Here is a 115,343-nt window from a genome sequence, read left to right as displayed (position 1 = left end):
TTGAATTCGTCATCGTAGTTGAGCGGATGTCGCAGCTCGCCATTAACAACGTCATGATGCAGGTAGTCGTACGAGACGCGCGAACTGTCACGAAACAAGAACATGTTCCGAACAAACGAAGTAACGCCTGCATCCATAGCGAGCGACGGGACGATGTTTAACACTTTGATGGGGGTTTCACCCGCCATATTATCTCACCCCTTGTGTTTGATAAATATTGGCCATGATTTCAGAAGTATCTGCAACGTCGTAGCCCGCCTTGCGAATCTGATCCGCATAGATAGCGCGATTGCGTGGCTCCCGAGCCATAGCCAGGATCTCTTCTCCCCAAAGAGAAGCCGGACGGTCAAGCCCCTCGGACCGAGTCAAATCAGTAACGGCAGTCTCGTCAGATACGTTCACAGACATGAGGACCGGAAGACCCGAAGCCTGTGCCTCGACCGGGACGAGAGGCTGCCCCTCGTGCAGCGAAGGAAACAGCAACACGTCCATCGCGTTGTAGAGTGGCGCCACGTCCGCTCTCGGCTCGAACCAGATAACGTGCGCAGCCACACCAAGCGAATCTGCGTGTTCTCGTACCTGTTCCCTCATCTCGCCGTCCCCTTGCATGAGGTAGTAGGCAGAAGGCTCAGCCCTCAGCACCTCGGAAAACACATCCAATTGGAAGAGGGGATTCTTGGCGGGCGCGAGACGCGAAGGGTTACCCAACAGCAGTGCATCGGCGGGCACCCCCAGCTCGCTGCGGCAAGCACCACGAACGGCAGAATCGAACGCGAAGCGAACCGTGTCAAAGCCATTACGCACGACCGTAAACGGCTTCCTCCCGAAGAGATACCGCCCCGCTTCCTCGGAACATGCGAGCCTCGAAGTCTCAGCGCCCGATAGCACTGAGCGAGCGACTGAGTGCACGAACCTTTTAACTATCCTGCCGCCCGCGCCAACATCAGAGTTGTGCGAGTGCACGATGCACACCGGCACTCCACGACTCGCAGCAACCTGGGCATAGGCGAACCCCATTCCATTCATCGTATTGATATGCACAGCATCGAAGCTGTTTTCATCGAGAAGTCTCTTGAACGCACTAAGCCCGTCCTTGAGGCGTCTCACCTGTCCGGGCTTGTAGCCATTGAAAACCGCACGACGCTCAACACCGAGCGAGGCCAGCACATCGTCGTAAGAGCAATTCCAATCCCAGGTAGTGATCAACGTGAACGAGAAACCCTTTGGGGCTAGCTCACGAAAGAGCCCCAGAAGGTATGTTTCTATCCCACCGACACCCCATGCCTCAGCGTATACAAGGATATTAGTCATGATGCAGTCCCGTTGATAGGAGAGAATTACCAAGTCTCGGTGCCCGAAGCAAGGCGCGACGGCGCGCGAGCATGCACGAGATGGAATCGCAAGCGAGCGACTTGGCACCCGGCAGCCCCAAGATAGGGATCTTCTTGGAAAGCTGTCCATTGAGGGCGCGCTCGGTCTCCTTCTCCGAGATAGCGTCGTGCCGGTAGTAGTCGACCACCGTGGCTGCGACTCCCAGCGACTCGAAAACGCGCTGCGTCGCATAGCTCTGCAGACAAGAGCCATAATTCGGCGAGTTGCAGAGGGTAATGATTGCTGCGGTCGCGGTCACTCCGCATTTCCCCCTTTCCGGAGAATCCTTGTGTACACGAGCCCGCGAAGGGCGTTGGGCATGAGGCAGACAACTGCCTGGGGAACAAACGAGATGAAGTAGTCGGCAGCGCTGAAGTACCCGCATGCCAGCTGCGCCCGCTTGAAGCGCCTCGCGTGCGACAGATAGGCGCGGCCTCCTCTGCGAGCGTAGAAGTCTGGACTCACGCGCATTGCCACAAGGGTCTCGCGCACGTTGGCCGCACGGCAGCCCGAGGCGAGCATCCGGTTGAAGAGGTCCCAGTCTTCGAAGTAGTGGAAGTCGTCGTTGTAACTCCCAGCGGCGAGCACCTTCGAGCGCCGGAAGGTCATAGGCGGGTGCCGGAAGGGATTGCGGCGCTTGGAGTAAGCGACGATCTCGTCGTGGGTTATGGGCAGGTCCGTCGTCGCCACGGGCCTGTCCCAGGCCTCGACGAACTCCGTTACGTTGCTACCCACCATGTCGAGGCCTTGCTCGGCCATGAGGGCAAGCTGACACTCCATGCGCCCCGACAGAGCGTGGTCATCGGTGTCCATGCGGGCTACGATCTCGTTTGAGCACGCCTCAATGCCCCGGGCAAGCGCGTAGCCGAGGCCTCTGTTCTCGGGGTAGGAGACGAAACTGAACAGGCCGGGGTTGGCCGCGTCGTACTCGGAGAGGACGTCCTCGAGCTCGTCAGTCAGCGGGCTGTCCTTCACGATGACGACTTCCGCCGGGGGCACCGTCTGGGCGAGCATCGAATTCAGCGCCTCGCGTAAGTACTCGGCGCGCTCCTTGGCGTAAAGGCTCATAAGCACGCTGTAGGGAGGGAAAGTCTGGGAATCCATGCCTACCTCCCTGTCTTGTTCTTGCCGAACATCACCGAGAAGGTCTTGAAGAAGACCCGCAAGTCGGCCTTAAGGTTCGCGCCGCGCGCGTAGGCGAGCTCGAACTCCTGGCGCAGGCCGTTCTCGAATGTCGCGAGGTTGCGAGGCCCTGACTGCCAAGCGCCGGTGATGCCCTGGGGGACGGCAAGCACCTGCACCTGCTGCTCGTGCGTGAAGTTCCCCAGTTCTTCGTAGGTGATGGCCCGGGGCCCGATCACGGAGAGCTGGCCCGCGAGCACGTTGATAAATTGAGGTATCTCGTCGAGCGAGGTCTTGCGCAGGACGCGGCCCAGCTTGGTGATGCGCGGGTCATTGGTGACCTTGCGCTCACGGTGCCACTCCTCGATCTGCTCGTGGCTGAGGTACTTCTCCACATCGTTGGCGTCGGCGACCATGGAGCGGAACTTGAGCACGTGGATGGGGCGACCGAAGCGCCCAGCCCGCTCGTGCGCATAGATGGGAGCACCCTTGGTGTCGGCCGCAATGAACGCACAAAGCACCGCGCCAGGGATGAGAGCCACGACGCAGACGCACGCACTGAACGCGATGTCGAACGTGCGCTTCACGAAGCGGTAGCCAAGCGATCGCGTGTCGAGCGCACGGGACTCTGCAGCGAACTCGGGCGAGCCCGGGAGGCTCACCGCACCCGTGTTTGCAGCGGAGCCGACCCCAGCACCCGCCGTGCCCTCGCGCCGGTCCATGGCCCGAGCAATGAGCGTCGCCCCCACGGGCGTATTACTTTCTGTTACTTCTTTAGCAGCCACAATAAAACTTACGTTCCTGTCCCCAGGAACCCCCCCCCATCCACGGATTCAAAAACCAAATAAATTGCCGGTGCAACGGCTCCCCTACGTTTTGCTAGGCACGTCTAACGGAAGCAGCTCCCTAAATGCGGAGTCGCCTTCGCCTATATCCACCAGGCACCAGCGCTTATGACGGTCGATCTTTTTAACGCGGGCCTCTTGCCCCACAAGTGGGCCCTGCTCTATGTACAGCACGCCATCTTCTATGCGCGCAACGCTGTTGCGCACCACGCCGTCTTCGTCCATCACGCTGCGGTACCAGTCCTGTGCATCGTCCGGCATGGGCATGTACGCCCGCTCCCTACTGCCGGCGATTCGGCAGCCAAAGCTCAGTTGGGCCAAAGCCCTATCGAGCGCTGCGGCATCGTGCGTGGCGACGAAGAAATAATCCTTGTACATGGGTTTGGTTTGGAGCGACCAGGCGCCGTCCCGCTTAAACCAGAACTCCTTTTGCATCACAAAAGCGTCCTGCATCAGCTCGTGCGGGATAATGCGGCGGACCTTTTCGCAGGTCTCGCGCTCTTTACCGTTGGGGGTGTGAACCAGATACCAGCGGACGCGGCCGTGCTGGCTGTTGCTAGTTGCGCCGTTGAATGCGCCCGGCAGCTGCTCCTGCCGCCGCGCCGTCTGCTCCATGTTCTCGCCCCCTTTTTTGGCTTTGCGACACACGCAAATGCCGGGGCGTTTAGAACAGCTTCTCGCTCGCAGCTAGGCGCAGTCGCAAAAGTACAGGTTTTTGTATCTTTCGACGCGAGCCATTATACAAGCAATTAGTTTGCGTTTGGGCAGATTACGCAAAATGTACTGCCCGCAGCCACATCTCCATAGCCCTCTACAAAAACCTGTACCTTTTTGTGCAACAAAAAAGCCGCTCAACCAGCGGCTTTTGTTCGTTTTGGCATAAAAAAAGGCGACCGCCCTTTGTGGACGATCGCCTTTCGTTGTTTCTGTTGGGTTACCTTAGGCGCGCGTACGAATCTCCTCGAGCACCTTGGCAACAAACTCGTCAACGCTCATCTGAACGGTCTCGTTGGAACGATCGCGGACGGAAATGTTGCCGGCCTCGACCTCCTTCTCGCCCAGGATGAGCATGTAGGGCACGCGGTCGATGCTGCGAGCCTCGCGGATCTTGTAGCCAATCTTCTCGTCGCGGTCGTCGCAGACCACGCGGATGCCGGCCTCCTCCAGCTTGGCGCACACCTCGTGGGCGTAGTCGCGGCTCTTCTCGGAGACGGGAAGCGCCTTGACCTGCACGGGAGCCAGCCAGGTGGGGAACTTACCCGCAAAGTGCTCAATCAGAATGCCGATGAAGCGCTCGATGGAACCAAAGCACACGCGATGCAGCATGATGGGGCGCTTCTTGGTGCCGTCGGCGTCCACGTACTCCAGGTCAAAGTTAAGCGGCATCTGGAAGTCGAGCTGGACGGTACCGCACTGCCAGGTTCGGCCGAGCGAGTCCTCCAGGTGGAAGTCGATCTTAGGGCCGTAGAAGGCGCCGTCGCCCTCGTTGACCTCGTAGTCCATGTGCAGCTGTTCAAGAGCGGTGCGCAGGCCTTCCTCGGCGCGAGCCCAGTCCTCGTCCGAACCCATGGAGTCCTCGGGGCGAGTGGAAAGCTCAACGTGGTACTTAAAGCCAAACTTCTGGTACACGGAGTCGATGAGGTTGACCACGCCCACGATCTCGTCGGTCAGCTGGTCGGGACGCACAAACAGGTGGGCGTCGTCCTGGTTAAAGCAGCGCACGCGGAACAGACCGTGCAGGGCGCCGCGCAGCTCGTGGCGGTGAACCAGGCCAATCTCGCCGGCGCGAATGGGCAGCTCGCGGTAGGAGTGCGGCTTGGAGGCGTACACCAGCACGCCGCCCGGGCAGTTCATGGGCTTAATGCAGTACTCTTCGTCGTCGATGACGGTGGAGTACATGTTGTCCTTGTAGTGGTCCCAGTGGCCCGAGGTCTTCCACAGCTGCTTGTTCATAATGAGCGGCGTGGAGATCTCCACGTAGCCGGCCTTGTGGTGGATCTCGCGCCAGTAGTCCAGCAGCGTGTTCTTAAGGATCATGCCGTTGGGCAGGAAGAACGGGAAGCCGGGGGCCTCGTCGCGCATCATAAAGAGGTCCATCTCACGGCCGATCTTGCGGTGGTCGCGCTTCTTGGCCTCCTCCAGCATGTGCATGTGCTCGTCGAGCTCTTCCTTGGTGGCAAAGGCGACGCCGTTGATGCGGGTGAGCATCTTGTTGTCCTTGTCGCCCTTCCAATATGCGCCCGAGACGCCGGTGAGCTTAAAGGCCTTGAGGGCCTTGGTGTAGCAGATGTGGGGGCCGACGCACATGTCGATGTAGTCGCCCTGCTGGTAGAAGGTGATGCGGGCGTCGTCGTCCAGGTCGCCGATGTGCTCGACCTTGTACTTCTCGCCGCGCTCCTCCATAAGGGCGATGGCCTCGGCGCGAGGCTTTTCGTACACGGAGAACTTGAGGTTCTCCTTGACGATCTTCTTCATCTCGGCCTCGATCGCGGGGAAGTCGTCCTCGCTGATCTTGACGCCCTCGGGCAGGTCGACGTCGTAGTAGAAGCCGTTGTCGGTCGCGGGGCCGTAGGCAAAGTCGGCCTCGGGGTACAGGCGCTTGATGGCCTGCGCCATGATGTGCGCGGCGGAGTGGCGGATGACGTGCGTGACCTCGTCCTGCGGGAGCTCGGCCACCGAACCGTCATTGTAGAGTGCCTTCATGGGTATGTTTTCTCCTCTCGGATGCCTGATGCAAGTGCGTGCGATGCGCTCGGCGTTTTAACTTGCATCATTATAGGCAGGTTGCCTTGGTATACAAGCGCCCGCCGCACCTTAATGGCACGGCGGGCGATTTTCTACGCATGCTTCATCGTGCGGGGTGGGACTGCGGGGCGCGCGTGGCTTGCGCGTGGCGCGCGGTGCCCGTAGCTTGCGGCCGGCCCGGCGATGGATGCGTTACTGGATGCGAGTTCGGCAGTAAGGGCAGACCTTCCAGTGCGCATCGAGCGGGCGATGGCAGCTGGGACATACGTTGCGAACCTGGGTATCGCACACCGGGCAGACGACGAAGTCCTTCTCGATGGGCGCGCCGCACTGCGGGCAGGTGCCGTACTGGGCAAGCTGGCGCTCGCGCAGGGCCATGTCCAGTTCCTGCTCCTCGCGGTCGGACGCGTAGGAGTGCGGGCGCAGGACCAGGTAGGCGATGAGGCCCACAAACGGGATGAGGGCGATGATGCCCCATGCCACGTAGGCGCTGGCGCCGCGGCGGCGAGCGTCGATAAACACATAGACGACCGACAGCACATACAGGGCGATGACAAAGCCAACGAAAGCATAGACGACGCCCATAAGCTGCGGCGACATGAGCTCGGAAATGTACTTGGACATTGGGGTGTACCTTTCGGATTATTTACAGTCCGGTCAAGTTTACCACGGGGTTTCTTTATATGGGACTACGGCTGGGTCCGGGGCTGGCGCGGACACAAACATCTCAATCTGCAACAGGTGGGAGCGGAATTCGGGTCTAGATGTTACAGATCGAGACATAACTTCAACGTGGTAGCCGGCAGACGAGGTTGTCGACGTTGCCGGGTCTCCCCTCGTCTGCCGTTGGCGGGTGTTGCGGGGCTGTTCGCCGCATTGCCGCCGCTCTGGGGGTGTGCAGACCGTAGGATAGTCTTATTGACAGCCTGTCAACTCGTCTGGGAGGCACTGTGACAGAAACGTTTGATATCGCGATTGTCGGCGCGGGCATTACCGGGTGCGCCATCGCGCGGCAGCTCGCGCGGTTTGACCTGTCCATTTGCGTGGTCGAGGCGGCCAACGATATCGCGATGGGCGCGTCGAAGGCCAACGGCGGCCTGGTGCACGCCGGCTACGATCCGGCACCGGGCACCGTAAAGGCGCAGGTCAACGCCCGTGGCTGCGAGTTGTACGGTACGTGGTCGCAGGAGCTCGGCTTTTTGTTCTGCCGCACCGGGTCGATGGTGTTGGGCTTTAACGACGAGGACCGCGCGCATCTGGAGCAGCTACGGTGCAACGGTCTGGCCAACGGCGTGCCCGAGCTGTCGATCGTCGGACCCGACCGCATCCACGAATTAGAGCCGCGCGCCAGTGCCGACGCTACGTGCGCGTTGTGGTGCCCCTCGACGGGCTTTGTCGACCCGTTTGAGGTGGCCATCGCCGCGTTGGAGAACGCCGTGGCCAACGGGGTAACGTTTATGCGGTCCGCGCCGGTGGAAGCGATTGAAGTTGCGGGCTTAGATGACGGAGTCGCGCGCTTTACGCTGGCGACCCCCGTTGGCAACGTGCGCTGCCGCTACCTGATCAACGCCGCGGGCAACGGCGCCGCCGACATCTCGCATATGGCGGGCGCCGAGGAGTTCCAGATGGTCTGGCGTCAGGGCAACATCGTGGTGCTAGACAAGGAGCCGCGCACGCTCATGCCGCTCTACCCCGTACCGACGCCGGTGTCGAAGGGCGTTATCGTGACGGGTACCGTGCACGGCAACACCGTGATCACCGCCACGGCCGCCGTGCGCGAGTCGGGCGACACGCAGACCTATGCGAACGATGTGAACGCGCTGCTGAGCGGCGCGCGCAAGCTGGTGCCCGATCTTGATACGCGCCGCGTGGTGCGCGCATTTGCCGGCGGACGTCCGGTCATTCAGGGAACGAACGACTTTTTTATTGGACAGTCGGCCGTGGTGCCGAGGCTTTTCCAGGCGGCGGGCATTCAGTCGCCAGGTGTGGCAAGCGCGCCGGCCATTGCCGAGCGCATGGAGCACGTGATGCGCGATGCGGGTGTGAAGCTGCACGAGCGGGCGGACTGGAACCCGATTCGCCGCGCCCCGGACGACTTTGACCGCGCACCGCTTGCGCGCAAGGAAGAGCTGATCGAGTCCGACCCCGCATGGGGACAGATCGTCTGCCGCTGCGAAACGGTGCCCGAGGCAGAGATCGTTGCCGCGATTCGACGCCAACCGGGAGCGGTTTCGGTCGAGGGCGTCAAGCGCCGCTGCCGCGCCGGCATGGGTCGGTGCCAGAGTGGTTTTTGCCAGAGCCGTGTGGTGGCGATTCTTGCCCGAGAGCTGGACTGCGACCCCAGCGAGGTGCCGCTGGAGGACACTGGCTCGTGGCTCGTTGAGGGACCTTTGAAGGGGGTGCGCTAGGATGGCGACGTTTGATATGTGCGACGAACGCGCGGAGGCCGGAGCCGCAGCGTCGGTAGCAACGCAGGCCTTCGACGTGGTCGTCATCGGAGGCGGCCCCGCCGGCATGGCGGCCGCGCTTGCCGCGCAAAAGGCAGGCGCGCACGTGGCCATCGTGGAGCGCGAGCAGCACCTGGGCGGCATCCTCCGCCAATGCATCCACCCCGGCTTTGGCCTGTCGCACTTTAAGCAGGAGCTCACCGGTCCCGAGTACGCGCAGCGCTTTATCGACCAGGTGCACTCGACCGACATTGCGCTGTTCCTGAACAACATGGTGATTGGGATTGATTCGGGCGAGCCTACGGAAGAAGCCGCGGTCCACACCGTCATGCTCATGAGCCCTGCCGGCATGCTGCAGCTCACCGGGCGCGCGGTCGTCCTTGCCATGGGTTGCCGCGAGCGCACCCGTAGCGAGATCAAGATTCCCGGCAGCCGACCCGCCGGCGTGTTTACGGCAGGCCTGGCGCAGCGATACATCAATATCGAGAACCTCAAGCCCGGCTCGCGCGCCGTCATCTTGGGCTCGGGCGACATCGGGCTGATCATGGCACGTCGCTGCACGCTCGAGGGGATTTCGGTCGAGGGCGTGTACGAGCTCATGCCGTACGCCAACGGCCTGCGCCGCAATGTCAAGAACTGCCTGGACGACTTTGGAATTCCGCTGCACTTGTCCACCACCGTCACACGCGTAATCGGGCACGACCGCGTGGAGGCCGTCGAGGTGAGTCAGGTCGACGAGCATCTGGCGCCCATTGCCGGGACGGAGCGCATCGTTCCGTGCGACACGCTGCTGCTTTCGGTGGGCCTGATTCCCGAGAATGAGCTTTCGGTTGTCGCGGGCGTGGAGCTTGACCCACGCACGCGCGGCGCCGTAGTGGACCAGAGCCTGCAGACAGGCGTGCCGGGCATCTTTGCCTGCGGCAACGTGCTGCACGTACACGACCTTGCCGACAACGTAACGACCGAGTCCGAGAGGGCTGGCGCAACTGCAGCGGCGTACGCTCTGGGGACCGACGCGGGCACCGTTCCGAGCTGCGAGCTCACCGTCTCCCCTGCCGGCATCGCGGGCTACGCGCTGCCGGGACGCATTACGGCTGTGGCGCTCACCAAGCTCAACTTCCGCGTGCGCCGGCCAGTCGATGCCGCCTGCGTGAGGATCTTGGCCAACGGCGAGGAGCTGTTCGCCGGCAAGGTCCGCGCGTTTAAGCCGAGCGTTATGGAAAGCTTCCCACTGCCGGCAAAGGTCATCAAACAAGCGCTCGATCTGGGTGCCAGCGAGATTGTCCTTTCCGTCGATCCCGTCGAGGAGGCATAGACTATGAGCGATAACGTGATCGAAACGCTGCAGTTCAACTGCACGACCTGCCCATCCGAGTGCCTCCTGACCATAGAGGTAGAGCGCGACGCCAATGGCGCCGTGGTGGAAGTGCGCTCCGTAACCGGTAACAACTGCCCGCGCGGCGATAAGTTCGCACACCAGGAGCTCACCTGCCCCATGCGCGTGCTCACGACGACCGTGGCCGTCTCCGGCGGCGACGAAGCCCTGCTCCCCGTGCGCACATCCGAAGCCATCCCGCTAGAACTCCACGCCCAAGCCATGGACCTCATCCGCGGCGTGATCGTCGAGGCCCCCATCCGCATGGGCGACGTCGTGCTAGAGAACCTCCCAGACACCAACATCAACCTTATCGCCAGCATGGACATCGACCTAGTCTAGCTAATTTGGGACGGGGCTCTTTTAGCTACCCCGCCATCCACCCCGCCCCTCCTCAATTGCGGTGAAATAGTTCCTGATTTCCGCCAAAACCCCGGCATCCAGGAACTATTCCACCGCAACTATCCTTGGAATCGGCATTTAGCTTGTGCCTACTTTAGTGCCATTTCAAAACTATGCCGGATTACGGGGCTGATTCGGAGACCCCCATCCATACCGGCATTTATCTATTTTTTATAAGCCGTCTACCTGCGGTTTTAATTTCATGATTTTTCCCATGGTCAAGTAATACAGGTCCAGCCCCGTAATCCGCCATACTTTTGAACCCAGCCCATTTGTGACGGGCCTCTTTTGACTACTTTAGCCCGAACGTTCGCTCAAATGATTTTTCTGGGACGGGGATTAAATAATCATTCGGCACCCAATGATTATTTAATCCCCGTCCCAGAAAAATCATTCCGCATGTTGGACGTAGCTAAAATAGCCCCGTCCCAAATTGACTACCCCGGCATTGGGGATACCATGGTGGCAGCCCAGCGAAAGGATGTTTCATGGCACATGTCGATGACCAGCGTGTGGCGCGCGTGCTCGATGCGCTCGAGGCTCAGCACCCCGGCGCACAGCTGCTCGTAAACGACCCATGGTCGATCTATTACCTGACCGGCTTTTATGCCGATATGTTCGAGCGTTTTTGCGGTGTGCTGCTCGCGCGCGGTAGCGAGCCCGTGATCTTGGTCAACGCGCTGCATCAGCTGCCCGAGTACGACAATGCCCGCGTGGCCTATCACACCGATACTGACGTTGTGGCCGACGCCATCGTTCGCGAGATCGATCCGACCAAACCGCTCGGCATCGATACCGTCATGCGCTCCGGCTTTTTGATGCCCCTCATGGAGCGCCATGCCGCCAGCGAGTTTTTCCTGGGCGACTTTGCCGTCACCGACGCACGCACCTACAAGGATGCCACCGAGCAGAAGCTCATGCGCGCGTCCTCGGCCGCTAACGACGCTGTGATGGCCGATGTTATCAAGCTCGTCCACGAGGGCGTGACGGAGCGCGAAATTGCCGACCAGATGCTCGGTCTGTACCGTAATCACGGCTGCGAGGGCTTTAGCTTTCCGCCCATCGTGAGCTTTGGCGCCAACGCCGGCGACCCGCATCATGAACCCGACGACACCGTGCTCAAACGTGGCGACGCGGTGCTGTTCGACATTGGCGGACGCCGCTGCAACTACTGCTCGGACATGACGCGCACGTTCTTTTGGGGCGAGCCGGACGAGGAGACGGCGCGCATCTACGAAATCGTGCGCCGTGCCAACGAGGCCGCCGAAGCGCTCATCGCACCGGGCGTTCGTATGTGCGACCTGGACCGCGCCGCGCGCGACGTGATTGAGGATGCGGGCTATGGGCAGTACTTTACGCATCGCCTGGGTCACTCGATTGGCCTGCAGGACCACGAGCCGGGCGACGTCTCGCTCGTCAACGAGCAGGTTGTCGAGCCGGGCATGACCTTCTCCATCGAGCCGGGCATCTACCTCCCCGGCCGCACCGGCGTCCGCATCGAGGACCTGGCCCTGGTTACCGAGTCCGGCGTCGAGATTCTCAACGCCTACCCCCACGATCCAGTCCGCCTAGACTAGGCAATGCGGCAAAGGGACAGCCCCTTTGCCGCATCACATGAATGTCGCCACAAAAAAACGGCCTATCTACTACGTTTAACCCGCACGGGTCGACCATAACCGACTTTTCGCAAAATCCGCAAGCCGTCTACCTGCGGTTTTAATTTCGCAATGTTCCGTGTGGTCGAGGGTAACCGGTCAAACGTAGTAGATAGGCCAATTTCATGGCAAGCGAGTCGACTCGGGGCACAGGGCAGCCAAAAAAGCCCCGTCCCAAATTGACTGCTTTTGAGTTGCGGTGATATACGGCCTGTTTGAGACTTCTGGCTTGTAAAACAGTCCGTATTTCACCGCAACTGATGAGGGGATGGGTTAGCGGAGCAGGCCGGCTACTTCGCCGGCTAGGGTGATGGTGCCGGCGGCAACGAAGGACTCGCCTGCGGCCTCGAAGACCGCGAGGGCCTCGGATACGCTGGGGTACACACCCGCAAGCTTATCGACGTCCACAAGAGAGGCGAGCTCCTCTGCCGGCAAGGCGCGATCGGAATCGGTCTGGGTCACGACCACGCGGGGGAACGCCGGAACCAAAACGTCAACGATGCCCGCCACGTCCTTATCGGCCAGCGCGGCGCACAGCAGCGTGGGGCGATTCTCAACGCACGGGTCAATCTCGTCCAGCGCGCTTACAAAGTTCTCGCAGCTCTGAGGGTTATGGCAGGCATCGATCAGCTTGAGCGGATCGGTCCCCAGCACGTCAAAACGACCCGGTGTGGGGCAACCCATAAGCGAGGCATCGAGCTTGTCATGATCGAGCTCGCGACCCAGATACCCCTCGCACAGCATAATCGCGCACGCAGCATTCTGCGGCTGATAGGCCGGCTTGACCATGCTCGACGTATAGATCGCGCGCGGCGTGGTGCAGCTAAACTCAACCGTGTCGCCCACATGCGCCGGCACCTTAGTCGTGGCATGACTCACCACGAGTGGCACGACGCCGCACTCGCGACAACGGGCATCCATCACGCGCTGAACGCTCGCCTCGTGCGTGCCCTCGCCCAGCACAACCAGGCGTCCGGGCTTAATGACCGCAGCCTTCTCCCCCGCAATGGCCTCGAGCGTATCGCCCAAAATACGTGTGTGATCGAGCCCAATACCCGTAATGGCAACGGCGACGGGATCGGTCGCACTCGTGGCGTCCCAGCGCCCGCCCATGCCAACCTCAAGCACGGCAACATCCACCGCGGCCTCGGCAAACACGACAAGCGCAGCGGCCGTCAGCAGGTCAAACGGAGTAATGGTATAGGCGCGCTCCCCCGCCGCCACACGGTGCGCATTCACCCGACGTCCCGCCTCAACAGCGGCAGAAACGCCACGGGCAAAGGCCTCGTCACTCACAACGCGCCCATCGACCTCCATGCGCTCGGGATAACGCACCAGCTGCGGCGACGTATACAGCGCGGTTTTTAACCCCTCACCACGAAGGATGGCAGCCGAAAAACGCGTGGTCGAAGTCTTGCCATTGGTACCGGCGACCTGAATGCAATCAAAGTACTCGTCCGGGCGCCCCAACTCATCGAGCATATCGACAACCGTCTCAAGCAAAGGACCAGCATCCCCAGAAATCCGCCCCGTATCAGCAGCAAGCCCCACAGCCTCACCAAACGAAAGCAACTCAAACTCAAAAGGAACGGTATACAAGCCAGAACGCTTAGGCATTTTCAGAACCGCCATTCATAGAAAAATAAAACAGTATAGGTTGAGGATAGTCAGCGAAAACGCCTCTGATGAGCCAAGGTGCCGTGAAACAAGGGCGCATAGGGCTTATGCCCATGCGCCCGAAGTTGAACGGCAGATTGGCCATCAGAGGCGTTTGCAGCGTCGAGCCAGCCGCCGTTCGTTAGAACGGCGGAATAGGTGTCCGCAGTAGCGAGCAATGCCCCAAACCGCGTCCCCCAAGTTAGACCTACGAGAAGTCAGCAACCTGAGCAGTCAGCGCCGCCAGGATCTCCTTGAGCTCAGCTGCACGGTCCCTCTTCTTCTGGACCACCGCGGGCGCGGCCTTGGCCACAAAGCCCTCGTTGGCAAGCGTCTTCTCGCAGCCGGCGAGCTCCTTCTGGGCCGCGGCGATCTCCTTCTCCAGACGTGCCTTCTCGGCCAAAAGGTCGACCTTGCCCTCGAGCACCACAAAGACCTCGACGCCACTATCAACAACGGCGATGCTCGCGGCCGGCTTCTCAACGTCGGTACCCATAACCAGCGAGGCGGTGTTCGCCAGCGGCTCAATCGTAGAGCGCAGGCTCTCGAGCTTCTCAATGTCCTCGGCACCGGCGCGCACGACCACGTCGAGCTCGGCCTTGGGGCTCAAGCGATAACGCGAACGCGTGGCGCGGGCGGCGGAAACGACCGTGCGGCACAGCTCAAACGCGCGCTCGGCGTCCTCGTCAACATACTTGGCGTAGTCGGCGGGCTCCGGCCACTTGGCGATCATGAGCGCCTCGGCGCGGTTCAGGTTGCCCTCGGCGTCCAGGTCGAGCACGCTCGCCGGCATGTTGTCCCAGATCTCCTCGGTGACAAACGGCATAAGCGGGTGCATCAGGCGAATGGAGGTGTCGAGCACAAAGATCAGGTTGCGCTGCGCCTGCAGACGGCCCTCGCCCTTCAGGCGGGCCTTGGTGACCTCGACGTACCAGTCGCAGACCTCGTTCCAGAAGAACTGCTGCACGCCGCGGGCCATGTCGCCAAAGGTGTAGTTCTCGATGCCCTCGGTGACCATCTTCACGGCCTTGGCCAGACGGCTGAACATCCAGGCGTCGGCCGGCGTCTCCACGACGGGCTCGCCGGGCGTGTAGCCCTCCATGTTCATGAGCAGGAAGCGGCTGGCGTTCCAAATCTTGGTCACAAACGACTTGGCCTGCTCGGTGCGCGGGCTGTCGATGAGCTTCTTGGTCTTCTTGTCGATGTTCGCGTCGAACTTGACGTCCTGATTGTTGGTGCACAGCGTGAGCAAGTTGAAGCGCATGGCGTCGGCGCCGTACATGCCAATGAGGTCCATGGGGTCAACGCCGTTGCCCTTGGACTTGGACATGCGGCTGCCGTCCTTGGCCAGAATCGTCGGGTAGATGACGACGTCCTTAAACGGCACCTCGTCCAGGAAGTACAGCGAGCTCATGACCATGCGGGCGACCCACAGCGCGATGATGTCGCGCGCGGTAACCAGCGCCGTCGTGGGGTGATGTCCCTCGAGCAGCTCCGGCTTTTGCGGCCAGCCCTGCGTGGCGAAAGTCCACAGCTGCGAGCTGAACCAGGTGTCCAGCACGTTCTCGTCCTGATGCACGTGATGGCCGCCGCACTTGGGGCACACGTCGGTGTCCTCGGTAAGGGCATCCTCCCAGCCGCAGTCCTCGCAGTAGAACACGGGAATGCGGTGGCCCCACCACAGCTGGCGGCTGATGCACCAGTCCTTAAGATTCTCCATCCAGGTGGTGTAGGTCTGCGTCCAGCGCGCGGGGTGGAAGGTGACCTTGCCGGAGTTGACGGCGTCGAGCGCCGGCCCCTTGAGTTTGTCGACGGCGACGAACCACTGCTCGGACAGCCACGGCTCAAGCGCAGCGTCGCAGCGGTAGCAGTGCATGACGGAGTGGTCGTGATCCTCGACGTGATCGAGAAGGTCATGCTCCTCGAACCACTTAATGACGGCCTCGCGGCACTCCTCGCGGGTCATGCCGGTAAACTCGCCATAGCCCTCGACGACCACCGCGTGCTCGTCGAAAATGTTGATCTGCGGCAGGTCGTGGGCCTGACCCATGGCGTAATCGTTGGGGTCGTGAGCCGGGGTAACCTTGACGAAGCCGGAGCCAAAGTTGGCGTCGACATGCCAATCCTCAAAGATGGGAATCTCGCGGTCGACGATGGGAAGCTTAACGGTCTTACCCACAAAGGCGGCCTTCTCGGGGTCCTTCGGGGAGACGGCAACACCCGTATCGCCGAGCATGGTCTCGGGGCGCGTGGTGGCGACGACGATGTAGTCCTGGCCGTTAACCGGCTCGGTCAGCGGGTAGCGCAGGTGCCACAGGTGGCCCTTCTCGTCCTTGTACTCGGCCTCGTCGTCCGAGATGGCGGTGGTGCAGTTGGGGCACCAGTTGACGATGCGCTTGCCGCGGTAGATCAGGCCGTCGTGGTACCAGTCACAGAACACCTTGCGCACGGCCTGGGCGTAGTCCTCGTCCATGGTAAAGCGCTCGTTGTCAAAGTCGACGGAGCAGCCCATGCGCTTGATCTGCTCGACGATGATGCCGCCGTACTCGTGGGTCCAATCCCAGCAAGCGTCGACAAACTTGTCGCGACCGATTTCCAGGCGGCTGATGCCCTCGCTCTTGAGCTTCTTGTCGACCTTGGTCTGCGTAGCGATACCGGCGTGGTCGGTGCCGAGCACCCAGCGCGTGGACTTGCCGCGCATGCGGGCCATACGGATGATGGCGTCCTGGATGGAGTCGTCGGTGGCGTGTCCCATGTGGAGCTTGCCGGTCACGTTGGGAGGCGGAATGGTGACGGTGCAGTCGCCCACGCCCTCGCGGCGCTTGTAGTAGCCGCCGTCGAGCCACTTCTGCAGGATCGCCGGCTCGTTGGTCGACGGATCGTAATTCTTGGGCATCTCTTCCATATATCTCTCCCTGTCCCGCCGGGGAGGAATGTAGGCCCGCCAGGGTCTACATTCCTCCCCTTAGGTATCGATTACTTCAGTCTGATATGACTTCGCTGAGACTTAAACAAACACACAGAATAACACAGGTAGTTGGGGTTATTGCGTATATATAAAATAGCCTCCGACCGCGGGTGGTCGGAGGCTATTAGCAAACACGTTTTTGGCTGGTTTACCCGTAGATGCGTTGGGGCTGCTCTTCGCCCTTTACGGAGGCTTCGGTCACGATGACCTTGGTGACGCCTTCCTCGCTGGGGAGGTCGAACATCGTCTGCTGCAGCACGTCCTCGCAGATGGAACGCAGGCCGCGGGCGCCGGTCTTGCGGGCGAGCGCCATACGGGCGATCTCGTGCAGGGCGGCGTCCTCAAACTCAAGCTCAACGTCCTCGAGCTGGAACATCTTGCGGTACTGACGCACCACGGCGTTCTTGGGCTCGGTCAGGATCGACACCAGGTCGTCCTCGTCGAGCGCCTGCGTCTGGGTGACGACGGGCGTACGTCCCACAAACTCGGGGATCATGCCAAAGGCGTTGAGGTCCTGCGGGAGCACCTGACGAAGCAGGTCGTTCTCGTCGACCGAGGTGGGGCCGGCGATCTCGGAGTTAAAGCCCACGCCCTTGTTGCCCACGCGGTCGGCGATGATCTTGTCCAGACCCACAAAGGCACCACCGCAGATAAACAAGATGTTGGTCGTGTCGATCTGCAGCAGCTCCTGCTGGGGATGCTTGCGGCCGCCGGTGGGCGGAACGCTTGCCACCGTGCCCTCAAGAATCTTAAGCAGCGCCTGCTGAACGCCCTCGCCCGAAACATCGCGGGTGATGGAGAGGTTCTCGGCCTTGCGGGCGATCTTGTCAATCTCGTCCACGTAGATAATGCCAACCTGCGCGCGCTCAATGTCGCCATCGGCAGCGTTGATGAGCTTGAGCAGGATGTTCTCCACATCCTCGCCCACGTAACCGGCCTCGGTGAGCGCGGTGGCGTCGGCGATGGCAAACGGCACCTCGAGGATGCGCGCGAGCGTCTGAGCGAGCAGGGTCTTACCGGTACCGGTGGGACCGAGCAGCAAAATGTTGGACTTGGCGAGCTCCACCTCGTCCATATCATCGTCGAGCTGCGAGTCCAAGCCATCGTCAAAGGCCGAAAGCGCAGCACCGCCCTCGATCACGCGGCGGTAATGGTTGTACACGGCAACCGACATGGCACGCTTGGCGTCCTCCTGGCCCATAACATAGGCCGAAAGCTCGTCATAGATCTCGTGCGGCGTAGGCACGTGCGTGATGACCTGGCGGTCGTCCTCGAGCTCAAAGCCCTCGGCCTCGGGGTCCACGGCAGGCTGGGATGCCGGCTGACCGTGGTCGTTGAGGAAGCCCGGCAGCTTGCCATTGCGGGCAGCATCCATAAAGTCCGAAGCCAGCGACTCCTCCAAGATCTCGGAGCAGGCGGCAACGCACTCGTCGCAGATAAAGATGTTGGTCGGACCCTTTACGAGACGACGGACCTGTCCCTGCTCTTTTCCGCAGAAGGAGCAGCGGATGGGGTTGCCGTTCTCGTCGAAGTTGTCCTGTATGTTACCGGCCATCCTAGGCGTCCTTCGCGGCGAGGTCGCGCGAGGTGACGATACGGTCGATCAGGCCGTAGTCGAGGGCCTCGGCAGCGGTCAGGTAGTTGTCGCGCTCGGTATCGGCCTGGACCTTCTCGATGGGCTGGCCCGACGCGTCGGACAGAATCTGGTTGAGCTCGCGACGGGTCTTCTTGATCTCCTCGGCCACGATCTCGATCTCGGTCTGCTGACCCTGAGCACCGCCGCTGGGCTGGTGAATCATGACCTTGGAGTGCGGCAGGCAGAAGCGCTTGCCCTTGGCACCAGCCGAAAGCAGCACGGCGGCCATAGACGCGGCCATACCCACGCAGATGGTGGAGACCTGCGGCTTAATGAAGTTCATGGTGTCCAGAATTGCCAGGCCGGAGTAGACCTCGCCACCGGGCGAATTGATGTAGAGCGAGATATCCTTCTCGGCATCCTGGCTCTCAAGATGCAGCAGCTGGGCAACGACCAGGTTGGCGCTGACGGAGTTGATCTCCTCGCCCAAGAAAATGATGCGGTCGTTGAGCAGGCGCGAATAGATATCGTAGCTGCGCTCGCCGCGCGGCGTCTGCTCGATAACGTATGGCACGAGGGCGGAATCGAACTTAGCGATCATACGCATCTCCATTTCTCTCTTGCGGACCAAATTGGTTCTAGATAAACGTACGGTGCCCGCATGCTATGCATTGGCTGGCACCGTACGAAGCTACCGGATAACCGGTGTATAACTTTACCCCATCACGGGCGCACGCATGCGCTCGCGGGCAAGGTGGCGAGAATTACTCGGCGTCCTTGGCGGTCTCGTCGACCTCGGTCACCTTGGCGTTCTCGACCAGGTGGTCGACGGCCTTGGAGCGACGGATGGACTCGCGGACGGCAGGCATGCGGCCATCGGCGATGAACTCGGCCTTGGAAGCCTCGACGTCCTTGACGCCGGCCTTCTCGAACTCGGCGTTGATGTCGTCCTCGGTGACCTCGATCTTGAGCTCACGAGCGAGGGCGTCGAGAGCCAGGGACTCACGGGCAACGTCGTTGGCCTGCTTGTGCAGGTCGCCGATGAACTGCTCCATGGTCAAGCCGGAAGCGGGCAGCCAGGTGTCCAGCGTCATGCCGCGGGCAGCGAGGTTGGACAGGAAGTTCTGGCCAAGCTCCTCAAAGACGGACTGCTCGTAGTCGGCGTCCATCTCCTCGAGCTGCAGGCGCTCGGCGAGAGCGGAGACGCAACGGTTCTCCTTCTCGGCCGGGAGGCGGGAAGCCTTGTCCTGCTCGATCTCGATCTTGATAGCGTCGCGCATGGCGTCGATGCTGTCGAAGCCAAAGTCGGACTTGACGAGCTCATCGGTGAGCTCGGGGGTGTTGCGGACCTTGATGCCCTTGACGGTAACCTCGACGGTGTGAGTCTCGCCCTCCTCGACCTCGTCGGTCCAGGTGACGGTCTTGACGTCGTCAACGTTGGCGCCGATCAGGGCCTCGTTGAACTCCTTGGGGTTGCTGTCGCTACCGGCGATGAGCATGCGGCCCTCGGCGGCAAAGTTGTCGGCGTTCTCGACGGCCTTGAGGTCGACGGTGACGTAGTCCTCGGCCTCGACGGCGCGGCCCTCGACGTCCTCGAAGGTGGCACGGTAGTTGAGGAGCATCTCGACCTGGTTGTTGATCTCGGACTCGGTGACCTCCGCAGGGGGCATCTCGATCTCGACGGCGTCGAAGGAGGAGAGCTCAGCGGCAGGACGCAGGGAGAACTCGACGGTGTAGGTGTAGTCCTCGTGATCCTTGGCGAGGTCGAGGTCCTTGTAGTCACCATTCTTGGTGGGGACGATGTCCAGCTCGTTGAGGACGGCGGGCTCGTTGGCGGCGATCAGGTCGTTGGTGGCCTGAGCGAGGGTAGCCTCTGCGCCAAGTGCGGAGTCGATGACCGGACGGGGAGCCTTGCCGGCACGGAAGCCCGGGAAGCGGTACTTCTTGGCGGTGTCCTTGTAGGCCTTCTTGATCGCGGCGTCGACGTCGGCGGCCGGGATGGTGACCGTAGCGGTGAGCTTGGCGTCCTTGACGTCAGAAGCGGTGATGTTCAACACGTTCCTCCTCATACTGCCCAGCTTATCTGAGGTGCTGGTACCTTTATGCAACAAAGTGTCGCGACGGCCAGGGCCGACGCAGGTGCGATGGTGCGGGCGAAAGGACTCGAACCTTCACGGGAATCCCACCAGAACCTAAATCTGGCGCGTCTACCAATTCCGCCACGCCCGCATGAGCGCACAGACTAGGAATGATAGCAGATACGAACGGCAAGCGCACGCACACCTTTTACAAGCTCACGACCTCACCACGAGTGCAAAAGGCGGGACGAGTTGCCCCGCCCCGCCCATTACGACTTATTCGCTGACCCGCTACTCCCCCAGCAGGGCCTTCTCGGGCGTGATCGGCAGCGAGCGAACCTGGTGGCCGGTGGCGTGTGCCACGGCCGAGGCAACGGCGGCGAGCGGCGTGTTGATGACGACCTCGCCGATCGACTTGGCGCCAAACGGGCCCGTCGGCTCGTAGCTCGGCTCAAAGGCCACGCGAATGCTGCCGATATCCAGGCGCGTGGGCAGCTTGTAGCTCATAAAGTTGCCGGTGCGCAGGCGGCCGCGTTCGTCGTGCTCGACGATCTCGTAGAGCGCGTGGCCGATACCCTGGGCAATGCCGCCCTCGGCCTGGACGCGCGCGAGCGCCTCGTTGATCACGGTGCCGCAGTCCACAGCCGCCGCGTAGTCCACCACGGTCACCTTGCCGGTGGCCTTGTCGACCTCTACCTCGGCAATGCCGGCCATAAACGGCGGAGGCGAAACGGGCAGGCAGGCAGAGGCGTGCGAGGTGAGCGCGTCGCCACCCGCGATGTTCTTGACGCACAGGTTGGCAAAGTCGCGCAGCGTGAGGTAGCGGTTCTGCTCGCGAGCGGCACGCTCGTCGGACAGGCGCACGTACTGACCATCAAAGACCACATCGGCGGCGTCCACGTCCCACATCCGGGCAGCCTTGGCGCAAATCTTCTCGCGCAGCTCGGTCGCGGCGTTCTTGGCTGCCAGACCCGTCACGTACGTGCCCGAGCTCGCGTACGAGCCGGCGTCGAACGGCGACACGTCGGTGTCCACGCCGCGAACCACGATCAGCGAGCTTTCAACGCCCAGCTCCTCGGCGGCAATCTGCGCCAGAATCGTATCGACGCCCATGCCGTTATCGGTGGCGCCGGTGCCGATGGTAATGAAGCCGTCCTCTTCCAGGCGCATGTCGATGCCGGCGATATCCACGTTGGAAATGCCCGAACCCTGCATGGTGAGCGCACAGCCCAGGGCACGCACGCGATCGCCCAGGTCGACGGCCAGCGGCTTGTCGCGCCAGCCGATCATGTCCATCGCGCGCAGCAGGCAGCGGTCGAGCGCGCAGGCGTTGAGCTTCTCGTTGTAGTACTGCGGCATGACCTCGCCCTCGCGCACGATGTTCTTAAGGCGCAGGTCGGCGGGGTCCATGTGCAGCATGTCGGCAAGCTCGTTGACGGCGCTCTCCACGGCAAACTGGCCCTGGGTGGCACCGTAGCCGCGATACGCGCCGCCGCGGTTGGTATTGGTGTAGACGGCGTCCCAGCTAAAGCGGCTCGCCTTCACATGGTTGTAGATGGGCAGGCTCTTGTGGCCCGAAAGGCCAATCGTCGTGGTAGCGTGCTCGCCGTACGCGCCGGCGTTGGACAGCGTATGCAGATCGATGGCCGTGATGGTGCCGTCGTTCATGGCGCCCAGCTTAACGGTCATCTGCATCTGGTGGCGCGAGTTGCCCGCGGTGATGGTCTCCTCGCGGGTGTAGCAGCAGTAGCTCGGACGGCCGGTCTGCTGGGTGACGAACGCCACGAAGATCTCGCAGCAGCCCGTCTGCTTGGAGCCAAAGCCGCCGCCGATGCGCGGCTTAATGACCTGCACCTGCGACTGTGGGATGTCGAGCGACTGCGCGACCATGCGGCGCACGTGGAAGGGCACCTGCGTCGAGGTGGTCACCGAGATGCGGCCGAACGCGTCGGTCGTCGCGAAGGCGCGGAAAGTTTCCATGGGCGCGGTCTGCGTGGCCTGGCTGGTGTAGGTGCGCTCAAAGACGATGTCGCTCTGGGCAAACGCCTCGTCAAGGTCGCCAAAATCGCTGGTACCGCTGCACACCAGGTTGCGAGCAACGTCGCCGCCTTGCGGGAACATAAAGGTCACGTCGCCCTCGGGGTGGACCACGATGTCGCTATCGAGTGCCTGGGTAAAGTCGAGCAGGGGCTCGAGCACCTCGTAATCGATCTTGATGAGCTTGAGTGCCTTGTCGGCGGCCTCCTCGGTCTCGGCGGCGACGATCGCCACCTCCTCGTTTTGATAACGCACGAGGTTCTCGAGAATCAGGCGGTCGTAGGGACTCGGCTGCGGATAACTCTGACCGGCGATGGTAAAGCGGCGCTTGGGCACGTCCTCGTAGGTGTAGACGCCCACCACGCCGGGCACCTTCAGGGCGCGCGACGTATCGATGGAGCGGATCTTGGCGCGGGCATAGGGGCTGCGCTTGAGCTTGACGATCAGGGCGCCGGCGGGCACCAGGTCGCCCGTGTAGACGGGACGACCCTCGAGCAGGGCCTTCGAGTCCTTCTTGGGCTGCTTGTGGGTGATCTGCTTGTAGGAGACGCCGTCGGAGCTGGTGTCGTTGACCGGCAGCTCGGGCATCTCAAAGCCCACTTGCACGCCGGACTCGTTGAGAAAGCGGACGATGGCGCGCAGCTGGCTCTCATAGCCGCTGCAACGGCAGAGGTTGCCGGCAAGCTGGCGTGAGAGCTCCTCGCGCGTAGCGACGAGGCTCGGATCCTCCTTGGCGGCGCGGGCAAGCGCCAGCACGTTCATGATAAGGCCGGGGGCGCAAAAACCGCACTGCTCGGCACCTTCGGCAGCCATCGCGCGGGCGAGTGCCTCGGACTCGGCTTTGAGGCCCTCGAGCGTGGTGACGGAGCGGCCCTCGACGCGCGCGGCGGGAACCGAGCAGCTCAGCACCGGGTCGCCGTCGAGCCACACCGTGCACAGACCACAGTTGGTGGTTTCGCAGGCGCAGCGCACCGACGCGCAACCCTGCTCACGCAAAAGCGAAAAGAGCATGGTGTCGGGGACAATCTGAACCTTGACCTTGCGGCCGTTGAGCGTAAAGGAAAGATCGATGAGTTTGGCAGCCATTAGCGCACCTCGCTAGAATCGACGCCGGGCACGCGGCGGCAGGAATACTCGTCCGTGGCAAACTTAGGCACTTGCACGGTCTCGAGCTCGCGGGCAAGCGCAGCCGAAAGCTCGATGCCGGCGGCGCGGCGCACGGCCTGAATCGCCAGCGGCGCCGAGATGCGGCGGCGGTAGTCAGCCGAGCCCCACAGGTTAGTGCCGTAGCTCAGGGCACGCACGGATGCGGCAAGGGCACGCAGCTCATCCTCGGAAGGCTGCTCGTTCACCAAGCCGCATGCCTCGCCCTGCAGCAGGGTCGCGCGCAGCGGACGGGCGCCCACGGTGACATGCCAGGTGTTATCCCACCAGGCGGCGGTGACGTTTAAGGAGGGGAAGTCGGTCGCGGCCTTGCGCACAGCCTCATAGCTCGCGCGGTAGTCGTGCTTAACGACCACGACGTGCTCGATCACGTCACGCACGTAGCCCATGTCCACGAACTCGGCGAGCGGCACGCGGCCGGCACCCGTCAGCTCAACATAGGAGTCGAGTGCCAGGAACGCCGAGAGCACGTCCGAGAAGCCAAAGCGACCGTAGATGCTGCCGCCCACCGTGGCGGTGTTGCGCAGCTGGACGCCCACGATATCGTGGACGGCAAACTCAAAGACATTGTTGACAAGCGCGTTGAGCTCGGCATGACGCTCGAGCTGGCGCAGGGTGCACATGGCACCGATGCGAAACTCGGTCTCGGTCTCCTCGATCTGATCGAGTCCACAGGCCGAAAGGTCAATCGCCGTCGCCACACGACGCGAACCCAGGCGCATCCAGATGCCGCCGCCCACAATCTTGTTGTTGCGGTTTTTCTGCAAGAGCTCATAGGCTTCGGCCGCGTTTCCAACACGGACGTAGGTACCGAACTTGAGCACGTTCTCCCCCATCTCTCCACTTGTCCAGTACCTTTAAGTGTACCAAACGAGGGGGCACAGCTCGTGTCGGGACAAAATGAACCGTTTTCCTCCGTCGCATGCGAATCAAATAAGGCTCCCAGCCAAGATGACTGGGAGCCTTCTGCGATGCTATATCAAGCGAAAATTTAGCAGACGCCCTGGGCGAGCATGGCGTCGGCGACCTTCAGGAAGCCGGCGATGTTGGCGCCCATGACGAAGTTGCCCTCCTGGCCGTACTCCTTGGCGGTGTCGTCCACGTTGTGGAACATGCCGCGCATGAGCTGCTCGAGCTTGCCGTCGACCTCCTCGAAGGTCCAGGACAGATGCTCGGCGTTCTGGCTCATCTCCAGGCCGGACACGAGCACGCCGCCGGCGTTGGCAGCCTTACCGGGCATAAAGGCAACGCCGTTCTCCTGGAAGTAAGTCGTGGCCTCGATGGTCGTGGGCATGTTCGCGCCCTCGCCGACCACCTTGCAGCCGTTGGCGACGAGCGCCTGGGCGTCCTCAAGCAGCAGCGTGTTCTCGCGAGCGCAGGGCAGCGCGATGTCGCAGGGCAGCTGCCAAACGCCACGGCCGTCGCCCTCGTGCCACACGGCGTTGGGCTTCTCGTCAACGTACATAGCGAGCGTAACGCCCTTGTCGTGGCCAGAGCGCTTCTTGTTGTAGACGTGCTCGAGCACAGTGTAGTCGATGCCGTCGGGATCCTCGACCCAGCCGTGAGTATCGGAGCAGGCCAGCACCTTGCCGCCGAGCTGGGAGACCTTCTGGACGGCGTAGATAGCGACGTTGCCGGAGCCATGAACGACGACGTTCTTGCCCTCGAAGGAGTCGCCGCGGCTCTTGAGGTACTCGTCCACAAAGTAAACCAGACCGTAACCGGTGGCCTCGGTACGGGCGAGCGAGCCGCCAAAGGAAAGGCCCTTGCCGGTAAGAACGCCGGTCCACTCGTTGGTCAGGCGCTTGTACTGACCGAACAGGTAGGCAACCTCGCGGCCGCCAACGCCCAGGTCACCGGCGGGAACGTCGGTGTTGGGGCCAATGTGGCGATAGAGCTCGGTCATGAAGGACTGGCAGAAGTGCATGATCTCGTTGTTGGACTTGCCCTTGGGGTCAAAGTCGGAGCCGCCCTTGCCGCCGCCCATAGGAAGGGTGGTCAGGCTGTTCTTGAGGATCTGCTCCAGACCCAGGAACTTGAGCATACCCAGGGTGACCGTCGGGTTAAAGCGCAGGCCGCCCTTGTAGGGTCCAATGGCAGAGTTGAACTCGACACGGTAACCGCGATTGACCTGAACCTTGCCCTGGTCGTCGACCCAGGGAACACGGAACATGACGATACGCTCGGGCTCGACGAGGCGCTCCAGCAGGGCGGCCTCCTCGTACTCGGGATGGGCGTCGAGCGCCGGCTGGATGGTGCCGAGGATCTCGGTCGCGGCCTGGATGAACTCAGGCTGCTCGGGATAGCGGGCCTTGAGCTCTTCGAGAACTTTCTGCGTGTAGCTCATGCTTCCTCCAATGATGGGAAACGAAAAGTGTCGGTCGCGGCACCCCATGCGCCGCGAGCTTTATCGTGTATGGATAATATCGCACTGTTGCAGCAAAGTTTCGCATAAGCCGACAAGCAGATGTTTCGTTTTGATTACGATGCAGGTAGAAGCGTTTTTGAGCACCTGCCGAACAAATCGCGTGTTTCGAAGCTGTTTCGTCCACGTGTTCCAAACCACCACATTGGGGACAGGCACCTTTGTGGTGGTTTTGGTGGTTAGAGGATGAGTTGGTGGTAGTCGGCGGGGGTTACGCGGCCCTCGGTGGCGGCGCGGAAGGCGGCGAGGGCATCGCCCGAGAACGGCATGGCCCAGCACAGCCCGCAGCCGGCGGTAATGGAGCCGGGCAGCGGCATGATGCGCCCGGGCACACCGGCGGCAAGACACAGCTGTTCGCATTCCATCACATCGAAGGTGCTATCGAACGAAACGATGATCTTGCGTTCATGGTCGAGGGCATCACCGGACGGGCCTTCGCGGTGTGCATCACGATACGCCGCGGCGGCCGCCTCCTCTTCCGCGGTATGTCCGCAGCCACCGCAACCGCAGGTACAGGGTTCGGACCCGTCGCAAGTACAAGGTTCTCCCGTGTCGGGACAAATATCGTGAGACATCGCAATTCCAATCCTCTAGGCGAGTAACTCGGCCGCCGCAAACTCCTCGGGCGTATTGACGTTCTCGAAGCAGAGCGTCGAGCCTGCGACCTTAACGATCTGCGGCTCATCCATATAACCGGCCTGAACGCGACTGATCAGGCAGCGAATGCGCTGTCGGTCGCAGGAGAGCAGCTCTTGGGCAACCGGCGCACACGCGTCACGGCGCCAGACGGCGCAAAGCGGCTCAATCCCCCGCTCCTCGCGCGGCACGCACACGTCGAGCGCCTCGGCCTCAACACAGCCAGCAAGGGCACCGATTAGCTCCGAAGAGACAAACGGCATATCACAGGCGACGATAGCAACGAGAGGCAGCCGGGCCGCAGTCAGCGAACTCGCGATGCCGCGCATGGCGCCCGCCGGCCCTTCAAGGTCCGCCACCACACGCGGTACCAGGCCGCCAAACGTGCGCTCCTCAAGGTAGGCAAGCTCGCTGGGACGCGACGTCGTCACGACCAACTCACCGGCAACTGGCGCCAACCGACCCAGCACGCGCTCGATGAGCGGCTCGCCGCAAAACGCCATGCGCGCCTTATCGCAGCCCATGCGCGAGGACAGCCCGCCCGCCTGGACGACACAAGAAAGATCGGCACGTCTTACGGTAGTCATACGGCAAAACACCTCCATCGGCATGCTCGAAACCCGGTGCACGAAGCTAAATACAGCCGCCGAAATAGCGGCGCTACGAAAAGCTCGTGCAAAAACAAAACAGCGCCTTTGCGGCACGCAGCAAGACCGCGAGCACAAAAGCGCTGGTAGCGTATGGCGGGAACGTATGTGAATCGAACACATCCAAGACGTTTTGCACGCCTCGCAACGGTTTTGAGGACCGCGGAGCCCACCGGAGCCCATCCGTTCCCAAGTGCGGCGGTATTTTACCAAACCGAGCAGCTAATCTAGCGCAAGGAGCGCAGGCCGCCGGCCTCCTTGTCGAGCACCGTAAAGCGCACGGCATCCAGGTGTTCCAAGATGCTGATGGCACGTTTGCGCGACACACCCAGCGCCTCGCGCAGCACGCTCGTGGTGGCAGCGCCGCCGGCTGCCTCGATGGCGGCGGCGACAAGCTCGCGCGCATGGGCCTCGGCGGCAGCAGACAAGGCAACGTCGCGCTCGACCTTCACGATGGAACGGTTGAGCGAAAGCTCGCGCAGGGCTCGCGTCATAACGTCGCGATCGAGCTGCAACTGCTCACCCACCTCGGGCAACGTCGGCGCATCGAGGCCGGCCTCGTCAAGCAGCGCGACGATCCGCTCGCAAGCCTCTCGCACCACGCGTGCCGCCGCGGCGGACGAATGCGGATCGAATACCTCGGCGCCCTCGGCGGCGCATATGCCACGTGAGCAGCCCTCGGCAATCAGAGCCGCGGCAACGTCTTCATCAGCGGCAGGCCACGCAGCATGGGCAACGGCGCCGGGCGTAAAGCCCGTCTCCTTGGGAGCCGCCGCGTGCATGGCTGACAGGGTCGCCGCCAGTGAATCCATCGCAGCGTCGAGCACCACGGTGTCCGCCAAGAGGTCCGCATCACCCACGGCAAGCTTGCGAACGGAGCCCTGCGCCACCAACCCGCGCAGTGCGGCATCGGCCTCGCCGACACCAAGATCCAAAGCCTCGGCAACATCAACCGCCGTAACCGGCAGCATCTGCAGCGCCAGCCAAGCGCCCACACCGCCCGCGATATCACCGGACTCAAGCGCCGCAAACAGTGCGTGCTCGCCGGCAGAAAGCTCGCGCGAGCGACGGCAGCGCGATAGCAGCACGCGCCCGCCGCCGATGAGCATAACGGGCGAATACGACAGCACCACGGCATGGTCTCCGGCGCGCAGCGGCAGCGGCTCCTCCAGGCGCACCTGCACGGTACGGGTCTCGCCCACCGCCATGGGGGCCTCGCCCTCCAAAAGCATGATGCGGCCGACGACCTCGGCCGTGCCGGCCATCACATGCACACGCGTGCCCGACTCGAGCACGCGCGGCTTGGCGCCCTCGCGACCCAAATACGTAAACGCCATCATAAAGCGCATCGTCTGGCCAAAGCGGCCCTGCACGCCGAGCATCTCTCCGCGATCGAGCGCGGCGACGGCATCGCCCACCAAGTTGAGCGCCACACGCTGACCGGGCAACGCCCGCGGCGTATCGCCATGCACCTGAATCCCGCGCACGCGACAGACCGTACGCGACGGCAGCGCGACGAGCTCGTCACCCACCGCGACGGGCGCATCGTGCAACGTTCCCGTCACCACGGTACCGGCGCCCTTGATCGTAAAGCAGCGGTCGATGGGCAGACGCGGTGCGGCATCGGTGATCTCGGCACGGGCACGGCAGGCATCCCAGCAAGCGGCAACCTGCTCGTCGAGCGCAGCCAGCAGGTCATCGATTCCCGCGCCGGTCTTGGACGACACGGGCACAATCGGCGCGTTGGCAAACACAGTACCCAACAAAAAGTCATCGACATCGAGCTCGGCAAGCTCGGTCATCTCGGCATCGGCCAGGTCGCACATCGTCAGCACGACCACCATGTGTGTGACGCCCAGCAGCTCCAGCACATGCACGTGCTCGCGGGTCTGCGGCATCACGCCCTCGACGGCCGAAACCACCAGCACGGCAACGTCGATACCCGTGGCGCCCTGCACCATGGCGCGCAAGTAATGCGCGTGGCCCGGCACGTCGACCAGGCCGACGATCTTGCCACTCGGCAGCGCCAGCTCGCCAAAGCCAAGCTCAACGGTCATGCCGCGACGGCGCTCAACCTCCAGACGGTCGGGGTTTTTACCCGTCAGCGCCTCGATGAGCGCCGACTTACCGTGGTCGACATGGCCCGCCGTGCCAACGATAACGGGACACTCCACCAGCGCCTGAACCTCACTCATCGAGCAATCGCCTTCTCAACGCACGCGACGAGCGTCGATGCAGCCGTCTCGATATCGCGGTCGCCCACAAGCGTACGGACGTCAAACAAAATGCGATCATGCGAGGTTCGCGTGACGACCGGCGTATCGAAGTCCTGGACAAGCGAGCGCTTGAGCGCGTCGACCGTCAGGCGCTCGTCAACAAGACGCACGGCAACGCACATCGTGGGCAGCTCCACGGTAGGCAGCGAACCGCCACCGGGCGTCGAGGACTCCTCGACAATCTCCAACGCAACAGCGCACGGGCAACCGGCCTTATCGAGCCCGGCGACCATACGATCGCGCAGCTTGTGGGCACGTCGCTCCAAATGGGCCTGCGGCAGCGTAAGCATGCTGAGCACCGGAATATCGCGATGGGCAACATCGGCGCCATCCATGTAGATACGCAGCGTGGCCTCGAGCGCCGTGAGCGCCAACTTGCCCGGGCGCAGGGCACGCATAAGCGGATGCGACCCGCAGGCCTGGACCAAATCGCGACGGCCCATGATAATGCCCGCCTGTGCGGCACCGAGCAGCTTATCGCCCGAGCACGACACCAAATCGAGCCCTGCCGAAACCGAAGCCGGCGTGGTTTCTTCGCCGCCGCGCACCAAGATGTCGTCGGGCAACAGCGCGCCCGAGCCCTGGTCCTCGTAGAACAGCAGACCATGCTTGTGGGCCAGGGTGGCAAGCTCCCGAGAGCCCACCTCCTCGTGAAAACCCTCGATGCGATAGTTGGAAGGATGAACCTTAAGGATCATCGCCGTATCGGGCGTGATGGCGCGCTCGTAGTCGCTCAAATGCGTGCGGTTGGTGGCGCCGACCTCGACGAGTTTGGCGCCCGAAGCCGCCATGACATCGGGGATGCGGAAGCTGCCGCCGATCTCGACAAGCTCGCCGCGGCTGACGATGACCTCCTTGCCTGCGGCATGGGTCGCCAGCACCAGCAGCACCGCGGCGGCGTTATTGTTAACGACCAGCGCGTCCTCGGCTCCGGTAAGCGAGCGGATGAGCTGCGCGGCATGTTCCTTGCGCGACCCGCGCGAGCAGGTGTCCACGCTGTACTCGAGCGTGCTGTAGCCGCGCGCGACCTCGGCCACGGCCTTTGCCGCCGACTCCGCGAGCGGGGCGCGGCCCAGATTGGTATGGATAACAACACCCGTGGCGTTGACGGCAGGACGCAGGCTCGGCAGTGCGGATCGATGCGCACGCCACTCGATCGCCGAGGCCAGGTCGCGCTTAGAGCGCGGGGCGGCACCGGCGCGTATGGCGGCGCGCTCCTCATCGAGCTCGGCCGTGACGGCGGCATGCACCACCGCGTCGCAGGTCTCCCCCGCCGCCTTCACTACCGGCCACTCGGCGAGCAGCTCGTTGACGGAGGGAATGGCGCGCAGGCGGGCGCGCACCTCATCGGACATGTTCTGGCTATCGCTCATGTGCGGCCTTTCAAAACCAAAGGTGAATCAATCGTTCGAACGTCAAACTATCAGCCAATTCGATCGGCTGAGTCAATCAATCGCTATTATCCTCGCGCGCCGCGATCTTTTCCACGCGAACGGCGTTTTCCTGGGTGAGCGCAGCGCCCGTCAACGGGTCCCAACGCAACGGCGTATGGTCGAGCGGACCCACGCCCAAGGCTTGAGCGCCACCGGCATCGGCGCCAAACGAACGCCCGCCGGGAGCGGCCGAGGTGAAGATGCACGCCGGATGCAGATACGGCGTCGTCTCCACGCGCACGCGGTCGCGGCCCATATCGCTCACGAGTTCGACGATCTCGCCGTCGGCGATGCCCATGTGCGCAGCAGCATCGGCATTCATCTGCACGGCATCCAGGTCCGACCCAGCCTCGGCGGCACCTTGGGCCGCAAGCCTTCGCGAGGTATGCGACTCAAAGGGACGGTTGCCGCTAATGAGGCGAAACATCCCCGGGCCGGGCTCCACCATGGGAGCGATCCAGTTGGGCACACGACCCAGGCCGGCTCGTTCCCATACGTCGCTTGCCAGCGCAATTTTGCCGCCATCCAAGGGAATCGCCGGCTCGCCCGTACGCGACGGCAACGCAACACCCGTGTCGGCCCAGCCGCGTTCCTTGAGCTCGTCCAGATTGATCCCAAAAGGCGCCACCTGGGCAGCCGCCAGATCGTCAGACGTAAACTGGAAGTACTCACCCACGCCACACGCCTGCGCCAGACCGGCAAAAATCTCCCGACCGGGACGTGTGTCGTCATGCTGCACAGGCAGCACGGCGTTGCGGTAGAACACGCGCGAATCGTTGGCGCCTGTCACCGTTCCCACGCCGCGGTCAGCCTCCAGATACGTCACGTCGGGCAGCACGAAGTCAGAAGCACGCGCTGTCTCGGACCAGCGAATATCAATCGTCACGAGCAAGTCGAGCTGCTGCAAAATACTCAACCAAGCCTGTGCATTGCCATAGCCCGCACCGGGGTTACTGGCATAGACAATGAGCCCACGCAAATCGCCGGCAAGAATCGACTGACCGATGGTCGTGCACAGGCCGCGCACCGGATCGACCAGTGGATAGCGCTCGGACCCCAGCTTGGGCCCACGCGGCACCGGCGGCGTCGCAAAGCGCGTGGGGTCGAGGTCGCCCAACACAAGCGGCGTGGACGGATTGAGCGCGCCGCCCGCATGCCCGATACAGCCCAGCAGCACATCAACCAAGCAGATAGCGCGCGCGGTCTGGGTGCTATTGGCATACGCGATACCGATGCCACCATGAAAGCCCGCATCCACCACAGCGGCAGGCGCGGCGGCAGCGAGATCGCGCGCAGTCGCGCGGATGTCGTCCGCTGGCACGTCGCACATCGACTCAGCCCACTCGGGCGTCCAGGCAGCAGCCGCCTGCGCCAGCTCGTCAAAACCCGTGGTATAGCGGGTCACGAACTCGTGGTCATACAGGCCCTCGGCAATGAGCACATGCGCAATGCCCAGCAGCAAGGCCAGGTCGCAGCCGGGGCGCACGCGCAGCCAGCGGTCGGCAAGCGCAGCCGAGCCGCTGCGCCGGGGGTCGACCACGATAATCTTCGCCCCACGGCGACGGGCATCGTTGAGCGCATCAACGGCCCCCATCGTCGACGAATCGACAATAGAACGCCCCAGGTACATGATGCAATCGGTATGCGCCAGGTCGGAAGCGGGACTATAGCCCAAGCTGTGCTCCCAACCGGTAAGTCGGCTTACCTCGCAGGCGCCGTCGGCACCGTACACGTTGGGCGAACCAAGCGCATGCATAAAGCGATACGCCCAGTAACGGTCGAACGAGGGCACGCCGAGCGTCATGCCCAGCGCGCACGGACCATGTCCGTCAACAATCCCCCCAAGGCGCGCAGCGATCTGCGCGAACGCCTCGTCCCACGAAATCGCATCGAACCCCGAGCCATCAGCTCGTCGACGCATGGGGTGCACGATGCGGTCGCGCTCGTCAAACGGCATTGCCAGGCGATGCCGTCCGCGGGCGCACAGGGCACGCGCCGCGCACGGATGCCCTGGCACCGGCAACTCGGCCACCACGCGACCGTCCTCAACGCGTGCCGTAAAGGCGCAATCGGCATAGCATCCCCCGCATGTGGTCACCACGGTGCGACCGTCACGCTTCACAGCAGATGCCATCTCGATTACCCCTTTCATCAGCCAAACACAAGAGGCCAAAAGCCCGGCAACGGGCCCCAGACCCAAAAAGCCTCCCGCACGGCAACGCCCCGCGGGAGGCCCAACGTCAAACAGACGATACCTTACGCCTCGGACTTCTTGGCGTAGATAAACCAGTAGCCAAGCGCGACCAGAACCGCGCCGCCCACGATGTTGCCCAGCGTGGCAGCGGACAGGTTAAACGCAATGCCCGCAGCGTTGAGCGCATCGGCACCGGCGACGTCGGCACCATAGCCGCACGCGTGCATCACGGCACCCATGGGCAAAAAGTACATGTTGGCAACGCAGTGCTCAAAACCGCAGGCCACAAAGGCAGCGATCGGCAGCAGAATGCCCACAACCTTATCGACCACGGTCTTGCCGGCGGTACCGATCCACACGGCCAGGCACACAAAGATGTTGCACAGGATGCCGCGGAAGAAGATCGTCACCCAGTCGATGGTCACCTTGCCGGCGGCGACGCTCACCATGGAATTGGCGACCGCCTCGCCGTTGAGCTTGTAAATGCCGGCCATGTACACCAAAAAGACGATGAACAGGGCACCGACAAAGTTACCGACCCATACGACGACCCAAGCCTTGAGCATCTGGGCCAGGGTGATCTTTTTACTCTTGAGCGCGCAGACCATAAGCGAATTACCGGTAAACAGCTCGGCGCCGCACACCAGCACGAGCACCAGGCCCAGGCAAAAGCACAGGCCGCCCACGACGCGCTGGGCGCCCCAGCCGAGCGTGCTATCGCTCAAGAACACCGTAAAGAACAGGCCGCCGAAGGCGATGAACGCACCGGCGAACATTGCCAACAGAAAGGCCTTAGCGACCGGCAGGTTGGCCTTGGTCACACCGGCGGCCTCGGTCTTGGCCTCGATCGCGGCGGGCGCCAGGCAATCGGGAGCGGGATACTCCACCTTGGAATCTGCCATGTCAATCACTTCTTTCCTAACAAAATGGAACAAGTGCTCCTACTGCTCTTGCCCCAAGCGGACAAAGTGGGAAAAGTCGTTGGCGACCACAGCGTCGTACACGGCGTCGACGGCGTCAAAGACTTCCGGGGACATGGGGTTGTAGAACTCCGTGTCGCCCGGCTGAATCCCGACGAAGACGATATCATCACACGATTGCTCAATCTCTTCGATCAGAATCGACAAAGGAAGCGAGTGCGTGGTGAACATCGACTTGCGGGCCACATCGCGTTTGTCGAGCAGACGGATGGACCCGACGGGCAGCGCCATGTCGGCGGCATCGACCAAGACCAGACGCGGCGGACGCTCGCGCTTGACCTCGATGATGTCGTCCTCGGGCGTTTGGCCGCCGTCGATGGTGTACCAGCCGGCGATGGGTGCGTCCTCCATCTTTTTGGAGAGCACGGGGCCGGCGGCATCGTCGGCGCGCAGCACGCTTCCCGCCGTGAGCACAATGCCCGCAAAGGGCGCACCGCACACGCGGCCATCCACAACGCGACCCATTACTGCAACCTCCCCGTCAGATACACGCCCGACACATCGCGCACGCGCTCCACCAGATCGCGAAACTTCATCAGAAACGCGACCTGCTGGGCATGTAGGCCAAAGTCATCGTCGAACACCGAGATACCGGCCTTGGCCGACCCGCGAAAACCGCGCACGTCGAGCAACGCGTCGCAGGCCTCGAGCAGCGACGGCACCGCCGCCTTGTCGAGCTGGCACTCACCAAAGGAGCGGATGGCCTCGAACTTGGTCTTGGCCTCCCCCTCCGGCAACGCGTCGACGAGCGAATAGAACACATCAACCGGCACCGACAGGCGCGGCTCAAAGCAGTCGAGCACGCCGGTGTGGTGGCCCACGGCGAGCGTGTAGTACAGCACGTCGCAGGCCTCCTGGGGAACATCTTCCTCGGTCTCCACAAACTTACGCGTGAGCTCGTAGAAGACCACCTGGTCGGGCGCATGGCCCAGGCAGGGGTCGGCGACGCCCTCGGCAGCCTCGTCGCTTGCGCGCGAGGCATCGCCAAAAGAGCCGCCGAGCATGCCGGGGCCCGCAAAGTAACCAGAGCGGTCCGTGAGCTCCATCTAGCGACCTCCGGCCAGCACCAAATCCTGCAGCGCCGAGTAGACCTCAACGCGGCGAGGATCGTCCTGCTTGTCGATGAGCAGCGCCATGGCACCGCGGATATCGCCCTTGGGCGCGCCCTCGAGCGTATCCATAAACTCGTTGGCCAGGTCGCGGCCGTAACGGTAGCCGCTCATGGCGCGAGCTTCGCGCTCGATGGCAACGCGCAGCTTGTACGGCACGCCGGGGTGCAGGATATCGGCCTGCTCGCCGGCGGCCTCCACCGTGGTCTCGGCATGGAGCTTTTGGTCCAGCAGACCGAGCGCCATGGCAAAGCCGTAGACGGTCTGCGCGGGGCTGGGCGGGCAGCCGGGGATGTAGACATCGACCGGCAGAATCTTGTCCGTGCCGCCCCAGACGCAGTAGTTGTCGTAGAAGATGCCACCGGTGCAGCCGCACGCGCCATAGGACACCACGATCTTGGGATCGGGTGCGGCCTCAAAGGCGCGCAGGGCCGGCATGCGCATGGCACGCGTCACGGCACCGGTGTACAGCAGCACATCGGCGTGGCGGGGCGAGGGCACGACCTTGATGCCAAAGCGCTCGACGTCGAAGACGGGCGTGATGGAACCGAAGATCTCAATCTCGCAGCCGTTGCAGCCGCCGCAGTCAACACGGTAGACGTACACCGAGCGCTTGATCTTCTTAAGAAGGGTCGCCTTGGCCTTCTCGATGCTCTCGTCGAGCTCGATCTTGGTCGGGCGGTACTGAAGCCGCTCGGGCAAAAGCGTGGGTTCGGCCATGGTTACTCCTCCTTCGTATCAAAATCCATGATGATGCCCTCGACCGGCGCAGGACCGGCGGGAATCTCGGGCGCATCGGGGTTGAGCTCGCGGTCGACATACTCCGGGTTCACACCGTGGCCGCCCAGATACTCCATGCCGGGGCCCTGGGGCTCACCGGACGCAAGCGTCTCGTTGGCAGCCATGCCGCGCGCGTTGCCGGTCTTTACGGCCGAGGCGGCGCGCAGGGCGTCGAGCTCGCGCTTGCACTCCTGGCACATACCGACGGTACGGGCGGCCTGCTCGGCCTCCATGCCACCGGCCTTTTGCAGCAGGCGCTTGGCGTAGTCGATCTCCTTGTGCGGGGCAAACGGCTTGCCGCAACGCGAGCAGTGCTCGAGCGTATAGACGCTCTTGCTGGTGAGGTCGTCCTTGCTCATGACGGCCAGCTCAAACTCCTCGGTGAGCTTGATGGCCTCCATGGGGCAGGCCTCCTCGCAGCGGCCGCAGAAGATGCAGCGGCCGTAGTCGATCGACCAGGTGATGGTATCGGCCGCAAGGTCGGTGTCCATACGAATGGCATCGGCCGGGCACGCCACGCCGCAGGCACCGCAGGCGATGCAGAGCTCGGCGTTGTGCTCGGGCTTGCCGCGCATGTCCTTGTTGGTGGGGAACGGCGCAAACGGGTACTTGACCGTCGCGTCGCCGGCCTTGGCGTTGACCTTCCAAAGCTTCAGCATATTAGAGCGCCTCCTCATCGAGCGGAGCGGCCATGGTGCCCTCGCCCGCAAGCGGCGACTTGTCGCGCCAGACGTTCTCGAACTGCTCCTTGTCGAGCACGTGGTCGCGCTTGGCGGCGACATCGGTCACCGTCACGCGGTCGGTGCAGGAGTAGCACGGGTCGAGCGAGCCAACGATCAGCGCCGCATCGCCCACGGTGTTGCCGCGGAACATGTAGCGCAGGACCGGCCAGTTGCTGTACGTGGCGGCCTTGGCGCGCCAGCGGTAGCACTTCTGGTTGTTGCCGAGCATGGCCCAGTGCACGTCCTCGCCGCGCGGAGCCTCGGTAGCGCCGATGGCGTACTTGTGCGGGGTGTACTCCCAATCCGTGGTGAGGATGGGACCCGACGGGCAGTTCTCGAGCATGGTCTCGATCATGTCGATCGAATCGTAGACCTCCTGGATGCGGACGGCGGTACGGCCGAAGGCATCGCAGGTGTCGGCCGTAGCAGCGTGCATCTTTTGGACGTCCGGATCGGCGTAGCCGTCGAAGGGATGGTCAAAGCGCACGTCGCGGGCATAGCCCGAGCCACGCATGAGCGGGCCGACCGGCGAAAAGTCGCGGGCGATCTTACGATCGAGAATGCCGATGCCGCTCGTGCGCTCAATAAAGTTGGGCGTGGAGAGCAAAACGTCGACGAGCTCCTGGACCTCGGAGCGCAGCTGGTGGATGGTCGTGAGCGTGGAGAGCTTCTGCTCGGCCAAGATGTCGCGACGCACGCCACCGATCACATTGAGGCCATAGGTCTTGCGGTGACCGCTGAGTTTCTCGGCCAGGTCCATGGACTTCTCGCGAACGCGGAAGAACTGCTGGAAGCCGGAATCGAAGCCGGTGTAGTGCGATGCGAGGCCAATGTTGAGCAGGTGCGAGTGCAGGCGCTCGACCTCGAGCATGATGGCGCGGATGTACTGCGCGCGCGGCGGGACGTGAATGCCCTGGGCGCGCTCGACAGCCTCGGCGTAGGCCACCGAGTGGGCGCAGCCGCAAATACCGCAGATACGGTCGGCAAGGAACGTCACGGCGTCATAGTTCAGGCGCGTCTCGGCGACCTTCTCCATACCGCGATGCACGTAGAACAGGCGGTAGTCGGCGTCGACGATCGTCTCGCCCTCCACGAACAGGCGGAAGTGGCCGGGCTCGTCGGAGGTGATGTGCAGCGGTCCCATGGGGACGAGCGTGGTCTCCTTGCCCTTGGTGTCGGCCAGGAATTCGTAGTTTTCCATGTCGCTCGCGGGGGCGGGGCGGAAACGGTAATCCATCGAATCCTTGCGCAACGGGTACAGCCCGCTGGGCCAATCGTCGGGAAGCACCAGGCGACGGCGGTCGGGCAGACCCTCGGGAATCAGGCCGAACATGTCGCGCAGCTCGCGCTCGCCCCACACGCAGGCGGGGACGAACGGCGTCACGGACGGGAACGTCATCTTGGCGGGATCGACCTCGGTGCGCACGGTCACCCAGCCGGGGTCCTCCCCCTCCATGGAGATGACGTAGTACACGGCGTAGCGACCGCACAGACTGCGCTCGTCGTTGCCGATGATCACGGGAATCCAGCCGTAGCGCTCGTAATACAGGTAGTGGACGGCCTCGGGCAGCTTGTCCTGCTTGACGGTGATCGTCAGCTGGTCCTCGCACTGCCACTCGACCTTCTCGATGCAGCCCGGAACGGCGCGGCGCAGGGCCTCGACATGACTCTCGCAGCGACGGGCATACACCTTGTTCTCAGTTTCAATCATTCGTTACTCCACCTCGCTCTGAGCGGTCTCGGTACCGAACACAGCGCGGTACATCGGCGTCGCGTGAAGTTCCTCGGTGCTCTGCTCGAGCACAATGCCGGTCGCGGTCTCCACACCGTGCACGAGAGGCAGCGGGGTGGCGATGCCAAACCACAAGATCATGACAGCCAGGATGATTTCGGGGATAAGCATGAGCGCCGGGGCCTCATGCTTATCCATGCCCTGGGGCGCATGGCCGAATACCGACTTGAGTGCGATGCGGGTGAGCGCGGAGATGGCCACGGTAAGACCGAGGGCGACCACGACGACCAGCCACATGGGACCGGCGGTAACACCGGCGACAAAAGTCAGGAACTCGGAGATAAACATGCCAAAGGGCGGGAAGGCACCAAGACCGAGCAGCGCCAGGACGGCGAGCGCGGCGGTTGCGGGGGCAACCTCGACGACACCCTGGATCTTAGCCAGGCTACGCGTGCCAAAGGCGTGCTGAATGTTGCCGGACACGCAGAAGGCAAGCGTCTTGGTAAAGCCGTGGAACACGCAGTGCAGCAGGGCCGCGGCGATACCCAGCGGGCCACCGATACCCAGGCACAGGGCGATAACGCCCACGTTCTCCACAGACGAGTACGCAAAGCGGCGCTTGAGGTCGTCCTGGCGGAACATCGAAAGTGCCGCCACCAAAATGGACAGCGTGCCGACGATCAGCAGCAAAAGTTGCGGATACTCGGCGCCCACGGCCTGGATGGTAAAGCCGTAGAAGCGCATGATCACAAGCATGGCGCACTTAAGCAGCACGCCCGAGAGTAGGGCCGAGACAGGGCTCGGGGCCTGGGAGTGGGCATCGGGCAGCCAAGTGTGCATGGGGAACAGGCCGGCCTTGGTGCCAAAGCCGATCACGATAAACGCAAAGGCGAGGCGCATGAGCGTCGGGTCGAACTGGTCGGCATACGGCAGCACGCACGACAGGAACGCGGCCTCGTGAGCGTTGGGAATCACGTCGGCGGCGTTGGCGTAGATCAGCAGCGTACCGAACAGGCCAAAGGCCACGCCGGCGGTGCAGACCATCGCATACTTCCAAGAAGCCTCGAGGGCCGTCTTGTTCTTGTAGATACCCACGAGGAACACGGTGGAAAGCGTGGTTGCCTCCACGGCGGCCCACGTGAGGATCATGTTGTTGGACAGACACGCGAGCAGCATAGTGAACACGAACAGGCTAAACAGCGCAAAATACTGCTTGGCGCGCTCGGCGGGCATGGAGCCCTCCTCGATATCGGCCTTTACATAGGGCAGCGAGAACAGCCCCGTAAGAAAACCGATAAAGCCGATGAGCAGCACAAAGATGGCGCCCAGCGAATCGAGGTGAAACCACAGGCCAAGAGCGCTCGCGGTGTCGCCGCTCATAAGGACGTCACCGGCCGTCATAATCGACAGCACCAAGACGGCTGCGACGGAGACCAGGTTGAGACCGGCAAACACGTTATAGGACGTGTTCTTGGGCAAAAATGCCATGACCAGCGAGAACACCAAAGGAGTCGCGAGCAGGGCGAGAATCAACGTTTCCATGGACTACCCCCTCAGCTCGGACAGGTCGCGCGCATCGAGCGAGTGGGAGTCGTCCCAAATGCGACGCACGACGATGGACATGATGATGACGGCAAAGATGGCGTCGGTGGCGATACCGATCTCGATGATCTCGGGAGCGGTGGGGGCCAAAAGCGCGAGTGTCACATGGCTGCCGTTTTCCATAAGGCAGTATCCAAAGATCTGCTTCATGATGTTGCGCTGCGAAATGATGCAGGTGAGGCCCACAAAGAAGTGAGCGAAGCTAATAGCGAGCGCAGGCGTTGCGACCTCGGCCGTGGGCAGGCTGATCTGCGTCACGACGGCAAAGCAAATCGCGACCTCGACGGCGATGATGCAAATGGCCCACGCGGGCTTAAGACCGGCCTTGAGCGATGCGTCGCTCGGCTCGCCCATCTTCTTATATGCGCGGTTAAGGATATAAGGGACCAGGACGACCTTGGTGATAAAGGCAGATCCGGCCCACATAAGCAGTTCCAGCGCACCGGTGGTGACACCGAGCGTGGCGAGCAGTCCCACGAGCACCAGCGACTGCACCGCATACCAGCGGATGGCGTGCTTGATGTTCTTGGAGACGACCACCATGGTGGACGTGACGATCAGAAGGCCGCCAAGGATGTTGACGATCGAATATCCCATGTCGTTCTACCTCCTAACCGATCCAGCTGGCCGAAAGCGGGCCGCTGACGATGACCATGATGATGAGCATGATGAACACGAACGCCATCGCGCGGGGAAGCGGGGCTCCCGCAGCGACCTCTTCGCTCGGCTCGCCGGGCAGGCAATAGCCCATCCACTTAAGGAACCAGGCAAAGGTGGCGACGGTCTCGGCAACCATGATGCACACGAGCACCAGGATCGCGACGTTGCCGGCACCCACAGAAAAGCCGCCGGCGATGATCTGGAACTTCGAGAAGAACGTGTTCATGGGCGGCACGCCGGCAATGGCGAGCGCGGCGACACCGAAGCCCACGCCCGAGATCGGGTACTTCTTTACGATGCCGCGAAGCTTGGGCAGCATACGCGTGCCGAGCGTAAAGGAGAACGAACCGGCGATCAGGAAGAACAGAGTCTTGGCGAAAGCGTGGTTAAAGATGTGGCACACGGCGCCATCAAAGGCCAGCTGGCTGCCAAAGACCGAAAGGCCCAGACCAAAGAACACATAGGAGAGCTGGGCGATCGTGGAGAAGGCCAGCAGGCGCTTCATGTCCTTTTGCGGCAGGTACATAAGGAAACCAAAGAGCATGGTGACCATGGCGTCGATAATGGCGACCCAGCCCACGATCTCGGGAATCTCGCCGGCAGAGACGAGTGCACGCGCGAACACGCACACGCCGACCTTGACCATCGAGGCGCCATGCAGGTAGGCCGAAACAGGCGTCGGCGCCTCCATGGCCGAAGGCAGCCACATGTACATGGGAACCTGTGCGGACTTGGCCCAGGCCGCAAACAGCACGAGCAAAAGGACGATAGCCTTGAGCTTGGCATCGAGGCCGGTAATCGCGGTAATGGCGAAGGTGCCGGTGTGGGCAAACACGATGGCGGCACCCAGATACAGGCCGAGCGCACCGATATGCGTGATGATCAGGGCCTTCATACCGGCCTTCTTGGCCGTAGGCGTCATGTAGTAGCTAATGAGGCCCCAAGAGCACGCGCCCGTGATCTCAAAGAACACGAGCTGGCCCAAAAGGGTCGAGCTGTACACGAGGCCAGCCATGGCACCAATGAAGGTCGCGAGGTACGCGTAGAAGCGACGACGCGGCGCATCGGGATGCTCACGGTTATTCTCGCTCATATAGGGGATCGAATAGATCACGACAAGCAGGCCGATACCCACAAAGGCGGGCGCGAGCAGCGTGCTCATGCGATCGAAGGTGAATCCCATGACGAGGGTCTGCCCAAACGAGATCAGGGGGACCTGCGTGTCGGGCATGCCGGCGCCAGCGAAATTCGCGGCGAGGGCGATGGTGCAGACCGTCGAGACGGCGGCACCCAAAACGCTGAACCACTTGGCGTACGGACGGGGGAACAGGGCGACGAGCACCGAGGCCACCATCGGGGCCGCGATAGCGACCAAGCCGAGAAGGGACAGACTGACTGCAAATGACATTGTTTCTCCCTTCTCCTACACGCCGACGACCACGAAAACAAACGCCAGAACGGCGATGCCCACGACGGCCCAGGTCTGATTGCCGAGCACCTTAAAGCGCGAGCGCGAGCAGGAGTTCTCGATCACGCCGCAGACCACAAAGTCGATAAGGCACTTCACCAGGAAGATGACCGCGCCCAGAACGGCGGTGGCGCCCACGGTCGCGGGCTCGCCCCAGGGGACGAAGATCGCGCAGAACCAAGCGACGACCAGGACCTGCTTCATGGACATGGCGAGCTTGGCCATCGCAAGCGACGGGCCGGAAAGCTCGGCGAGCGGACCTTCCTGAAGCTCCTGCTCGGCCTCGGCCTGATCAAACGGCAGCTTGCCGAGTTCCATATAGCAGGCGATCGCAAAGGCGATGCCGGCGAGGATCACGGCGACCGGCGCGTCAACGGCGCCCGTCATGATGTGCTGACCCATGGTGGCGATGTCGGTGGAGCCGCACACCAGGGCCGCGGCAAACAGCGCCAACAGCATGGACGGCTCGATGAGCACGCTCATGAGCAGCTCGCGGACGCCGCCGATACCGGCGTAGGCGTTAGACGAATCCACGCCGCAGAGGGCGAAGAAGAAGCGGGCGAGCGCCAGGCTGTACATGATGGTGATGGCGTCACCAAAGACCGGGATGGGGCTTTGTGTCGTAAAGAGCGGCAAGCCCATCGCGAGCATAAAGGCAACGGCGAAGAACAGCGGCGGCATAATGCGCAGCGCAAAGCTCGCGTCCTCGCTCTGGGACTCGGGGCGCGCAAAGAGCTTGGCCAGGTCGCGGTAGTCCTGCATGATGCTGGGGCCGCGACGGTTGTGCATCTTGGCGCGGATCACGCGACCGAGACCGGAGAAGAACGGCGCGACGGCCATAACGACCACGCCCTGCAGAACGGCAAGTACGATGTTGTTCATGCTCTCCCCTCCTTAACCCATTTGCACGGCGAGCACGAGGAACACCACGAGTGCCGCGACGATGTAGCAGATATAGATGCTGTAGTTGCCGCCCTCGAGCTTAGTCGCGAGGTCGGCGAGCTTCTCGACACCCTTATGCGGGGCATCGACGAGAACCTTGTCGGGTACGGGCTCCACAGCCTCGGCCACACCGGTGAGCTTCTGGAAGAAGTGCGCGATGGACCAGCAGACGGCCGTGCAGCGGTCGCGCAGCGTGTAGAGCGGCTGCATAAACCAGGACACCTCGGAGGCAAAGGTCGTGGCCACGACGGGCATATGCTCGTTGGGAGCATAGCCGCATGCCCACGGCTGGGACTTCTGCACCTTGCCGACGGTCTTGAGCTTGCGATAGCCGCAGGCAAGGCCGATGAGCACCACGAGCGCAATGGCGATCGCGGGCGTGGAGGTGGCAGCGCCGGAGTACTGGTTCATGAGCTCCATGCCCTCGGCGGCAAACACGCCACCGTACGGATGCAGCACGGACGCGGCGACATCGACCAGCACGGGCGCGATCACGGGAGCGCCAATGCCCAGCACGACGCAGATGGCCGCGAGCAGCCCCTGCGCAAACACCATGGGGGCGGGAACCTCCTTGGCATTGGCCGCGGCCTCGGAGCGGGGCGCGGAGGCAAAGGAGACGCCATAGGCCTTGACGAAGCACGTGACGGCAAGAGCGCCGGTAATGGCAAGCGCGACGGCAGCGAACACGGCCACGATCATGACGGCCTTGTCGCCCTGCATGGCGGCGTTAAAGAGCGACTGGTAGGTAAACCACTCGGACACAAAGCCGTTGAAGGGCGGGATGGCCGAGATGGCAAGTGCGCCAACGAGGAAGCAGATGGCCGTTGCCGGCATACGACGGAACAGGCCGCCCATCTTCTCCATATTACGCGTACCCGTGGAGTACAGCAGCGCACCGGCGCCCAAGAACAGCTCGCCCTTAAACATCGCGTGGTTAAACGTGTGGTAGAGGGCGGCCATCAGAGCCAGGACGGCGATGCCGACCGAGTTGAGCGCCAATGCGGCCATGGAGGCGCCGACGCCGAGCAGAATGATGCCGATGTTCTCGACGGAGTGATAGGCCAGCAGGCGCTTGATGTCATGCTCCTGCAGGGCGAAGGCCACGCCGAGGACCGACGAGATCGCACCGAAGACCATAACCATAAGGCCCCACCAGACCTGAACGCCCGAGGCGGAGAGCAGGTCGAGACCAACCTTGAGGATGCCGAAGATACCGATCTTGATCATGCCGCCGGACATAAGGGCCGACACGTTGGACGGCGCCTCGGGATGCGCCTTGGGCAGCCAGCCGTGCAGCGGGATGATACCGGCCTTGGCACCAAAGCCAAAGAAGGCGAGCACGAAGCACACGGATGCGACCGCGGGGCTAAACTGCGTGGCGCGGAAATCCGCAAAGGCAAACGAGCCGCCGGCAAAGTTGGTCATGGTGAGGAAGCTCGCCATGATGAGCACAAAGCCCACGTGCGCGATCACAAAGTAGAGCCAACCGCCATGGATGGAGTTCTCGTTCTCCTCAATCACGACCAGGAAGTACGAGGTCAGCGACATGAGCTCAAAGGCGACCAGGAACCAAAACACGTTGTCGGCGGTGATGACGAGCATCATGGATGCCACGAAGGTGTTAAAGAAGAAGCCGGCGCGGCCCTTTTTGCCCGGGTACTCATCAAAGTAGTTGAGACCGTAGATCGAACCGGCAAACGCGAGCACCGAGATGAGCGCCACGAACAGGCCGGACAGCTGATTGAGCAGCAGCTGGAAATGGGCAAACGGGAAGAACACGATGGTGTCGACCGACGTGACATCGCCCAGCACGGCCTGGATACCGGCCACAAACGAAAGCACCGCGGCGACGGCGCCGATAAGGCAGCCGGCAGTCTTGGCGGCGTTATCGGCCTTAATCAGCAGAACCGAGGCGAGCGCACCGATGCACGAGACGGCAAGCGATGCGATAAACAGCGTCATGCTATCCATTGTTTACGCTCCCTTCTGCTTTCTCGGACAGGCCCTGGGCCACAGCGGTAACGTCGACGACCGGACCGTTTTCGATCGAGCGCAGGCGCTTGGCCTCGTCGAGCTCGCGATCGGCCGCGCCACCCATGACGGTCAGCGCCTTGGTAGGGCACGCCGCCACACAATGCGGGCCGTCCGGATCGAATGCGCACAGGTCGCACTTGACAGCGCAGGTGTACTGACCAGGAGCCCACGTAAGCAGGCTGCTCAGGGACTTAGGATACGAAGGCGTCGGGTCGCACATGCCTGCGACACCGGCGATAGACGTGCCATCGGGATGGATGGCTCCGAAGGGGCACGCGATGGCGCACAGCCTGCACCCGATGCACTCCTGCTCCTTGACGTGGATGCGATCGCCATCGTGCTCGATGGCATTCACCGGGCAGACCTCGGCGCAGGGGGCACCCTCGCAATGGTGGCAGGCAAGGGCGGCCGAAATACCGCCGGTCTTCACGAGCGCCAGGCGCGGCGTATCCTGAAGACCCTGCATCCGGTGGGCGTCGGCACAGGCGGACTGGCATGTTCCGCAGCCGATGCACCTCTCCGGGTTGATGTCGATGAAGCGGTTCATCCCCACTTCCTTTCAAAATAACGGGCCGGGCTCCCGAACGTACGGGACGCCCGGCCCAAAAAGCCAACGAGAACGGGACTACACGATTTGATTCACGTGCGTCTCGTCGTCGAACTTGGCGGCGCCGGGCTCAACGTCCTGGGGAGCGGCGGCGTCGACCAGAGCCTGCTTGAGCTCGGTGTACTGGCGCTCCACCTCGCCCTCTGCCCAAACCTGGTCGGCAATGGCGTCGACCTGGCAGGCGGAGAACTTGTCCTCGGGCGTGTGCGAGACCGGGTCGACCTTGTGCATGGTCAGCTCGTTGCACTTGCCGATCCACCACTGGTAGGTCATATAGACCGTGCCCTTGTTGATACGGTCGCTCACGTCGGCGCGGCTGTATACCTGGCCGCGGCGGCTGTGAATCGAGACGATGTCGCCGTTCTTGATACCGCGCGCCTGGGCGTCCGCGGGATTCATGCGGACAAAACCGGGCTCATCGGCGAGCAGCGCCAGCGTCTTGCAGTTGCCGGTCATCGAGCGGCAGCTGTAGTGGCCGACCTCGCGGACGGTGCACAGGATGAGCGGGTACTCATCGTCGGGAAGCTCGGAGGGCGCCTCCCAGTCGTGCGCCATCAGGTTGGCGCGGCCGTCCTTGGTGGTGAACTTGCCACCAGCGAACATGTCGGCCGTGCCGTGGTCGTTCACATCGGTGCTCTTGACCGGCCACTGGGCGTAGCCGCCCTCGGGAGCCATCTTCTCGTAGGTCGCGCCCACAAAGTTGGGGCACAGGCTAATGCACTCGTTCCAGATCTGCTCGGTGTTGTCGTAGTGCATGGGATAGCCCATACGCGTGGACAGGTCCGCGAAGATCTCCCAGTCGTGACGGCACTCGCCCTTGGGCGGAACGGCTGCGTCAAAGTGCTGGAAGCTACGGTCGGATGCGGTAAAGACACCCTCGTGCTCGCCCCAAGAGGTGGCGGGCAGGATGACGTCGGCGAGCATGGTCGTCTGCGTCATAAAGATGTCCTGGCAAATGAACAGATCCAGCTCGGAGAGCGTCTTGCGCATACCGGCCGAATCGGGCTCGGTCTGCACCGGGTCCTCGCCGTAGTTGTAGAAGCAGTGCACCTTGCCCTCGTCGACCAGGTGGCCCAGGTCGGTGAGCTTGTAGCCCTCCTCGAGCGGGAGCTTTTCCTCGGGCACGCCCCAAGCCTTGGCAAACTTGGCACGCACTGCGGGGTCGGTGACTTTCTGGTAGCCAGGGTACAGGTTGGGCAGCATGCCCATATCGCAGGAGCCCTGGACGTTATTCTGGCCACGCACGGGCGCGAGGCCGGAGTTGGGTTTGCCGATCTGGCCGGCAACGCAGGCGATGGAGGCGATGGTGTGCACCGTCTTCAGGTTCTGCTTCTGCTGGCATACGCCCATGCCCCAGCCAATGATGGCAGAGGGCTTCGCCGTGGCGTACATCTCGGCAGCTTGGTGGATCAACGCGGGCTCGACACCCGTGATGTCCTGTACGGATTCGGGAGTGTAGTTCTTGATGGTCTCCCACCACTCGTCAAAGCCGTTCGTGTGCTCGGCGACGAATTCCTTGTCGTAGAGGCCATCGTTGACCAGACAGTTGGCAAAGGCGTTGAGGAACGCAACGTTGCAACCGTTCTTGATCGGAAGGTAGAGATCGGCGATACGCGCGGTTTCGATATGGCGCGGGTCGGCGACGATGATCTTGCAACCCTTTTCTTTGGCTCGCACGATACGCCTTGCGACGATGGGGTGCGAATCGGCAGGGTTATAGCCGAAGAGGAAAATGCAGCCCGCATCCTCCATACCGGGGATGGAGCATGACATGCAACCTGAACCAACCGTGTCCATCAGACCGAGGACAGTAGGGCCGTGTCAAGTACGGGCGCAGTTGTCCACGCTGTGGGTGCCGATGCACGCACGCGTAAACTTCTGCATGACGTAGTTCGCCTCATTGCCGCCGCCTCGCGAAGAGCCGGTGGTCATGACAGCGTTAGGACCATATTCGTCAATTATGGCCTGCATCTTAGATGCGGTGAAATCCAGTGCCTCGTCCCAGCTTACGCGCTCAAGATCCGCGCCCTTGGTGCGGCGGATCATCGGGTGCAGTACGCGAGGAGTCAAGATCTTGGTGTCGTTGATGAAGTCGTAGCCGCTCATGCCCTTAAGGCACAGCTCGCCCTGATTGGTGATGCCGTTGAGCGGTTCGGTACCCACGACCTGGCCGTTTTGGACCAGGAGATTAAACTGGCAACCGGCGCCGCAGTACGGGCAGATCACTTTATGCTTCTCCATGACACCCTCCTTCCTTTTTCTGCTACCGATTAATCGGTACGTATTTGACAATCGTTGGGCCTGTATGGCCGCCCGCCTACGCCTCGTTTTCGATGGTGGCGCGGGCACGCTCGGCGGTCAGTTCCGCCAGGCGCTCCTCGTCTACCAGGGTGAGGCCCTTGGTCGGGCACGCCTCGGCACACGCCGGACCGCCGGGACGGTCCACGCACAGGTCGCACTTGAGCACGAAGCTCTTGGTCTGCGAACCCACGCGCACGTCGCCCATCAAGACGGGGACCTGCGTGGTCGCCACGCTCACGGCGCCAAAGGGGCATGCCATGACGCAGCTCTTGCAGCCGATGCAGTTGTCCTCGTTGACGCCGATACGATGGTTCTTTGGATCAAAGAACAAGGCGCCCGTAGGACAGGCCTTCGCGCACGGAGCGTCCTCGCAGTGGTGACATGCCACCGGCGCGGAGATCTCGTAGGTGCGCGTTACGCGCAAGCGAGGTGCGGCGATGTTGCCGGGAATATCGTGTGCCTCGATGCACGCCGCCATACAGGTTTGGCACCCAATGCAACGTGAGGAATCGGCTACGACTCGTTTATTGCCCATGTTGTTCACTCCCTCCTGAATCCCATGCCGGAGAGACCCTGCCGACGTTGCCCCGGACCGCCCGTGGTCCGGCATCGGCGTATCGAGTGCATGCGGCGAAACAGGCACTTCGATAGAATTCCTCCAACGATATACAGGTTAAATATACGCAGTTGCAGGTGGCAAACTTGAGCATACGCCCTGCAATACGGGTGTATTGCAGGGGTTTTGGCAGGTTGGAATTATTCTCTATAAGCTATAAAGGTGAGTGTATTACATGCGTACACCTCTGAGATTTTTACGCACTCTCATTTTGGATGTACTACGCTTGTATTCGTGTTAATGGTTATTTACTTGAGCGAAATAAAGTAATAGTTATAAGATGCTCAGGTATCGGCACGTGCCGCATTTGACCGACTATATTGCACGCTCATTAAGGGGGCCAGTGATGTCATCGACTCAAAAAAGAGCCATCCTGCAGGTGCGCATTCGCGAGGAAGACAAGCAGCATGCCGAGCATCTCTACGATGCCATGGGCACATCGCTCGCCGAGGCTGTCCGCTTATTTGTCGCGCAGAGCATTTTGATGCGCAAGCTTCCCTTTCAGCCGGTCGCCGTGCGCTCAAAGGACGGCACCGCCGCCTATGGATCGCTCAAAGCATATGGGGACCCCAATCGCCGCTCCGAGGAGCGCAATGCCTGGATTGAGTACCTTGCTACAGAAAGCGACGATTCGATTTTGGGTCCCGAGGAAGTAGATATCCATGAGTAGCACCATCATCGACGAGACCGTCATCCTGCGCTACCTGCTTGACGACGACGAAGTTCTGTCACCGCGCGCTGCCAAGGTCATCGCCACGCGCACCGCTCGCGTCTACCCCGAAATCATCACACGCGTCGTGGTCACGCTGCGCGACGTCTATAAGGTTCCCCGCGTTGAGATTGCTGCGGCCTTGAAAAGGCTGCTCGATGACGTCATGGTCGACGAGCCCACCGTTGTCGCCCTTGCCGTCAAACTCTTTGGCAAGACCCATATGGACTTTACCGACTGCCTCCTCGCAGCCCGAACCGCCATCTACAACGATGATGTCGTGAGCTTTGGCAAGCCCATCATCCAAGGCATGATCGATTACCGCCGCAAGCGCCAAACCGCCGCCGACGCCCGCGACCGCGCCGCCGAATCCCGCAGCCGCAGCACCGACTCCACCATCGACAAACTCCGCCACCAATCCCGCAGCTAACCCCCATCCCCTTCTAAGTTGCGGTGAAATAGTTCCTGGATTTAGGCTTATTCGAGCTTTTCAGAAACTATTTAACCGCACCTTAGCTAGGGCGCGGGGCGGCATCGATTCCCGTAACCCCGTACACTTACGAAAATGGCTCTGGTCCCAAAAGGAACCAGAGCCATTCATCTATCCTATGGAGCGGGCGACGGGAATCGAACCCGCGTCATCAGCTTGGAAGGCTGGGGTTCTACCATTGAACTACGCCCGCAAGATATGGTCGGGACGACAGGATTTGAACCTGCGACATCCTGCTCCCAAAGCAGGCGCGCTACCAAACTGCGCCACGTCCCGAAGGTGTTGAGCAGCTAAGGTCTAAACCTTGCGTGTCCCAAAGCGAAGGAAATTATAGGGGAGACTCCCCGCCTGTGCAAGCGCAGAAACCCTAGCTCCTCGAATGTGCGACAAAACGACTATGGAGCAGGCCGATCACAAATGCCACCACGGCAACCGGCGCCCACGCGGCACCGATATCCGCCAACGGCAGCGCATCAAACGGCAGCCACGTGCCCCCAAAGAACGCATCGCGGACCGAGGTGATCACGCTCTGCACGGCAACCACACCGCCAACCCAGACCCACACCTGCGGATGAGCGTCGCAAAAGCCGTGTACCAAACCCATGAGAACCAGCACGATGGCGACGGGATACAAGGCGTTAAGCATGGGCACCGAGAACATAAGGATCACATCGAGGCCCACGTTGGAGAGCACGCACGAAAACGCCGCGAACACAAAGGCAAGGATCGCGAAGGGGCGGCGCATGGCCCCCTCGGAAGCCTCCGCTCCCCCTTCAACTACGTACGTCTCACAGAAATAGCGCGAGCAGCAGCTAATAAGACCGACGCACACGTTCATGCAGGCGAGGAAAAAGATCGCGAAGACCACGACCGTGCCAGCAAGCCCAAAATGCATGGAGGCCGAACGAGCGAGGATGGCAGCGCCGTTGGTGGCATCGGGCATAACCGTGCCGAGTTGCATTCCGGCAAGCGCCAGGCCGCAGTAGATGATGGCCATGAGCACGCCGGCGATCACACCCGAACGCGAGATCTCGAAGGCCACGCGCCTATCGTCGGTAACGCCCAACTCGTGGATGGTCTCGGCGATGATGATGCCGAAGGCGAGCGACGCGAGCAGGTCCATGGTCTGATAGCCAGTCAAAAAGCCCTGCACGGCGGCGCCTGCATCGTAGGGAGCCTGAGGCGCGGCAGCCGGTCCCAGTGGCGAGACCACGGCGGCACCCACGACCAACACGATGAGCGCAATGAGCGCGGGGCCCGTAATGCGGCCGAGCACGCGCGTGATGACACCCGGGCGCAGCGTGAGAGCAAACGCGACGACAAAGAAGCCAACGGCAAACACCAGACGAGCCGTGCCAAGCGAAACGCCCTCGGGCAGCAGCGGCACCAGCATCTCGAAGGCCGTGGAGCTCGTACGCGGAATGGCCAGGCACGGGCCGATGGCCAGATACACCGCCGCAACAAAGAACTCACCGAACTTGGGGTGCACGCGGCCGGCAAGCTCGCGCGCCGTTCCGGCAAGCGCCACGGCGATAAAGCCCATGACGGGCAGGCCGATGGCGGCGATGAGAAAGCCGAGCATGGCGACCGGCGTGGCTGAACCTGCTTGCAGCGCCAGCAGCGGCGGAATGATAAGGTTGCCGGCGCCAAAGAGCATCGAGAACAGGGCGATGCCGACGGTAACGACATGGTCGGAGCGCAGACCACGCGAGGCGGATGAGGCCATAGACACACCTTTCGGGTCGAAACAAAAACGGGACGGGCAAAAGACCCGTCCCGCAAGTATATACGCTCTAGCAGGCTAAATCGCGCAAAGCGTCAATCGCGGTGTCGACTTCCTCGTCCGTGTTGAAATACCCAAACGAGAAGCGAACGACACCCTGACGCTCGGTCCCCAGCGCACGGTGCATGAGCGGGGCGCAATGGGCGCCGGGGCGCGTCGCAATCCCCCACCCTTGCATGAGTGCATCCGAGATCTCGGCAGAGTCGATATCGCCCACGTTGAGCGAGACGATCGCCGAGCGCGTCGGTTGGCCAAAGGCACCATAGAGCTTAATCCCCGGAATCTCGCGCACACCGGCAAGGAAGCGATCCGCCAGTGCTCGCTCGTGTGCCGCAATCGCCTCGACCCCGCCTTGCGCCTCGATAAAGTCGAGACCTGCGGAAAGGCCCGCGATGCCGTGACCGTTGAGCGTACCCGCCTCAAGGCGCGTGGGCCACTCAAGCGGCTGCAGCGCATCGAAGCTGTGCACGCCCGTGCCGCCCATGGCCCACGGAGCCACGTCAATGCCCTCCGCCACGGCCAGGCCGCCGGTGCCTTGAGGTCCCATGAGCCCCTTATGGCCGGTAAAGCACACAATGTCGAGCCCCATGGCCTGCATATCGATATGCATCGCGCCGGCAGACTGCGAGGCGTCGACGATCACCAGCGCGCCGGCCGCATGGGCCATGGCAGCCACGCGTGCAATGTCAACCGAGTTGCCGGTCACATTGGAGGCGTGCGTCACCACTACGGCACGCGTGTCAGGCGTGACCAGCTGCTCGAGCTCGTCGTAGTCGAGCACGCCGTTCGCGTCACAGCCCGCATGCTCAACAGTCACGCCCTGCTCTGCCGCCAGGCGGTTGAGCGGACGCAGCACGGAGTTGTGCTCGAGCACCGTCGTGACCACACGGTCGCCGGGGCGCACCACGCCATTGATGACGGTGTTGAGCGCCGCGGTGGAGTTGGGCGTAAAACAGACATGGTCAGCACGCGGGCAGCCCAGCAAACGCGCAAGCTTGGCGCGGCAGCCGTGGATGGTACGCGCCGCGTCGAGGGCACCCGAGGTGGCACCGCGCCCGGCATTGCCGAGCGAGCGCATCGCCTGCGTCACGGCATCGATGACCGTCTGCGGCTTGTGTATGGTCGTCGCCGCGTTATCCAGGTAGATCATCGCACGACCTCCCACATATCAATCACGGTATAGCCCTCGGTGGGAACGCCCGCCGCGGCGAGTTCGCCGCGCAGCAGTTCCTCATCGGCAGGCAACGCCTTCCACGCCAGACCACAGCCGGCAGCGACCTCCCCGGGCACGGGAATCGTTCGCCCGGGAAGGCCGCGCTCGATGCACAGGGACTCGCAACCCATGGCGGCCGCCGTGGTGGGAAACGTGATGACAAGCGCCGGGCGCTTCTCCCTCATGACAACTCCAACCAACACGCTACGGGCGCACGACGCGCACGGCCTGCTCCATCTTCTCCACGATCACGTACATGTTGGTGACCTCGCCCACCGCAAGCTGGTCCTTAATACCATAGTGGTCCAGGCAGGTACCACAGGTGAGAATCTCGACACCCTGCTCGGCCAGGCCCTTCAGGTCGTCGAGCACCGGAGAGCCCTCGACGGTGAGCTTGGCACCGCCGTTGTAGAACAGCATAGTCGCGGGCAGCTCCTCCTGCTGCGTCACGGCAAAGATGAAGGCCTTCATGAGCTTGTGGCCCAGCTCGTCGTCGCCACGGCCCATGCAGTCGGTGTAGACGGAAATGACGAGCTTGCCCTTGCCGGCGCTGGCATCACAGAAGGCAGCGCCATCCTGCTCGGGATCAGCCACGGCAACGGCGCCAGAGGTCGCCACGGTCACGTGCCACTCGGCGTCAGAAACCTTCTCGACTGAGGCCGTGCAGCCCTTCTCCTGCGCCATCTTGGAGATGTTCTTGACGGCGGTCTCGTTGTCGACCGAGGTCACGACGGCGCCCTCGCCATCGAGCTGCTTGAGGGCCTTGAGCGTCTTGACGACGGGCAGCGGGCAGGCATCGCCCATGGCATTGACTTCAATTTTGGTAGACATAGCTTTTCCTTTCGAATAAATCGTTTTAGAACGGTACATAGCTCAATAAACGTGTCGTTAACGGGCAACGTGGACGGCAGGGCCGCCTGGCACCGGCTCGCACACGCGACCGACGACGGCGGCGATACGTCCCTCAGCATGCAGACGACGCGCAAGCTCATCCACATCCGCCGCGGGCGCCGCAATAAGCAAACCGCCCGAAGTCTGCGGATCGTACAGTGCATCCAACATGCCCAGCTCCAAGTCTTCGTCGGCAGCCACACGCGGGCCAAAGAAGTCTTGGTTGCGGTAGGAGCCCGCGGGGATAATGCCCAGACGCGCCATATCGAGCACCTGGTCAAAGAGCGGCACCGCCCCCGACGCAAGTTCAATCTGCACGCCCGAGCCCTCGGCCATCTCGCACGCATGCCCGATCAGGCCAAAGCCCGTAATGTCGGTGCAGCCGTGAAGCTCGAGTCCCTCGGCCAGACGAATCGGCGCCTCGTTGAGGGTGCGCATCGAGTCAAACATCGGGCTAGCCTCGTCCTGCTCGATAAGCTCGCCCTTAATGGCCGTGGTGATGATGCCCGAGCCGATCGCCTTGGTCAGCAGCAGAACATCGCCCACGTGCGCGCCGCTGTTGGCGAGCATACGGTCGAGTGGCACAAAGCCGCTCACGGACAGACCGTACTTGGGCTCGTCGTCGTTGATGGTGTGGCCGCCCGCGATGGAGCAACCCGCCTCGACGCACTTGTCGGCGCCGCCCGCCAGAATCTGGCCGGCAACCTCAACGCCCAGGCAGCTCGGAATGCACAGCAGGTTCATGGCATGGCTCGGCCGCCCGCCCATGGCGTAGATGTCCGACAGCGAGTTGGCCGCGGCGATCTGGCCAAAGAGGAACGGGTCGTCGACCATCGGTGGGAAGAAGTCGATGGACTGCACGAGTCCCAGGTTCTCCCCTACGCGGAAGACGCTCGCATCGTCGGAGGTATCGAACCCCACGAGCAAGTTGTCGTTATGCACATTGGGTAAATCGCCCAGGACCTGGGCGAGGGCTCCGGGGGCCAACTTAGCGGCTCAACCGCTCGCGGCAGTCATAGACGTAAGCTTAATCTGATCGTCAGCCATCGATACCTCCTCTCATCGGTCAATCATTTTCTCCCAGTATACGCATGAATGCGAGCCTACGGCGGATGCATTAATTGAGCGCCTGTGCGCGAATCGCCGCGCCGATGGCACCGGCGAAGCGGGCCTGGGGCGAGGTGGTGACCGGCGACCCCAGCAGCGCCGCCAGCCGCTCCACAACGTAAGCGTTCTCGCACAAGCCTCCCGTCAGGTAGTACGGAGCACCCGTCGCCTGCCCGGCCATAGTGGCCACGCGCGAGACCACGCTGTCGATCACGCCACGCGCAATGTTCTCGCGCGGCTCACCGCGACCGATCAGGCTGATAACCTCGCTTTCGGCAAACACCGTGCACATGCTGCTGATCTTGGTGGGCTCGCCGGAACGCGCCAGGTCGGCCATCTGCTGCTGGGAAATGCCCAGGCGGTCGGCCATGATCTCCAAAAAGCGCCCCGTGCCGGCGGCGCACTTGTCGTTCATGGCAAACTTGGCCACGCGGCCACCCTTAAGTTGGATAACCTTGGTGTCCTGACCGCCCACGTCAATCACCGTGCCGTGGTCGCCAAACAGGCGCACAGCACCGGTGCCGTGGCAGGTAATCTCGGTAACGACCTTGTGCGCATAGGGCACGGCGACACGACCATATCCGGTCGCGACCACGCGAACATCGTCGCCCGTCACGTCATAGCCGGCTGAAGCGAGTTCGCCGCGCAGGCGCTCGGCCGCATCAACCGACGAATATCCCGTCGGTATGACGCAGGTCCACGCAATGGCGCCATCCGTGTCCACCACCGCAGCCTTCGCGGCCGTCGAACCGATGTCGATACCAATGCCAACCACGGCATCCTCCTTCTATGCGGCAAAGCAGCTATCCCTTTGCCGCATTTGTCCTACAGGGTCTCGATAAAGGCAGCGATGCGAGTCTCGATCTGGCCCATGTCACCGTTGCTGTAGTCGGTCTCGATCTTCATATACGGAATACCCGCACCCTCGACAGCTTCCTGCATGCGCGCACTCTCCACGTTAAAGGTGTGGCAGGCCTGTAGCACGCTCTCTACCACGCCATCGACATGATACTTCTCGCACATGGCAAGCGTGTTCCCCATGCGGCTGTCGTTGGGCGTCATGACCGAGCAGTTGATGTCCAGGTAGCGGTCGGCGATGGCGTGCAGGATATCGGGAGCCTCCGGGTCGATCATCATGGCCGCCGTGCGCTCGCCCGAGCAGTCGTCCATGCACACGACCACACCGCCGTTGGACTCGATAGTACGGCCGATCTTGTTGATCACACCGCCCACCGGACAGCCGGTGATCAGAATGCGCTTGGCATCCGCCGCAACCGGGCGCTCGCCCGCGTCGTAGGCCTCGCGCAGCTTGGCAACCTTTTGCTCCAGCTGCTGCGTATAGGCCTCGATATCAAAGCTGAACGTACCGGCAAACATAGTGCTCATCAGGTCGACGCCGCTCATGGCCGCCGGCTGATTGGCCTGCAGCGCAAACATCTCGAGCTGGGCCGCACGCAAGCGGTTGCGACGACGGACGGCGGCGCGCAGGTCGTCATCAGTAATCGTAATGCCGTAGAAGTTCTCGAGCTCCTCCTTGAGCAGGCGGCACTCCTCGTACCAGCCTTCACGCTCGTAGGCGCGATCACGACCCTGCGGCAGGTGCAGAATGTGCGTGCGCTTGAGCTCGTTGAGTAGCTCGTACATCTTCTTCTTGCCGTCGCAGGTGGTCTCGCCGATGATCATGTCGCTAAAGTACGTAAACGGGCACTTTTGCGAGTAGGCAAAGCCGTAGGTCGACTTGATGAGCGGGCAGAGGTTTGCCGGCAGCACCTTCTCGGCCTCGGGAATCACCTCATCGGACGTACCGCACAGAGCGACACTCGCAGCCCCCGCGGCATCGATAATCTCGAGCGGCGTGTAGCTGCACAGAAAACCGACCAGGCGATTACCCGCCTGCTTATAATCCTTGACGCGAATAAACGCCGCCTTGCGCTGCTCGTTGAACTCCTCAAACGTGGACGGCAACGGCTGCTCAATATTTTCCGACATATAACTCCTAAACCTTTCAACCAACCAAGGAAACGGCTTTCCCAGGTGCCCGAGGTTGCCGTAAAAGAGGAGCGCCGCGTACTTTGGTACACAAGCGACGGTTTGAACGGCAAGATCGGGTGCCCGGGAAAGCCGCCGGGGCGGATAGTCCTAAATGGTCTCCAAGAAAGCTTCGATCCTGGTTTGTAACTGACCTGCATCCTCGCCAGCGTAGTCGGTCGTGATGTGCATAAACGGAATGCCGACCTCCTCGGCGGCCTTCTCCACGGCAAACGACTCCATCTCGTAGAGCGTGCAGAACTGCAGGGCCACGTCGACGATGCCGTCTACATGCAGGTCCTTGGCCATCTGAACGATGTCCTTCATACGCTGGTCGTTGGGCGTAAAGACGGCGCAGTTGATCTTAAAGTAGCGCTCGGCGATGGCGTCGAGCATCTCGTCGACCGTCTCGCCGGACTCGTCGACCAGGTCCTTGTAGTAGCGCGAGCCCGTGCAGGACTCCTCGCCGACCACAACGCCGCCGGCCTTCTCGATGAGGTTGAACAGTTTCCAGTTGGGCACGGCCATGGGCGTACCGGTGTACAGGATGCGCTTGGTCCCCTTGGGCGTCACGCCCTCGCCGGCCTCGACACGCTGCTCGCACTCAGCCGCCATATCGTTGATGGCTCCGGTCAGACGCGGCGTGTCGTCCATAAAGGCGGCCTGAACGGTCAGCAGGCTGTCGAGACCGCTGATGGGCGCCGGGTCGGCAGCGCGCGTGGCTGCGAGGCGCTGCAGGGCGCGACGCTTCTCATTGACGGCGTGGATGGCGGCCTTCAGACGCTCGGGCGTAATCTTGACGCCACACTCTTCCTCGATCTTGTCGGCGAGCTTCTTGACCTCGGCCTTCCAGGTCACGAGCGTCGACTCGTCGTGTACGTTGGGAATATCCATGACGTACATGTTCTTTTGCGTGGCAAAAAACTCGTAGGCTTTCTTCTTGCCGTCGCAGGTGTTCTCGCCTACCACCAAGTCACTCGACTCAATGTAGGGGCAGACCTCGCCCAGCTTAAAGCCGGCAAAGCTCTTGATAAGCGGACAGGTGTTGCGCGGCAGGTGCTCCTCGACCTTATCGGTTGCCCAATCGGCACCAGAGCATAGACCCACGGGGATACCGTCGCAGGCAAGTACGATCTCCTCGGGCACGTAGACGCAGAACGAGCCGACGATCTTGGTGGCCTCGCCGGCCTCCTTCTTGTCGAGCATCTCCTTAATACGGCCGCTGTGGATGTTGGTGGCGACAAAATCCAGGTAGGACGTAGACTTGGGGCGATTGTTCTGCGTCAGGAACATATCGCCGTACATCTGGCCCACGGCGCCCAGCAGCAGGTCGTGGTCGGCAAGATTCATGCCGAGGCTCTCCCACATCGGATGGAAATCAAATTCTTCAGCCATGACGGTTCCCCTCTCGAACCAAAAACGGATAACGGCGGTATCGATGCACGACGGACGGCGATTGTCCGGCCGTGCTCAAACCCGGAATTTTAGGGAACCTGCCTTGCGGACGGTTATTTAGTTGTGCGTCGTCTCTCCCGGAGCCGTGAACATACCTGCTCATATGCGGCTCCGAGCCATATATAGGGCACGCGCGGCAACGCGGCGAATGTATGTCGTCTGCGGCATGTGCGCACCCTCCTCTACAAGTTGAGGTCAACTATATCAACGGTCGTCGACCATGCGAACACCGTTGACATTCGTACGACAACCTCGTGTGCCGTCGTTTAATAAATAATTATCTGTGTTGATAAGAGTTTGTCATTCCCCATTCGGCGAACGGCAAGACAAAGCCGCCGAGACTTATATCCCCGACGGCATTACCCGGCGCTACCGACAAACCAGATGGATCCTGCTGGCATCAAAATGCATACGCAGGGTCTCGCCTTCTTGCGGTAACCCATCCGCTGGTACGCTCAATTTGTTGACCTTCCACTGCAGACGCGTTGGCGCATCGGCCCGCGGCGCATCCAACAGCACCAGGCGCTCAAAACGCGAATCGCTCACGCGCGCCACGTGCAGGTCGTAGCTGTTGCGACCCCGCTCGGCACGGTTGTCCACATGGAAGTAGCTCGCGCGAATGCCCAGGTACGCCACATTATCGGGAACCTCGCGACCCACGTTAAAGGTCATGCCCCAATCGAGCGCCTCAACTTCTTCGTCGCCGATCTTGCGCGCCCGGCTTGTGTTCTTGCAGCCCGTCAGGCGCAGCGCCGCCAGCGTCTGCGGACGGCGGACCACGTCCTCGACGGAGCCGATCTCCTCGACATGTCCGTTATGCATCACGCAAATGCGCTCGCACAGGCGGCATGCCTCGTCAATATCGTGGCTCACGTAGAGCACGGTGCGGTTGCATACATCGAACAGGTCGAGCATGTTCTGTTCGAGGGCGCTCTTAAGATAGGAATCGAGTGCGCTCATGGGCTCGTCGAACATAAAAATGCCCGGATGCGCCGCCACCATGCGCGCAAGCGCCACACGTTGCTGCTGACCGCCCGAGAGTCGCGCGGGATAGCGGTCGGCAAAATCGGCCAGTCCAAAGATACCCAGGTAGCGCTCGGCAAGCTGCTTGCGCGCCGCGGCGTCGCCCGCATCCTTTACGCCGGCACATACGTTATCGGCCACTGTCATATTAGGGAACAGCTGATAGTTTTGGAACAGCAGGGCGCATTTTCGCTCCTGGGGCGACAGGTTGATGCCCGCCCCCGAGTCAAAAAAGGTCACGCCGTTGACGACGATCTTGCCCTCGTCGGGCGTCTCCACACCGGCAATGCAGCGCAGCGTGCAGCTCTTGCCACAACCCGAGGCGCCCAGCAGCGCCACGCGCTCCTCGCCGGCCTCAAGCTGCATGTCGAGCATAAAGCCGGGATAGCGCTTTTTGATATCCAGAACGAGTGACATGACCTATCGACCTCCCTGCGGCGCCGCATCATCGCGCATGAGCTCGGCCAGCGCCTCGCGATCGATACGCAGGGCATCGCCGCCGACTGGGTCGAGCGAATCGCCCTGTCCGGCGAGATCTTTGGCCTGTTTGCGCTCCGCACGGGAAAGGCCCCGCTCGCGATACTTTTGCGAATGAGCGGTGTACATGTTGATGAACAGGATGACCAAAAAGCTAAAGACAATCACGACGACGACCCAAAAGAGGGCCACCGACGTGTTGCCGCCCATCCACTCAAAGTAGATGGCGATGGGAATGGTCTGCGTAATACCGGCGTAGTTGCCCGCAAAGAACAGCGTGCAGCCAAACTCGCCCATCGCGCGGGCAAAGGCGAGCACCGTGCCGGCGGCAATAGAGGGCCACCCAAGCGGCATCATAAGCTTGGTAAAGATGAGACGCTCGGACCATCCCAAGGTTCGCGCGGCGTCGAGCATCTGCGTGTCGAGGCTCTCGAAGGCTCCGAGTGCCGTACGATAGACGAGCGGGAACGACACCACCACGGCAGAGATCACCGCCGCCGGCCACGTAAAGACAATCGAGACGCCGTGCGCGATAAGCCACCGACCGACCCCGGTCGATCGACCAAATAGCATAAGCAGCAAAAAGCCGCACACCGTAGGCGGCAGCACCATAGGAATCGTAAAGACCGAATCGAGCAGGCCCTTGATGCGACTCGAGGTACCCATGGTCTTCCACGCGGCGAACAGGCCCAGCGCAAACGCGATCACCAGGGCAAGACCGCTCGTTTTAATGGACACCCAAAACGGGCGATAGTCGATGTCGCACAAAAAGGAGGTCAGAGAGGTCCAGGGCCCCTGCTCATCCCGCAATACGACAGACGATGCTTCTACCATGTGAGCGCTATCAAGCCAACGCGCGCCGCCCTTGGCATCACCCGAGGCTGATGCAATCACCACATAGCGGTCCCCATCCGCACCGCGCTCGTCAAAGCCATAGGTATACCCGCCGGAATCAAACGTTGTTTCCGCCGTGACATACCAAGGAAGATCCACGTCCCCCAGCTGCGCACCTCCCATGCAGTTTGCGCTGTCGAGCTTACAGACGAGGGCCTTGAGACCCGATACGCACTCGTTGTCCTGCGGATCCAATCCATACTTCTCGACCGCCTTGGGCGATATCCACACCACAACGCGATCGGCAGCAGGCGCCACCACAAGGTCCACGTCCTCGTCAACGGGAAACCGGTAGCCCTCAGGCTGGCCCTCCATGGCACGAGCGGTCCCCTTGGCCAGCCGCTCAAAACCCTCGATCCCATAGGAAAGCCCATGAGCGGTCGCAGCAACCTGGGCCCCGTCCTCAGCGTCCCCAGCAAACGCAAATCCCGGCACCCAGCAAAGCGCGAAGGTCAAAGCACAGGCGACAAGCATGCGGAATCTATTAAGCACGAAAAGCTCCAAGCGAATACAAGAACGGAGTGAAACACAAAACGATGGAATTATCGCGCCAAGCCGCACTACGCGGAAAGCTCAAAGCCGTACTTGGCCCAAATCTTCTGAGCCTTCTTGTTGGTCAGACAGAAGTCGATGAACGCCTTGGCTTCGTCGGCGTGCTCGGAGCTCTCGGCAACGGCACCCGGATACACGATGGGCTTGTGCGAGTCCTCGGGACACACGAAGGCCTCCTCGATGCCGTCGTAGCGGAAGATATCGGAGCTGTAGACAAATCCAGCCACGCAGTCGCCCGTGGACACATAGGCGGCGGCGGTACCAACTTTGTCGGCCAGGGCCACCTTGTCGGCGATCTCGGGCGCATACTCGCCGTCGTCGCCCTCGATGCCGGTGTAGAGGCCCACGGAAGCCAGCGCCTGGTTGGCGTACTTGCCGGCGGGGACGGTCTTGGCGTCGCCGATGGCGATCTTGCCGTCCAGGTTCGCGACGTCGGCGATGGCCTCGATCTTGGTGTCGGAGCCCTCGGCGCGAATAATCACGAGGTCGTTGACGAACATGTCCTCACGCGTGTCGGCGTCGACGAGCTCGGCGGTCTCAGCGTCATCCATGGTACCCTTGGAGGCCGTGATGAGCACGTCGACGGCGGCACCGGCGCGCATCTGCTCGACAAGGTCGCCAGACGCCTTAAACTGCGTGTCGGCAAACGTAGTGCCGGTCTGCTCGGTGTAGAGCTCCTGAACCTCGGGCAGGGCCTTCTCGAGCGAGTTGGCGGCAAAGACCTGCAGCTCGACAGCCTTCTTCTTAGAGGAAGACTTGGCGGAGCCGGCATCGGATCCGGCCGGCTCGGACGTCTTGCTGCCCGAGCAGCCAGCAAGACCAAGGCCGGCAGCGGCGACAGCAGAAAGCGAGACGAATCCGCGGCGAGAAACCATATCGAACATATTCAACCCTTTCGGACCTTGTGCCCGGGTACCCCACCGCGGGCTTTAATCTGCAATCAGATTATACTTTTGCGCGAATAATGTTAGTGAGAAATTATTCTCGCTGAGAATATAGTTTCGAGTTACCGTACACCTCGGCGTCGATTCGGCGGAAAACAAAAGCGGAGCGACCGATAAGGTCGCCCCACCGCAGGTAAACCGCTTAATTGGTATGTCCGCCGCCCGCTGTCATCTGAGCCGCATGCTCCAGCTGGTCTGCTATGGCCTCCCAGCTTTCGCGGGCGGCCTTCGTAGAACCGGGAAAGTTTACGACAAGTGTATGACCTCGTTGCATGCAAATAGCGCGCGAGAGCATGGCGCGGCGCGTCTTGGTCATCGAGTACGCGCGAATCGCCTCTGCAATACCCGGCACATCGCGGTCGCAGACGGCACGCGTCGCCTCGGGCGTCACATCGCGCATCGAAAGCCCCGTGCCGCCGCAGGTGAGCACGACATTGGCGTGGCACTCATCGGCGGCTTCCACAATGGCATCACCAATCTCGCTGACGTCGTCGCGCACGACCACATGTGAGGCGACCGTCCAGCCCTGCGCTTCGATAAGCTCCTCGAGTGCGGCTCCGGCCTCGTCCTGCGCAAGATCGCGCGTGTCCGAGCACGTCACGATCGATATCTTCAACTCCATAGTCTTCCTCCTACAACACCGTTCCCTCGGGCAGGTCGACACGCACGACATCCACGACGTCGCCCGCCTTGAGGTCGCACGGTCCTTCGTCAATACGCAGCAGGCAGTTGGCCCGCTGCATCGTGCCGAGCAGCGCCGAATTCTGCGTCTTGGCCTCGGTCACCAACAGCTCACCGGTCTCGGGGTCGCGCGAAACCGTGGCGCGATCGAAGAAGCGGCGATGCTGTCGCTTTTTCACGTCGTGTGTGAGCGTCGCCTGCTGCACGGGACGCGCACCCTCGGCAAAGCCGCGCATCTTGCGAATCGCCGGGCGGGCGAGCATCTCAAAGCCCACATACGCCGCGGCCGGATTGCCTGAAAGTCCCAGGTAGGGCTTACCCCCGAGCAAGCCAAACGTGATGGCCTTGCCCGGACGCATCGAGATGCGGTCAAACAGCACCTCGCCCTCGCGCCGGACGAGCGCCGTCACGAAATCGTAATCACCCGCCGAGGCGCCACCGCTCGTAATGACAAAATCGCACTCCTGCACGGCGCGATGCACAAGCTCGGCAATCGCCTGCTCATCATCGGGCGCAATGCCGTAGAACACGGGCTCGGCACCGGCATCGAGTGCCTCAGCCATCAGCGCCGAGGAGTTGGAATCGCGAATCTGACCGCGCGCCGGCAGCTCACCCGGCGCGACCAGCTCCGTGCCCAGCGAGATAATGCCCACGCGCGGAGCGGCATGGACCTTCACGCTCTCGTAACCGGCGCTTGCCAGCAGGCCGGCGCCGGCCGGAGCCACAACCTCACCGGCGTGCATCACGACGTCGCCGGCATGGGCCTCCTCGGCGGCAGAGCGAACGTTCTCCCCCACCTTGGCCGGCGCCGAGAACCCCACACGCGAGCCCTCGTTGCCGTCACCGTCGAGCACATCGACGATCTCGTACTTCACCACGGCATCGGCACCCTCGGGTACCGGCGCGCCCGTCATGATGCGGACCGTCTCGCCCGCGCCGATTACGCCCTCAAACACATGTCCCGCAGCCTCGTGTCCGATAACGTCGAGCGTCACCGGCGCCTCGCCAGACGCCTGCGCCAAGTCCGCCGAGCGCACGGCATATCCGTCCATAGCACTGTTGGCAAACGGCGAGATGTCGATGTCGGCCACCGCGTCCTCGGCCAAGGGAAGACCGGTGGCCTGCCACACGGGAATCTCGACGAGATCGGTCGGAGCAACGTGCGACAGAACAATCGACTGCGCGTCCTCCAGCGGAATGAGTTTCTCTGCCATATGCACCTCTTAATGCCACGGCGCACAACAGGGGCGCCAATTCTTTATGCTTGTCTCAGTATAATCCCCCGACGCACGACCGCGACTTGGCCTGTACCCGCAAATACACCTGTCGGCCTCAAGCCACGAAACAGAATCGAAACCAACCCACCGGCTCGTCACGTTTACCGCGTTTTATAATGCTTGCGTTGCAACCTAAAAGAGGAACGTATGACTCATAACGACAAACCCGAAAGCGCAAACGAGGCGCAAGACCATCCCCAGCCGCTCGACGACGGCGGCTTTTTCTCCCTGAACGACGTCATCACGGCAGGCAGGCATCAACTTACCCGCTCCGAGCATCTCTTGGCTGCCGACACGCGCCGCAACGCCCGCAACCTACTCGCGAGCGCCAAGTTGCTCGTACTCGTCGTCATCGTCTCGCTTGCCATGGGCGTTGCCGCTTGGGCGTTTTTGGCCTCGTTGAATATCGCGACCGACTATCGCGAGCACCATGCGTGGATTTACGCGCTTCTTCCCGTTGTGGGCGTTGCCACCGCATGGGTGTACAAAAACCACGGTCTTGCCGCCAAACGCGGTAACAACCTGGTCATCGACTCCGCTCTGGGCACCCGCCTCATCCATATGCGCATGGCCGTCCTCACCTTCGTCTGCTCCACGCTCACGCACCTAACGGGCGGATCGGCCGGTCGCGAGGGAGCTGCGGTGCAGATTGGCGGCACCATCGCCAGCAACATCTCGAGCCTCGCCCACCTCAAAAAGCATGACCACCACGACCTCATGCTCGCCGGAATCTCGTCGGCCTTTGGCGCCGTATTCGGCTCGCCCCTTGCCGGAGCTTTCTTTGGCATGGAGATGTGCTTTATCGGCAAGATCGACTACACCGCGGGCATCTATTGCCTGGTCGCGTCGTTTACCGGCTACTTTACATCACTCGCCCTGGGTACCGAGTACGAAGTGAATGTCATCGCCAGCGTTCCCGCTATGACGACTACAACGGTCGTCATCGTTGTTATCAGCGCCATCATCTTCGGTCTGACGGCACGCCTCTTTGCGTGGTCGGTTCGAACCGTCAAGAGCCTGTACGGTCGCTTTATCACCAATTACCTCGTTCGCGCACTTATAGGCGCACTCGTGGTTTTGGCCGCCTATGCCCTCCTCGACGCCTGGGACTACGCCGGCCTTTCCACGTGGCTTTCCAGCGCCGGATTTGCGGGCAACACCACCCTGGCGGACGCAGCCATCAAGTTGGTCGTCACAGCGCTTACCCTGGGCGCTGGCTTCCAAGGCGGCGAGGTCACGCCCCTGTTTGGCATCGGTGCGGCACTCGGTGGCTGGATCGGTTGCCTTACCGGGCTCGACCCCAGTTTTCTGGCGGCTCTCGGCATGCTCGGCGTGTTCTGCGCCGGCCTCAACGTACCCATCACCACCTGCATGATGGCCATCGACCTGTTCCACGGCACGGCCGCCGGGTTCTTTGTCATCGTGGCCTTTATCAGCTACCTAACCGGCGGACACCGCGGCGTGTACCCCGCCCAGCGCATCATCTCACCCAAGCGCCGCTCGCTTATTGTGGATGAGGGCGGTACGGTAGCGGATGCTATCGAGCGCCACAACGACTTGATAGAGTAGACGTTAGTATTCGCCGTGCAGCCACAATCAGGGGCAATTCGACCTGAGCGCGACCGCACTGTCATGTCACACGCCGGGAGTCGCCCCATGCACGCAACTGATTTTGGTCGCACGCTCATCATCGCCAACCCAGCCGCCCAGTCGGGCGCCGCGCGCGAGGTTGCCGAGCGCCTGCAACGCTTTTTGGACATGACTGCACGCGCATCCCAGTTTGACCTGGTGCTGACCGAGCGCATGGGACACGCCAAGGAACTGGCCGCCCAGGCAACGGGCTACCGCACCGTTATCGCGCTCGGCGGCGACGGCGTGATTCACGAGGTCGTCAATGGGCTTATGACGCAGGATGAGGCGGTCCGGCCCGCCCTTGCCGTCCTGCCCGTGGGCTCTGGCAACGATTTTGCCCAAACGCTCGGCATCGACGATTTCTCCGGTAAGGATTTTGGCGCGCTGCTCACCTGCGAGCTGCAACGTCAGGACATCGGGCGCATTCGCTCGTGGAGCCCTGCGAGCGGCAGCGGCGAGGCTACCGTTGAGTACTACGACCAGACGCTTTCGGTCGGCATCGATGCCGCCATCGGCCTTGGCACCACCGAGCTGCGCAAAAAGACCGGCTTGACGGGCGCGCCGCTCTACACTCTCTCGGGACTTGAGCAGTTTGGCCTACGCTATCGCAACTACCCCATGACAGTCAGCTTTGACGGAGCGCCCGCCGAGCGCGTGAGGGCAATCATCATGGCGATTCAGCTGGGTCCTACCTATGGCTCGGGCTATCGCATCTGTCCCGACGCCGACCCCTGTGACGGCACACTCGACGTCTGCTACGCCTGCGGCCCCGTCCCTCGCGCGGTTGCCCTGCCTATGTTCCTTTCGGCCAAGGACGGCCACCATACCAAGTTGCCGCCGGTTCGCATGCGCCGCTGCCGCCATGCCGAGCTTACCTTTGAGGAGCCCGACTACCCCATCCAGGCCGACGGCGAGCCCGTTGTCGCCTCACGCATCGAGGTCGACATCCTCGCCGGCGCCCTCGAGGTCTGGCACCCCACCCGCTAACCCCACCTAAGTTGCGGTGAAATAGGGACTGTTTATGCAGCAAAAGCCGCAAAACAGTCCCTATTTCACCGCAACTTATGAAGAGATCATTCGTCGCTGCCCGGTTTGCGACGGTTGGCCTTTTTAATCGCGTTGAAGTGCTTGTCATTGAGCCTGCGCTGGCGAGAGCGCTGAGGCACCTTGGTCTTTACGCGTCGGCGCGGTGGACGCCCGCGACGCTCAAGCTCAGCGCGCAGCTTACGCAGACAGCAGCTACGGTTCTGGAACTGACTGCGGCTCTCGCGCGCCGTCACGGTAATCCCCGTGGGCCCATGCTTCATGCGTACCGCTGAATCAGTCGTGTTCACGCCCTGTCCGCCCGGACCCGTCGCGCGAAATACCTGCACCTCGCAATCGCGCGCCAAATCCTCGACCGACATCTCGGCATAGCGCGCATACTCGCGCCATCCCATCTTGTTCTCATCCATATCAACACCTCCCCTCATAAAAAAATGTGACAAAGGGACAGTCCCTTTGTCACATCGCATACCAATCGCTTGTGTTGCGCGTTTAGGCGAAGGTGATCTCGCCGGTATCGCAGTCCATATCGGCGATACGGGCGAGGCTCTCAACGCGGAAGCCGCGCTCGCGGAGCTTATCGCCACCGCCCTGGAAGCCCTTCTCAACGGCGATGCCAATGCCGGCAACCTCGGCACCCGCAGCCTCGCAGATCTTGATAAGACCCTCGAGCGCGCACCCGTTGGCCAAGAAGTCGTCGATGATCAGGACCTTGTCGCCCTCGGACAGGAAGCGCTTGCCAACGATGACCGGGTACTCCTTCTGCTTGGTAAAGGAGTAGATGGTCGTGGCGTACTGCTCGCCGTCGAGGTTGATGGACTGCGCCTTCTTGGCAAAGACCACCGGCACGCCGCCAAAATGCCGGGCTGCAATGCAAGCCATGCCAATGCCCGAAGCTTCGATCGTTAGAATCTTGTTGATCTCGACACCCTCGAACAGACGGGCCCATTCGGCGCCCATGTGGTCGAACAGCTCAACGTCGCATTGGTGGTTGAGGAAGGCATCAACCTTAAGGACATTACCGGCCTTTACGATGCCGTCATGGCGAATACGATCCTCAAGCTCCTGCATGGCGCAACCCCTTCTCACGGCAACGATACCGCGCGATTAATAAACGTTGTTCGATAGTCTACCACGGACCGACCCCCGCCCGCCCCACAAGCCGCATCGCACCACAAACCAGTCTTTTTGGGACGGCGCGAATCGTGGCAGTCAGCCTCCCAACACGCTAATGGCGGGCGCGCATCTTCACCAAACGCACTATGGCAAGCGCAAAGCCCACAGCGGCCACAGCCATAAGCACATAGAACACCGATCGAAAGCCGAATAGGAATACATCCGGACGGCCTGCAACAAAACTGGTCACGGCCTCGCCCATCGCCACGCTCATCTGCCCATACAGGATATGCGACGCCGCCGTAATGCCGAGTGCCATGCCGGCGTAGCGCGCCAGGCTGCCCAGGCTGCCCGCAAAGCCGAGCGCTTCGCGCGGAGCCGAGCCCATATACAGCGAGTTGTTGGGGCTCTGGAAAATCGACGTGCCACACGACATAAACGCAACGCAGCACACGATCACAGGGATAGAAGAGTGCTCGTCGAGCGTGCTTACCGCAAAGAGACCGCACACGTACACGCCCAGGCCGACCGCCGTGGGGCCCTCGCAGCCAACACGGTCCGAAACCGTACCCGAAAGCGGTCCGATAAAGGCATTCACCATCGGCAGCGCCAAAAAGAGCAATCCGGAAATGTCGGAACCAAAACCATGGGCGTCCTGAAAATAGAACGGCAGAATAAACTCAGATGCGCCAATACCAACGAACACGATGAGCATGCAGGCAAGGTTGATGGTGAAGGCCGAATTTGCAAAGCAGCGACGAGCGGCCTCGATCAGGGACATGGGGCGCTCGCCGGCCTCCGGCTTAACATGCGGCAGCGTGTAGAGCCCCACGATAAACGAGATGACGCCAATGGGCAGGTTGATGAGGAAGATGCTCTCCCAAGGAAAGCTTGCCACCAGCATGCCGCCGAGCACGGGGCCACACATCATGCCGAGGGCCACAAAGGTCGCAAGAATACCCATGGCACGGCCTCGTTCGCGCGCCGGAAACGACTCGGTGATGATACCCATGTTGTTAGCCATGGCCGCCGCGCAACCGACGCCCTGAGCAATGCGTGCCAGGATAAGAACCTCGAGCGAGGCCGAAAGGCCGCACAGCAGCGAACCGACCGAAAAGACGATGACGCCCAGCTGGAACACATTCACCTTGCCGCGCACGTCGCCCAGACGACCAAACGGCAACATAGCCACGCAAGTCGCAAGCAGATACACCGAGCTTACCAGCTGAATGCGATCGAGGCCCACGCCCAGCTCCTTTTGTATCACGGGCAGCGCCACGGTCACGACGGTCGAATCCAGACACACCATAAACGTCATGATGAGCACGGTAAACAGAATCGCCCACTTGTTCTTGCCATGGGTGTCGCCCTCTAGGGCAATATGCTCGCGGCGCAGCTGCTCTGCAGTTTTCTCCATATCCATCCTTTCGAGTGGCCCAACGCAAAAACGGGGCCCCGATCGCCTGTAAACAGTCGCGATTGGGGTCCCGCCTACGGAATCGGAACTAAAGGTCGCCGAAGCTTTCTGCCAGCATCGGCGCCTTATGCGAACGCTAGCCTAGCACTGCTCGAGTGCCTGCTCAAGGTCGGCAATCAGATCGGCCGTGTCCTCGAGGCCGCACGACAGGCGCACCATGTCGGCGGAGATACCGCAGGCGATGAGTTCCTCGTCGTTCATCTGGCGATGCGTAGCGTTAGCAGGATGCAGGCAGCAAGTGCGGGCGTCGGCAACGTGCGTGGCGATCTGGGCGAGCTTGAGGCTCTTCATAAAGGTCTCGGCCGCCGCGCGACCACCGTTAAAGCCAAAGCTCACAACGCCGCAGGTACCGTTGGGCATGTACTTCTGAGCGATGTCATAGTACTTATCGCCCTCCAGGCCCGGATAGCTCACGAAGCGCACCTTGGGATGGCTCTGCAGGAACTTGGCAACGGCCAGGCCGTTCTCGCAATGACGCGGCATGCGCACATGCAGGCTCTCGAGCGAGCTGTTCAGGAAGAAGGCCGCCTGCGGATTCTGCATAGGACCAAGATCGCGCATGAGCTGAGCGGTTGCCTTGGTAATGAAGGCACCCTCGCGACCAAACTTCTCGGCATAGGTCACGCCGTGGTAGCTCTCATCGGGCGTGGTAAGACCCGGGAACTTGTCCGCATGGGCCATCCAGTCAAACTGGCCGTGGTCAACGATCACGCCGCCCAGGTAGGCAGCATGTCCATCCATGTACTTGGTGGTGGAGTGCGTAACGATGTCGGCACCCCACTCAAAGGGACGGCACATCACGGGCGTCGGGAAGGTGTTGTCGACCATCAGCGGCACGCCGTGGTCATGTGCAGCCTTGGCAAAGCGCTCAATATCGAGCACGGCAAGGGCGGGGTTTGCGATCGTCTCGCCAAAGACGAGCTTGGTGTTGGGCTGGAAGGCTGCCTCGAGTTCCTCGTCGGTGCAGTCGGGGGCAACGAACGTGCAGGTCAAGCCCATACGACCCATGGTGTGAGCCAGCAGGTTGTAGGTACCGCCGTAGATGGCAGAGCTCGCGACCACGTGATCGCCGGCGCCGGCAACGTTAAAAATCGCGAGGAAGTTCGCGGCCATGCCCGAGCTCGTGAGCATCGCAGCGGTGCCGCCCTCCATCTCACAGATCTTGGCGGCAACCAAATCGCACGTGGGGTTCTGCAGACGGCTGTAGAAGTAGCCAGACTCCTCCAGGTCAAACAGCTTGCCCATGTGCTCCGACGTGTCGTACTTCCACGTGGTGGACTGGTAAATGGGCACCTGGCGCGGCTCCGCATCTCCCGGGTGATAGCCGCCCTGAACACATGTGGTACCGATAGTCTGCTCGCTCATATCTAGCTCCCTTGCCTGGGTTACGTTTATTCGGTTCACGATACCGCTACCCTGCACCCCTCTCAACCCATCTCCAGGGTAGGTTATAGGACAGATTAATCGGGGGTATTTGTCGCAGATCCTGGCATTTGTTCGATAGATAAAAATGAGGCATAGATGGAGCTCTCGATGATTACATGCACAGGCACGGGTACCATAGGCGGGTACACCGTGACAAAGGAGACAACGATGAAGCAAATCGATACAGCCCAGCTCGACATCACCGCCTGTCAGGCTCAGGCTGCCGAGTACCATGCCCGCGGCTTTAACTGCGCGCAGGCCGTCGCCTGCACGCTCGCGCCCGCCGTCGGGCTCGACCCCCAGGTCGCCTTTACCCTCACCGAGGGCTTTGGCGCCGGCATGGGCGGCATGACCGAAACCTGCGGTGCTATCTCGGGCGCCGTGGCCATCATGGGCTTTGTGATGAGCGACGGCATGGAAAACCCCAAGACCAAGGGCCAGACCTACAAGCTGTCACGCGAGATCGCCAAGCGTTTTGGCGAGAAGAACACGACGACCGTCTGCGGCACGCTCAAGGGCATCGGATCGGACAAGGGTCCGCTCCGCAGCTGCCCCGGCTGCATCGACGATGCCGTCGAGATTGCCTGCGATGTGCTAAAGCAGCTCGCCGAGTAAACGGCTGCAACAGAAATCGACGGCCGGCGCGCTTGGGATTCATCCAAAAGCACGCCGGCCGTCGCCGTTAGAACTCCGCAAACTCGGGAGCGCCAACCTCAATCTCCTCGCGCCCCGCCATAAGCTCGCGCATCTTAGCGCAAAACGGTTCCTGCTCCCCCGCCTTGAACACCAAATGAAGTGTCACGGCATCCGCGTAATCGGTATCCGAAACCTTGGCACCCGAATCCTGCGCCAGGCGAAGCACCTGCTCGTATTGCGGATAGGCCACATGAACATCAACGGGCACAACACTTGTCATCTCGACGATCTGTCCGGCCTCCTGAGCCGCGGCCACCGCCGCCTGCGTCGCCGCAGTGTAGGCACGCACCAAGCCACCAGGCCCCAGCAACGTTCCGCCAAAATAGCGCGTCACCACGCAGCAAACATTTTTGAGCCCTGCACCGCGCAACACCTCGAGCGTCGGCATACCGCTCGTGCGGCTCGGCTCGCCGTCATCGCTCTGGCGCTCGCGTCCATCGACCAAAATCCACGCGGGAACATTGTGTCGAGCGTCGTAATGGCGCTTGCGAACCATCTCAATAAAGGCATTCGCCTCATCCTCGGACTCAATATGGACCAGCTGGGCAATAAACCGGCTCTTGCGGTCCACAAACTCGCCCGAAGCCTCAATATTCGATTGAAGAGTAAAATAGCTGTCCAACAAAGCCCCTCAACAACAAGCAAAGCAACAAACAGCCTCAATAATACGGCAAAGACAGCACCGGTAACCCCGGTAAATAGAACGGCAAAGTCAATGACCAGGCAAAAACAGCGAGACGGCGTCAGCTGAGTCGATTTGGCCCGAAAGAGGAGGGAGCACGCCTTATGGCGGCGACCGACGAATGAGCGCCAAATCGGCCAGCTGACGCCGTCGAAGGCGAGAACCCGTCAGCGCGAGCAAGGTGCCTTGAAAGCCGAGGGCATTGACCTTATGGTCATGCCCGAAGGCTTGAAAGGCAGATTGCCGCGCTGACGGGTTCGCAGCGTCAACAAAGTGCCGAGTGGGCCGATAAGCCGGGTTCTGTCGTGAACGGTCATTTATCTTGTCTGCACGTTACCATGCAGCTCCACGCACGCTACCCGAACGCGGACCGGGCCGGCCCATAGCGTTCCTATTCGCGCTTGCTCCGGATGGGGCTTGCCAAGCCGCCGTGTTGCCACGACGCTGGTGGTCTCTTACACCACCGTTTCAGCTTTTCCCTTTACGCCTTGCGGCGCAGGTGGGAGTCTTCTTTTCTGCGGCGCTTTCCGTCGGATCACTCCGCCCGGCCGTTAGCCGGCATCCCGCCCTCTGGAGCCCGGACTTTCCTCACGCGTGCTGCAAGCAGCACATCGCGCGACCGTCTGGCCCACTCAGCAGTGCAAGAGTGTAGCACACCGTTGCCGCAGGCAATGGCACAACACAAGCGTTCGACACGATAAACCAAGAACCGCGCTATGCAGTACAATAGGGTTGTCGATGGGCAACGTCGTCAGTCGAGACGCGACCGCGCTCCGCACCCCTCCGTCTACTCGGTGCGTTCCCGCCTCCTCCCCGAGGCGGGATGTCGGCATTTTTCATGCACCGACAACCCAATAGTCTGCGAACAGCCAGGGCAGCATCGCGCACGGGCAGCATCGCGTACCTCAGCAACAAATGCAAAAAGGGACCCGTCCATTGCGGACGGATCCCTTAAAACAAGTGATCTTAAAACAAGTGATCGTCAAACCGATTTACTCGGCGTCGGTCTCCTCGTCCTTCTTCTCGGAAGGCAGCGGGGTAACCTCGATCTCGACGCCCAGAGTCTCAGCAGCAGACTTCATGGACAGGGAGATACGACGACGGTCGAGGTCGATCTCCATGACCTTGACCTGAACCTTGTCGCCCACATGGGTGACCTGAGAAGGCTGATCGACGTGCTTGTTGGCCATCTCGGAGATGTGCACCAGGCCCTCGATGCCCTCGCCCAGGTCGACGAAAGCGCCGAACGGGACAAGCTTGGTCACAGTGCCCTCGACGATAGCGCCGACGGGGTACTTCTTGACCAGTGCACGCCACGGATCCTCGGTGGTCTGCTTGAGACCCAGGGAGATGCGCTCGCGGTTGAGATCGACGTCGAGAACCTCGACCTCGACCTCCTGGCCGACCTTGACAACCTCGGAAGGATGGTTGACGTGGTTCCAGGAGAGCTCGGAGATGTGGATGAGGCCGTCGATACCGCCGAGGTCGACGAAGGCGCCGAAGTCGACGATGGAGGAAACGGTGCCCTGGAGACGCATGCCAGACTTGAGCTTGGACAGGATCTCGGAGCGCTCGGCCTTACGGGACTCCTCGAGCACGACGCGACGGGAGAGGACGACGTTGTTGCGGTTGCGGTCCATCTCGATGACGCGGGCCTCGATGCGGGTGCCCATGTAGGAGGTGAGGTCCTTGACACGACGGAGGTCGACGAGGGAAGCGGGCAGGAAGCCACGCAGGCCGATGTCGAGGATCAGGCCGCCCTTGACGACCTCGATAACCTCGCCCTCGACGTTCTCGCCGGAGTTGAACTTCTCCTCGATGCGGTTCCAAGCACGCTCGTACTCGGCACGCTTCTTGGACAGGACCAGACGGCCGTCCTTGTCCTCCTTCTGGAGAACCAGAGCCTCGATGGGATCACCGAGTGCAACGATGTCTGCAGGGTTAGCGTCCTTGCGGATGGACAGCTCGCGGACCGGGATAACGCCCTCGGACTTGAATCCGATGTCAACGAGCACCTCGTCATGCTCGATCTTAACGACAGTGCCGTTAACGAGATCGCCCTCATCAAAGTCGGTAATCGTACCGTCGATGAGGTTGTTCATCTCCTCCTCGTTGACATCGTCAAGAGAGAAAATGGACGAGTTCTGAATCTCACTCAAAGGTGGACCCCTTTCGAACTACGGGGCCCCGATTGCTAGGACCTACAGAAGGGTGCGACAAGCACACAACGTTTAGGAACACTCGGGAGCCGACAGATACTAATGTGACGCTTATGCAATCACGTTCGTATAGGTTACGGGGAAATCATTTCGATTTCAAGCGTGAACTGCGATTTTTTACTCGTGTGGAGACTTTTTCGTAATCTTATGAACACACGTCTCCGCAACTTGACGATAACCAGCCAGGCATTCGGCTTTGGGGTAAAGTATCCGGAGCCAACAACTCTAGATCAAATTTACGAGAAAGGTGCCCGCGTGCTCAAAGCAGTCGTTTTCGATATGGACGAGACGCTTCTCAGCATCAACCTCAACGCGTTCATCCTTCGCTATTTTAAGGATGTCTCTTCGATGCTCGCGGATATCGGCCGCCGCAGCCGCGGTGGCACGATGGCACGCCTCGGCACCATCCTGGTCGACCTCAACGCCAATCGCCGCAGCGGCACGGACAACCGCACCAATCTTGAGTTTTACCAAGAAGAGGTCGAGCGCCGATGCGGGATCTGCCTCTCCGATCCCCTCATCTACGAGGCGTTTACCTACTACGAACGCGAAGTTCTTCCGTACAAGAACGACGATATCATTAACGCCCACGCCATGCCGGGCGCACACGCCGCGCTCCAGGCCGTACAGGACGCAGGGCTGCGCTACGCGCTCTTTACCAACCCCAGCTTTCCCCAGGGGGCCATCGAATGCCGCATGGGTTGGGGCGACCTGGCTGACGCCCCCTTTGAACTCGTGACGCACATGGGAAACGCTAGCCGCTGCAAGCCTGATGCCACCTACTATCTAGAGCAGCTTCAGGTGATGGGGCTCGAGCCGCACGAGGTCCTTATGGTGGGCAACGATCCCAAACGCGACTTCCCCAGCCCCGCCTGCGGCATTCAGACTGCCTATGTGGGCCAAGGCAAGCCCAGCCGAGCCACCTGGTGCGGAACCATGGAAGACTTCGCCCGCGACTTCAACGCCGTAATCGAAGCCTTCTACGAGCACCAAATAGCCGACGAACTGTCCTAGCACACTTGGGTTTTGCCGATCATGATGTTGAGGATCTCGACGTCGGTGTCCTTCATGCCCACGCGGCCCACGTAGCCCATGCTGGCGATTGTCTGCTCAACGGTATCCTGGATCAGGCCCTCGCCGGCGCGGAAGCCGCGACCCTGCATAGCCATATCGTGGCCCAGAATCGCCGCATCAACGGCAGCCGAGATCTTGGCGGCACAGCTCGCCTTGGCGCCGTCGCACACGATGCCGCCCACATTACCGAGCGTGTTCGAGACCGTCGCGCCAATCTGTTCGCGCGTGCCACCGCACAGCCAGGTAATCGCAGCGCCGGAGCCGCACGCAGCGCAAATAGCACCGCAAAACGCCGAGAGCGCGCCAATATAGCTCTTGATATGCACGGCAATAAGATCGGACAGCATCACGGCGCGCACCAGGCGCTCGTGGTCGCAGCGCAGGTACTCGGCATACTCCATGACGGGCAATGCGCAGGTAATGCCCTGATTGCCCGAGCCGCACACAATGGCGACCGGCAGCGCGCAACCGTTCATGCGGGCGTCGGACCCGGCGGCCGCACGGGCACGGGCACGGCAGGCGACGTCATCGGCACGAGCACCCAGCAGCGTACGACCCACCTCGGCGCCCCAAGCGTGCGCGAGACCCTCGGCACTGATCGCGCCATTCAGCTCAATCTGACGCTCAACGGCAGCACGGGCGTCCTCAATGTCACCGTCCTCGATAAAGTCGATGATGGACTCGATGCTCATAGGGGTATCGGCGTTATCTGCCGCACGCTCGGCCACCACGCGCTCGGCGCAGGCGGCGCACTCCCCCGCCGACTTGCCGCATACCGGAATACCATCGAGCGTATGGCACGTGACATTGGTGTGGTGATCGGTAATCTCGACGACCGCGGTATGGCCCCCGGCCGTCGCAGTCACCTTGATGTAGAGGTTGGGCACACCCTCGACAAGCGACACATCGCAGTAGCCGGCGTCGGCGAGGAGCTCGGCCACACGAGCGCGGTCTTCATCGTTAACGCTCTCGAGCACCTCAAGTGCGCTCTTAGCGTCGCCGCCCACGGCACCCAGCACGGCCGCGGCCTCAATACCGTGCATACCGCCCGAGTTGGGCACGGTCACGCTCTTGACGTTCTTGATGATGTTGCCCGAGCAGGCAACATCCATATGATCGGGTTCGCAACCGAGCGTCTGGCTCGCCAGCGCCGCTGCATAGGCAACGGCAATGGGCTCGGTGCAGCCGAGTGCACAGACAAGCTCGCGGTTCAAAACATCGCAAAACGCGGCATCACGGATGGAATCGGTGGGCATAGGTATCTCCTGCTTGCATAACGGGCTGGGCTCTCAAAAAAGTTAGCTCCTTTATTTGATAACAATGCATCAAAAACCGCAACCATGGTTCCGGCGGACGGCGCTCAAGCACAAATTGGCGGCATTATTCATGAGAAGCCGGTCTTGTTGCCTGCTAAAGCGTTTGACCAAAAAACGCCCGAGCGTTTACGCAAAAGTCGCGCTATCATGCAGTCGAACGCGGTAAACACCTTTAGCATTTGCGCCGCACAGACCAGAGAGGAACCATCCATGAAGATCGGTATCGGTAACGACCACGCCGCCGTCGAGCTCAAGAACATCATTTCCGAGCACCTGAAGGAGCGCGGCTGCGAGGTCGTGAACTTTGGCACCGACACCTCCGAAAGCTTTGACTACCCCATCGCCGGCTACAAGGTGGGTAAGGCCGTTGCCAACGGCGACGTCGACCTGGGCATCCTCATCTGTGGCACCGGTGTCGGGATTAGCCTGGCTGCCAACAAGGTCGAGGGCGTACGCGCCGTTGTGTGCTCCGAGCCCTTCAGCGCCAAGCTCTCCCGCATGCACAACAATACCAACGTGCTCGCCTTTGGCGCCCGCGTCGTGGGCTCCGAGCTCGCCAAGATGATCGTCGACGAGTGGCTCGACGCCGAGTTTGAGGGTGGTCGTCACGAGCGTCGCGTTAACCTCCTCAACGAGATCGATCACACGCGCGCCCTTAAGATCGTCGGCGAAGCCTAAACTATTCAGTGCCACAAGCTAACAGCAGGGGCCCGCTCGGAACACATGTCCGAGCGGGCCCCTGCATAGATTTTGGAATAAAAGGGCGCCGCGGATGGAGTTCCGCGGCGCCCAAGCCACACGCTAACAGCTTTAAGGAGTCAAAGCTGGTTTAGCCAAAGAAGCGCTTGATCTCAATCTCGGCGTTCTCCAGGCAGTCGGAGCCGTGGATCACGTTGGCGTTGACATCGACGGCAAAGTCGCCGCGGATGGTACCAGGAGCAGCCTCAAGCGGGTTGGTAGCGCCCATGAGGGTGCGCATCTTAGCAACAGCGGAGAGACCGGAAACGACCATCTTGACGACCGGACCGCTCGTCATAAAGTCGCAGAGACCGCCAAAGAAGGGCTTGTCGGCCAGATGGGCGTAGTGCTCCTCGACGGTAGCGCGCTCGAGCGTGGTCATCTCCATGCGCTCGATGACAAGGCCGCTGCGCTCAATGCGAGCAACGATCTCGCCGATCTTGCGGTCGCGCACGGCGTCGGGCTTAATCATGATGAAGGTCTTCTCGATAGCCATAAAAGTAGCCTTTCAAGTAGGTTCGCGCGTGCCCAAGTCCCATTCCGGCACCCGCCTGGACTGCATCGTAACAGAGTTTTAGCTGCAGTTAAACAAAAAGCTGTTTATTGAAACGTTGCAATTTATTAAAGCGCTCCATATGTGTCACTTCTGTTTCGAAGCCCGATTAGAGTACCATCCGACCGCCCATCAACCGCATCGAACAGAGCAGACGGTCGGTTGCCACCCGCGAACGTACCCCTTCACAACCTGCCCAAAGGTCCTACAGAAGTTCTCGACAAGCCCCTCCCCATAGCAACAAAATACGGACGCCCACATCAGCAGACGCCCGTAAAGCAAAAAATGATTCCTCAATAAATGGCAAAAACGGCTTCGGCCAGATTTCTACTTTACCCCGTGACCCATCTCGACGACCTTGGTCAGCGATCCAAACACGCCCTCGTCAGCCACGAGCTGCGCCTCAGCGCGCTCAAGCTGCACGGCAACGGCGGCAGGGGCGGTGCCGCCCTCGGTCGTGCGCGCAGCGACAATCGACGGGATGTCGAGCGCCTCGGTAATGTCGCGCTCAAAGAGCGGGCTTGCCTCCTGGAACACCTCAAACGGCAGGTCCTCAAGATTGCAGCCGCGCTTCTCGCACATCAGGACCAGATGGCCCACCACGGCATGTGCCTCGCGGAACGGCAGACCACGCTTAGCCAGGTAATCGGCAACATCGGTGGCGGCAAGGTGCCCCACGCCGCACTCGCGCGCCATGGCATCCTCGTTGACGGTCCAAGTCGAAATCATTCCGGCCATAACGGACAGGCACTGCATGAGCGTATGGGCGGTATCGAGCGCGCCCTCCTTGTCCTCCTGCAAGTCCTTGTTATAAGCAAGCGGCAAGCCCTTCATGGTTACCAGCAGCTGCACCAGGTTGCCGTACACGCGACCGCTCTTGCCGCGGATAAGCTCGGCAAAGTCGGGGTTCTTCTTCTGCGGCATGATAGACGAGCCGGTGGAGTAGGAGTCTGAAAGCGTGATAAAGCCAAATTCGGAGCTCGACCACAGCACGATCTCCTCGGAAAGACGCGACAGGTGCATGGCCATGACGGAACCGGCGTAATGCAAATCGAGCAGGAAATCACGGTCGGAAACAGCATCGAGCGAATTGGGGATCACGCCCGCAAAGCCAAGTTCGGCAGCCGTCATCTGACGATCGAGCGGATAGCTCGTACCGGCAAGCGCGGCAGCACCCAGCGGGCAGTTGTCGGCGGCATCAAAGGCGGCCTTCAGGCGTGTAAAGTCGCGCGCGAACATCCAAGAATACGCCAGCAGATGATGCGACAGCAGCACGGGCTGAGCGTGCTGCATGTGCGTGTAGCCCGGCAAAATCACCTTGTCGTACTTCTTAGCCGCATCCACCAGCACATGGCGCAGCTCTAGATTGGCCTCCATGAGCTCCTTGGCCAGCGCCTTGACGCCCAGGCGCGTGTCGGTCGCCACCTGGTCGTTGCGCGAACGTCCGGTATGCAAGCGCTTGCCAGCCTCGCCGATGCGACGCGTCAGCTCGCTCTCGATGGACATATGAATGTCCTCGTCGTTGATGTCGAAGGTGAAGTTGCCGGCATCGATATCCTGTTCGATTCCGGTCAGACCCTCGGCAATCGCCTGCTCGTCCTCGGCACTGATGATGCCCTGGGCCGCCAGCATTTTGGCATGCGCCTTAGAGCCGGCGATATCCTGTTTATAGAGATGTTTGTCGACCGGCAGCGACGCGCCAAACTCCTGCGTGACCTCGGCCACGCCTGCCTCAAAACGACCACCCCAAAGAGCCATGGAACCGTCCCCTTTCTCCAAATACCAAAACAAGCGCCCAAAGCAATGCGCCATATCGCTAAAGCGATTTTTCAACCGCTAGTTTTACACATTCCCCACCGTGAGCGGAGCCATGTAGCTAATTTGCAAAGAAGTGACGCGCCATGCACTTGGCACCCAACGTCTCCCTCCGGATGTTGCCCTGCGAACCATCGATCCAGGCCTTTAGGCTCATAGGAACGTCCTCGACCTTTGCAGCATCGAACTCGGGCGCGAGGGCAAGTAAAGCATGCGCGAAAGCATTGAACATAATGGATACTCCTCATATATATAGGCGCAGAGCCGCCAAATTGATAGAAGGAGCCCCGCCGGACAACCCCGGCGGGGCTCGGACTCAGCCGCAGACGCGGCATCATATATGCGGGCGGAACGTAGGGGCCACCGATGTTAAGAAGTGTCAGCAAGCATAACGAAAGGTAGGGACCCCGTGCGCCCGTTATGTATCACGCGGATGGGCCGCGCGGATACCAAGGGAAGGAGGCGCTAGGCCTGGGCGGCAGCAGAGCTGGGGCCCTGGACCTTTGCCCACGTCTTGAGCGACAGCGTATCGATCTCGATAAAGCCGGCGCTGGCCTTCTCGTCAAACGTGGTGTCGCGGTCGTAGGTAGCCAGACCGTAGTCGTAGAGGCTGAAGGGGCTCTTGCGGCCGACGACATGGCAGTTGCCCTTAAAGAACTTCAGACGGACGGTGCCGGTCACGAACTTCTGGGTATCGGCCATAAAGGCATCGAGCGCGTTTTTGAGCGGGCTGTACCACTGGCCGTTGTACACGGCGGTGGCCCAATCCTGCTCGAGCTTGATCTTGGTCTTGAGCAGGTCGCCCTCGACGCAGATGTCCTCGAGCGCCTTGTGGGCGGTGATGAGCGTCAGGGCGCCGGGAACCTCGTAGCACTCGCGGCTCTTAAGGCCCACCAGGCGATCCTCGACCAGATCGAGACGGCCAAAGCCATTGTCGCCGGAGATCTTGTTGAGGGCGATGACGATCTCGGAGAGTTTCATCTTCTTGCCGTCGACGCCGACGGGCTTGCCGGCCTCAAACTCAATCTCGGTGTAGGTCGGGGTATCCGGCGTGTCCTCGGGGTTCTTGGTCATAACCCAAGCGTCGTCGAGCGGCTCGTTCCAGGGATCCTCCAGGTGACCGCACTCAATGGCACGACCCCACAGGTTGTCGTCGATAGAGTAGGGGTTGTCGTTGGCACCCTCGGGGACCGGCACGTTGTGGGCGTGGGCATAGGCGACCTCGTCGGGACGGCACTTCAGGTCCCACTCGCGAACCGGGGCGATAACCTTGAGCTCGGGGTCGAGGGCCTTGACGGCGGCCTCAAAACGGACCTGGTCGTTACCCTTGCCGGTGCAGCCGTGGGCGACGTAGGTCGCGCCAAACTCGTGGGCGACCTCAACAAGCTTCTTGGCAAGCAGCGGGCGAGACAGGGCGGAGAGCAGCGGATACTTGTTCTCGTACATGGAGTTTGCTGCGATGGCTTTGGTCAGGAACTCATCGGAGAACTCGTCGCGCAGGTCGAGCACCTGGCAATCGAGAACGCCCAGGTCGAGCGCCTTCTGCTTCTTGGCATCCAGTCCGGTCTCTTCCTGGCCCACGTTGCCGCAGACACAAACGACATCGAGATTCTTCTCGTCCTGGAGCCACTTGACACATACGGATGTATCAAGACCACCGGAATATGCGAGAACGACTTTTTCCTTGCTCATGGCTGTTTCCTTTCGCCCTTGGTAGCTAGTTAGAACATCGGTCAGTTGCAAGTCATTTCAAGGTCATATACCGTGCAATATCAGGTTAAATAGCAAAAATCAGCACATACATGCCCTAGAAACATGCAGCAATGTCGTGCTAAAACCCAACGACCTCAAAATGACTCTGTTGAGGCAATTCGCCCCATGCGGACAGAGACGATTGTTATCGTCGTCGGGAAATTGCGCGCTGGCGTCGGATGGCATTGTCTGCAGTGGTGATGATCGTTACGAACTGCATCTGCCTCTCCTTTCACCTATCGCCGGGCGCAATTCTAATATCGTAAACGGTACCTTTTCCTCGGTAAGCGGTTGTTTTTCCGTCTCCGTTTTCGATGGTCGCTATATTACGCTAAAGTGCTCGCAGCACAAGCGACAAATTCAAATTTCTGAAAAGTTTTTTCATTACTTTGTGAAGCGTGGTGCAAATACGCTCCGTTCCTGCGAAAATACGCCCGACTACGAATTGATGGTTATAACGTCTGAAACAATCTCGAAACGAAAGGCTCGCTTTTATGCAAACTTACGAATCGGACGCCAACATCGGCAACATTAAGATTCTCGCCGTCGATATGGACAAGACGCTGCTGACCGACGAGCGTGTGCTGCCCCAGGGTCTTGATGAGCGCCTGGACAAGCTCGCCGACGCCGGCATCGTATTCTGCCCCGCCAGCGGACGTCCCGCCCCCAAGCTCGAGGAGATGTTCGAGGGCATCAAAAACCGCCTTGCTTTTTGTCCCGACAACGGAGCGTGCGTGATCTATCGCGGCAGCTATATCTATAAGAGCATTATCGACGTGGAGCTGTACCAGCAGGTCTTGAGCCGCGCCTCGGAGGATCCTCGCGCTGTCCCCGTCCTGTGCTGCTTCGACGAGTTCTACGTGCTTGCCCGCGACCATCAATACCACGACGAGATCAGCGTCTACTACAACACAATCAACTACGTCGATAGCTTTGAGGGCATTGATATCGAGTCCAACAAGATCTCGATCTTCTTCCCCGCCTACGATGCCGAGCCCGCATTCCGCGAGACCTATAGCCCCGAGTTCTCGGACAAGCTCTACGTCACCAACGCCGGGCGCGAGTGGATCGACTTCATGAACTTGGGCGTCGACAAGGGCGCCGGCGTCGCGCACCTGTGCGAGCACCTGGACATCGATATCGCCGACGCCGCCGCCGTGGGCGATACTTACAACGATATCCCCATGCTGGAGCGCGTCGGACATAGCTTTATCGTGGACAATGCCGAGGAGCACATGAATGCACACGCCAAGTGGCGCATTCCGAGCAACAACGACGGGGGCGTACTGACGCTCATCGACGCCATCTTGGCGGCTCGTTAACGTGGCTCGTCGGACCTGGCCGGGCGAGGCGGGTAAGTTTTTCGCTCGGTCAGGTCCTGGGCTCGCTCGGAAAGCACATTAAGTGCTTTCCGGCTCGTGCGGAATCTACGAAAAACTTACCCGCCTCGCCCGGCCAGGTCCTTGGGTGACTTGCTCGCCGTCTGGGTGGCGTCTTGGCGCCTAGATACTTGGCTGGTTTTTTGGAATGAAGGGGGCTCCTTGTTGGCAAGGAGCCCCCTTCTGGTTTGGTTACTTTAGGGTTGTGGGCACTTCCCTATTTGGCGTCGGCCCAGGTTATGCCGGTGCTGGCTTCGGCGATTAGGGGGACACGGAGGTCTACTACGTGTTCCATGACGTCGCGGACCATGGTGGTTAGGCGCTCGACTTCGTCGATGGGGCACTCAAAGTCCAGTTCGTCGTGCACTTGCAGGATCATGTGGGCGGCAAAGCCTTCCTCTTCCAGGCGGCGGCTTACGCGGGCCATGGCGATCTTGATGATGTCGGCGGCGGTTCCCTGCATGGGGTGGTTCATAGCCGTACGCTCGCCAAAGCCGCGGAGTTGCGGGTTTTTGGCCTTGAGCTCCGGAATATGACGACGGCGGCCGTACATGGTCTCGGCGTAGCCCGTCTGCTTGGCACGTGCTACCACGTTGTCGAGGAACGTGCGCACGCCCGGGTAGGCCTCGTAGTAGCGATCGATCATGACGCGCGCCTCGGCCATCGAGATATGCAGCGACTGCGACAGGCCATAGGCCTGCTGGCCATACACGATGCCAAAGTTCACGGCCTTGGCGCGACTGCGCAGGTCGGGCGTTACCTCGGACACCGGCACACCAAACACGCGCGCCGCCGTCTCGGCATGGAAGTCCTCGCCCTCGTTAAAGGCGCGCACCAAGTGCTCGTCACCCGAGAGATGCGCCAGCAGACGCAGCTCGATCTGCGAGTAGTCCACCGCCAAAAAGACGCTTCCCTCGCCTGCCGAAAACGCCGTCTTGACGGTACGACCCAGCTCCGAGCGCGTCGGGATGTTCTGCAGGTTTGGGTCGCTCGAGGACAGACGCCCCGTTGCCGTGATGGTCTGGTTGTACGTAGTGTGTACGCGACCGTCACCACGGCGCAGCGGGCCCAGCGTGTCTAGATAGGTAGACTTGATCTTGGACTTCTCACGCCAGTCCAAGATCAGACGCACGATTTCGTGGTCACGGGCAAGGTCGCTCAGTACCTTGGCGTTGGTCGAATAATAGCCGCGCTTAGTCTTCTTGAGGCCCTTGGTCGGAAGCCCCATCACATCAAAGAGCACATGCGACAGCTGCATGGGACTGCCAATATTAAAGGTCTCGTCACCCGCCAGGTCGCGAATACTGCGCTCAACCTCGGTAATCTGGGTCGCCAGACCCTCGGACAGACTGTGCAGACGGTCGGGGTCCACGAGCATGCCCGCGCGCTCCATCTTAGCAAGTACCGGAACGAGCGGCATCTCGATGCCATCGAACACGTTGGCGGCATTCTCACGGACCATGCACTCGCGCAACGGCGCCACGAGCGCCAGCGTCAGAGCCGCAGTACGGGCGGCAGGCGCCGAAGCGTCCTCACCAGTACCCTCTGCGCCGCGCGCCGCAGGCAGCGCCATCTGCAGATAGGTATCGGCCAGATACGCCTCGTCAAACTCGGAGCGGTCGGAATCCAGCAGGTAGGCGGCAACCACGGTGTCGAAGATGCGCGTGGAATCGACTGCCAGCGGATCCATAAGCTCGGGCTCGGAAGAATCGATGGGCGAAAGCTCATGCAGCAGCGCTTTCATATCCGGGCTCGCCACGCGGCCCTCCACAAACAGGCGCGCAAGCACGCCGGCAATCATGCCGTGGGCGAAGTTGAAGCCCTCAACCCCAGCCGCCGCACAGCCGTCGCCCTCCTCGAGCGCGAACAGGCCCTTGGACGTCGCCAACCACAGCGTGCGCGTCAGTCCAAAGAGCGCGCCCTCTTCCTTGTCGTCGTCCACCACGGCGGCGACCCACTCGCCGGCATCAATCGCGCGGGAGACCTCAGCCGCAACGGCACCAAGCGCGTCAGCATCGCCGGCGGCTGCGCGGACCATCGCAGGTATCTCAAACACACTGGAGGCAGCAGCAGCCCCGCCCTCGCCGCCAATCAGCGCCAAGAAACGGTTCTGCATGGCGGTGATACCAAGCGTACCCAGTGCCGCAGACACCTCGTCGGCAGAAAACGCCGGGAAGGACGTCGCCTCAAAATCGAGCTCAACGGGCGCATCGGTGCGGATGGTCGCGACCTTGCGGCTCAGCAGGGCATCGTCGATGTGCGCGCGCAGGTTTTCGCCCATCTTGCCCTTGACCTCGTCGGCATGTGCGATGACCTCGTCCAGGCTACCGTACTGTGCGATGAGCGCGCTCGCCTTTTTGGGGCCGATGCCCGGTACGCCGGGAATGTTGTCCGACGTATCGCCCTTTAGACCGTAAAAATCGGGCACGAGCGCCGGCGTAATGCCGTGATACAGGTCGTCCACGCTCTCGGGCGTCATGATCGCCACGTCGGACAGGCCCTTGCGGGTCGAGACCACGTTGACGTGCTCGGTCACGAGTTGATACATGTCGCGGTCGCCGGTCACCAGTAGCATGTCGCAGCCGGCCTCTTCACCCAGGCGCGCCATGGTTCCCAGGATATCGTCGCCTTCCCAGCCCTCGGACTGCAGAATCGGCACGTTGAGCGCGGTGAGCAGCTCCTTAATCATAGGGAACTGCGCATGCAGATCGGGGTCCATGGGCGGGCGTTGCGCCTTATACTGCGGCAGCATCTCCATGCGCACGCGCGGTTTGCCCTTGTCAAACGCCACAACAACGCCGTCGGGGTTAAAAGCGTCGATCATCTTAAGAAACATGTTCAGGAAGCCGAAGATCGCGTTGGTGGGGCGACCGTCCGGCGCGTTCATGGTCGGCGGCACGGCGTGGAAGGCGCGATGCATGAGCGAGTTGCCGTCGATGACGGCAAAGGTACGGCGCTTGTCAGACATATTGAATACCTCGCTTTGGGCTGGGCACGGTTTGCTCACTCCAGTTTACACGCTCCCCGCCCCGCGGCCACCGCACATCAAGCTCCCCCGCCACCGTGAGCCCGCGCGTGATACGATGGCTCACGACACATCAACCAGCACGATCGATCCGAAAGGAGCCTGCGTCATGGAGCGTCCCTGTGCATGGAAAAAGTACACGCCACAGCAAGTCGAGGAGCTCGAGGAGCTTTGCCGCGGCTATAAGCAGTTTTTGAGTGAGAACAAGACCGAGCGCCTGTGCGTCAAGGCCGGCATCAAGATGGCCGAGGAGGCGGGATACGTCGACCTGGAGACCGTAATCGACGAAGGCCGCGAGCTCAAGGCAGGCGACAAGGTGTACGCCGCTAACCACGGCAAGGACCTTATGCTCGTCAACCTGGGCACCGCCCCGCTCGAGCAGGGCTTTAACATCCTGGGCGCCCACGTGGACTCGCCGCGCCTGGACCTTAAGCAGAACCCCGCTTTCGAGGCCGGCGACATGGCTTATCTCGACACGCACTACTATGGCGGCGTCAAGAGCTACCACTGGGTCGCTTCCCCGCTCGCGCTCGTAGGCGTCATCTGCAAAAAGGACGGCACCACCGTCGACATCAATATCGGCGACAAGGCCGACGACCCGGTCTTTACCATCTCCGACCTGCTGATCCATCTCTCGAGCGAGCAGATGGCCAAGCCCGCCAAGGACGCCGTCGACGCCGAGATCCTCGACGTGATCGTGGGCGGCCGTCCCGTCAAGTTCGATGAGGACGACAAGGACGCCCCCAAGGAGCCCGTCAAGCAGATGTTCCTGGACATCCTCAAGGAGCAGTACGACGTCGAGGAGGAGGACTTCCTCTCCGCCGAGATCGAGGTCGTGCCCGCCGGCCCCGCCCGCGACATGGGTCTCGACCGCTCCATGATTCTGGGCTATGGCCACGACGACCGCGTCTGCGCCTATCCGTCCATGCTCGCCCAGATCAATGTGGCCAATGTCGAGCGCACGAGCATCACGCTCATCGTCGACAAGGAGGAGATTGGCTCCGTGGGTGCCACCGGCATGACAAGTCGCTTCTTCGAGAACACCGTCGCCGAGATCATGACGCTCGCCGGCGAGGATAGCCCGCTGGCCCTGCGCCGCGCGCTCGCCCGCAGCCGTATGCTCTCCTCTGACGTGTCCGCCGGCTTCGACCCGGGCTATGCCGGCAAGTTCGAGACCAAGAACGCGGCCTTTATGGGTCGCGGCCTGTGCTTTAACAAGTACACGGGCAGCCGCGGCAAGGGCGGCTCCAACGACGCCGACGCCGAGTACGTGGCCCTCGTCCGCGACATCATGGACGAGGCCGGCGTGGACTTCCAGACCTGTGAGCTCGGCCGCGTCAACGCGGGCGGCGGCGGCACCATCGCCTACATCATGGCCAAGTACGGCATGAACGTCATCGATTCCGGTGTTGCCGTCCTGTCCATGCACGCCCTGTGGGAGGTCGCCAACAAGGCCGACATCTACGAGGCCTATCGCGGCTACAAGGCCTTCATCGAGCGAGCCTAACCAACCCTTCATCAGTTGCGGTGAAATACGGACTAAACTGGCCCATAAACGGCCAAAACAGACCGTATTCCACCGCAACTTCCTTTTTGGCAGAGGAGAGTCCATGCTGCAGGTCATCATTTCGCCCGCCAAGCAGATGCGCGCGGCCCAAGATGCTTTTGAAGTCCTGGGCATTCCACCTTTTGCGCACGAGACTTCTCGCCTCCACCGCGCACTGCTAGATATCGAGCGGAATGAAGGCAGCGGCGGCCTGCAGGCGCTGTGGAACGTGAGTGACAAACTGCTGGGGCCTTGCCTCAACACCCTGCATGAGTTCGGGCCCATCCTGAAAAACGGCGATCTTGACAATCCCGCACTCGCCCGTCACCTCTCCCCTGCTGTCATGTCCTATCACGGCATTCAATACCAGAGCATGGCACCCGAAGTGATGGATTCCGCGCAGCTCGCATGGCTGCAAGACCATCTGTGGATCCTCTCCGGCCTCTACGGGTGCGTTCGTCCCTTTCATGCCGTCGAACCGTATCGGCTGGAGATGGGCGCGAAGCTCGCCGTTGACGATGCCCGAGACCTCTACGCGTTTTGGAGCGACAAGCTCGCGCGGGCTACCGCCCCGGCAGGCTCAAACACCACGATCGTCAACCTCGCCAGCGTAGAGTATGCCAAAGCCGTTCTGCCCCACCTCGCGGGCAACGCCACAGCCGTCACGTGCCTCTTTGGCGAGGGTATCCGCAACGGGAAGCCCATCCAACGGTCGACCGCCAGCAAAAAGGCGCGCGGCTCCATGGTGCGGTGGATGGCAGAAAACAAGCTCGAGGATGCAAGCGAACTTACCACATTCAACATCGGCTATCGGCACATCCCCGAGCTTTCAGACAAAAACACCCTGGTATTCATGAACGCGCAGGCACAATAGGCCCGCCGTTTCCAAACACCCCGTTACTCCGCCAAGCCATCGGCCTTTGCAATCTCGCTCGTCGAGCCATCTTGGTAGGTAACCTTAACGTGCTCTACGTCGGATACCGTAACGCCCGACGGAGGTTCCAGACGCCACTCCGTCAGAGCGATATCCATGGTCGTGGGTGCATCGCCCTGATCTTTGAGCTTCACCATGAGTGTTTTGAGTGCCTCATCAAACGTCACGCGTTCGATTTCTTCACCCGGAATAGACCCGCCGCTCAACTGCAGCTGCACAAACTCGTCGCGCAGATACCAATAGTCGCCCGGTGCGGCAACCGTGTTGCCACCAGAAACTTTCATGGTCATAATCGGCAGGCCCTCGTCGGCTTCAAACCCCCAGGTGGCGCCGCCAGGACCGCCGAACGTCCAAATACAAAAGGCAATCACCAACACGGCAAGCACCGCAAAACCAATCGCGACAAGGCCATGGTGCGCACGGCTTTCCTCGGCCGATACATCCCATTGCGTCTCTCGATATAGATGCTTGTCTTCCATGTACGCCTCCCCACAGGCACGCTCGTTAGGCCAATCGTACCCATTCGAGCTATACTTGAGCCCATTACATAAACGGGGAGCTTGCAGGACAAGACGGCAGGCTGAGACTGGGCGCGCCCGCCCTGACCCGCAAACCTGATATGGGTAATGCCAACGAAGGGAGCCGTGCCAATGAGCACACAGACCGAGCCCAAGCTCGTCACGCAAATCGACTTCGCCCGTGCCGGGCAGATCACGCCGCAGATGAAGGAAGTCGCCGAGCGCGAGCATCGCGACCCCGAGTACATCCGCGAGCGCGTGGCCGACGGCCGCATCGCCATTCCCGCCAATATCGTGCACATCAAAAAGGGCATGCGCGCCTTTGGCGTCGGTGAAGGCCTGTCCACCAAGGTCAACGTCAACCTGGGCATCTCGGGCGACAAGGCCGATGCCGCCGAGGAATGGAAGAAGGTCAAGATCGCCGAGGACTTTGGCGCCGACGCCATCATGGACCTCTCCAACTCGGGCAAGACACGCCAGTTCCGCCAGCAGCTCATCGACGAGACGCCGCTCATGGTAGGCACCGTCCCCATGTACGACGCCATCGACTACATGGAAAAGCCGCTGGTCAAACTCACCAAGGACGACCTATTCGAGGTCGTGCGCGCACATGCCGAGGACGGCGTGGACTTTATGACCATTCACTGCGGCATCAACAAGTCGGTCACCAAGACCTTTAAGGAGACCGGCCGCCTGATGAACATCGTGAGCCGCGGCGGTTCACTGCTGTTTGGTTGGATGGAGGTCACCGGTAACGAGAACCCGTTCTATGAGTTCTACGACGAGTTGCTCGAGATTTGCCACGAGTACGACGTGACGATTTCGCTCGGCGACTCCTGCCGCCCGGGCTGCCTCTACGACTCCAACGACGCCACCGAGACCGCTGAGATGATCGAGCTGGGCAAGCTGTGCAAGCGCGCTTGGGCCGCCGGCGTCCAGGTCATGGTCGAGGGCCCGGGTCACATGGCGCTCGACGAGATCGCCGCCAACATGAAGCTACAGAAGCGCCTGTGCCACAATGCCCCGTTCTATGTGCTCGGGCCGCTGGTGACCGATATCGGCGTGGGTTACGACCACATCACCGCTGCCATCGGCGGCGCCATCTCCGCCAGCTCCGGTGCCGACTTCCTGTGCTACGTGACACCGGCCGAGCACCTGTGCCTGCCCAACGCCCAGGACGTGCTCGATGGCCTCATGGCCACCAAGATCGCCGCACACGCTGCCGACATCGCCAAAAAGGTGCCCCACGCCCGCGACATGGACGACAAGATGGGCCAGGCACGCCGCAAGCTCGACTGGGACGCTATGTGGAAGTGCGCGCTCGACCCGGTTACGGGCAAGAAGCGCTACGAGGAGTCTCCCGCCGCCACCGAGGGCACTTGCACCATGTGTGGCAAGATGTGCGCCGTCCGCACCGTCAACAAGATCTTCGAGGGCACCACGATCGACCTCGGCATGGAGGACTAGCCCTGTCGCTGCGGCCGCTTCTGGCGACGAGCTGGTGCCTGTCAATTGTTGACGTGTGAACATTTGCTTACATTTGCGTAAAGATTGCATCGCCCGCCCGGGTTCGACATAGAGTCGGCCCGGGCATCTTTATAATGCTGGCTTAAAGACCCATTTGATTCCGACCGAACAAGGGAGCGAACATGGATCGCAGTAAGGTACCTGCCGTTCTATCCATCGCAGGATCCGATTCCAGCGGTGGCGCCGGCATTCAGGCCGACATCAAGACCATCACGGCGCACCGCCTGTATGCCGAGACGGCCATCACCGCCATCACCGCACAGAACACCCTGGGCGTCACCGCCGTGCAGAACATCTCCCCGGATATTGTCGCGGCGCAGATCGATGCCGTTTTTGACGATATCCGCCCCAACGCCGTCAAGATTGGCATGGTTTCCTCTGCCGAGATTATCGATGCTATCGCCGACCGCCTGAGCGCTTGGAACGCGACAAACGTGGTAGTCGACCCCGTCATGGTAGCCACCTCGGGCGCACGGCTGATTGCCGAAGATGCCGCCGAGGCGCTCACCCGCCGCCTGTTCCCGCTAGCGACGGTTATCACGCCCAATATTCCCGAGGCCATGGCGCTGCTCGATTACGAGGTCGATTCCGAGCGCACGCAGCAAAATGCCGCCATGCTCCTCACCCGCCGCTTTGGCTGCGCGTCCCTCGTTAAGGGCGGGCATTTTGTCAACGAGGCCAACGATGTACTGGCCGAACCCGCGCCACTCGATGACGAGGGCAACCATCTGGGAGATCCACTCACCACGTGGTTCCGCCACAAGCGCATCGAGACCGACAACACACACGGCACCGGCTGCACGCTCTCGTCCGCCATCGCCTGCGCGCTGGCTCAGGGCATGGATCTTGCCGACGCCGTCAACGCCGGCAAGGCCTACCTGACAGGCGCTCTGGCCGCCGGCTTTAACATGGGCAAAGGCTCCGGCCCTGTCAACCACATGTGGCAGTATTAAGATTCGCAGCCCAAACCACCGCAAAGGACACCTTTGTGGTGGTTCCCATAAACATCTCGATCCGTAACAGTTAGAGTCCATTTTTCGGCCCACCTGTTACAAATCGAGACATCCAAATTCCGCTGAGAAGATAATCTCGATCTGTAACAGTAACTCGGCAAAATCGACCCTAGATGTTACAGATCGAGACAAACGACCGATATCGACCTAAATAATCTTAATCTGTAACATCTAGCCCGTTTTCGGCCTTACAACTGTTACAGATCAAAACAAACCAACGAAACAAGCCGTCGCAAGGGGAACTACTGTACTGCTTTGGGTCGCGCTACTCACCAAGCATCTCTTGGAGCTTGGCTGCCACGGCGTGGCCCAGGCTCTCGTGGCTTTCGGGCATCATGTGCAGATAATCGATATCGCCCGGCTCGGCAAAATCAGCGGCATTCAAAAAGTCGCAGCCAAACTGTTTAGCAGCATACGCATAGTATTCGGCAAAATGCTCCGAGGCCTCGACGGAGCGCTCGTCAAAGTCGGTCATGTACACATCGGCGATCTGCGGTTTAATCTTGATAGGCGCCATCAGCAGAATACGCGGGCAGGGCGCGGCTTCGGTCCAGGGAAACGCGCGGACGGTGCGAATCAGCGCCATGGCACCGTCAGCGATATCGGCAGCCCCCACGCTAAAGACCGTCTTGCAGTCGTTGGTGCCCAGCATAATCACGATCGCATCCAGCGGCTTATGAGCCTCGAGCAGCATCGGCAACGCGCGGATGCCGTTGAGATTAGTGTCCAGATGGCACATGTCGTCGCGTACCGTCGTGCGGCCGTTGAGGCCTTCCTCAATCACGTGCCAGCCCTCGCCCAGGTCTCGCTGGGCCACGCCGCACCAGCGCACATCGTACGCATAGCGTACCGCGGTGCCGTCGCGCATGCCCGCCGGATCATAGCCATAGGTATTGCTGTCACCAAAGCACAGAACGTTTTTCATCGTAAGCCTCTCCTTTAGTAAAAAGCCGACGGGAGCAGCCCTCCCGCCGGCTCGACCTATCTGTCGGCCCGTACCGATTACAGGTACTTGCGCCAATCGTCATCGTCCTCATCGTCCTCGGCGGCAGCCTGGGCCTGCTCGGCGGCGCGAGCAGCCGCAGCGCGTGCGGCAACCTGGGCATAGGACTCCTCGTTGCGCTCGGGGAAGTTTGCCAGCACGTGCTCGAACTTGGCAAAATCCTCATCCCATCGCGTAGAAGGCACGGCAAAGAACACCTGCTTGACCTTAAAGTCGCCCGATGCGAGCTCCTTGCGGAAGAGCTCGGCCGCGGCCTCGGCGTCAAAGCCGTTGTTGTCGCAACCCCAAGCACCCAGTACGAGCTTCTCGCGACCCAGCTCGTCGCAGATGGCAAGCACAAAGCGGATGCGATCGCGCAGAGCGTCAAGCAAGGCATCGTCGCTCACGCGATACTCCTGGCGAGCGCGCTTGGCGTTGGGCGCGGCGGCCACGATCACGTCGGCATACGCATGCACGTGGTTGCGGTCGAAGCGCACCGCAGGCACCACCAGCGCACGGTTGCGGTAAAGCTCGCAGTTGATGTTGCGGCGACGGTTCTCGCCGTACCATTTGCGCTGTTTATCGAGCACGTTGTACAGGTACGAATCGGCACAGAGCGTGGCCTCCTGACCCAGATAGCCCTGGATGTAGCCGCCGCCCGGGTTGGTGAACGAGGCAAAGGCGAGCACGGCCATGTCGCAGAATTGCGCGTAGCCTCGGCCGTTATCCAGAATGGCCTGCGTGGCAGAGGCGTCGAGCACGGTGACCTCGGGCAGGACCGGAGCGGGCTCCTCGGCGGCAGGCGCGGACTCGGTCTCCGTGGCCTCCTCTGCGGGTGCAGGCTCGGCCGTAACCTCGGTCTCGGCGGACGCAACCTCAGCGGTCTCGGCCTCGGCGGCCTCAGACTCCTCGGCAACCTGTTCCTCGACAGCGTCGGCCGCTTGGGCCTTGGCCTTCATCGCCGCGACAAAACCGGCAGGCATACCATCGAACTCGCACACACCGGCAAGCGAACGCTCGATATCCTTGGCGCACGCTTCGGACACAGTTGCCACGTGACGCTCGGCGGCCTTGGCACGGGCCTCGCGCTTGGGATTGGGCTGACCCGCTCGGTTGGACCTGCGGTTACGGTTCCTGTTGTCGACGTCTGCCATAAGTGGTCACCTTTCTCGGTCTCTGCCGCCATCGGCTTTTCCCATCCATGATACCCCGCCGCGTACAAAAAAGACGGCCCCGAAGGACCGCCTTTCGCATCGTTTTACCGTGTCCGGCAGGAAGCGTCGCAATGCCGCGCTTTAATCGCGACGGCCGAGGATGTTCAAAATGCGCAGGAATACGTTGATAATATCCACGAACAGGTTAGAGGCCATAAGCACGGCGTTGGGCAGTGTGGGCGGCACCGTCGTGGCAACATAGGTGTCATAGCCAATAAACCCGGCGAACACCACGATCACGATCAGGTCGGTGATGGACTGCGAAACGCCCATGAACATCAGCACGACCTCAACCAGAATCGTGGCGAGCAGAATGCCAAAGCCGATGCCATATACGCGCTGGAAAAACTTGGGGAACGTCACGCCCAGCGCACCGAAGACAAAGGTGATAGCAGCGGTGGCGATAAAGGCGGTGTTGATGGTGGGCAGGTCATAGTTGGCAAGGCCAAACGACGCGGTCAGGCCAAAGGTGCTCGCAAAGATCACGTAACCCACGAGCGACAGGCCCACGGACTGTTTGCTGGCAGCAGCCGACATCATGACGATGCCGACAATAGTCAGGATAAACGAGCCAAAGACCAGTGGCAGGGCGGCGCCGCTCATCATCATGCGGGCAAACGCCATGGTGCTCGTAAAGTAAGCACCAGCGCCCATGGCACAAAAGCCCAAGAAGATGAGGGCAGACATGGAAAGATTGTACGCACGCGGCGACATCTCCTTGGCACGGCTTGCGCCAGTTTCGATGGGGCCGTTCTGATAGCCCTGGATATCGTTCATACTTCGTCCTTTCACAAAGCGCCGTGAAAGACGGCGCAGCAGATGACAAGATTCTTGTCATTGTACCCGAATGCCGTACGTCCTTACCTACGGCGCTCGCCCTCGAGCGTGCGATCAAAGGCCCAGACCCACCAACGCATCACGTGTGCCTGCGAGCCGTCCGCCCGCTCGCGCGTCTGGTCCTCCAGATACAACTCGGTCGCGTGCCCGCCAAAACGCACCTTATAGGTCGCCGTACGGATGCCGTGGACCGTCAGGCCAAACCCGGTGGTCGAGATAATTTCATCGATTGTAAAACAACGTCCGTCGACCCAGCAGACGGTGACCGGCACGACTTGTCCGCCCGCGAGGATGCGGGCCACGACGTCCACATACTGCTTGTGCACGCGCCGAGTTTTGCCGTCTGTCTGTCGATATTCCATGCCTCCTATTATCGAACGCATGTTTGCATGTTGTAAAGCGAACAGACTGTGGTTTTGGGGTGTCGTAGTAATCGCACGTGTCCGCATGGCGTGTTAGCAAAAAGAACACCCGCGGTCAACAGGGCTAATATTCAATTTTAGTGCCAAAAAGTTCACTTCTCCCATCAGAACTCGGTAAAGAGACCCGCAGGAGGTGATACGATTTATCATGTTTTTGTAACGTGTCTGCAAACTTCGAGAAAGCCCATATATGGACGTAACGTTCTCAACCTTCCTCGGCCAAATTGTGTCGAACCCAGTCCTTGCCGTCACCGTGATCCTCGCGTTGGGCGCCATCTTCGTCAATGGATGGACCGACGCGCCCAACGCCATCGCGACCTGCGTCACTACGCGTTGCATGCCCGCCCGCGCCGCCATTCTCATGAGCGCCGCATTCAACTTCCTCGGCGTGCTCATCATGACGCACTTTAACGCGAGCGTCGCCAACACCATCTCACATATCGTCGACTTTGGCGGAAACAGCACCATGGCGCTCGCCTGCCTATGCGCGGCGCTGTTCTCCATCGTCGTCTACGGCGCCACAGCGTCGCGTTTTGGCATCCCCACCTCGCAAAGCCACAGCCTTATCGCCGGCCTGACCGGTGCCGCCATCGCCCTCGGCGGTGCGAGCAGCGTCAACGTCCACGAGTGGATGAAGGTCATCTACGGTCTGGCGCTCTCCATCGGCCTGGGCTTTGTCATGGGCTGGGTCCTGTGCAAGCTCGTCTCGATTCTTTTCGCCGCCGCCAACAGGCGACGTGCCAATGTCTTCTTTAAATACGCTCAGATCGCGAGCGCTGCGGCCATGAGCTTTATGCACGGCGCGCAGGATGGACAGAAGTTCATCGGCGTGCTCTTTTTAGGCGTGGCCTTTGCCAGCGGCCAGACGAGCGTCGGCGATGCAGGCATCCCCATCTGGATTATGCTGCTGTGCTCGGCCACTATGGGTATCGGCACCAGCGTGGGCGGCGAGCGCATCATCAAGTCCGTCGGCCAGAGCATGGTCAAGCTCGAAAAGTATCAGGGCTTCTCCGCCGACCTGGCGGGCGCCGCAAACCTGCTGCTTGCCACCCTTACCGGCATCCCCGTGTCCTCCACACACATCAAGACCTGCGCCATCATGGGCGTCGGTGCCGTCAAGCGCCTCTCAGCCATCAACTTCGGCGTCGTCAAAGACATGATGTTCACCTGGTTCTTCACCTTCCCCGCCTGCGGACTCATCAGCTTTGTCATGGCCAAGCTGTTCATGATGTTCCTCTAGTCAAACCGAACGTCCATCCGGACTGCATTACCTCGCCCACCCGTCTTCGCCTCGAAAGGACCCACCCATGGCAAAGAAACCCGATTCGTTCTACTTCGACAACTACGTCGTCTGCGCCGACCTTGCCGTCCAGGCCGCCGAGCTGCTCACCAAGATTTTCGAGAACTTCGATCCCGCAAAGATTCACGATATGCTCAACAAGATGCACGCGATCGAGCATGCGGCCGACAAGAAGCACCATGAGCTTGAGGACGCCTTGCTCACCGCCTTTATCACCCCGCTCGAGCGCGAGGATCTGGATCTGATGAGCTGCTCACTCGACACCGTGCTCGACCGCATCGAGGGCGTCGTGCAGCGCGTCTACTTCACCAACATCCAGAGCATCCATCCCGACGCCATCGTCATCGCCCACAAGGTGACTGACGCCTGCCGCGCCATGAAAGACCTGATGGTCGAGCTGCCCAACTACCGCAAGTCCAAGACCCTGCGCGAACTCGTCATCCAGATCAACACCATCGAGTCCGAAGCCGACGAGCTCTATATCAACGCCATGCGCAACCTGCACGTTAACGGCAAGGACCCGCTCGAGGTCATCGCCTGGCGTGACGTGTACGCCTTCCTGGAGTACTGCGCTGACTGCTGTGAGAATGTGGCCGATGTTGTGGATTCGATTGTCATGAAGAACAGTTAATTGGGGGTACGTGTCCCGGCGGCGAAGGGCCGGCACCTGTTTGCTTTCTCACTCCGGCTGCATGGCAGAGTCGTTCGAAAGTAAACAGGTGCCGGCCCTTCGCCTTACGTACCACCATTGGGAACTTTGGCTGATACTTTGAAAGCGATGGGGCTTTTGTTGGCGGGGCCTTTGGACCCGATTGGGAACTTTGGGACCGCCTTAAACGTTTGGGTGGATGGGGCTTTGGGTACCCTTTGTTTTACTTTGGATTGATTCGTTGAATTTGGAGGTCTTGGTTGTGAGTTATTTGGATCTGGCTCGTGGTCGGTATTCTTGTCGTTCGTTTGAGGACCGTCCTGTTGAGCAAGCTGTGGTGGATGCCATTGTTGAGGCTGGGCGGATTGCTCCTTCTGCTTGTAATAATCATCCAACCCGTGTGATGGTGTTGGATACGCCTGAGCTTCTGGAGAAGGCTGCTGCTTGTCAGCCTCGGTTTGCTCGTGATGGGTCTATCTTTGGCGCTCCGCTTATCTTCCTTATTTGCAGCGTTACCGATGATGCTTGGGTGCGCCCGTATGATCAGATGAATTCCAGCGAAATCGATACATCCATCGTTTGCGATCAGATGATGATGGAGGCCACCGAGCAGGGCCTGGGAACGTGCTGGGTATGCCATTTTAAGCCAGAGGTGGCACAGGAGCAGTTCAATCTGCCCAAGGGCGTTTATCCCTATCACATGCTTGTCTGTGGCTATCCTGCCGACCACATCGCCGACCCCGAGCATCGCGAGGCCCGTACCATTCCCCTCCCCAACTTCCTCCTCAAGTAGTTTTTTGGCACATGCCCTAAAACCTACCTTTTACCGCTCACCCATTCGCCGAGTTCTGCGCCACAATGTGCAGGGCTCGGTTTTTTATGTTGCGCGCCCCTGCACAGTCATAAAAAAGGACCCGCAAGCTGCGGGTCCTTTCTAGGCACTAAATTGTAGGCCGAATGTTAGTCCAGGTCGTCGGCGGCAAAGTTGTCGATCGGGGCGAAGGGATCGGCCACGGGGACAACCGGGTCAGCGACGGGCAGCGGCTCGGCGGGAACAGTCACCGCAGGAGAAGCGGCGGAACCGACCGGCGTGGAGGCCATGAGGTCAGCCGGGAAGGAGTTCTGGGCATCGTCCATGAAGTGCTGGATGAGCTTGAGATACTCGGCCTTGAACTCCTCACGGGAAGCCTTCAGACGGTCGATTTCCTCGAGCTCGGCCTGCTTTTCAGTCAGAGCCTGGCGGATAACCTCGCGGGCCTTGGCGTCAGCCTCGTTGCGGATACGCTCAGCGTTCTCATTGGCATCGTTGACGATGGTCTCAGCGGTCTGCTGGGCAGCGATCAGGGCAGCGGAAATCTGGCGCTCCTGAGCGGAGAAGTCAGGGGCGGGAGCAGCCACGGGGGCGGCAGGAACGGCCTGGGCGGGGGCATCCTGAGCCTGGGCAAGCTGAGCCTGCGCATCGGCAAGCTGCTGCTCGGTAGCAGTCAGACGACCCTTAAGGTCGACGATCTTAGCGAGCATAGCGTCAACCTCGGAGGACAGCGTCTCCAAGAAGACGTCGACCTCAGCAGGATCGTAGCCACGCTTGGCCTCAGAGAAAGTCTGAGCCTGGATGTCTGCAGGGGTAATAGCCATAACAAGTCTCCTTTTTCATCGCCTCGGCGCTACACGCCCGACGTAAGTTACTAAGTCAGTTCTACACGAGTATACCTATAAGAAGCTGCAGAACCAGCCTCTGCACCAACTGCAACGCAATAATCGCAACGACCGGCGAAAAATCGATACCGCCCATCGGCGGGATGAAACGACGGAACAGGTTAAGCCACGGACCGCACACGCTATCAAGCACCGCGGCAATATCCTGAAGCAAACCACCCTGCTTCATGGGAATCCACGTCATAAAGCAGTAGACGACAATAAGCGTGGAATAGAAGTTGAACAGCGTGTTGACCAGCTGGACGATAGTGTAGATGTTGATGGGAATCTCCTCGTCTTGTCTTTACTTAAGGTAGCCGTCGGCACGAAGCTTCTTGAGATCGGAATCTTTGACCTCGCAACCGGCGGGCAGCACCATAAACACGCGGTCGCCCACCTCCTTGACCGTGGCACCCAGACCGCAGGCAAAGCCGTAAGAGAAATCCAAGACGCGCTTGGCAACTTCGGTGCGTACGCCCACAAAAATCAGTGCGACAGGCTGCTTGGTGCGAACGCGGCGCACCACGGTCTCCACGTCGTCATAGCTCTCGGGGCGCAGGACATAGGCCGGCAGCTGCGGCGTGGCGTTGATGATATTGCTCGCATAGGCCGAGGCATCGCTCGGTGCAGGTGCGGGCGCAGCGGCGGCACGGGCGCGGGTGTTCTCGGCGTAGCTCGACGGCGTGTCATAGGCACCAGGACGATAACCGCTCGCAACACTGTCCTGCGAGCGCGAAGGCGGATTATACGTCGTGGCGTGGCGGGAGTCATCGCCGACCAGCTGACCGGAGCGCGTATACACGGCAACCGACTCAGCTTCACCGCGGCGCGTCTGACCAAGCAGGCCGTTGCTCGGCTCGTCTTGGGTGTAGAAGCCCTCGCCCGAAGCACCGCTGTAGCCGTTGCCCTGATAGCCGTCATCGTAGCCGTCATCGTAGCCGTAGTCGTCGTCCTGGCCATAACCCTGGTCGTAACCCTGCTGGCCGCCCAGGTGCATCTTATTTTTAATCTCGTCAAGGAAGCCCATGGTTGTGTCCTCTCGCGGTTTAGTGCAGGCGCCCCAATAATCAGTGCGCACTTCAGAGCCTTATTTTACTGCAAACTCCGGGCTAAATACTACCCTGCCCAGGCGAACGAGCGTAGAGCCCTCCTCAAGGGCAGGCTCAAAGTCCTCGCTCATGCCGCAGGAAAGCTCAGGCAGGTTCAAATCGGAATGCGCCGCCTCCAGCTCATCCCTCAGCTCACGAAGCCCCGCAAAGGTGCGGCGTGCCACATCCTTATTCCCCCGGGGCGCCATAGTCATAAGCCCCTGCACGCAAATTCCCTCAAGTTCCGCAAACTCACCCGCGGCGGCGCGAATCTCATCGGGCGAAAAGCCTCCCTTCGACTCCTCACCACTCACATTGACCTCAATGAGCACACGCTGAGGGCCGGCGAGCTCGCCTGCCTCGATCTTGCGGACAGCACGGCTCGAGATCGCCTGCGCCAGATGCAGCGAACCCACCGAGTGAATCAGCTCGGCTGAGCCCAGCACCGCATTGATCTTATTGGTCTGCAGGTTGCCGATCATATCGAAGCGCACCTCGGGCAGCTCCGGATGCTCCGCCAGACCCGTGAGCTTGCGAACCAGCTCCTGCGGGCGGTTCTCGGCAAAATGGCGATACCCCGCCTGGATGGCGGCAACGGTCTCATCGACACCAACGGTCTTGGACACGGCAATGAGGCTCGCGGCGTCGTGGGGACGGCCTGCGCGATCGAGCGCCGCATAAAAACGTTCCAGAATCTGCTCGCGGCGAGCGCGCATCAAGTCCAAATAGTTATCCATTGCTAATCGCCTCCGCTGACAGCCAAACAAGTAGTCCCATGCTAACGCAAGAGCGCGGCCCCGCATGTGCAAGGCCGCGCTCACTTAGGTATTTACAATCTTTCGACGAACGGGGTTACTTACTCCTCGTCGTCCTCGCCATCGTCCTCGTCCTCAAGATGATCAAGCAGGTAGCGAAGACCCTCGCTGACCTCGTTAGCGGGCACCTTGGCAACGTAGCGAGCGTCGACGGCGGGCCTCATGATAACACCCTCGCCCGAAGGCACGCGCATGCTCTCGAGCTCATCCTCATCAGTGCGGGCGATATCGCCGGCAGTCATACGCTGTCCGGTCAACAGGAAGGTCAGACGGCAGGCGGCATCGATGGAAATCGAAGCAATGCGATCGAGGTAGCGCGAAACCATGATGGCGCGGCGCAGGTCGTCATAGTTGCTATCGTCATCCATAAACTCGCCCGCGTCCATGCGGTTGAAGGTACGGAAGAACTTCTCGTACGCCGCATGCACCGGCTCGTCCTCGACGGCCAGGTTGCAGATGATGGACATGTCATTGGTGACGAGCGCAGAAAGCGACGAGCCCAGCACCTGGTAGACAGCTTCGGCCTCGGCCTCGACCGTGCCGACAAGCTCCTTGGGCAGCGAGATGTCGGCCTTGACCATATGACGCGTGGCGCGGCAGATCTGGCGAACCTTATCGGTCATGCGCTGCAGGTTAAAGTCGACGTAGATGATCGTCTGAAGCAGGCGGAAGTCGGAGGCGACCGGTGACTGCGTGGCGATCAGGTTGTAGCAGACGGCCTCCAGGTTGGCGCAGCGCGCGTCAATCGAAAGCGTGCGCTTCTTGGTCTTGGTGGCGAGCTTGCGGTCGTCGGTCACATAGGCCTTCACGGCATCGTGGAGGGCCAGATCGACGGCCTCGTAGATGCTCAGCATCTCGTGACGGGCTTCGATGAGCTGACGGGAAAACAGTTTGCGCATGGTTCACTCCAATCAGTTGGGTGCGGTCATGCCGCCCGCACAGTGAATACGCACCGGACCAGGTCCGATCGACTTGGGACTAGTCGCACCGATCAGCCAAAGCGGCCGGTGATATAGTCTTCCGTCCGCGAGTCCACCGGGCTGGTGAAGATCGCGTCGGTTTGACCATACTCGATGAGCGTGGCGGGCTCGCCGGCAACTTCCTGCAAGAAGAATGCGGTGTAATCGCTAATACGAGCTGCCTGCTGCATTGAATGCGTGACGATGATGATCGTCATCTCGGGCGCCAGCTCGGCCATCAGATCCTCGACCTTAGAGACGGACGTGGGGTCGATGGCGGAGCAGGGCTCGTCCATCAGAAGGACATCGGGCTGCACCGCAAGCACGCGCGCGATGCACAGACGCTGCTGCTGACCGCCCGAGAGCGCCAAACCATCCTTGTTGAGCTGATTGGATACCTCTTTCCAGAGGTTGGCGCGCTTGAGCGATTCTTCCACGATGTCATCGAGGTCGCTTTTGCTAGTCACGCCCTGCAGACGAGGGCCAAAGGCGACATTCTCGTAGATGGATTTGGGAAACGGGTTGGGCTGCTGAAAAATCATGCCCACGCGACGACGGAGGTCGACCGGGTCGACACCCTCGGCATAGATATCATTGCCGTCGAGCGTCATGGTGCCCTCGACGCGCGTACCCTCGATCAGGTCATTCATGCGGTTGATGCAGCGCAAAAACGTCGACTTGCCGCAGCCCGAAGGGCCAATGAAGGAGGTGATGGCGTTTTTGGCGATGTTGAGGTCAAGCCCCGTCAGCGCATGAAAGTCACCGTACCAAAAGTTGAAATCCTTGGCCGTAATGGCCGCTTGCTCCAGCGTGGGAGCGGACTGATAAACGGACATGGGACTCCTTAACTAGCGACGTTTGCGCGACAGGAAGCGCGCAAACAGGTTGAAGGCCAGAATGATCACCATCAGCAAGAGCGCAGTGCCGTAGGCTGCGTTCATGTTGATGCCGTCGTTGGCAAGCAGGTACAGATGAACCGTCATGGGGCGGCCGGAATCGAGCGGCGAAATAGGCAGGTTGATGGCTTGGCCCATGGTGTAGAGCACCACGGCGGTCTCGCCGATGGCGCGGCCGATGGCAAGCACGATGCCTGTGGCAATACGGCCAAAGGCAGAAGGGAGCACGATCTTGGAGACAACCTGCCACTTGGTGGCGCCCAGGCCGTACGCGCCCCAACGGATATAGCGCGGAACGGCGCGAATGGCCTCTTCGGTGGTGCGCATGACGATGGGAAGCATCAAGAGCGCGAGTGCCAGAGCGGCAGAGACCATCGAAAGACCCAGGCCCATGGCCTCGACAAACAAGGCGTAGCCAAACAAGCCCATAACGATGGAGGGCACCGAAGCCAAAGCGTCAGCAGCGTAGCGAATGAGCTCGACGACCTTGCCCTGCTTGGCGTACTCGGCCAGATAGACGGCTGCCAGCACAGCGATCGGCGTGCAGATAAGCATGGCGAGCGCCGTCACATAGACGGTCGAGACGATCGTGGGCCAAATTCCGCCCTCGGCATTGACGCCCTGAGGCCAACCGAAGATGAAGTCGAGCGAGATATGCGGTAAGCCGTTAACAACCACGTAGGCGATGATAGCGACCAGCACCAGCGTGGTGATGTAGGCAGCAGCACGAAACACGCCAAGCATGATCTTGTTGGACAGGTCCTTGTTGATGCGGCCCTTCTTGCCGTGGGAAAGGGCACGCTTGATGCGCTCGCGCGACGAGGTCGTATCGACCGTCGTGTCAACGGAATCGGACATAGCCTACCCCCTCTTCTTCTTGGAAATCAGACGGACGATGCCTACCAACGTGGCGGAGATGATAAACAGGACCACGCCCATGCCGAACAGCGCCGAGCGGTGCAGACCCGAGGAATAGCTCATGTCGAGCGCAATCTGGCTCGTGAGCGTCGAGATGGGGCTCGCAATGCTGTCGGGAATAACCGGGGCGTTACCCACGACCATGAGCACGGCCATGGTCTCGCCGATGGCACGGCCCATACCCAGCACGATGGCATCCACGATACCCAGCTTGGCGGCAGGTAACACGACCTTATAGATGGTCTGCCACTTGGTGGCGCCCATGGCATAGGATGCCTCGCGAATGCCCATGGGAATGGAATTGAGAGCATCGATGGTGAGCGTGGTGATGGTAGGGACGATCATGATGGCAAGCACGAACCACGCCGTCAGCGCACCAAAACCAAGACCACCGGTCAGTTGCGCGATAAACGGACGGATGATGATCATTCCAAAGAAGCCATAGATGATAGAAGGGATGCCGGCCAACAGGTCAACGGCAGGGCTGATAAGCTTGCGCACGCGCTTGCCGGCGATCTCGACCAGGTATACGGCCGTACCCACACCTAGCGGCACGCCCATGGCGAGCGCACCGACGGTCACCAGACCTGAGCCGGCAAGCAGCGACATGATGCCGTAGTGGCCCTCAGAGGGCGCCCACGTAAAGCTAAAGAAGTCCGCCAGACCGATGTCAGTAAAGACGGGCAGCGCCGAGTACGTGGTAAAGACAAAAATCAGGATGACGGTAACGACCGCCAAGAACGCGCAGGCAAAGAAGGTCCACTGCAGCGCCTTCTCCTTGATATAGGTACTGCGCGATACGAGCGCCAGCTCGCGCTTCTTGGGCGTCTGAACATTCTGCTCAGTCTGGGAGTTTTCCTGTGCTTCCATGCTACTCACTCCCCTTCTCGTCGTTGGTGACGGGGATAAAGCCCGCCTCGCGAATCTGCTTGTCCATCTTTTCGGACGTCACGTAGTCGATGTAATCCTGCGCCTGCTGCGAAGGCGCACCCTTAACAAAGAAGTAAAGGTCGCGCGAGATGGGATAGCCGCCGCTCGCGACCGTCTTCTCGGACGCCTCAACATGATTGACCGAGACGGCCTTGACCGAGGTCTTGGCGTTGAGGCTATCGACGAAGCCCAGCGAAATGTAGCCAATGGCACCGCGCGAACGAGATACCACGTCGCGCACCTGGCCCGTACCCGAAAGAACAGCCGAGCGGCGATCGAACGGCGTGCCGTCCATCACGATGGTACGGAAGGCCTCGCGCGTACCGGACGCCTCATCTCGGTTGATGACCTGGATCTTCAGGTCCTCGCCACCGACTTCTTTCCAGTTGGTGATCTTGCCGGCGTAAATATCGCGGAGCTGCTCGGTCGAGAGGTTATCGACCGGGTTATCGTCGTTCACGATGACCGCGATACCGTCGTGGGCAATGACGATGGGAGTCAGGCCCAAATCCTGTTCGTCGGCATTGAGTCCACGGGAGGAGCTGGCGATATCGGCCGTGCCGGCGCTGACGGCCTCGATGCCAGCGGAAGAACCCAAACCGGAAACGAGCACGTCGATGCCGGTCTCCTCCTTAAAGCCCTCGGCCGCAATCTCGGCGATAGGAAGGCAGGTCGTGGAGCCGGCGACGGTAATGGAAGAGGTAGAAGATCCCGAAGAACAGGCGCACAGCGTAAGTGTAAGCACAGCGGCGCTCAGGACCGATACGATCTTTCTCATAGCATCACGCCGATCGCAGCATGGCGCCCACAGGTGCCGTCCTCGTTACGGTAGGAATAAAAGCGGTCGTTCTGACGCACGGTCGAAAGCTGGGTATCCACGATATTATCCGCGTCGACACCGACATCTACCAGCGCCTCGCGAATGGCAGCGGAAAGATCGAGCATGCGAGAGGTACTCGCATCGATGCAAGAGAACTCGGCGGCAAAGCGATCCATGAGCTCCTGGGATACTTCATATTCGTCGCCCAAGATATGGGGGCCGATATAGGCGGAAACGTCGCTCGCATCGCAGCCGGCAGCATCGCAAAGCGCCTGGCACGCCTTGGCGGAAATACGTGCAATCGTACCCTTCCAACCGGAGTGCACCACGGCAAATCCGCCAGGGGCCACCAGCACCACGGGAACGCAGTCGGCAAAGCAGAGCAGCACGGGCACGTTATGCGCCGTACAGACGATGGCATCGCAGCCCTCGGCAATCTGCTCGCGGACGTCCTCAAGGTCATCGGCGCCGTTCGAGGTCACCGCAACGATATGGTCACCATGGACCTGATTGGGAACGAGCAGGTTGTGCTCGCACTCGGCGGCACCCATAGCCTCGAGCGCGCGACGACGATTTTCTTGAACAGCAAAGGGGTCATCGCCAACATGCGAGCCCAAGTTGAGTGAGGAGTACGCATCTTCGGAAACACCACCGGCGCGCTCGGTAAAGGCAAAGCGAACATCGGATGTCGCGCCTTCCACCAACGTAACTCCATCATGGTCGACACGCGAAACGTTGTCCGCACGTGCTGCCATACTAAAGCCTCCTAATAACACAAGTACCGCGGCATCGCCGCTACAGCCCGCGTTTATACGGCTGTCATACTTCTTTAAAAGGATACCTGCTGCGCTGGAGGCAATCGTAAAGGGAACGTAAAGAGATTGGAGGTTCTAGTTTACAAAGTCGAAATAAAAAGGGCGCGTCCATACGGACACGCCCCTGTGCACAACAATGCAAAGAACGACTTAGAAGCTACCGCGCTTCAGGAAGTCGGGAAGCTCGAACTGATCGTTGCCGAAGTTAGGAAGCTCGGTGCCACCGACGTTGCGGGTCGGAGCGGCCTGAGCCGGGCTGGTGGCCGGAGCGGTGCGCTGCGGCTCAGCGGAAGCAGCGGCCTTGCTCTGAGACTGCTGAGCGGCAAAGAGCTCATCCTGACGGTTGACGTTGGAGTCGGAGAAGCCCGTAGCGATGACGGTGATACGCACCTGATCGCCCAGGGACTCGTCGACAACGGTACCGAAGATGATGTTGGCCTCGGGGTCGACGGCGTTGGCGACAACGTCGGCGGCGTCGCTGATCTCCTGGATGCCCAGGTCCTTGGAACCGGCGATGGAGAGAAGCACGCGCGTGGCACCATCGATGGAGCTCTCGAGCAGCGGGCTGGAGATGGCCTGCTGGGCAGCATCGACGGCACGGGTATCCCCAGAAGAGGTACCGATACCCATCATGGCGGTACCGGCCTGCTTCATGATGGTCTTAACATCGGCGAAGTCCAGGTTGATGATACCGGGGACGGTGATGAGGTCGGTGATGCCCTGGGTGCCCTGGGAAAGGACGCCATCGGCAATCGCGAAGGCCTCGAGCATGGTGGTCTTCTTCTCGGCGATGTCGAGCAGCTTATCGTTAGGGATGACGATCATGGTGTCAACGCAATCGGAGAGGGTCTTAATGCCCTCCTCGGCGCTCTTCTTACGCTTGCGGCCCTCGAAGGTGAAGGGCTTGGTCACGACGGCGACGGTCAGCGCACCGACCTCGTTCATCGCGATATCGGCAACGATGGGAGCAGCGCCGGTACCGGTGCCACCGCCCTCGCCGCAGGTGATGAAGACCATGTCGGCGCCAGCGAGCGCCTCGGCAATGTCATCGCGGGACTCATCGGCAGCCTTGCGGCCAACCTCGGGGTTGGCGCCGGCGCCCAGGCCGCGGGTAAGGTCAGTGCCGATGTGCACCTTGATATCGGCATCAGAGATCGCGAGTGCCTGAGCATCGGTGTTGATGGCAACAAACTCGACGCCGCGGATGCCCTCTTCGATCATTCGATTGACCGCGTTGGTACCGCCGCCGCCGACGCCGACCACCTTAATGACGGCAAGGTAGTTGTTGATCTCTGTCTCGTGCATGTCGGTCCTCCGAACAAAGGTTATAGCCATAGCATGGGTCGACCCCTGCGCACATTAACCTTCAGGTTGAAAGTAAATGCAAAGGTAAACCGTATTATGTTTGCACATTATGAACGTATCAGTCAAATAATTGACCGTGAAAACCAAACAAACCAGATAAACGGCGTGGTATGGCCCCTCAACAAAGCATCAACCAGCGCTACGAGGTCGGAGCATTCCTAAATGTGTAGTTGCCCGGAGAGCGCACATTGATATACGTTACGCCCTCTACCTGCGAAAGCAACTTGGTGACTACGCGTTCCTTCTTGGCGATATCGTCCGAATCGCCCAGCGACACCTCAATGCCGTTATTGAGGTTTGCCGAGATGGCTTCGACCGAAGGCGTGGAAATGTCCTTGACTTGTCCCAAGAACTCGCTCGAAAAACCACGCACATAATCCAGGCCGGCCTTAACGGCTTTGGAGTTCACCGCCTGACCGGAAACCGGAGCGACATCCGCCGAGACATCAGTCAACAACACCGCGCCATAATGCTTAGCGAGCGCCAGCGCGGCATCGATTCCGGTCAGGGTATTTGAGCCCTGCCCTGTCGTGATGACGTTGCCCTGGTCGTCCACTTCGACCGACGTCGACAGCGGGGCGATCCAGGTGTCATCATCCCCGATGGCCCAGGCAAGGTCATCGGAGCTGATATAGGCAATTGCGATGACCTTGCGCTCCATCGGCGTAATGATGAGCGTATGCGGGAACTGACGCTGGACATCCACGCCCGAGACCCACGGGTTCTGCTTGAGGTCCTCGGTAATCTGGTCGGGATCGACGTTAAAAAGCGACGTTCCCTCGGGCAAATCGATCAGCTGGATGGCATCGTGCTTCGTCACATGCTCGCTGCCTTGAATCTGAATATCAGTGGCGGTAAACAATCCAGAGTTGATCACCACGACGGCAACGACGACGAGCACGGCCAAGACGGCCAGAACGCCGCCCACGATTTTGCCTTTGCCTGTAACGACAGAAGCGGCGTCTGATGTTTTACTTGCCATCGCCCTAAGTGAAGACAACGGGTTGACGCCTTTTTTACCCGAAGGCTTCTTGGCGGTAGCCGGCACCGATGTCAGCGAGCGCGGTTTCGATGCGCCCAGCGTGCGACCCGGACGCGCCGCATTAGTTCCCGTCAAGGGCTTAGGAGTTGCCATGGGACGGGCAGGCTTGGCGCCCATAACAGGCTTTGACGTCGCCGAGGGACGCAAGGACTTTTTTGCGGCCGGACGATTACCGAGCTGAGAGCCGACGACCGGACGACCGGCCTGTCGAGCATGCCCGACAGACTTAGAGTGCGCGACGGTATTGCGTTGAGGTTTGGCAGGCGCGCCGGAACGCCCTCCGGCGCGGCGGAAGGTGGGTTTCGATGCTCTAGAAGCCGAGGAATTTAACTTCCGGTCTGAGCTCGATGCCATACGCCTCCCTCACCTTTCCGTGCACATGTCTGATAACCGCGGCAACGTCATCGGCCGAGGCAGTTCCGTTATTAACGATAAAATTAGCGTGAACGGGCGAAACTTCCGCGCCGCCAATCGAAAAACCCTTTAATCCACAATCCTCGATAAGCTTGCCCACACTCGCATCGGGCGGGTTGCGAAAGACCGACCCACAGGATGCGCGACCCATGGGCTGCGTACGCTTGCGCCTCGTCAGGTACCGTTCCATGCGCTCGCGAATGTCGGCCTTGGGCGCCGGTTTAAGCTTGAGCACGCACTCGAGGATGATCTCATTGCGGGGAAGGCTACATTCGCGGTAGCCCCAAGTGATCTCGGACCCCACATAATGCTTGATACCGGATGCCGGGTCAAACGTTACGACATCCTCAACCAGCGAGCCAATCCACTCGGTCCGTGTGCCGGCATTCATAGATATCGCACCGCCGACCGAACCGGGGATGCCAACGGCAAACTCAAGGCCCGAGAGGCTACGCGACAGGGCATCGTTGACCAGGCGCGCAAACATCACGCCCGCACCGACCGTCAGCGTACAACCGTCATCGGCAACAACCGTGCGCTGAAACTCACGTCCGAGCGAAATGACGGCACCGCGATAACCGCCATCGGCAACCAGCAGATTGGAGCCCTTGCCGATGATGACCCACGGCACCTGCTCGCGATCGAGCACCGCCACGGCGCGGCGGAGGGCATGATAGCTATGGCACGTCACAAAGAGGTCGGCCTTGCCGCCGATACGATAGCTCGTATGACGCGCAAGGCGCTCGTCCTCGATCACATCCGTGTCGATCATGCCCGAGAGCGCCATGACGGCGTTAAACAGACCCATTAGACTTAAGCGTCTTTCTTGGCAGTCAAATACTCAATGAACTCGGGACCGACGGTCGTAACGTCACCGGCACCCATAGTGAGCAGCAGATCGCCCTCGCCCACCATCTGCTCGAGCTCCTGATTGAGCTCAAGACGGCTGGAGCAGTACACGACCTCCTTGCCAGGATGCTTGGCGCGCACGGTATCGGCGAGCATCTTAGAGGTAACACCCGGAATGGGCATCTCGCCAGCCGAGAACACATCAATCAGCAGCAGTTTATCGGCATTGGCAAATGCATCGGCAAAGTCGTCGCACAGGGCCTGCAGGCGCGAATAACGGTGCGGCTGGAACACGACGTCGACATGCTTGTAGCCCAGCGACGAAGCGGCAGCAAGCGTCGCCTTGATCTCGGTGGGGTGATGGCCGTAATCATCGATCACGGTGATGCCATCGATATCGCCCACGTGGGTAAAGCGACGGCGGACGCCCTCAAAGCTCGAGAGCGCCTTGGCGGCGGCGTCGATGTCAAGGCCCAGGACATGGGCGACGGTGAGCACCGCCGTGGCGTTGAGCATGTTGTGGCGACCGGGATTGCTCTTGATCTCCACAGCATGCTCAGTGCCGTCCTCAAAGCGAACGATAAAGTCACTCTGGATGCCCTTGACATCCGGGTGCATGCAGACGATGTCGTTGCTCTCGGCAAAGCCGTAGGAAAGCACGTGACGGCCCGTCGACTTGGCGAGCTCGACCAGATGCGGGTCCTCACCGCAGACGATGACGGTGCCGTCCTCGCCCACCAGGCTCATGAATTTGGCGAAAGTCGCTTCGATCTCCTCGATACCCGAGTAGTGATCGAGGTGGTCGGCCTCGACGTTGGTCACAATGACCACGTTGGGGTTCAGGAACAGGAAGGAGCTGTCGGACTCGTCGGCCTCGGCGACAAAGTAGTCGCCCGAGCCGTTCTTGCCGTTCGTGTCATAGCCCTCAACGATGCCACCGATCAGGAAGCTCGGATCCAGACCCATGCGGTCGAGCATGGTGGCGCACATCGAAGACGTGGTGGTCTTGCCGTGCGTGCCGGCAACAGCGACGGTAGTGTAGCCGTGGCCCAAGGCAGAGAGCATCTTGGCACGGGGCCACACGGGAATACCAAGCTCGCGAGCGCGCACGAGTTCAGGGTTGGACTCCGGAATAGCGGTGGAGACAACAACCACGTCGGGCTTGACCTCGTCGATCGTGGCGGCCTCATGGCCCACATGTACCTTCACACCAGCGCGGGTAAGCTGGCGGATATAACGTGACGTCTTAAGGTCGGAGCCGGTAACGGCATAACCGCGCTCGTGCAGAACGAGGGCGATGCCGCTCATGCCGGCGCCGCCGATACCGATAAAGTGGGCGCTCTTAAACTCGGGCGCGGAGGTTGCAGTCTGGGAATCAGCCATGTGCTCGTGTACTCCTTGCGTAAACACTGCCTGTAACCTGTTAACTGTACCGCACCTACCGCATCAGCGCGAGGGCGACCGACGATATCCCGTCTAACTAACGCAAACCCTCTACCGCATCCGCCAGAAGAGCGGCGGCCCTATCCTGAGCCAGACCACGCGCCGCCTGACGCATGGCGTCGCGCGCCGCCGCGTCATCGACCAGGTGCAGCAGTTCATCGGCAAAGGCAGAACCGTCGATATCGGCATCGGCGCAGAGCACGCCGGCCCCGGCGTCGACCAGATACCGGGCATTGGTGGTTTGGTGGTCGGCCGTCGCATGCGGATACGGCACGAGCACCGAGGGCACGGCGAGCGCAGCGATCTCGGCCACGCTCGATGCGCCCGAACGCGAGAGCACCAAATCGGCAGCAGCCAACATATCGCCCATGTTGTCGATGTAAGGCTGGACGCGGTAACGCTTCGCCTCCTCGGGCGTCAGCGCCAAAGCGCGCTCGGTCTCCTCAAAGCCGTCGGCACCCGTCGAATGCAACACATAGAGGTTCTTGCGCGAAAGCAGCTCGTTTTTGAGCGAAACCACGCGCTCGTTGAGGTGCTGGGCGCCAAGTGAACCGCCAAAGACGAGCAGCAGCGTAGCGTCCTCGGGAACACCAAGTGCCTTGCGGCCGCGAGCGCGATTGCCCTCGATCACCGAGCGACGTACGGGGTTGCCGGTCATGAGCACGTGGTCAGGGTCACCTTCGCGCTCAAAGACCGAGCGCGCTGCCGGCACCGAGATGCACACACGGGCGGCGTGGGAGTTCATCATCTTATTGGCCAGGCCCGGAACAGAGTTCTGCTCATGTAGCAGATACGGAACGCCTGCGCCCTTGCACCACCCCAGCAGCGGAACCTCGACATAGGCACCAAAACCGATGGCAGCGTCGGGCTTGCCGACCTTTGAGAAATGACTGGCGAGCGCACGCTTGGCCTTGTTGACACGCCACAGCGAGGTCAGCGCCGTCCAAGGACGGGAGCGGTCGAAGCCCGTGACCGTAATGGGCACAAAATCAAACCCAGCCTCGGGGACCAGACGACCCTCGAGCTTGCGCGACTGGCCCACGAACACAACGTGGTGGCCACGATCACGCAGCTCTTCGGCCAAGGCGAGCGCGGGGTTGATGTGTCCTGCCGTGCCGCCGGCTGCAATAGCAACGGTCATCTTATCGGTCATGGTAGTCCCTTCGTACACGCGGTCCCTGGTCGTCGGTGCGCAGACGCGCCGACGGGTCCGAGTTCAAATCGATTCGATTATATCCGCCGCCCGCGGTGCGAGGGCTGGGGCGCTGAGGACGACCTTGCGGTGCCGTTCGCTGACGCGGGCGGGCTGCCGGCTCGGTCGCAGAGCCATCCAGGACGGTAAAACCGTTACGCGAAGATCGCTCGCCGCGCACGTGGGGCACGCCGGCGGTACTCTCATCCATAACGGCAAAGCTCTCGCGGCGACGGTCGTACTCATCGCGACGGGCGCTCTCGTACGAAACGCGCAGGATCAACCCGGCAAGCATAAGCGACACAATAATCGACGAACCGCCGTAGCTAATAAACGGCAACGGTTTGCCCGTCATGGGAAACACGTTGAGGATGCCCAACGCGTTAATCAAAAACTGCACCGCGAGAATGACCGCGGAGCCAGACGCCATAAGCGCGCCCCGACGATCGGTCGCCTGCTCGGCAATGCGAAACGCCGAGTAGATCAGCATCGCAAACACCAAGAAGAACAGCACGGTTCCGACAAAACCGACTTCCTCGCCAATGATGGCCAGAATGTAGTCATTGTGCGCCTCGGGCAGATACGAGTACTTCATGGTTGAGTTGCCGATGCCACGACCGAACAGACCGCCCGAGGCAAAGGCCATGATGGCAAGCGTGGCCTGATAGCCGTCACCATACTCGTCGGCCCAAGGGTTCAAGGCAACCTGAATACGCACCATACGGTACGGCTCTGCGACAAGTGCAATCACGATCACGAGAATGCCGAAGATTAGCACGCCGATGATAAATCTGGGGTCGAGACCCGCAAATAACGCCATGCACATGAGGGTCAACAGGATGATCAGGACAGTACCGAAATCGGGCTGGATAAAGATCAGAAAGAGCGAAATGCCCAGGTAGATGCCCATCTTGCGAAGGAATTCGTTGATGTTGCCACCGGGCGAAAAGAAGCGGTCGAGCATGATGGCCGAATACGCAATGGCAAATGGCTTTAAAAACTCGGAAGGCTGGAACTGAATACCGGCGATGTTGAGCCAGCGCGTGGCGCCACGGCTGCCGCTGCCCACCAAGAACACCAGAAGCAGTAGCCCTATCATGCCAATAAGGAAGATCCTGAGCACATCTTCCCCAAACCAACTGTCCGGCAAGATGCGCACGATGGCAACCATAGCCAGCACGCCAACTCCGGCAAACGCGGCTTGTCGAAACAGAAAAAACGTCGCCGAGCCATTCTCGTGCAGCGCCTCGACCGAAGACGCCGAGTACACCATCAGCAGGCCAAAGCACACCAAGGTAAACAGGCAGGCCATGAATATCAAACGGGGGCGCATGATACGGGCGGGAACGCCGGCAATATAGCGTTCGCTAAACGTCTGCCCGCCGCGACCGGAACGCGGTGTGCTGCGCCGCGAGGAAGCACGGTCCGAGTCGGGCCTCCTCATACCTTGTCGGGGGCTCTCCTCTCTCACCGCAACCCCTATTCCATTTGTGATTTCGCTGCAGCGGCAAGCTGGGCCACATAGTCCTTAAACACGCGGCCGCGCTCCTCATAGCCCGAGAACTCATCGAACGAAGAGCAGGCAGGAGAAAGTAGGATCACGTCGCCACGGCTCGACAGCGAACGGGCGACGTCCACGGCATCGCGCAGGTCATCCGCCTGGGCGATATCCACATCGCCATCGACATCGGCCTCGTCCATAGCGGCGGTGAAGCGCTCGCGCGCATCGCCAAAGCAGACGACCGAGCGTACGTTATCCATAACAACGCGCGCGAAGTCCGTGAGCGGCGTGCCCTTATCGTGGCCGCCGAGCAGCAAGATCACGTCGTCATCGGGAAATGCCGTCAGTGCCTTCTCGACCGCATCGGTGTTGGTCGCCTTGGAATCGTTGACGTAGCGCACGCCGTCAATCTCGCCACACGGCTCCACACGGTGCTCGAGCGGCTGGAACGAGGCCAGACCGCGGCAGACACCATCGACATCGGCACCGACTGCCAGGGCAGCTGTGGCAGCGCACAGGGCATTGATAACATTGTGATGGCCCGAAATCTTGAGCTCGGATGTAGCGATGAGCGGGGTCTCGACGCCCTTCAGGCGCACGATCATCTTGCCATCGCGCACAAAGGCGGCATCCTCGCCCTCGGGCTCGTCAAAAGCGACCTTGCAGATGCGACGACCCGGCGTGTAGATGTGCTCATCGAACTCGTGAATGCCGGCGTCTTCGACGTCGACAACCGCCAGATCGTCATCGACCATATTGTCAAACAGTTTGATCTTGGCAAGCGCATAGTTCTTATGGCTCTTATGCCAGCCCAAGTGGTCGGGAGTGATGTTGAGCAGCACCGCCACGCGAGGATGAAGCTCGGCGGTCGTAGCAATCTGGTAGCTCGAGAGCTCGGCCACAAACCACTCGTTATGAGCTCGGCCGTCAATCTCGTTGACCGGCGGCTCGCCGATGTTGCCGACAGCTACGCTGGCCTCACCGGCAGCCTTGAGCAGATAATCAGTCAGCGACGTGGTAGTTGTCTTGCCGTTGGTACCCGTAATGGCAATCCAGTTATCGGGCGACAGGCGATAGGCAAACTCGGGCTCACCCATAATCTGGGCGGCATGCTCGCGCCCGGCCTTAAAGAAGCCCGAGAACTCCGAGATGCCCGGGCACGTCACGCATACGTCATAGGCGCCCTCGACCTGTTCGGTCCCATAGACAAACGACGCACCAGCAGCCTCGAGCGCACGCGTGGCGTCATTGGGCTCAGAGGTGCCGCCGCCATACACGGTAACGGCGCTTACGCGCTCGGGATGTGCCAGCGCCCAGCGGGCGACATCGAGACCGGATTTGCCCTGACCCAAAACGAGCAGGCTAAAGACATCAGCAAGAGGCATGAAAGACCACTATCCCAACTGGAAGAACAAAGCAAGGCCAACGGCACCAAAGGCCGCAGCGATAATCCAAAAACGGATGACGACCTTGGTCTCGGCCCAGCCCTTCTTTTCGAAATGATGATGGATGGGCGCCATAAGGAAGACGCGCTTGTGCGTAAAGTGGAAGTAGACAACCTGAATCATGACCGACAGGGTCTCAACG

General features: G+C 61.1%; 102 protein-coding genes, 4 tRNA genes, 1 other RNA gene and 1 riboswitch (2 of these 108 cut by a window edge). Of the genes, 19 read left to right on the top strand and 88 right to left on the bottom strand.

The genetic code is table 11. The annotated features are described in order from the left end of the window. From KTF55_RS05405 to KTF55_RS05370, 8 genes are all read right to left on the bottom strand, one after another. Window positions 1-188 carry the 5' end (the start) of a glycosyltransferase gene (locus tag KTF55_RS05405; RefSeq protein ID WP_195193072.1) on the bottom strand. It extends 958 nt beyond the left edge of the window, so the window shows 188 of its 1,146 coding nt (coding positions 1-188); its start codon is at window positions 186-188; its stop codon lies beyond the left edge, outside the window. 1 nt (window position 189) lies between these two features. Further along, window positions 190-1,311, bottom strand: a complete 1,122-nt coding sequence (locus KTF55_RS05400; RefSeq protein ID WP_172622427.1) for a glycosyltransferase — start codon at window positions 1,309-1,311, stop codon at window positions 190-192. Further along, a complete protein-coding gene (locus tag KTF55_RS05395) occupies window positions 1,304-1,630 on the bottom strand; it encodes a hypothetical protein (RefSeq protein ID WP_172622426.1) in 327 nt (108 codons plus the stop codon). Before KTF55_RS05395 ends, KTF55_RS05400 begins: the two co-directional genes overlap by 8 nt. Beyond that, window positions 1,627-2,475, bottom strand: a complete 849-nt coding sequence (locus KTF55_RS05390; protein WP_217107828.1) for a glycosyltransferase — start codon at window positions 2,473-2,475, stop codon at window positions 1,627-1,629. Before KTF55_RS05390 ends, KTF55_RS05395 begins: the two co-directional genes overlap by 4 nt. A 2-nt stretch (window positions 2,476-2,477) precedes the next feature. Continuing rightward, the gene (locus tag KTF55_RS05385; RefSeq protein WP_217107827.1) at window positions 2,478-3,242 is read right to left on the bottom strand and encodes a sugar transferase; all 765 of its coding nucleotides are present in this window, start codon (window positions 3,240-3,242) and stop codon (window positions 2,478-2,480) included. 120 nt (window positions 3,243-3,362) lie between these two features. Beyond that, the gene (locus KTF55_RS05380; RefSeq protein WP_217107826.1) at window positions 3,363-3,953 is read right to left on the bottom strand and encodes a hypothetical protein; all 591 of its coding nucleotides are present in this window, start codon (window positions 3,951-3,953) and stop codon (window positions 3,363-3,365) included. Window positions 3,954-4,277: 324 nt separating this feature from the next. Beyond that, on the bottom strand, window positions 4,278-6,041 hold the full coding sequence (gene thrS / locus KTF55_RS05375) for a threonine--tRNA ligase (protein WP_217107825.1): 1,764 nt from the start codon (window positions 6,039-6,041) through the stop codon (window positions 4,278-4,280). A gap of 234 nt (window positions 6,042-6,275) precedes the next feature. After that, window positions 6,276-6,707 (bottom strand): zinc ribbon domain-containing protein, encoded by a 432-nt coding sequence (locus tag KTF55_RS05370; protein WP_217107824.1) that lies wholly within the window; start codon window positions 6,705-6,707, stop codon window positions 6,276-6,278. A 326-nt stretch (window positions 6,708-7,033) separates the two neighbouring features. Here KTF55_RS05370 and KTF55_RS05365 point away from each other — a divergent pair, with 326 nt between their 5' ends. The 4 genes from KTF55_RS05365 (at window position 7,034) to KTF55_RS05350 (ending at window position 11,884) form a co-directional block, all read left to right on the top strand. Then, entirely contained in the window at window positions 7,034-8,491 is a 1,458-nt protein-coding gene (locus KTF55_RS05365; RefSeq protein WP_217107823.1) for an NAD(P)/FAD-dependent oxidoreductase, read from the top strand. 16 nt (window positions 8,492-8,507) lie between these two features. After that, window positions 8,508-9,845: an NAD(P)/FAD-dependent oxidoreductase gene (locus KTF55_RS05360; protein ID WP_371736611.1), complete on the top strand. Its 1,338-nt coding sequence runs from the start codon at window positions 8,508-8,510 to the stop codon at window positions 9,843-9,845. A 3-nt stretch (window positions 9,846-9,848) separates the two neighbouring features. Further along, window positions 9,849-10,247, top strand: coding sequence for a DUF1667 domain-containing protein (locus tag KTF55_RS05355; protein ID WP_217107821.1), 399 nt, complete (start codon window positions 9,849-9,851; stop codon window positions 10,245-10,247). A 548-nt stretch (window positions 10,248-10,795) separates the two neighbouring features. Further along, a complete protein-coding gene (locus KTF55_RS05350) occupies window positions 10,796-11,884 on the top strand; it encodes a Xaa-Pro peptidase family protein (protein WP_217107820.1) in 1,089 nt (362 codons plus the stop codon). Window positions 11,885-12,235: 351 nt separating this feature from the next. On the opposite strand, the gene KTF55_RS05345 is transcribed toward KTF55_RS05350, so the two are convergent. From KTF55_RS05345 to KTF55_RS05200, 29 genes are all read right to left on the bottom strand, one after another. After that, window positions 12,236-13,579: a folylpolyglutamate synthase/dihydrofolate synthase family protein gene (locus tag KTF55_RS05345; protein ID WP_217107819.1), complete on the bottom strand. Its 1,344-nt coding sequence runs from the start codon at window positions 13,577-13,579 to the stop codon at window positions 12,236-12,238. A gap of 247 nt (window positions 13,580-13,826) precedes the next feature. Continuing rightward, entirely contained in the window at window positions 13,827-16,523 is a 2,697-nt protein-coding gene (locus KTF55_RS05340; RefSeq protein ID WP_217107818.1) for a valine--tRNA ligase, read from the bottom strand. A 211-nt stretch (window positions 16,524-16,734) separates the two neighbouring features. After that, complete coding sequence (clpX, locus tag KTF55_RS05335) at window positions 16,735-18,141, bottom strand: ATP-dependent Clp protease ATP-binding subunit ClpX (RefSeq protein ID WP_217107817.1); 1,407 nt, start codon at window positions 18,139-18,141, stop codon at window positions 16,735-16,737. Window position 18,142: 1 nt separating this feature from the next. Beyond that, window positions 18,143-18,763, bottom strand: coding sequence for an ATP-dependent Clp protease proteolytic subunit (locus tag KTF55_RS05330; RefSeq protein ID WP_022095182.1), 621 nt, complete (start codon window positions 18,761-18,763; stop codon window positions 18,143-18,145). Between the two features lie 163 nt (window positions 18,764-18,926). After that, the gene (gene tig, locus KTF55_RS05325; RefSeq protein WP_226790555.1) at window positions 18,927-20,219 is read right to left on the bottom strand and encodes a trigger factor; all 1,293 of its coding nucleotides are present in this window, start codon (window positions 20,217-20,219) and stop codon (window positions 18,927-18,929) included. 88 nt (window positions 20,220-20,307) lie between these two features. Then, window positions 20,308-20,391 (bottom strand) — tRNA-Leu (locus KTF55_RS05320). A gap of 140 nt (window positions 20,392-20,531) precedes the next feature. Further along, window positions 20,532-23,363: a molybdopterin cofactor-binding domain-containing protein gene (locus KTF55_RS05315; RefSeq protein ID WP_217108533.1), complete on the bottom strand. Its 2,832-nt coding sequence runs from the start codon at window positions 23,361-23,363 to the stop codon at window positions 20,532-20,534. After that, the gene (locus tag KTF55_RS05310; protein WP_217107815.1) at window positions 23,363-24,277 is read right to left on the bottom strand and encodes a xanthine dehydrogenase family protein subunit M; all 915 of its coding nucleotides are present in this window, start codon (window positions 24,275-24,277) and stop codon (window positions 23,363-23,365) included. Before KTF55_RS05310 ends, KTF55_RS05315 begins: the two co-directional genes overlap by 1 nt. A 155-nt stretch (window positions 24,278-24,432) precedes the next feature. Next, complete coding sequence (gene gdhA, locus KTF55_RS05305; protein ID WP_195239674.1) at window positions 24,433-25,788, bottom strand: NADP-specific glutamate dehydrogenase; 1,356 nt, start codon at window positions 25,786-25,788, stop codon at window positions 24,433-24,435. A gap of 257 nt (window positions 25,789-26,045) precedes the next feature. Continuing rightward, the gene (locus KTF55_RS05300; protein ID WP_217107814.1) at window positions 26,046-26,441 is read right to left on the bottom strand and encodes a DUF3343 domain-containing protein; all 396 of its coding nucleotides are present in this window, start codon (window positions 26,439-26,441) and stop codon (window positions 26,046-26,048) included. 15 nt (window positions 26,442-26,456) lie between these two features. Then, window positions 26,457-27,089, bottom strand: coding sequence for a molybdenum cofactor guanylyltransferase (locus KTF55_RS05295; RefSeq protein WP_217107813.1), 633 nt, complete (start codon window positions 27,087-27,089; stop codon window positions 26,457-26,459). A 154-nt stretch (window positions 27,090-27,243) separates the two neighbouring features. Continuing rightward, window positions 27,244-27,340, bottom strand: a tRNA-Sec gene (locus KTF55_RS05290). 36 nt (window positions 27,341-27,376) lie between these two features. Next, window positions 27,377-29,344, bottom strand: a complete 1,968-nt coding sequence (selB, locus tag KTF55_RS05285; RefSeq protein ID WP_217107812.1) for a selenocysteine-specific translation elongation factor — start codon at window positions 29,342-29,344, stop codon at window positions 27,377-27,379. Then, complete coding sequence (gene selA, locus KTF55_RS05280; RefSeq protein WP_217107811.1) at window positions 29,341-30,798, bottom strand: L-seryl-tRNA(Sec) selenium transferase; 1,458 nt, start codon at window positions 30,796-30,798, stop codon at window positions 29,341-29,343. Before selA ends, selB begins: the two co-directional genes overlap by 4 nt. 76 nt (window positions 30,799-30,874) lie before the next feature. Beyond that, window positions 30,875-32,992, bottom strand: a complete 2,118-nt coding sequence (locus KTF55_RS05275; RefSeq protein ID WP_217107810.1) for a molybdopterin-dependent oxidoreductase — start codon at window positions 32,990-32,992, stop codon at window positions 30,875-30,877. A 122-nt stretch (window positions 32,993-33,114) separates the two neighbouring features. After that, window positions 33,115-33,954, bottom strand: a complete 840-nt coding sequence (locus tag KTF55_RS05270; RefSeq protein WP_124786287.1) for a formate/nitrite transporter family protein — start codon at window positions 33,952-33,954, stop codon at window positions 33,115-33,117. Between the two features lie 39 nt (window positions 33,955-33,993). Continuing rightward, window positions 33,994-34,497 (bottom strand): hydrogenase maturation peptidase HycI, encoded by a 504-nt coding sequence (gene hycI, locus KTF55_RS05265; RefSeq protein WP_217107809.1) that lies wholly within the window; start codon window positions 34,495-34,497, stop codon window positions 33,994-33,996. Then, a complete protein-coding gene (locus KTF55_RS05260) occupies window positions 34,497-35,078 on the bottom strand; it encodes a formate hydrogenlyase maturation HycH family protein (protein WP_217107808.1) in 582 nt (193 codons plus the stop codon). Before KTF55_RS05260 ends, hycI begins: the two co-directional genes overlap by 1 nt. Further along, complete coding sequence (locus KTF55_RS05255) at window positions 35,079-35,861, bottom strand: NADH-quinone oxidoreductase subunit B family protein (protein ID WP_006234107.1); 783 nt, start codon at window positions 35,859-35,861, stop codon at window positions 35,079-35,081. It lies immediately after the preceding gene. Window positions 35,862-35,863: 2 nt separating this feature from the next. Beyond that, window positions 35,864-36,580 carry a formate hydrogenlyase complex iron-sulfur subunit gene (locus tag KTF55_RS05250; RefSeq protein WP_217107807.1) on the bottom strand — a complete coding sequence of 239 codons (717 nt, stop codon included), beginning with the start codon at window positions 36,578-36,580 and terminating at the stop codon, window positions 35,864-35,866. A 1-nt stretch (window position 36,581) separates the two neighbouring features. Then, on the bottom strand, window positions 36,582-38,354 hold the full coding sequence (locus KTF55_RS05245) for an NADH-quinone oxidoreductase subunit C (RefSeq protein ID WP_022095197.1): 1,773 nt from the start codon (window positions 38,352-38,354) through the stop codon (window positions 36,582-36,584). A 3-nt stretch (window positions 38,355-38,357) separates the two neighbouring features. Further along, entirely contained in the window at window positions 38,358-39,917 is a 1,560-nt protein-coding gene (locus KTF55_RS05240; protein WP_217107806.1) for a hydrogenase 4 subunit F, read from the bottom strand. A gap of 3 nt (window positions 39,918-39,920) precedes the next feature. Then, window positions 39,921-40,574, bottom strand: coding sequence for a hydrogenase 4 membrane subunit (gene hyfE / locus KTF55_RS05235; RefSeq protein ID WP_217107805.1), 654 nt, complete (start codon window positions 40,572-40,574; stop codon window positions 39,921-39,923). A 13-nt stretch (window positions 40,575-40,587) separates the two neighbouring features. Continuing rightward, entirely contained in the window at window positions 40,588-42,045 is a 1,458-nt protein-coding gene (locus tag KTF55_RS05230; protein ID WP_217107804.1) for a hydrogenase 4 subunit D, read from the bottom strand. A 15-nt stretch (window positions 42,046-42,060) separates the two neighbouring features. Beyond that, window positions 42,061-42,987: a respiratory chain complex I subunit 1 family protein gene (locus KTF55_RS05225; protein ID WP_217107803.1), complete on the bottom strand. Its 927-nt coding sequence runs from the start codon at window positions 42,985-42,987 to the stop codon at window positions 42,061-42,063. A 12-nt stretch (window positions 42,988-42,999) separates the two neighbouring features. Then, window positions 43,000-45,018 (bottom strand): hydrogenase 4 subunit B, encoded by a 2,019-nt coding sequence (gene hyfB / locus KTF55_RS05220; RefSeq protein ID WP_217107802.1) that lies wholly within the window; start codon window positions 45,016-45,018, stop codon window positions 43,000-43,002. Next, a complete protein-coding gene (locus KTF55_RS05215; RefSeq protein ID WP_022095203.1) occupies window positions 45,011-45,628 on the bottom strand; it encodes a 4Fe-4S dicluster domain-containing protein in 618 nt (205 codons plus the stop codon). The genes hyfB and KTF55_RS05215 overlap by 8 nt, the downstream gene beginning before the upstream one ends. 78 nt (window positions 45,629-45,706) lie before the next feature. Next, on the bottom strand, window positions 45,707-47,929 hold the full coding sequence (fdhF, locus tag KTF55_RS05210; RefSeq protein WP_226790557.1) for a formate dehydrogenase subunit alpha: 2,223 nt from the start codon (window positions 47,927-47,929) through the stop codon (window positions 45,707-45,709). Between the two features lie 76 nt (window positions 47,930-48,005). Beyond that, window positions 48,006-48,524: a 4Fe-4S dicluster domain-containing protein gene (locus KTF55_RS05200; RefSeq protein ID WP_022095206.1), complete on the bottom strand. Its 519-nt coding sequence runs from the start codon at window positions 48,522-48,524 to the stop codon at window positions 48,006-48,008. Window positions 48,525-48,951: 427 nt separating this feature from the next. On the opposite strand from KTF55_RS05200, the gene KTF55_RS05195 reads away from it, so the two are divergent. Together KTF55_RS05195 and KTF55_RS05190 are read left to right on the top strand one after the other, a co-directional pair. Beyond that, window positions 48,952-49,275 carry a type II toxin-antitoxin system RelB/DinJ family antitoxin gene (locus KTF55_RS05195; protein ID WP_158554596.1) on the top strand — a complete coding sequence of 108 codons (324 nt, stop codon included), beginning with the start codon at window positions 48,952-48,954 and terminating at the stop codon, window positions 49,273-49,275. Continuing rightward, window positions 49,268-49,744 (top strand): PIN domain-containing protein, encoded by a 477-nt coding sequence (locus KTF55_RS05190; RefSeq protein ID WP_217107800.1) that lies wholly within the window; start codon window positions 49,268-49,270, stop codon window positions 49,742-49,744. Before KTF55_RS05195 ends, KTF55_RS05190 begins: the two co-directional genes overlap by 8 nt. Window positions 49,745-49,923: 179 nt before the next feature. On the opposite strand, the gene KTF55_RS05185 is transcribed toward KTF55_RS05190, so the two are convergent. From KTF55_RS05185 to glp, 15 genes are all read right to left on the bottom strand, one after another. Continuing rightward, window positions 49,924-49,997: transfer RNA gene (locus KTF55_RS05185), tRNA-Gly, on the bottom strand. A gap of 6 nt (window positions 49,998-50,003) precedes the next feature. After that, window positions 50,004-50,080 (bottom strand) — tRNA-Pro (locus KTF55_RS05180). 91 nt (window positions 50,081-50,171) lie between these two features. Next, window positions 50,172-51,530, bottom strand: coding sequence for a branched-chain amino acid transport system II carrier protein (brnQ, locus tag KTF55_RS05175; protein WP_217107799.1), 1,359 nt, complete (start codon window positions 51,528-51,530; stop codon window positions 50,172-50,174). Window positions 51,531-51,597: 67 nt separating this feature from the next. Then, window positions 51,598-52,737: an aminotransferase class V-fold PLP-dependent enzyme gene (locus KTF55_RS05170; protein ID WP_217107798.1), complete on the bottom strand. Its 1,140-nt coding sequence runs from the start codon at window positions 52,735-52,737 to the stop codon at window positions 51,598-51,600. Then, window positions 52,734-52,985 carry a DUF3343 domain-containing protein gene (locus KTF55_RS05165; protein WP_022095212.1) on the bottom strand — a complete coding sequence of 84 codons (252 nt, stop codon included), beginning with the start codon at window positions 52,983-52,985 and terminating at the stop codon, window positions 52,734-52,736. The genes KTF55_RS05170 and KTF55_RS05165 overlap by 4 nt, the downstream gene beginning before the upstream one ends. A gap of 19 nt (window positions 52,986-53,004) precedes the next feature. Further along, window positions 53,005-53,631: a sulfurtransferase-like selenium metabolism protein YedF gene (yedF, locus tag KTF55_RS05160; RefSeq protein WP_055286145.1), complete on the bottom strand. Its 627-nt coding sequence runs from the start codon at window positions 53,629-53,631 to the stop codon at window positions 53,005-53,007. 57 nt (window positions 53,632-53,688) lie between these two features. Then, complete coding sequence (gene selD, locus KTF55_RS05155) at window positions 53,689-54,738, bottom strand: selenide, water dikinase SelD (RefSeq protein WP_254179328.1); 1,050 nt, start codon at window positions 54,736-54,738, stop codon at window positions 53,689-53,691. A gap of 70 nt (window positions 54,739-54,808) precedes the next feature. Continuing rightward, window positions 54,809-55,573: an acyl-CoA dehydratase activase gene (locus KTF55_RS05150; RefSeq protein WP_217107796.1), complete on the bottom strand. Its 765-nt coding sequence runs from the start codon at window positions 55,571-55,573 to the stop codon at window positions 54,809-54,811. Window positions 55,574-55,623: 50 nt separating this feature from the next. Further along, window positions 55,624-56,787 (bottom strand): double-cubane-cluster-containing anaerobic reductase, encoded by a 1,164-nt coding sequence (locus tag KTF55_RS05145; protein ID WP_217107795.1) that lies wholly within the window; start codon window positions 56,785-56,787, stop codon window positions 55,624-55,626. Window positions 56,788-56,937: 150 nt separating this feature from the next. Continuing rightward, on the bottom strand, window positions 56,938-58,221 hold the full coding sequence (locus KTF55_RS05140; RefSeq protein WP_217107794.1) for a double-cubane-cluster-containing anaerobic reductase: 1,284 nt from the start codon (window positions 58,219-58,221) through the stop codon (window positions 56,938-56,940). Window positions 58,222-58,650: 429 nt separating this feature from the next. Beyond that, complete coding sequence (locus KTF55_RS05135; protein WP_196031902.1) at window positions 58,651-59,721, bottom strand: sulfate/molybdate ABC transporter ATP-binding protein; 1,071 nt, start codon at window positions 59,719-59,721, stop codon at window positions 58,651-58,653. Between the two features lie 3 nt (window positions 59,722-59,724). Next, window positions 59,725-61,167 (bottom strand): molybdate ABC transporter permease subunit, encoded by a 1,443-nt coding sequence (modB, locus tag KTF55_RS05130; protein ID WP_226790559.1) that lies wholly within the window; start codon window positions 61,165-61,167, stop codon window positions 59,725-59,727. Window positions 61,168-61,235: 68 nt separating this feature from the next. Continuing rightward, the gene (gene modA / locus KTF55_RS05125; protein WP_217107793.1) at window positions 61,236-62,111 is read right to left on the bottom strand and encodes a molybdate ABC transporter substrate-binding protein; all 876 of its coding nucleotides are present in this window, start codon (window positions 62,109-62,111) and stop codon (window positions 61,236-61,238) included. A gap of 202 nt (window positions 62,112-62,313) precedes the next feature. Continuing rightward, on the bottom strand, window positions 62,314-62,793 hold the full coding sequence (locus KTF55_RS05120; RefSeq protein WP_118080408.1) for a molybdenum cofactor biosynthesis protein B: 480 nt from the start codon (window positions 62,791-62,793) through the stop codon (window positions 62,314-62,316). A 10-nt stretch (window positions 62,794-62,803) separates the two neighbouring features. Next, window positions 62,804-64,066, bottom strand: a complete 1,263-nt coding sequence (gene glp / locus KTF55_RS05115) for a gephyrin-like molybdotransferase Glp (RefSeq protein ID WP_217107792.1) — start codon at window positions 64,064-64,066, stop codon at window positions 62,804-62,806. A gap of 210 nt (window positions 64,067-64,276) precedes the next feature. Between glp and KTF55_RS05110 the strand changes: the two genes are divergently transcribed. Both KTF55_RS05110 and KTF55_RS05105 read left to right on the top strand, forming a co-directional pair. Beyond that, the gene (locus KTF55_RS05110; RefSeq protein WP_217107791.1) at window positions 64,277-65,698 is read left to right on the top strand and encodes a chloride channel protein; all 1,422 of its coding nucleotides are present in this window, start codon (window positions 64,277-64,279) and stop codon (window positions 65,696-65,698) included. 87 nt (window positions 65,699-65,785) lie between these two features. After that, window positions 65,786-66,748 carry a diacylglycerol kinase family protein gene (locus tag KTF55_RS05105; RefSeq protein WP_217107790.1) on the top strand — a complete coding sequence of 321 codons (963 nt, stop codon included), beginning with the start codon at window positions 65,786-65,788 and terminating at the stop codon, window positions 66,746-66,748. Between the two features lie 86 nt (window positions 66,749-66,834). On the opposite strand, the gene KTF55_RS05100 is transcribed toward KTF55_RS05105, so the two are convergent. From KTF55_RS05100 to KTF55_RS05085, 4 genes are all read right to left on the bottom strand, one after another. Continuing rightward, a complete protein-coding gene (locus KTF55_RS05100) occupies window positions 66,835-67,215 on the bottom strand; it encodes a peptide chain release factor-like protein (protein WP_371734662.1) in 381 nt (126 codons plus the stop codon). An 82-nt stretch (window positions 67,216-67,297) separates the two neighbouring features. Then, window positions 67,298-67,876, bottom strand: coding sequence for a xanthine phosphoribosyltransferase (locus KTF55_RS05095; RefSeq protein ID WP_217107789.1), 579 nt, complete (start codon window positions 67,874-67,876; stop codon window positions 67,298-67,300). A 157-nt stretch (window positions 67,877-68,033) separates the two neighbouring features. Next, window positions 68,034-69,338 (bottom strand): MFS transporter, encoded by a 1,305-nt coding sequence (locus KTF55_RS05090; protein ID WP_217107788.1) that lies wholly within the window; start codon window positions 69,336-69,338, stop codon window positions 68,034-68,036. A 141-nt stretch (window positions 69,339-69,479) separates the two neighbouring features. Continuing rightward, window positions 69,480-70,763: an O-acetylhomoserine aminocarboxypropyltransferase/cysteine synthase family protein gene (locus KTF55_RS05085; protein ID WP_055251624.1), complete on the bottom strand. Its 1,284-nt coding sequence runs from the start codon at window positions 70,761-70,763 to the stop codon at window positions 69,480-69,482. 228 nt (window positions 70,764-70,991) lie between these two features. Here KTF55_RS05085 and KTF55_RS05080 point away from each other — a divergent pair, with 228 nt between their 5' ends. Then, window positions 70,992-71,438, top strand: coding sequence for a C-GCAxxG-C-C family protein (locus KTF55_RS05080; RefSeq protein WP_055251626.1), 447 nt, complete (start codon window positions 70,992-70,994; stop codon window positions 71,436-71,438). Between the two features lie 67 nt (window positions 71,439-71,505). On the opposite strand, the gene KTF55_RS05075 is transcribed toward KTF55_RS05080, so the two are convergent. The 3 genes from KTF55_RS05075 to rpsA all read right to left on the bottom strand — a co-directional run bounded on the left by KTF55_RS05075 (window position 71,506) and on the right by rpsA (window position 74,360). Next, the gene (locus KTF55_RS05075; protein ID WP_199411510.1) at window positions 71,506-72,144 is read right to left on the bottom strand and encodes a YigZ family protein; all 639 of its coding nucleotides are present in this window, start codon (window positions 72,142-72,144) and stop codon (window positions 71,506-71,508) included. A 330-nt stretch (window positions 72,145-72,474) separates the two neighbouring features. Further along, window positions 72,475-72,836, bottom strand: an RNA gene (gene rnpB, locus KTF55_RS05070) — RNase P RNA component class A. A gap of 357 nt (window positions 72,837-73,193) precedes the next feature. Further along, entirely contained in the window at window positions 73,194-74,360 is a 1,167-nt protein-coding gene (gene rpsA / locus KTF55_RS05065) for a 30S ribosomal protein S1 (RefSeq protein ID WP_022095232.1), read from the bottom strand. 315 nt (window positions 74,361-74,675) lie between these two features. Here rpsA and KTF55_RS05060 point away from each other — a divergent pair, with 315 nt between their 5' ends. Then, window positions 74,676-75,434: an HAD family hydrolase gene (locus KTF55_RS05060; RefSeq protein WP_226790561.1), complete on the top strand. Its 759-nt coding sequence runs from the start codon at window positions 74,676-74,678 to the stop codon at window positions 75,432-75,434. Here KTF55_RS05060 and KTF55_RS05055 read toward each other — a convergent pair. Beyond that, window positions 75,431-76,750, bottom strand: a complete 1,320-nt coding sequence (locus tag KTF55_RS05055) for a serine dehydratase subunit alpha family protein (RefSeq protein WP_217107785.1) — start codon at window positions 76,748-76,750, stop codon at window positions 75,431-75,433. The genes KTF55_RS05060 and KTF55_RS05055 overlap by 4 nt on opposite strands. Before the next feature lie 270 nt (window positions 76,751-77,020). Between KTF55_RS05055 and rpiB the strand changes: the two genes are divergently transcribed. Further along, window positions 77,021-77,488: a ribose 5-phosphate isomerase B gene (gene rpiB / locus KTF55_RS05050; protein WP_217107784.1), complete on the top strand. Its 468-nt coding sequence runs from the start codon at window positions 77,021-77,023 to the stop codon at window positions 77,486-77,488. A 151-nt stretch (window positions 77,489-77,639) separates the two neighbouring features. Here rpiB and ndk read toward each other — a convergent pair whose 3' ends face one another. The 4 genes from ndk to KTF55_RS05030 form a co-directional block, all read right to left on the bottom strand. Continuing rightward, entirely contained in the window at window positions 77,640-78,044 is a 405-nt protein-coding gene (ndk, locus tag KTF55_RS05045; RefSeq protein WP_035138006.1) for a nucleoside-diphosphate kinase, read from the bottom strand. Window positions 78,045-78,428: 384 nt separating this feature from the next. After that, window positions 78,429-79,859 (bottom strand): argininosuccinate lyase, encoded by a 1,431-nt coding sequence (gene argH, locus KTF55_RS05040; RefSeq protein WP_217107783.1) that lies wholly within the window; start codon window positions 79,857-79,859, stop codon window positions 78,429-78,431. Window positions 79,860-79,977: 118 nt separating this feature from the next. Next, on the bottom strand, window positions 79,978-80,148 hold the full coding sequence (locus KTF55_RS05035) for a hypothetical protein (RefSeq protein ID WP_156961417.1): 171 nt from the start codon (window positions 80,146-80,148) through the stop codon (window positions 79,978-79,980). Window positions 80,149-80,381: 233 nt separating this feature from the next. Then, window positions 80,382-81,608 carry an argininosuccinate synthase gene (locus tag KTF55_RS05030; protein ID WP_217107782.1) on the bottom strand — a complete coding sequence of 409 codons (1,227 nt, stop codon included), beginning with the start codon at window positions 81,606-81,608 and terminating at the stop codon, window positions 80,382-80,384. Between the two features lie 554 nt (window positions 81,609-82,162). Between KTF55_RS05030 and KTF55_RS05025 the strand changes: the two genes are divergently transcribed. After that, window positions 82,163-82,990, top strand: a complete 828-nt coding sequence (locus KTF55_RS05025) for a Cof-type HAD-IIB family hydrolase (RefSeq protein ID WP_217107781.1) — start codon at window positions 82,163-82,165, stop codon at window positions 82,988-82,990. A gap of 274 nt (window positions 82,991-83,264) precedes the next feature. On the opposite strand, the gene polA is transcribed toward KTF55_RS05025, so the two are convergent. After that, a complete protein-coding gene (gene polA, locus KTF55_RS05020) occupies window positions 83,265-86,015 on the bottom strand; it encodes a DNA polymerase I (RefSeq protein ID WP_217107780.1) in 2,751 nt (916 codons plus the stop codon). Between the two features lie 166 nt (window positions 86,016-86,181). Between polA and KTF55_RS05015 the strand changes: the two genes are divergently transcribed. Then, window positions 86,182-87,579: an aminopeptidase gene (locus KTF55_RS05015; RefSeq protein ID WP_217107779.1), complete on the top strand. Its 1,398-nt coding sequence runs from the start codon at window positions 86,182-86,184 to the stop codon at window positions 87,577-87,579. 103 nt (window positions 87,580-87,682) lie between these two features. Continuing rightward, window positions 87,683-88,492, top strand: a complete 810-nt coding sequence (locus KTF55_RS05010; protein ID WP_217107778.1) for a YaaA family protein — start codon at window positions 87,683-87,685, stop codon at window positions 88,490-88,492. Window positions 88,493-88,515: 23 nt separating this feature from the next. Here KTF55_RS05010 and KTF55_RS05005 read toward each other — a convergent pair whose 3' ends face one another. Continuing rightward, window positions 88,516-89,031: a hypothetical protein gene (locus tag KTF55_RS05005; protein WP_217107777.1), complete on the bottom strand. Its 516-nt coding sequence runs from the start codon at window positions 89,029-89,031 to the stop codon at window positions 88,516-88,518. Window positions 89,032-89,094: 63 nt separating this feature from the next. Further along, window positions 89,095-89,210, top strand: a riboswitch (TPP riboswitch). On the opposite strand from KTF55_RS05005, the gene thiC reads away from it, so the two are divergent. Both thiC and thiD read left to right on the top strand, forming a co-directional pair. Then, window positions 89,203-90,537 carry a phosphomethylpyrimidine synthase ThiC gene (thiC, locus tag KTF55_RS05000; RefSeq protein WP_217107776.1) on the top strand — a complete coding sequence of 445 codons (1,335 nt, stop codon included), beginning with the start codon at window positions 89,203-89,205 and terminating at the stop codon, window positions 90,535-90,537. It overlaps the preceding riboswitch by 8 nt. 182 nt (window positions 90,538-90,719) lie before the next feature. Then, window positions 90,720-91,550, top strand: coding sequence for a bifunctional hydroxymethylpyrimidine kinase/phosphomethylpyrimidine kinase (thiD, locus tag KTF55_RS04995; RefSeq protein ID WP_217107775.1), 831 nt, complete (start codon window positions 90,720-90,722; stop codon window positions 91,548-91,550). Window positions 91,551-91,875: 325 nt separating this feature from the next. Here thiD and KTF55_RS04990 read toward each other — a convergent pair whose 3' ends face one another. The 4 genes from KTF55_RS04990 to KTF55_RS04975 all read right to left on the bottom strand — a co-directional run bounded on the left by KTF55_RS04990 (window position 91,876) and on the right by KTF55_RS04975 (window position 95,005). Then, complete coding sequence (locus tag KTF55_RS04990) at window positions 91,876-92,535, bottom strand: SGNH/GDSL hydrolase family protein (RefSeq protein WP_217107774.1); 660 nt, start codon at window positions 92,533-92,535, stop codon at window positions 91,876-91,878. Window positions 92,536-92,612: 77 nt separating this feature from the next. Further along, entirely contained in the window at window positions 92,613-93,746 is a 1,134-nt protein-coding gene (locus KTF55_RS04985; protein WP_217107773.1) for a TIGR02452 family protein, read from the bottom strand. Window positions 93,747-93,887: 141 nt separating this feature from the next. Beyond that, complete coding sequence (locus KTF55_RS04980) at window positions 93,888-94,583, bottom strand: Bax inhibitor-1 family protein (protein WP_217107772.1); 696 nt, start codon at window positions 94,581-94,583, stop codon at window positions 93,888-93,890. Window positions 94,584-94,666: 83 nt separating this feature from the next. Further along, a complete protein-coding gene (locus KTF55_RS04975; RefSeq protein WP_147346257.1) occupies window positions 94,667-95,005 on the bottom strand; it encodes a hypothetical protein in 339 nt (112 codons plus the stop codon). Window positions 95,006-95,255: 250 nt separating this feature from the next. Here KTF55_RS04975 and KTF55_RS04970 point away from each other — a divergent pair, with 250 nt between their 5' ends. The 3 genes from KTF55_RS04970 to KTF55_RS04960 all read left to right on the top strand — a co-directional run bounded on the left by KTF55_RS04970 (window position 95,256) and on the right by KTF55_RS04960 (window position 97,807). Then, the gene (locus KTF55_RS04970; protein WP_006234237.1) at window positions 95,256-96,305 is read left to right on the top strand and encodes an inorganic phosphate transporter; all 1,050 of its coding nucleotides are present in this window, start codon (window positions 95,256-95,258) and stop codon (window positions 96,303-96,305) included. A 67-nt stretch (window positions 96,306-96,372) separates the two neighbouring features. Next, the gene (locus tag KTF55_RS04965) at window positions 96,373-96,996 is read left to right on the top strand and encodes a DUF47 domain-containing protein (protein WP_217107771.1); all 624 of its coding nucleotides are present in this window, start codon (window positions 96,373-96,375) and stop codon (window positions 96,994-96,996) included. Between the two features lie 280 nt (window positions 96,997-97,276). Continuing rightward, window positions 97,277-97,807 (top strand): nitroreductase family protein, encoded by a 531-nt coding sequence (locus tag KTF55_RS04960; protein ID WP_217107770.1) that lies wholly within the window; start codon window positions 97,277-97,279, stop codon window positions 97,805-97,807. Between the two features lie 167 nt (window positions 97,808-97,974). Here the strand turns inward: KTF55_RS04960 and KTF55_RS04955 are convergent, their stop codons facing one another. The 18 genes from KTF55_RS04955 to mraY all read right to left on the bottom strand — a co-directional run. Further along, a complete protein-coding gene (locus tag KTF55_RS04955) occupies window positions 97,975-98,649 on the bottom strand; it encodes a DivIVA domain-containing protein (RefSeq protein ID WP_022094499.1) in 675 nt (224 codons plus the stop codon). A gap of 61 nt (window positions 98,650-98,710) precedes the next feature. Continuing rightward, entirely contained in the window at window positions 98,711-98,956 is a 246-nt protein-coding gene (locus tag KTF55_RS04950; RefSeq protein ID WP_227790178.1) for a YggT family protein, read from the bottom strand. A gap of 57 nt (window positions 98,957-99,013) precedes the next feature. Beyond that, complete coding sequence (locus tag KTF55_RS04945) at window positions 99,014-99,736, bottom strand: cell division protein SepF (RefSeq protein ID WP_022094497.1); 723 nt, start codon at window positions 99,734-99,736, stop codon at window positions 99,014-99,016. Window positions 99,737-99,796: 60 nt separating this feature from the next. Continuing rightward, a complete protein-coding gene (locus KTF55_RS04940) occupies window positions 99,797-100,534 on the bottom strand; it encodes a YggS family pyridoxal phosphate-dependent enzyme (protein ID WP_217107769.1) in 738 nt (245 codons plus the stop codon). Between the two features lie 119 nt (window positions 100,535-100,653). Next, entirely contained in the window at window positions 100,654-101,511 is an 858-nt protein-coding gene (locus tag KTF55_RS04935) for a PhoU domain-containing protein (RefSeq protein ID WP_217107768.1), read from the bottom strand. A 92-nt stretch (window positions 101,512-101,603) separates the two neighbouring features. Then, the gene (gene pstB / locus KTF55_RS04930) at window positions 101,604-102,407 is read right to left on the bottom strand and encodes a phosphate ABC transporter ATP-binding protein PstB (protein ID WP_089571588.1); all 804 of its coding nucleotides are present in this window, start codon (window positions 102,405-102,407) and stop codon (window positions 101,604-101,606) included. A gap of 12 nt (window positions 102,408-102,419) precedes the next feature. Then, window positions 102,420-103,325, bottom strand: coding sequence for a phosphate ABC transporter permease PstA (gene pstA, locus KTF55_RS04925; protein ID WP_217107767.1), 906 nt, complete (start codon window positions 103,323-103,325; stop codon window positions 102,420-102,422). Window positions 103,326-103,328: 3 nt separating this feature from the next. Then, window positions 103,329-104,255, bottom strand: a complete 927-nt coding sequence (gene pstC / locus KTF55_RS04920) for a phosphate ABC transporter permease subunit PstC (protein WP_217107766.1) — start codon at window positions 104,253-104,255, stop codon at window positions 103,329-103,331. Window position 104,256: 1 nt separating this feature from the next. Further along, on the bottom strand, window positions 104,257-105,093 hold the full coding sequence (locus KTF55_RS04915) for a phosphate ABC transporter substrate-binding protein (RefSeq protein ID WP_099431531.1): 837 nt from the start codon (window positions 105,091-105,093) through the stop codon (window positions 104,257-104,259). Then, window positions 105,090-105,890, bottom strand: coding sequence for a polyphenol oxidase family protein (locus KTF55_RS04910; RefSeq protein ID WP_148332199.1), 801 nt, complete (start codon window positions 105,888-105,890; stop codon window positions 105,090-105,092). Before KTF55_RS04910 ends, KTF55_RS04915 begins: the two co-directional genes overlap by 4 nt. A 210-nt stretch (window positions 105,891-106,100) precedes the next feature. Continuing rightward, window positions 106,101-107,255 (bottom strand): cell division protein FtsZ, encoded by a 1,155-nt coding sequence (gene ftsZ / locus KTF55_RS04905; protein WP_022094491.1) that lies wholly within the window; start codon window positions 107,253-107,255, stop codon window positions 106,101-106,103. Between the two features lie 199 nt (window positions 107,256-107,454). Continuing rightward, on the bottom strand, window positions 107,455-108,243 hold the full coding sequence (locus KTF55_RS04900) for an FtsQ-type POTRA domain-containing protein (RefSeq protein WP_226790563.1): 789 nt from the start codon (window positions 108,241-108,243) through the stop codon (window positions 107,455-107,457). A gap of 424 nt (window positions 108,244-108,667) precedes the next feature. After that, a complete protein-coding gene (gene murB / locus KTF55_RS04895) occupies window positions 108,668-109,579 on the bottom strand; it encodes a UDP-N-acetylmuramate dehydrogenase (protein ID WP_217107764.1) in 912 nt (303 codons plus the stop codon). Window positions 109,580-109,584: 5 nt separating this feature from the next. Next, entirely contained in the window at window positions 109,585-111,003 is a 1,419-nt protein-coding gene (gene murC / locus KTF55_RS04890; RefSeq protein WP_215694146.1) for a UDP-N-acetylmuramate--L-alanine ligase, read from the bottom strand. A gap of 97 nt (window positions 111,004-111,100) precedes the next feature. After that, window positions 111,101-112,216, bottom strand: a complete 1,116-nt coding sequence (gene murG, locus KTF55_RS04885) for an undecaprenyldiphospho-muramoylpentapeptide beta-N-acetylglucosaminyltransferase (protein ID WP_217107763.1) — start codon at window positions 112,214-112,216, stop codon at window positions 111,101-111,103. Beyond that, window positions 112,206-113,699 carry a putative lipid II flippase FtsW gene (gene ftsW / locus KTF55_RS04880; RefSeq protein WP_217107762.1) on the bottom strand — a complete coding sequence of 498 codons (1,494 nt, stop codon included), beginning with the start codon at window positions 113,697-113,699 and terminating at the stop codon, window positions 112,206-112,208. Before ftsW ends, murG begins: the two co-directional genes overlap by 11 nt. Window positions 113,700-113,734: 35 nt before the next feature. After that, window positions 113,735-115,141, bottom strand: coding sequence for a UDP-N-acetylmuramoyl-L-alanine--D-glutamate ligase (gene murD, locus KTF55_RS04875; RefSeq protein WP_217107761.1), 1,407 nt, complete (start codon window positions 115,139-115,141; stop codon window positions 113,735-113,737). 9 nt (window positions 115,142-115,150) lie between these two features. Further along, window positions 115,151-115,343: the 3' portion of a phospho-N-acetylmuramoyl-pentapeptide-transferase gene (gene mraY, locus KTF55_RS04870; RefSeq protein ID WP_006234262.1), read on the bottom strand. It continues 827 nt past the right edge of the window; only the last 193 of its 1,020 coding nucleotides appear in the window; its start codon lies off the right edge, out of view — the gene reads right to left on this strand; its stop codon occupies window positions 115,151-115,153.

Origin of the sequence: Collinsella sp. MSK.8.10 (assembly GCF_019041915.1) — a bacterium.
GTDB lineage: Bacteria > Actinomycetota > Coriobacteriia > Coriobacteriales > Coriobacteriaceae > Collinsella.
The sequence above is the reverse complement of the archived record's forward strand: the minus strand, read 5'-3'. Positions and strand labels throughout refer to the sequence as shown.

Bases quoted from the DNA above. Each gene is read 5' to 3' on its own strand.
- selB (WP_217107812.1), bottom strand. From the start codon at position 29,344: ATGAGTGAGGTTCAGGCGCTGGTGGAGTGTCCCGTTATCGTTGGCACG.
- KTF55_RS05350 (WP_217107820.1), top strand. From the start codon at position 10,796: ATGGCACATGTCGATGACCAGCGTGTGGCGCGCGTGCTCGATGCGCTC.
- KTF55_RS05090 (WP_217107788.1), bottom strand. From the start codon at position 69,338: ATGGAGAAAACTGCAGAGCAGCTGCGCCGCGAGCATATTGCCCTAGAG.
- KTF55_RS05080 (WP_055251626.1), top strand. From the start codon at position 70,992: ATGAAGCAAATCGATACAGCCCAGCTCGACATCACCGCCTGTCAGGCT.
- KTF55_RS05030 (WP_217107782.1), bottom strand. From the start codon at position 81,608: ATGAGCAAGGAAAAAGTCGTTCTCGCATATTCCGGTGGTCTTGATACA.
- KTF55_RS04935 (WP_217107768.1), bottom strand. From the start codon at position 101,511: ATGCGCAAACTGTTTTCCCGTCAGCTCATCGAAGCCCGTCACGAGATG.
- clpX (WP_217107817.1), bottom strand. From the start codon at position 18,141: ATGGCCGGTAACATACAGGACAACTTCGACGAGAACGGCAACCCCATC.
- glp (WP_217107792.1), bottom strand. From the start codon at position 64,066: ATGGCAGAGAAACTCATTCCGCTGGAGGACGCGCAGTCGATTGTTCTG.
- thiC (WP_217107776.1), top strand. From the start codon at position 89,203: ATGAGCACACAGACCGAGCCCAAGCTCGTCACGCAAATCGACTTCGCC.
- KTF55_RS05250 (WP_217107807.1), bottom strand. From the start codon at position 36,580: ATGCTGAAGCTTTGGAAGGTCAACGCCAAGGCCGGCGACGCGACGGTC.
- pstC (WP_217107766.1), bottom strand. From the start codon at position 104,255: ATGGAAGCACAGGAAAACTCCCAGACTGAGCAGAATGTTCAGACGCCC.
- KTF55_RS04915 (WP_099431531.1), bottom strand. From the start codon at position 105,093: ATGAGAAAGATCGTATCGGTCCTGAGCGCCGCTGTGCTTACACTTACG.
- KTF55_RS05340 (WP_217107818.1), bottom strand. From the start codon at position 16,523: ATGGAAGAGATGCCCAAGAATTACGATCCGTCGACCAACGAGCCGGCG.
- KTF55_RS05380 (WP_217107826.1), bottom strand. From the start codon at position 3,953: ATGGAGCAGACGGCGCGGCGGCAGGAGCAGCTGCCGGGCGCATTCAAC.
- KTF55_RS04910 (WP_148332199.1), bottom strand. From the start codon at position 105,890: ATGGCAGCACGTGCGGACAACGTTTCGCGTGTCGACCATGATGGAGTT.
- KTF55_RS05270 (WP_124786287.1), bottom strand. From the start codon at position 33,954: ATGGCAGATTCCAAGGTGGAGTATCCCGCTCCCGATTGCCTGGCGCCC.
- KTF55_RS05100 (WP_371734662.1), bottom strand. From the start codon at position 67,215: ATGGATGAGAACAAGATGGGATGGCGCGAGTATGCGCGCTATGCCGAG.
- KTF55_RS05245 (WP_022095197.1), bottom strand. From the start codon at position 38,354: ATGATTGAAACTGAGAACAAGGTGTATGCCCGTCGCTGCGAGAGTCAT.
- KTF55_RS05230 (WP_217107804.1), bottom strand. From the start codon at position 42,045: ATGTCATTTGCAGTCAGTCTGTCCCTTCTCGGCTTGGTCGCTATCGCG.
- ftsW (WP_217107762.1), bottom strand. From the start codon at position 113,699: ATGAGGAGGCCCGACTCGGACCGTGCTTCCTCGCGGCGCAGCACACCG.
- pstA (WP_217107767.1), bottom strand. From the start codon at position 103,325: ATGTCCGATTCCGTTGACACGACGGTCGATACGACCTCGTCGCGCGAG.
- KTF55_RS05085 (WP_055251624.1), bottom strand. From the start codon at position 70,763: ATGAGCGAGCAGACTATCGGTACCACATGTGTTCAGGGCGGCTATCAC.
- KTF55_RS05300 (WP_217107814.1), bottom strand. From the start codon at position 26,441: ATGTCTCACGATATTTGTCCCGACACGGGAGAACCTTGTACTTGCGAC.
- KTF55_RS05315 (WP_217108533.1), bottom strand. From the start codon at position 23,363: ATGGCTGCCAAACTCATCGATCTTTCCTTTACGCTCAACGGCCGCAAG.
- KTF55_RS05255 (WP_006234107.1), bottom strand. From the start codon at position 35,861: ATGGCCGAACCCACGCTTTTGCCCGAGCGGCTTCAGTACCGCCCGACC.
- KTF55_RS05035 (WP_156961417.1), bottom strand. From the start codon at position 80,148: ATGTTCAATGCTTTCGCGCATGCTTTACTTGCCCTCGCGCCCGAGTTC.
- KTF55_RS05025 (WP_217107781.1), top strand. From the start codon at position 82,163: ATGCAAACTTACGAATCGGACGCCAACATCGGCAACATTAAGATTCTC.
- KTF55_RS05400 (WP_172622427.1), bottom strand. From the start codon at position 1,311: ATGACTAATATCCTTGTATACGCTGAGGCATGGGGTGTCGGTGGGATA.
- KTF55_RS04990 (WP_217107774.1), bottom strand. From the start codon at position 92,535: ATGAAAAACGTTCTGTGCTTTGGTGACAGCAATACCTATGGCTATGAT.
- ftsZ (WP_022094491.1), bottom strand. From the start codon at position 107,255: ATGCACGAGACAGAGATCAACAACTACCTTGCCGTCATTAAGGTGGTC.
- KTF55_RS05010 (WP_217107778.1), top strand. From the start codon at position 87,683: ATGCTGCAGGTCATCATTTCGCCCGCCAAGCAGATGCGCGCGGCCCAA.
- KTF55_RS05200 (WP_022095206.1), bottom strand. From the start codon at position 48,524: ATGGGCAATAAACGAGTCGTAGCCGATTCCTCACGTTGCATTGGGTGC.
- KTF55_RS04975 (WP_147346257.1), bottom strand. From the start codon at position 95,005: ATGGAATATCGACAGACAGACGGCAAAACTCGGCGCGTGCACAAGCAG.
- yedF (WP_055286145.1), bottom strand. From the start codon at position 53,631: ATGTCTACCAAAATTGAAGTCAATGCCATGGGCGATGCCTGCCCGCTG.
- KTF55_RS05310 (WP_217107815.1), bottom strand. From the start codon at position 24,277: ATGGGGGAGAACGTGCTCAAGTTCGGTACCTACGTCCGTGTTGGAAAC.
- KTF55_RS05260 (WP_217107808.1), bottom strand. From the start codon at position 35,078: ATGGAGCTCACGGACCGCTCTGGTTACTTTGCGGGCCCCGGCATGCTC.
- KTF55_RS05190 (WP_217107800.1), top strand. From the start codon at position 49,268: ATGAGTAGCACCATCATCGACGAGACCGTCATCCTGCGCTACCTGCTT.
- KTF55_RS05360 (WP_371736611.1), top strand. From the start codon at position 8,508: ATGTGCGACGAACGCGCGGAGGCCGGAGCCGCAGCGTCGGTAGCAACG.
- modA (WP_217107793.1), bottom strand. From the start codon at position 62,111: ATGTTCGATATGGTTTCTCGCCGCGGATTCGTCTCGCTTTCTGCTGTC.
- ndk (WP_035138006.1), bottom strand. From the start codon at position 78,044: ATGGCTATCGAGAAGACCTTCATCATGATTAAGCCCGACGCCGTGCGC.
- gdhA (WP_195239674.1), bottom strand. From the start codon at position 25,788: ATGAGCTACACGCAGAAAGTTCTCGAAGAGCTCAAGGCCCGCTATCCC.
- hycI (WP_217107809.1), bottom strand. From the start codon at position 34,497: ATGGGTCGCGTTGTGGATGGCCGCGTGTGCGGTGCGCCCTTTGCGGGC.
- polA (WP_217107780.1), bottom strand. From the start codon at position 86,015: ATGTCTGACAAGCGCCGTACCTTTGCCGTCATCGACGGCAACTCGCTC.
- murC (WP_215694146.1), bottom strand. From the start codon at position 111,003: ATGGCTGATTCCCAGACTGCAACCTCCGCGCCCGAGTTTAAGAGCGCC.
- hyfE (WP_217107805.1), bottom strand. From the start codon at position 40,574: ATGGGATATTCGATCGTCAACATCCTTGGCGGCCTTCTGATCGTCACG.
- KTF55_RS05135 (WP_196031902.1), bottom strand. From the start codon at position 59,721: ATGTCACTCGTTCTGGATATCAAAAAGCGCTATCCCGGCTTTATGCTC.
- KTF55_RS05170 (WP_217107798.1), bottom strand. From the start codon at position 52,737: ATGATCTACCTGGATAACGCGGCGACGACCATACACAAGCCGCAGACG.
- KTF55_RS05390 (WP_217107828.1), bottom strand. From the start codon at position 2,475: ATGGATTCCCAGACTTTCCCTCCCTACAGCGTGCTTATGAGCCTTTAC.
- thiD (WP_217107775.1), top strand. From the start codon at position 90,720: ATGGATCGCAGTAAGGTACCTGCCGTTCTATCCATCGCAGGATCCGAT.
- KTF55_RS05215 (WP_022095203.1), bottom strand. From the start codon at position 45,628: ATGAACCGCTTCATCGACATCAACCCGGAGAGGTGCATCGGCTGCGGA.
- pstB (WP_089571588.1), bottom strand. From the start codon at position 102,407: ATGTCCGTTTATCAGTCCGCTCCCACGCTGGAGCAAGCGGCCATTACG.
- KTF55_RS05225 (WP_217107803.1), bottom strand. From the start codon at position 42,987: ATGAACAACATCGTACTTGCCGTTCTGCAGGGCGTGGTCGTTATGGCC.
- KTF55_RS05145 (WP_217107795.1), bottom strand. From the start codon at position 56,787: ATGTCGGAAAATATTGAGCAGCCGTTGCCGTCCACGTTTGAGGAGTTC.
- KTF55_RS05095 (WP_217107789.1), bottom strand. From the start codon at position 67,876: ATGCAGGAGCTTGAGGATCGTATTCGCCATGACGGCATCGTAAAGGCC.
- KTF55_RS05105 (WP_217107790.1), top strand. From the start codon at position 65,786: ATGCACGCAACTGATTTTGGTCGCACGCTCATCATCGCCAACCCAGCC.
- murD (WP_217107761.1), bottom strand. From the start codon at position 115,141: ATGCCTCTTGCTGATGTCTTTAGCCTGCTCGTTTTGGGTCAGGGCAAA.
- murB (WP_217107764.1), bottom strand. From the start codon at position 109,579: ATGGGTCTGTTTAACGCCGTCATGGCGCTCTCGGGCATGATCGACACG.
- brnQ (WP_217107799.1), bottom strand. From the start codon at position 51,530: ATGGCCTCATCCGCCTCGCGTGGTCTGCGCTCCGACCATGTCGTTACC.
- KTF55_RS04945 (WP_022094497.1), bottom strand. From the start codon at position 99,736: ATGGGCTTCCTTGACGAGATTAAAAATAAGATGCACCTGGGCGGCCAG.
- KTF55_RS04980 (WP_217107772.1), bottom strand. From the start codon at position 94,583: ATGAACGATATCCAGGGCTATCAGAACGGCCCCATCGAAACTGGCGCA.
- KTF55_RS05355 (WP_217107821.1), top strand. From the start codon at position 9,849: ATGAGCGATAACGTGATCGAAACGCTGCAGTTCAACTGCACGACCTGC.
- KTF55_RS05295 (WP_217107813.1), bottom strand. From the start codon at position 27,089: ATGACTACCGTAAGACGTGCCGATCTTTCTTGTGTCGTCCAGGCGGGC.
- KTF55_RS05195 (WP_158554596.1), top strand. From the start codon at position 48,952: ATGTCATCGACTCAAAAAAGAGCCATCCTGCAGGTGCGCATTCGCGAG.
- KTF55_RS04965 (WP_217107771.1), top strand. From the start codon at position 96,373: ATGGCAAAGAAACCCGATTCGTTCTACTTCGACAACTACGTCGTCTGC.
- KTF55_RS05330 (WP_022095182.1), bottom strand. From the start codon at position 18,763: ATGATCGCTAAGTTCGATTCCGCCCTCGTGCCATACGTTATCGAGCAG.
- hyfB (WP_217107802.1), bottom strand. From the start codon at position 45,018: ATGGATAGCATGACGCTGTTTATCGCATCGCTTGCCGTCTCGTGCATC.
- KTF55_RS04985 (WP_217107773.1), bottom strand. From the start codon at position 93,746: ATGGCAGACGTCGACAACAGGAACCGTAACCGCAGGTCCAACCGAGCG.
- KTF55_RS05140 (WP_217107794.1), bottom strand. From the start codon at position 58,221: ATGGCTGAAGAATTTGATTTCCATCCGATGTGGGAGAGCCTCGGCATG.
- KTF55_RS05120 (WP_118080408.1), bottom strand. From the start codon at position 62,793: ATGGAGTTGAAGATATCGATCGTGACGTGCTCGGACACGCGCGATCTT.
- selA (WP_217107811.1), bottom strand. From the start codon at position 30,798: ATGAGCGATAGCCAGAACATGTCCGATGAGGTGCGCGCCCGCCTGCGC.
- KTF55_RS04970 (WP_006234237.1), top strand. From the start codon at position 95,256: ATGGACGTAACGTTCTCAACCTTCCTCGGCCAAATTGTGTCGAACCCA.
- KTF55_RS04955 (WP_022094499.1), bottom strand. From the start codon at position 98,649: ATGGCTATTACCCCTGCAGACATCCAGGCTCAGACTTTCTCTGAGGCC.
- KTF55_RS05345 (WP_217107819.1), bottom strand. From the start codon at position 13,579: ATGCCTAAGCGTTCTGGCTTGTATACCGTTCCTTTTGAGTTTGAGTTG.
- KTF55_RS05005 (WP_217107777.1), bottom strand. From the start codon at position 89,031: ATGGAAGACAAGCATCTATATCGAGAGACGCAATGGGATGTATCGGCC.
- KTF55_RS04940 (WP_217107769.1), bottom strand. From the start codon at position 100,534: ATGGATAACTATTTGGACTTGATGCGCGCTCGCCGCGAGCAGATTCTG.
- KTF55_RS05110 (WP_217107791.1), top strand. From the start codon at position 64,277: ATGACTCATAACGACAAACCCGAAAGCGCAAACGAGGCGCAAGACCAT.
- thrS (WP_217107825.1), bottom strand. From the start codon at position 6,041: ATGAAGGCACTCTACAATGACGGTTCGGTGGCCGAGCTCCCGCAGGAC.
- KTF55_RS05275 (WP_217107810.1), bottom strand. From the start codon at position 32,992: ATGGCATCTGCTGTGAAGCGTGACGGTCGCACCGTGGTGACCACATGC.
- murG (WP_217107763.1), bottom strand. From the start codon at position 112,216: ATGACCGATAAGATGACCGTTGCTATTGCAGCCGGCGGCACGGCAGGA.
- KTF55_RS05240 (WP_217107806.1), bottom strand. From the start codon at position 39,917: ATGGAAACGTTGATTCTCGCCCTGCTCGCGACTCCTTTGGTGTTCTCG.
- argH (WP_217107783.1), bottom strand. From the start codon at position 79,859: ATGGCTCTTTGGGGTGGTCGTTTTGAGGCAGGCGTGGCCGAGGTCACG.
- KTF55_RS05370 (WP_217107824.1), bottom strand. From the start codon at position 6,707: ATGTCCAAGTACATTTCCGAGCTCATGTCGCCGCAGCTTATGGGCGTC.
- rpiB (WP_217107784.1), top strand. From the start codon at position 77,021: ATGAAGATCGGTATCGGTAACGACCACGCCGCCGTCGAGCTCAAGAAC.
- KTF55_RS05015 (WP_217107779.1), top strand. From the start codon at position 86,182: ATGGAGCGTCCCTGTGCATGGAAAAAGTACACGCCACAGCAAGTCGAG.
- KTF55_RS05055 (WP_217107785.1), bottom strand. From the start codon at position 76,750: ATGCCCACCGATTCCATCCGTGATGCCGCGTTTTGCGATGTTTTGAAC.
- KTF55_RS05165 (WP_022095212.1), bottom strand. From the start codon at position 52,985: ATGAGGGAGAAGCGCCCGGCGCTTGTCATCACGTTTCCCACCACGGCG.